The sequence below is a fragment of the Flavobacterium sp. AC267 genome (genome assembly GCF_979258715.1).
The window spans coordinates 346,028-461,370 of record NZ_OZ409875.1 but is presented as its reverse complement, the minus strand read 5'-3'; the positions used below and the strand labels follow the sequence as shown (position 1 = coordinate 461,370).

General features: G+C 33.7%; 108 protein-coding genes, 3 tRNA genes, 3 rRNA genes and 22 pseudogenes (2 of these 136 running past the window's edge). 80 read left to right on the top strand and 56 right to left on the bottom strand.

Annotation, left to right across the window (positions count from 1 at the left end):
• The 9 genes and pseudogenes from ACZZ95_RS02560 to ACZZ95_RS02520 all read left to right on the top strand — a co-directional run.
• Window positions 1–36: the 3' portion of an ExbD/TolR family protein gene (locus tag ACZZ95_RS02560; protein WP_463467895.1), read on the top strand. The gene continues 534 nt to the left of window position 1, outside the view; only the last 36 of its 570 coding nucleotides appear in the window; the start codon falls outside the window, past its left edge; its stop codon occupies window positions 34–36.
• Window positions 37–55: 19 nt separating this feature from the next.
• The gene (locus ACZZ95_RS02555) at window positions 56–619 is read left to right on the top strand and encodes an ExbD/TolR family protein (RefSeq protein WP_095954879.1); all 564 of its coding nucleotides are present in this window, start codon (window positions 56–58) and stop codon (window positions 617–619) included.
• A 33-nt stretch (window positions 620–652) separates the two neighbouring features.
• Window positions 653–1,456, top strand: coding sequence for an energy transducer TonB (locus tag ACZZ95_RS02550; RefSeq protein WP_463467894.1), 804 nt, complete (start codon window positions 653–655; stop codon window positions 1,454–1,456).
• On the top strand, window positions 1,456–1,683 hold the full coding sequence (locus ACZZ95_RS02545; protein WP_095954877.1) for a hypothetical protein: 228 nt from the start codon (window positions 1,456–1,458) through the stop codon (window positions 1,681–1,683). Before ACZZ95_RS02550 ends, ACZZ95_RS02545 begins: the two co-directional genes overlap by 1 nt.
• 5 nt (window positions 1,684–1,688) lie before the next feature.
• Window positions 1,689–2,597, top strand: a complete 909-nt coding sequence (locus ACZZ95_RS02540; RefSeq protein ID WP_463467893.1) for a PstS family phosphate ABC transporter substrate-binding protein — start codon at window positions 1,689–1,691, stop codon at window positions 2,595–2,597.
• 32 nt (window positions 2,598–2,629) lie between these two features.
• Window positions 2,630–2,983 carry a tetratricopeptide repeat protein gene (locus ACZZ95_RS02535; protein WP_463467892.1) on the top strand — a complete coding sequence of 118 codons (354 nt, stop codon included), beginning with the start codon at window positions 2,630–2,632 and terminating at the stop codon, window positions 2,981–2,983.
• The gene (locus ACZZ95_RS02530; RefSeq protein WP_463467891.1) at window positions 2,980–3,702 is read left to right on the top strand and encodes a tetratricopeptide repeat protein; all 723 of its coding nucleotides are present in this window, start codon (window positions 2,980–2,982) and stop codon (window positions 3,700–3,702) included. Before ACZZ95_RS02535 ends, ACZZ95_RS02530 begins: the two co-directional genes overlap by 4 nt.
• 126 nt (window positions 3,703–3,828) lie before the next feature.
• Complete coding sequence (locus ACZZ95_RS02525; RefSeq protein ID WP_463467890.1) at window positions 3,829–4,302, top strand: hypothetical protein; 474 nt, start codon at window positions 3,829–3,831, stop codon at window positions 4,300–4,302.
• Between the two features lie 100 nt (window positions 4,303–4,402).
• Window positions 4,403–5,036, top strand: a pseudogene (locus ACZZ95_RS02520) (7-carboxy-7-deazaguanine synthase QueE).
• A gap of 76 nt (window positions 5,037–5,112) precedes the next feature.
• Here the strand turns inward: ACZZ95_RS02520 and ACZZ95_RS02515 are convergent.
• Both ACZZ95_RS02515 and ACZZ95_RS02510 read right to left on the bottom strand, forming a co-directional pair.
• Window positions 5,113–5,658 carry a YfiT family bacillithiol transferase gene (locus tag ACZZ95_RS02515; protein ID WP_463467889.1) on the bottom strand — a complete coding sequence of 182 codons (546 nt, stop codon included), beginning with the start codon at window positions 5,656–5,658 and terminating at the stop codon, window positions 5,113–5,115.
• A gap of 20 nt (window positions 5,659–5,678) precedes the next feature.
• Window positions 5,679–6,387, bottom strand: a pseudogene (locus tag ACZZ95_RS02510) (class I SAM-dependent methyltransferase).
• A gap of 71 nt (window positions 6,388–6,458) precedes the next feature.
• Here ACZZ95_RS02510 and ACZZ95_RS02505 point away from each other — a divergent pair.
• The 10 genes and pseudogenes from ACZZ95_RS02505 (at window position 6,459) to lpxA (ending at window position 16,388) form a co-directional block, all read left to right on the top strand.
• Complete coding sequence (locus tag ACZZ95_RS02505) at window positions 6,459–6,953, top strand: YkgJ family cysteine cluster protein (RefSeq protein ID WP_463467888.1); 495 nt, start codon at window positions 6,459–6,461, stop codon at window positions 6,951–6,953.
• A 102-nt stretch (window positions 6,954–7,055) separates the two neighbouring features.
• Window positions 7,056–8,292: pseudogene (locus ACZZ95_RS02500) on the top strand (ABC transporter permease).
• Between the two features lie 339 nt (window positions 8,293–8,631).
• Entirely contained in the window at window positions 8,632–8,871 is a 240-nt protein-coding gene (locus ACZZ95_RS02495; RefSeq protein WP_463467887.1) for a hypothetical protein, read from the top strand.
• Window positions 8,872–9,447: 576 nt separating this feature from the next.
• Window positions 9,448–10,963: ribosomal RNA gene (locus ACZZ95_RS02490) — 16S ribosomal RNA — on the top strand.
• 126 nt (window positions 10,964–11,089) lie between these two features.
• A tRNA-Ile gene (locus ACZZ95_RS02485) sits at window positions 11,090–11,163 on the top strand.
• Between the two features lie 107 nt (window positions 11,164–11,270).
• A tRNA-Ala gene (locus ACZZ95_RS02480) sits at window positions 11,271–11,344 on the top strand.
• Between the two features lie 200 nt (window positions 11,345–11,544).
• Window positions 11,545–14,429: ribosomal RNA gene (locus ACZZ95_RS02475) — 23S ribosomal RNA — on the top strand.
• Window positions 14,430–14,622: 193 nt separating this feature from the next.
• Window positions 14,623–14,732: ribosomal RNA gene (gene rrf / locus ACZZ95_RS02470) — 5S ribosomal RNA — on the top strand.
• Together the 16S, 23S and 5S rRNA genes with 2 tRNA genes alongside form the textbook arrangement of a ribosomal RNA operon.
• A 255-nt stretch (window positions 14,733–14,987) precedes the next feature.
• A complete protein-coding gene (locus ACZZ95_RS02465) occupies window positions 14,988–15,551 on the top strand; it encodes a Crp/Fnr family transcriptional regulator (RefSeq protein WP_463467886.1) in 564 nt (187 codons plus the stop codon).
• A 66-nt stretch (window positions 15,552–15,617) separates the two neighbouring features.
• Window positions 15,618–16,388, top strand: coding sequence for an acyl-ACP--UDP-N-acetylglucosamine O-acyltransferase (lpxA, locus tag ACZZ95_RS02460; protein WP_463467885.1), 771 nt, complete (start codon window positions 15,618–15,620; stop codon window positions 16,386–16,388).
• Between the two features lie 118 nt (window positions 16,389–16,506).
• Here lpxA and ACZZ95_RS02455 read toward each other — a convergent pair whose 3' ends face one another.
• Complete coding sequence (locus ACZZ95_RS02455) at window positions 16,507–16,908, bottom strand: EamA family transporter (RefSeq protein WP_463467884.1); 402 nt, start codon at window positions 16,906–16,908, stop codon at window positions 16,507–16,509.
• Window positions 16,892–17,398, bottom strand: a complete 507-nt coding sequence (locus ACZZ95_RS02450) for an EamA family transporter (RefSeq protein ID WP_463467883.1) — start codon at window positions 17,396–17,398, stop codon at window positions 16,892–16,894. The genes ACZZ95_RS02455 and ACZZ95_RS02450 overlap by 17 nt, the downstream gene beginning before the upstream one ends.
• Window positions 17,399–17,770: 372 nt before the next feature.
• Here ACZZ95_RS02450 and ACZZ95_RS02445 point away from each other — a divergent pair, with 372 nt between their 5' ends.
• Window positions 17,771–18,874, top strand: a complete 1,104-nt coding sequence (locus ACZZ95_RS02445) for an acyltransferase family protein (RefSeq protein ID WP_463467882.1) — start codon at window positions 17,771–17,773, stop codon at window positions 18,872–18,874.
• A 147-nt stretch (window positions 18,875–19,021) separates the two neighbouring features.
• On the opposite strand, the gene ACZZ95_RS02440 is transcribed toward ACZZ95_RS02445, so the two are convergent.
• The gene (locus ACZZ95_RS02440; RefSeq protein WP_463467881.1) at window positions 19,022–19,693 is read right to left on the bottom strand and encodes an outer membrane protein assembly factor BamB family protein; all 672 of its coding nucleotides are present in this window, start codon (window positions 19,691–19,693) and stop codon (window positions 19,022–19,024) included.
• Window positions 19,656–20,222 carry an outer membrane protein assembly factor BamB family protein gene (locus tag ACZZ95_RS02435; RefSeq protein ID WP_463467880.1) on the bottom strand — a complete coding sequence of 189 codons (567 nt, stop codon included), beginning with the start codon at window positions 20,220–20,222 and terminating at the stop codon, window positions 19,656–19,658. The genes ACZZ95_RS02440 and ACZZ95_RS02435 overlap by 38 nt, the downstream gene beginning before the upstream one ends.
• Window positions 20,223–20,537: 315 nt before the next feature.
• On the opposite strand from ACZZ95_RS02435, the gene ACZZ95_RS02430 reads away from it, so the two are divergent.
• Window positions 20,538–21,467, top strand: a complete 930-nt coding sequence (locus ACZZ95_RS02430) for a DUF2268 domain-containing putative Zn-dependent protease (RefSeq protein WP_463467879.1) — start codon at window positions 20,538–20,540, stop codon at window positions 21,465–21,467.
• Between the two features lie 44 nt (window positions 21,468–21,511).
• Here ACZZ95_RS02430 and ACZZ95_RS02425 read toward each other — a convergent pair.
• A tRNA-Val gene (locus tag ACZZ95_RS02425) sits at window positions 21,512–21,589 on the bottom strand.
• A 178-nt stretch (window positions 21,590–21,767) separates the two neighbouring features.
• Window positions 21,768–22,996, bottom strand: a pseudogene (locus tag ACZZ95_RS02420) (bifunctional folylpolyglutamate synthase/dihydrofolate synthase).
• Between the two features lie 131 nt (window positions 22,997–23,127).
• Between ACZZ95_RS02420 and ACZZ95_RS02415 the strand changes: the two are divergent.
• The gene (locus ACZZ95_RS02415) at window positions 23,128–23,820 is read left to right on the top strand and encodes a MotA/TolQ/ExbB proton channel family protein (RefSeq protein ID WP_463467878.1); all 693 of its coding nucleotides are present in this window, start codon (window positions 23,128–23,130) and stop codon (window positions 23,818–23,820) included.
• 3 nt (window positions 23,821–23,823) lie between these two features.
• On the top strand, window positions 23,824–24,219 hold the full coding sequence (locus tag ACZZ95_RS02410) for an ExbD/TolR family protein (RefSeq protein ID WP_095952419.1): 396 nt from the start codon (window positions 23,824–23,826) through the stop codon (window positions 24,217–24,219).
• Window positions 24,220–24,703: 484 nt separating this feature from the next.
• Here ACZZ95_RS02410 and ACZZ95_RS02405 read toward each other — a convergent pair whose 3' ends face one another.
• The 4 genes and pseudogenes from ACZZ95_RS02405 to ACZZ95_RS02390 form a co-directional block, all read right to left on the bottom strand.
• Complete coding sequence (locus ACZZ95_RS02405) at window positions 24,704–25,573, bottom strand: energy transducer TonB (RefSeq protein WP_463467877.1); 870 nt, start codon at window positions 25,571–25,573, stop codon at window positions 24,704–24,706.
• Window positions 25,574–26,334: 761 nt separating this feature from the next.
• Window positions 26,335–27,563 (bottom strand): annotated as a pseudogene (locus tag ACZZ95_RS02400) (Glu/Leu/Phe/Val dehydrogenase dimerization domain-containing protein).
• 142 nt (window positions 27,564–27,705) lie between these two features.
• Window positions 27,706–27,834 (bottom strand): chalcone isomerase family protein, encoded by a 129-nt coding sequence (locus ACZZ95_RS02395; protein WP_463467876.1) that lies wholly within the window; start codon window positions 27,832–27,834, stop codon window positions 27,706–27,708.
• Window positions 27,818–28,282, bottom strand: coding sequence for a chalcone isomerase family protein (locus tag ACZZ95_RS02390; RefSeq protein ID WP_463467875.1), 465 nt, complete (start codon window positions 28,280–28,282; stop codon window positions 27,818–27,820). Before ACZZ95_RS02390 ends, ACZZ95_RS02395 begins: the two co-directional genes overlap by 17 nt.
• Window positions 28,283–28,769: 487 nt before the next feature.
• Between ACZZ95_RS02390 and ACZZ95_RS02385 the strand changes: the two are divergent.
• From ACZZ95_RS02385 to ACZZ95_RS02365, 5 genes and pseudogenes are all read left to right on the top strand, one after another.
• Window positions 28,770–29,913: pseudogene (locus tag ACZZ95_RS02385) on the top strand (acyl-CoA dehydrogenase).
• A gap of 142 nt (window positions 29,914–30,055) precedes the next feature.
• Complete coding sequence (locus ACZZ95_RS02380) at window positions 30,056–31,033, top strand: M28 family peptidase (RefSeq protein WP_463467874.1); 978 nt, start codon at window positions 30,056–30,058, stop codon at window positions 31,031–31,033.
• Between the two features lie 35 nt (window positions 31,034–31,068).
• Window positions 31,069–31,748, top strand: a pseudogene (locus ACZZ95_RS02375) (SDR family NAD(P)-dependent oxidoreductase).
• Window positions 31,749–31,790: 42 nt separating this feature from the next.
• Window positions 31,791–33,020, top strand: coding sequence for a hypothetical protein (locus ACZZ95_RS02370; RefSeq protein ID WP_463467873.1), 1,230 nt, complete (start codon window positions 31,791–31,793; stop codon window positions 33,018–33,020).
• A gap of 93 nt (window positions 33,021–33,113) precedes the next feature.
• Window positions 33,114–33,710, top strand: a complete 597-nt coding sequence (locus ACZZ95_RS02365) for a SprT-like domain-containing protein (protein ID WP_463467872.1) — start codon at window positions 33,114–33,116, stop codon at window positions 33,708–33,710.
• Window positions 33,711–33,940: 230 nt separating this feature from the next.
• Here ACZZ95_RS02365 and ACZZ95_RS02360 read toward each other — a convergent pair whose 3' ends face one another.
• From ACZZ95_RS02360 to gcvP, 7 genes and pseudogenes are all read right to left on the bottom strand, one after another.
• Entirely contained in the window at window positions 33,941–34,702 is a 762-nt protein-coding gene (locus ACZZ95_RS02360) for an ABC transporter ATP-binding protein (protein ID WP_095952409.1), read from the bottom strand.
• Window positions 34,702–35,448 (bottom strand): MlaE family ABC transporter permease, encoded by a 747-nt coding sequence (locus ACZZ95_RS02355; RefSeq protein ID WP_095952408.1) that lies wholly within the window; start codon window positions 35,446–35,448, stop codon window positions 34,702–34,704. The genes ACZZ95_RS02360 and ACZZ95_RS02355 overlap by 1 nt, the downstream gene beginning before the upstream one ends.
• 80 nt (window positions 35,449–35,528) lie before the next feature.
• Complete coding sequence (locus ACZZ95_RS02350) at window positions 35,529–36,377, bottom strand: glycosyltransferase family 2 protein (protein ID WP_463467871.1); 849 nt, start codon at window positions 36,375–36,377, stop codon at window positions 35,529–35,531.
• 215 nt (window positions 36,378–36,592) lie between these two features.
• Window positions 36,593–37,105, bottom strand: coding sequence for a methyltransferase (locus ACZZ95_RS02345; protein WP_463467870.1), 513 nt, complete (start codon window positions 37,103–37,105; stop codon window positions 36,593–36,595).
• A 264-nt stretch (window positions 37,106–37,369) separates the two neighbouring features.
• On the bottom strand, window positions 37,370–38,428 hold the full coding sequence (locus ACZZ95_RS02340; RefSeq protein WP_463467869.1) for a 3-oxoacyl-ACP synthase III family protein: 1,059 nt from the start codon (window positions 38,426–38,428) through the stop codon (window positions 37,370–37,372).
• A gap of 339 nt (window positions 38,429–38,767) precedes the next feature.
• A complete protein-coding gene (locus ACZZ95_RS02335) occupies window positions 38,768–39,031 on the bottom strand; it encodes a hypothetical protein (protein ID WP_463467868.1) in 264 nt (87 codons plus the stop codon).
• A pseudogene (gene gcvP, locus ACZZ95_RS02330) lies at window positions 39,000–41,557 on the bottom strand (aminomethyl-transferring glycine dehydrogenase). The gene ACZZ95_RS02335 and the pseudogene gcvP overlap by 32 nt, the downstream one beginning before the upstream one ends.
• Before the next feature lie 270 nt (window positions 41,558–41,827).
• On the opposite strand from gcvP, the gene ACZZ95_RS02325 reads away from it, so the two are divergent.
• A complete protein-coding gene (locus tag ACZZ95_RS02325) occupies window positions 41,828–42,634 on the top strand; it encodes a UbiA prenyltransferase family protein (protein ID WP_463467867.1) in 807 nt (268 codons plus the stop codon).
• Between the two features lie 470 nt (window positions 42,635–43,104).
• Here the strand turns inward: ACZZ95_RS02325 and ACZZ95_RS02320 are convergent, their stop codons facing one another.
• The 7 genes from ACZZ95_RS02320 to ACZZ95_RS02290 all read right to left on the bottom strand — a co-directional run bounded on the left by ACZZ95_RS02320 (window position 43,105) and on the right by ACZZ95_RS02290 (window position 47,861).
• Window positions 43,105–43,503, bottom strand: coding sequence for a DUF1090 family protein (locus tag ACZZ95_RS02320; protein ID WP_463467866.1), 399 nt, complete (start codon window positions 43,501–43,503; stop codon window positions 43,105–43,107).
• Between the two features lie 48 nt (window positions 43,504–43,551).
• Window positions 43,552–44,007 carry an SRPBCC family protein gene (locus tag ACZZ95_RS02315; protein ID WP_463467865.1) on the bottom strand — a complete coding sequence of 152 codons (456 nt, stop codon included), beginning with the start codon at window positions 44,005–44,007 and terminating at the stop codon, window positions 43,552–43,554.
• Between the two features lie 353 nt (window positions 44,008–44,360).
• The gene (locus tag ACZZ95_RS02310; RefSeq protein WP_463467864.1) at window positions 44,361–45,272 is read right to left on the bottom strand and encodes a TIGR01777 family oxidoreductase; all 912 of its coding nucleotides are present in this window, start codon (window positions 45,270–45,272) and stop codon (window positions 44,361–44,363) included.
• A 102-nt stretch (window positions 45,273–45,374) separates the two neighbouring features.
• On the bottom strand, window positions 45,375–46,193 hold the full coding sequence (locus tag ACZZ95_RS02305; protein ID WP_463467863.1) for a thiol-disulfide oxidoreductase DCC family protein: 819 nt from the start codon (window positions 46,191–46,193) through the stop codon (window positions 45,375–45,377).
• Between the two features lie 29 nt (window positions 46,194–46,222).
• Window positions 46,223–46,906 (bottom strand): YqjF family protein, encoded by a 684-nt coding sequence (locus ACZZ95_RS02300; protein ID WP_463467862.1) that lies wholly within the window; start codon window positions 46,904–46,906, stop codon window positions 46,223–46,225.
• Between the two features lie 51 nt (window positions 46,907–46,957).
• The gene (locus tag ACZZ95_RS02295) at window positions 46,958–47,302 is read right to left on the bottom strand and encodes a hypothetical protein (RefSeq protein WP_463467861.1); all 345 of its coding nucleotides are present in this window, start codon (window positions 47,300–47,302) and stop codon (window positions 46,958–46,960) included.
• Window positions 47,303–47,357: 55 nt separating this feature from the next.
• Window positions 47,358–47,861, bottom strand: a complete 504-nt coding sequence (locus ACZZ95_RS02290; protein WP_463467860.1) for a GbsR/MarR family transcriptional regulator — start codon at window positions 47,859–47,861, stop codon at window positions 47,358–47,360.
• Between the two features lie 136 nt (window positions 47,862–47,997).
• Here ACZZ95_RS02290 and ACZZ95_RS02285 point away from each other — a divergent pair, with 136 nt between their 5' ends.
• The gene (locus ACZZ95_RS02285) at window positions 47,998–49,260 is read left to right on the top strand and encodes a cation:proton antiporter (RefSeq protein ID WP_463467859.1); all 1,263 of its coding nucleotides are present in this window, start codon (window positions 47,998–48,000) and stop codon (window positions 49,258–49,260) included.
• 758 nt (window positions 49,261–50,018) lie between these two features.
• On the opposite strand, the gene ACZZ95_RS02280 is transcribed toward ACZZ95_RS02285, so the two are convergent.
• Together ACZZ95_RS02280 and ACZZ95_RS02275 are read right to left on the bottom strand one after the other, a co-directional pair.
• Entirely contained in the window at window positions 50,019–50,678 is a 660-nt protein-coding gene (locus tag ACZZ95_RS02280; protein WP_463467858.1) for a SanA/YdcF family protein, read from the bottom strand.
• A 130-nt stretch (window positions 50,679–50,808) separates the two neighbouring features.
• A pseudogene (locus ACZZ95_RS02275) lies at window positions 50,809–52,835 on the bottom strand (M3 family metallopeptidase).
• A 220-nt stretch (window positions 52,836–53,055) separates the two neighbouring features.
• Between ACZZ95_RS02275 and ACZZ95_RS02270 the strand changes: the two are divergent.
• Window positions 53,056–53,724 (top strand): hypothetical protein, encoded by a 669-nt coding sequence (locus ACZZ95_RS02270; protein WP_463467857.1) that lies wholly within the window; start codon window positions 53,056–53,058, stop codon window positions 53,722–53,724.
• 141 nt (window positions 53,725–53,865) lie between these two features.
• On the opposite strand, the gene purE is transcribed toward ACZZ95_RS02270, so the two are convergent.
• The 11 genes and pseudogenes from purE to ACZZ95_RS02215 form a co-directional block, all read right to left on the bottom strand.
• Window positions 53,866–54,348, bottom strand: a complete 483-nt coding sequence (gene purE, locus ACZZ95_RS02265) for a 5-(carboxyamino)imidazole ribonucleotide mutase (protein ID WP_463467856.1) — start codon at window positions 54,346–54,348, stop codon at window positions 53,866–53,868.
• A 63-nt stretch (window positions 54,349–54,411) separates the two neighbouring features.
• Entirely contained in the window at window positions 54,412–55,005 is a 594-nt protein-coding gene (locus ACZZ95_RS02260) for a hypothetical protein (protein ID WP_463467855.1), read from the bottom strand.
• A 3-nt stretch (window positions 55,006–55,008) separates the two neighbouring features.
• The gene (locus ACZZ95_RS02255; RefSeq protein ID WP_463467854.1) at window positions 55,009–55,245 is read right to left on the bottom strand and encodes a hypothetical protein; all 237 of its coding nucleotides are present in this window, start codon (window positions 55,243–55,245) and stop codon (window positions 55,009–55,011) included.
• A complete protein-coding gene (locus ACZZ95_RS02250) occupies window positions 55,218–56,327 on the bottom strand; it encodes an AAA family ATPase (protein WP_463467853.1) in 1,110 nt (369 codons plus the stop codon). The genes ACZZ95_RS02255 and ACZZ95_RS02250 overlap by 28 nt, the downstream gene beginning before the upstream one ends.
• Before the next feature lie 83 nt (window positions 56,328–56,410).
• Window positions 56,411–57,569 (bottom strand): annotated as a pseudogene (locus ACZZ95_RS02245) (5-(carboxyamino)imidazole ribonucleotide synthase).
• Window positions 57,570–57,572: 3 nt separating this feature from the next.
• Window positions 57,573–57,992 carry a type II toxin-antitoxin system VapC family toxin gene (locus tag ACZZ95_RS02240; RefSeq protein WP_095952387.1) on the bottom strand — a complete coding sequence of 140 codons (420 nt, stop codon included), beginning with the start codon at window positions 57,990–57,992 and terminating at the stop codon, window positions 57,573–57,575.
• Window positions 57,982–58,230, bottom strand: a complete 249-nt coding sequence (locus ACZZ95_RS02235; RefSeq protein ID WP_095952386.1) for a DUF6364 family protein — start codon at window positions 58,228–58,230, stop codon at window positions 57,982–57,984. Before ACZZ95_RS02235 ends, ACZZ95_RS02240 begins: the two co-directional genes overlap by 11 nt.
• Before the next feature lie 264 nt (window positions 58,231–58,494).
• On the bottom strand, window positions 58,495–59,010 hold the full coding sequence (locus ACZZ95_RS02230; protein ID WP_463467852.1) for a hypothetical protein: 516 nt from the start codon (window positions 59,008–59,010) through the stop codon (window positions 58,495–58,497).
• A gap of 25 nt (window positions 59,011–59,035) precedes the next feature.
• The gene (locus ACZZ95_RS02225; protein ID WP_463467851.1) at window positions 59,036–60,673 is read right to left on the bottom strand and encodes a TonB-dependent receptor domain-containing protein; all 1,638 of its coding nucleotides are present in this window, start codon (window positions 60,671–60,673) and stop codon (window positions 59,036–59,038) included.
• Between the two features lie 24 nt (window positions 60,674–60,697).
• Window positions 60,698–61,138, bottom strand: coding sequence for a TonB-dependent receptor plug domain-containing protein (locus tag ACZZ95_RS02220; RefSeq protein ID WP_463467850.1), 441 nt, complete (start codon window positions 61,136–61,138; stop codon window positions 60,698–60,700).
• A 244-nt stretch (window positions 61,139–61,382) separates the two neighbouring features.
• A pseudogene (locus tag ACZZ95_RS02215) lies at window positions 61,383–62,655 on the bottom strand (PQQ-dependent sugar dehydrogenase).
• 187 nt (window positions 62,656–62,842) lie between these two features.
• On the opposite strand from ACZZ95_RS02215, the gene hpt reads away from it, so the two are divergent.
• The 4 genes and pseudogenes from hpt to obgE all read left to right on the top strand — a co-directional run bounded on the left by hpt (window position 62,843) and on the right by obgE (window position 66,845).
• Window positions 62,843–63,373 (top strand): hypoxanthine phosphoribosyltransferase, encoded by a 531-nt coding sequence (gene hpt / locus ACZZ95_RS02210; protein ID WP_095952383.1) that lies wholly within the window; start codon window positions 62,843–62,845, stop codon window positions 63,371–63,373.
• A gap of 69 nt (window positions 63,374–63,442) precedes the next feature.
• On the top strand, window positions 63,443–64,015 hold the full coding sequence (locus ACZZ95_RS02205; protein WP_463467849.1) for an adenylate kinase: 573 nt from the start codon (window positions 63,443–63,445) through the stop codon (window positions 64,013–64,015).
• A 203-nt stretch (window positions 64,016–64,218) separates the two neighbouring features.
• Window positions 64,219–65,493 (top strand): hemolysin family protein, encoded by a 1,275-nt coding sequence (locus ACZZ95_RS02200; RefSeq protein ID WP_463467848.1) that lies wholly within the window; start codon window positions 64,219–64,221, stop codon window positions 65,491–65,493.
• A gap of 349 nt (window positions 65,494–65,842) precedes the next feature.
• Window positions 65,843–66,845, top strand: a pseudogene (gene obgE, locus ACZZ95_RS02195) (GTPase ObgE).
• Between the two features lie 112 nt (window positions 66,846–66,957).
• Here obgE and ACZZ95_RS02190 read toward each other — a convergent pair.
• The gene (locus tag ACZZ95_RS02190; protein WP_463467847.1) at window positions 66,958–67,488 is read right to left on the bottom strand and encodes an outer membrane beta-barrel protein; all 531 of its coding nucleotides are present in this window, start codon (window positions 67,486–67,488) and stop codon (window positions 66,958–66,960) included.
• 311 nt (window positions 67,489–67,799) lie between these two features.
• Here ACZZ95_RS02190 and ACZZ95_RS02185 point away from each other — a divergent pair, with 311 nt between their 5' ends.
• On the top strand, window positions 67,800–69,947 hold the full coding sequence (locus ACZZ95_RS02185; protein ID WP_463467846.1) for a S46 family peptidase: 2,148 nt from the start codon (window positions 67,800–67,802) through the stop codon (window positions 69,945–69,947).
• 174 nt (window positions 69,948–70,121) lie between these two features.
• On the opposite strand, the gene ACZZ95_RS02180 is transcribed toward ACZZ95_RS02185, so the two are convergent.
• Genes ACZZ95_RS02180 through ACZZ95_RS02160 form a run of 5 tightly spaced genes read right to left on the bottom strand, consistent with a single transcriptional unit; the run spans window position 70,122 to window position 76,612 of the window.
• Entirely contained in the window at window positions 70,122–71,405 is a 1,284-nt protein-coding gene (locus ACZZ95_RS02180) for an alpha-2-macroglobulin family protein (protein WP_463467845.1), read from the bottom strand.
• Between the two features lie 25 nt (window positions 71,406–71,430).
• Window positions 71,431–73,074, bottom strand: coding sequence for an alpha-2-macroglobulin family protein (locus ACZZ95_RS02175; protein ID WP_463467844.1), 1,644 nt, complete (start codon window positions 73,072–73,074; stop codon window positions 71,431–71,433).
• Window positions 73,059–73,346, bottom strand: a complete 288-nt coding sequence (locus tag ACZZ95_RS02170; protein WP_463467843.1) for a hypothetical protein — start codon at window positions 73,344–73,346, stop codon at window positions 73,059–73,061. Before ACZZ95_RS02170 ends, ACZZ95_RS02175 begins: the two co-directional genes overlap by 16 nt.
• Complete coding sequence (locus ACZZ95_RS02165) at window positions 73,339–75,636, bottom strand: MG2 domain-containing protein (protein ID WP_463467842.1); 2,298 nt, start codon at window positions 75,634–75,636, stop codon at window positions 73,339–73,341. Before ACZZ95_RS02165 ends, ACZZ95_RS02170 begins: the two co-directional genes overlap by 8 nt.
• 31 nt (window positions 75,637–75,667) lie before the next feature.
• Window positions 75,668–76,612 (bottom strand): hypothetical protein, encoded by a 945-nt coding sequence (locus ACZZ95_RS02160; RefSeq protein ID WP_463467841.1) that lies wholly within the window; start codon window positions 76,610–76,612, stop codon window positions 75,668–75,670.
• 224 nt (window positions 76,613–76,836) lie between these two features.
• Here ACZZ95_RS02160 and ACZZ95_RS02155 point away from each other — a divergent pair.
• Window positions 76,837–78,191: pseudogene (locus ACZZ95_RS02155) on the top strand (UDP-N-acetylmuramate--L-alanine ligase).
• 121 nt (window positions 78,192–78,312) lie between these two features.
• Here ACZZ95_RS02155 and ACZZ95_RS02150 read toward each other — a convergent pair.
• Window positions 78,313–78,936 carry a DUF1287 domain-containing protein gene (locus ACZZ95_RS02150; RefSeq protein ID WP_463467840.1) on the bottom strand — a complete coding sequence of 208 codons (624 nt, stop codon included), beginning with the start codon at window positions 78,934–78,936 and terminating at the stop codon, window positions 78,313–78,315.
• A gap of 104 nt (window positions 78,937–79,040) precedes the next feature.
• On the opposite strand from ACZZ95_RS02150, the pseudogene radC reads away from it, so the two are divergent.
• From radC to ACZZ95_RS02130, 4 genes and pseudogenes are all read left to right on the top strand, one after another.
• A pseudogene (gene radC / locus ACZZ95_RS02145) lies at window positions 79,041–79,730 on the top strand (RadC family protein).
• A gap of 3 nt (window positions 79,731–79,733) precedes the next feature.
• On the top strand, window positions 79,734–80,417 hold the full coding sequence (locus ACZZ95_RS02140) for a YjjG family noncanonical pyrimidine nucleotidase (protein WP_463467839.1): 684 nt from the start codon (window positions 79,734–79,736) through the stop codon (window positions 80,415–80,417).
• On the top strand, window positions 80,417–80,857 hold the full coding sequence (locus tag ACZZ95_RS02135) for a hypothetical protein (protein WP_463467838.1): 441 nt from the start codon (window positions 80,417–80,419) through the stop codon (window positions 80,855–80,857). The genes ACZZ95_RS02140 and ACZZ95_RS02135 overlap by 1 nt, the downstream gene beginning before the upstream one ends.
• Before the next feature lie 195 nt (window positions 80,858–81,052).
• Entirely contained in the window at window positions 81,053–81,205 is a 153-nt protein-coding gene (locus tag ACZZ95_RS02130) for a hypothetical protein (RefSeq protein WP_463467837.1), read from the top strand.
• Window positions 81,206–81,218: 13 nt separating this feature from the next.
• Here the strand turns inward: ACZZ95_RS02130 and ACZZ95_RS02125 are convergent, their stop codons facing one another.
• Entirely contained in the window at window positions 81,219–82,496 is a 1,278-nt protein-coding gene (locus ACZZ95_RS02125; protein WP_463467836.1) for a replication-associated recombination protein A, read from the bottom strand.
• A gap of 176 nt (window positions 82,497–82,672) precedes the next feature.
• On the opposite strand from ACZZ95_RS02125, the gene ACZZ95_RS02120 reads away from it, so the two are divergent.
• Window positions 82,673–83,434, top strand: coding sequence for a rhomboid family intramembrane serine protease (locus tag ACZZ95_RS02120; protein ID WP_463467835.1), 762 nt, complete (start codon window positions 82,673–82,675; stop codon window positions 83,432–83,434).
• Window positions 83,435–83,498: 64 nt separating this feature from the next.
• Window positions 83,499–84,002: a hypothetical protein gene (locus ACZZ95_RS02115; RefSeq protein WP_463467834.1), complete on the top strand. Its 504-nt coding sequence runs from the start codon at window positions 83,499–83,501 to the stop codon at window positions 84,000–84,002.
• 76 nt (window positions 84,003–84,078) lie between these two features.
• Here ACZZ95_RS02115 and ACZZ95_RS02110 read toward each other — a convergent pair whose 3' ends face one another.
• The 9 genes from ACZZ95_RS02110 to ACZZ95_RS02070 all read right to left on the bottom strand — a co-directional run bounded on the left by ACZZ95_RS02110 (window position 84,079) and on the right by ACZZ95_RS02070 (window position 92,184).
• Window positions 84,079–84,594, bottom strand: a complete 516-nt coding sequence (locus ACZZ95_RS02110) for a DUF2490 domain-containing protein (RefSeq protein WP_463471612.1) — start codon at window positions 84,592–84,594, stop codon at window positions 84,079–84,081.
• Window positions 84,509–84,814, bottom strand: coding sequence for a hypothetical protein (locus tag ACZZ95_RS02105; protein WP_463467833.1), 306 nt, complete (start codon window positions 84,812–84,814; stop codon window positions 84,509–84,511). Before ACZZ95_RS02105 ends, ACZZ95_RS02110 begins: the two co-directional genes overlap by 86 nt.
• 47 nt (window positions 84,815–84,861) lie before the next feature.
• Window positions 84,862–85,596, bottom strand: coding sequence for a 23S rRNA (guanosine(2251)-2'-O)-methyltransferase RlmB (rlmB, locus tag ACZZ95_RS02100; protein ID WP_463467832.1), 735 nt, complete (start codon window positions 85,594–85,596; stop codon window positions 84,862–84,864).
• Between the two features lie 122 nt (window positions 85,597–85,718).
• Window positions 85,719–86,237 (bottom strand): SusD/RagB family nutrient-binding outer membrane lipoprotein, encoded by a 519-nt coding sequence (locus tag ACZZ95_RS02095; protein WP_463467831.1) that lies wholly within the window; start codon window positions 86,235–86,237, stop codon window positions 85,719–85,721.
• Window positions 86,238–86,251: 14 nt separating this feature from the next.
• Window positions 86,252–86,848: a SusD/RagB family nutrient-binding outer membrane lipoprotein gene (locus ACZZ95_RS02090; RefSeq protein ID WP_463467830.1), complete on the bottom strand. Its 597-nt coding sequence runs from the start codon at window positions 86,846–86,848 to the stop codon at window positions 86,252–86,254.
• On the bottom strand, window positions 86,848–87,261 hold the full coding sequence (locus ACZZ95_RS02085) for a hypothetical protein (protein ID WP_463467829.1): 414 nt from the start codon (window positions 87,259–87,261) through the stop codon (window positions 86,848–86,850). Before ACZZ95_RS02085 ends, ACZZ95_RS02090 begins: the two co-directional genes overlap by 1 nt.
• Before the next feature lie 12 nt (window positions 87,262–87,273).
• Window positions 87,274–90,072 (bottom strand): SusC/RagA family TonB-linked outer membrane protein, encoded by a 2,799-nt coding sequence (locus tag ACZZ95_RS02080; RefSeq protein WP_463467828.1) that lies wholly within the window; start codon window positions 90,070–90,072, stop codon window positions 87,274–87,276.
• The gene (locus ACZZ95_RS02075) at window positions 90,005–90,400 is read right to left on the bottom strand and encodes a carboxypeptidase-like regulatory domain-containing protein (protein WP_463467827.1); all 396 of its coding nucleotides are present in this window, start codon (window positions 90,398–90,400) and stop codon (window positions 90,005–90,007) included. The genes ACZZ95_RS02080 and ACZZ95_RS02075 overlap by 68 nt, the downstream gene beginning before the upstream one ends.
• Window positions 90,401–90,483: 83 nt before the next feature.
• Window positions 90,484–92,184, bottom strand: a complete 1,701-nt coding sequence (locus ACZZ95_RS02070; RefSeq protein WP_463467826.1) for a BamA/TamA family outer membrane protein — start codon at window positions 92,182–92,184, stop codon at window positions 90,484–90,486.
• A 182-nt stretch (window positions 92,185–92,366) separates the two neighbouring features.
• Here ACZZ95_RS02070 and rpsL point away from each other — a divergent pair, with 182 nt between their 5' ends.
• The 37 genes and pseudogenes from rpsL to ctlX form a co-directional block, all read left to right on the top strand.
• Window positions 92,367–92,750, top strand: coding sequence for a 30S ribosomal protein S12 (gene rpsL, locus ACZZ95_RS02065; protein ID WP_007136570.1), 384 nt, complete (start codon window positions 92,367–92,369; stop codon window positions 92,748–92,750).
• 87 nt (window positions 92,751–92,837) lie between these two features.
• Window positions 92,838–93,347 (top strand): 30S ribosomal protein S7, encoded by a 510-nt coding sequence (gene rpsG / locus ACZZ95_RS02060; RefSeq protein WP_463471611.1) that lies wholly within the window; start codon window positions 92,838–92,840, stop codon window positions 93,345–93,347.
• Window positions 93,348–93,394: 47 nt separating this feature from the next.
• Window positions 93,395–95,516, top strand: a pseudogene (gene fusA, locus ACZZ95_RS02055) (elongation factor G).
• An 11-nt stretch (window positions 95,517–95,527) separates the two neighbouring features.
• Complete coding sequence (gene rpsJ / locus ACZZ95_RS02050; RefSeq protein ID WP_007803605.1) at window positions 95,528–95,833, top strand: 30S ribosomal protein S10; 306 nt, start codon at window positions 95,528–95,530, stop codon at window positions 95,831–95,833.
• A 405-nt stretch (window positions 95,834–96,238) separates the two neighbouring features.
• Entirely contained in the window at window positions 96,239–96,856 is a 618-nt protein-coding gene (gene rplC / locus ACZZ95_RS02045; protein ID WP_347052961.1) for a 50S ribosomal protein L3, read from the top strand.
• On the top strand, window positions 96,856–97,485 hold the full coding sequence (gene rplD / locus ACZZ95_RS02040; RefSeq protein WP_463467825.1) for a 50S ribosomal protein L4: 630 nt from the start codon (window positions 96,856–96,858) through the stop codon (window positions 97,483–97,485). The genes rplC and rplD overlap by 1 nt, the downstream gene beginning before the upstream one ends.
• A gap of 7 nt (window positions 97,486–97,492) precedes the next feature.
• A pseudogene (rplW, locus tag ACZZ95_RS02035) lies at window positions 97,493–97,784 on the top strand (50S ribosomal protein L23).
• Between the two features lie 9 nt (window positions 97,785–97,793).
• Window positions 97,794–98,618 (top strand): 50S ribosomal protein L2, encoded by an 825-nt coding sequence (gene rplB, locus ACZZ95_RS02030; protein ID WP_035650459.1) that lies wholly within the window; start codon window positions 97,794–97,796, stop codon window positions 98,616–98,618.
• Between the two features lie 6 nt (window positions 98,619–98,624).
• Window positions 98,625–98,903 (top strand): 30S ribosomal protein S19, encoded by a 279-nt coding sequence (gene rpsS, locus ACZZ95_RS02025; protein WP_008464288.1) that lies wholly within the window; start codon window positions 98,625–98,627, stop codon window positions 98,901–98,903.
• 6 nt (window positions 98,904–98,909) lie between these two features.
• On the top strand, window positions 98,910–99,323 hold the full coding sequence (gene rplV, locus ACZZ95_RS02020; RefSeq protein ID WP_007803631.1) for a 50S ribosomal protein L22: 414 nt from the start codon (window positions 98,910–98,912) through the stop codon (window positions 99,321–99,323).
• 6 nt (window positions 99,324–99,329) lie between these two features.
• Window positions 99,330–100,089: pseudogene (gene rpsC, locus ACZZ95_RS02015) on the top strand (30S ribosomal protein S3).
• Between the two features lie 19 nt (window positions 100,090–100,108).
• On the top strand, window positions 100,109–100,534 hold the full coding sequence (gene rplP / locus ACZZ95_RS02010; RefSeq protein WP_463467824.1) for a 50S ribosomal protein L16: 426 nt from the start codon (window positions 100,109–100,111) through the stop codon (window positions 100,532–100,534).
• Between the two features lie 12 nt (window positions 100,535–100,546).
• Window positions 100,547–100,738: a 50S ribosomal protein L29 gene (gene rpmC, locus ACZZ95_RS02005; RefSeq protein ID WP_008464297.1), complete on the top strand. Its 192-nt coding sequence runs from the start codon at window positions 100,547–100,549 to the stop codon at window positions 100,736–100,738.
• A complete protein-coding gene (rpsQ, locus tag ACZZ95_RS02000) occupies window positions 100,739–101,017 on the top strand; it encodes a 30S ribosomal protein S17 (protein WP_463467823.1) in 279 nt (92 codons plus the stop codon).
• 2 nt (window positions 101,018–101,019) lie between these two features.
• Entirely contained in the window at window positions 101,020–101,388 is a 369-nt protein-coding gene (gene rplN, locus ACZZ95_RS01995; RefSeq protein ID WP_007803649.1) for a 50S ribosomal protein L14, read from the top strand.
• Window positions 101,389–101,399: 11 nt separating this feature from the next.
• Complete coding sequence (gene rplX / locus ACZZ95_RS01990) at window positions 101,400–101,714, top strand: 50S ribosomal protein L24 (protein WP_026727873.1); 315 nt, start codon at window positions 101,400–101,402, stop codon at window positions 101,712–101,714.
• A gap of 2 nt (window positions 101,715–101,716) precedes the next feature.
• The gene (gene rplE / locus ACZZ95_RS01985; RefSeq protein ID WP_463467822.1) at window positions 101,717–102,268 is read left to right on the top strand and encodes a 50S ribosomal protein L5; all 552 of its coding nucleotides are present in this window, start codon (window positions 101,717–101,719) and stop codon (window positions 102,266–102,268) included.
• A gap of 3 nt (window positions 102,269–102,271) precedes the next feature.
• Window positions 102,272–102,541, top strand: coding sequence for a 30S ribosomal protein S14 (gene rpsN / locus ACZZ95_RS01980; RefSeq protein ID WP_031456037.1), 270 nt, complete (start codon window positions 102,272–102,274; stop codon window positions 102,539–102,541).
• Window positions 102,542–102,619: 78 nt separating this feature from the next.
• Window positions 102,620–103,018: a 30S ribosomal protein S8 gene (gene rpsH, locus ACZZ95_RS01975; protein ID WP_463471610.1), complete on the top strand. Its 399-nt coding sequence runs from the start codon at window positions 102,620–102,622 to the stop codon at window positions 103,016–103,018.
• 18 nt (window positions 103,019–103,036) lie between these two features.
• Window positions 103,037–103,579, top strand: coding sequence for a 50S ribosomal protein L6 (gene rplF, locus ACZZ95_RS01970; protein ID WP_463467821.1), 543 nt, complete (start codon window positions 103,037–103,039; stop codon window positions 103,577–103,579).
• Window positions 103,580–103,590: 11 nt separating this feature from the next.
• Window positions 103,591–103,943 (top strand): annotated as a pseudogene (rplR, locus tag ACZZ95_RS01965) (50S ribosomal protein L18).
• A 3-nt stretch (window positions 103,944–103,946) separates the two neighbouring features.
• Window positions 103,947–104,471, top strand: coding sequence for a 30S ribosomal protein S5 (gene rpsE, locus ACZZ95_RS01960; protein ID WP_085949269.1), 525 nt, complete (start codon window positions 103,947–103,949; stop codon window positions 104,469–104,471).
• Window positions 104,472–104,483: 12 nt separating this feature from the next.
• On the top strand, window positions 104,484–104,666 hold the full coding sequence (rpmD, locus tag ACZZ95_RS01955) for a 50S ribosomal protein L30 (protein WP_056068811.1): 183 nt from the start codon (window positions 104,484–104,486) through the stop codon (window positions 104,664–104,666).
• A gap of 11 nt (window positions 104,667–104,677) precedes the next feature.
• Window positions 104,678–105,130, top strand: coding sequence for a 50S ribosomal protein L15 (gene rplO / locus ACZZ95_RS01950; protein WP_463467820.1), 453 nt, complete (start codon window positions 104,678–104,680; stop codon window positions 105,128–105,130).
• 13 nt (window positions 105,131–105,143) lie between these two features.
• A pseudogene (secY, locus tag ACZZ95_RS01945) lies at window positions 105,144–106,490 on the top strand (preprotein translocase subunit SecY).
• Window positions 106,491–106,497: 7 nt separating this feature from the next.
• The gene (gene infA, locus ACZZ95_RS01940) at window positions 106,498–106,713 is read left to right on the top strand and encodes a translation initiation factor IF-1 (RefSeq protein ID WP_007136545.1); all 216 of its coding nucleotides are present in this window, start codon (window positions 106,498–106,500) and stop codon (window positions 106,711–106,713) included.
• A gap of 12 nt (window positions 106,714–106,725) precedes the next feature.
• Window positions 106,726–106,843, top strand: a pseudogene (gene ykgO, locus ACZZ95_RS01935) (type B 50S ribosomal protein L36).
• Window positions 106,844–106,845: 2 nt separating this feature from the next.
• Window positions 106,846–107,220, top strand: a complete 375-nt coding sequence (rpsM, locus tag ACZZ95_RS01930; protein ID WP_095952360.1) for a 30S ribosomal protein S13 — start codon at window positions 106,846–106,848, stop codon at window positions 107,218–107,220.
• A gap of 8 nt (window positions 107,221–107,228) precedes the next feature.
• A pseudogene (gene rpsK, locus ACZZ95_RS01925) lies at window positions 107,229–107,613 on the top strand (30S ribosomal protein S11).
• A 92-nt stretch (window positions 107,614–107,705) separates the two neighbouring features.
• On the top strand, window positions 107,706–108,311 hold the full coding sequence (rpsD, locus tag ACZZ95_RS01920) for a 30S ribosomal protein S4 (RefSeq protein WP_095931494.1): 606 nt from the start codon (window positions 107,706–107,708) through the stop codon (window positions 108,309–108,311).
• Between the two features lie 21 nt (window positions 108,312–108,332).
• Window positions 108,333–109,325 (top strand): DNA-directed RNA polymerase subunit alpha, encoded by a 993-nt coding sequence (locus ACZZ95_RS01915; RefSeq protein WP_463467819.1) that lies wholly within the window; start codon window positions 108,333–108,335, stop codon window positions 109,323–109,325.
• Between the two features lie 36 nt (window positions 109,326–109,361).
• Window positions 109,362–109,853, top strand: a complete 492-nt coding sequence (rplQ, locus tag ACZZ95_RS01910) for a 50S ribosomal protein L17 (RefSeq protein ID WP_463467818.1) — start codon at window positions 109,362–109,364, stop codon at window positions 109,851–109,853.
• Window positions 109,854–110,097: 244 nt separating this feature from the next.
• Window positions 110,098–111,216, top strand: coding sequence for a glutamine-hydrolyzing carbamoyl-phosphate synthase small subunit (gene carA, locus ACZZ95_RS01905; protein WP_463467817.1), 1,119 nt, complete (start codon window positions 110,098–110,100; stop codon window positions 111,214–111,216).
• A gap of 101 nt (window positions 111,217–111,317) precedes the next feature.
• Window positions 111,318–112,611, top strand: a pseudogene (eno, locus tag ACZZ95_RS01900) (phosphopyruvate hydratase).
• Between the two features lie 154 nt (window positions 112,612–112,765).
• Window positions 112,766–114,043: a citrate synthase gene (locus ACZZ95_RS01895; protein ID WP_463467816.1), complete on the top strand. Its 1,278-nt coding sequence runs from the start codon at window positions 112,766–112,768 to the stop codon at window positions 114,041–114,043.
• 63 nt (window positions 114,044–114,106) lie between these two features.
• Window positions 114,107–115,021 carry a dimethylarginine dimethylaminohydrolase family protein gene (locus ACZZ95_RS01890; protein ID WP_463467815.1) on the top strand — a complete coding sequence of 305 codons (915 nt, stop codon included), beginning with the start codon at window positions 114,107–114,109 and terminating at the stop codon, window positions 115,019–115,021.
• A gap of 91 nt (window positions 115,022–115,112) precedes the next feature.
• A protein-coding gene (ctlX, locus tag ACZZ95_RS01885) for a citrulline utilization hydrolase CtlX (RefSeq protein ID WP_463467814.1) crosses the window boundary here: on the top strand, window positions 115,113–115,343 show its start. 705 nt of this gene lie beyond the right edge of the window; 231 of the gene's 936 nt are visible here — the first part of the coding sequence; its start codon is at window positions 115,113–115,115; its stop codon lies off the right edge, out of view.

The window sequence follows — 115,343 nt, the reverse complement described above, 5'->3', positions numbered from 1 at the left end:
AACTTAGTTACAGGTACGAGAGGAAGAGACTTTTAATTAAAAAATATACACTAAAATGGCTGAATTAAATACAGGCGACGGCGGTGGTGGTAAAGGTGGTAAAGTAAGAAGTAAAAAGCAGAATTCGAAAGTCGATTTAACGGCAATGGTGGATTTGGCATTCTTATTGATTACATTCTTTATGTTAACTACTTCGTTGTCAAAACCTCAATCGATGGATTTGTCGTTGCCAGATAAAGATGAAAAGAATCCAGAGCAAAAGGATACTAAGGTAGACGAGAATCGTACCATGACAGTAATGTTAGGAGATGATAACAAAATGGTTTATTATATGGGATTATTGGCTACTCCAAAAGTAGGGCCTAAAGATATTACATATGGTAAAGATGGTATCCGTAGAGAATTGTTAAAACAAAAGAAAAATGTTTTAGCTTATTCTACTGCTTTGGGTAAGCCTCAAAATGGTATCATTGTAATCATTAAACCAACTAAAAAATCAAATTACCGTAATTTGGTTGATATATTGGATGAGATGGCAATTTCAGGAGTAGATACTTATGCTATTGTTCCTGAATTTTCACCAGAGGAAACGAAATTAATAGATAAAAAAGCAGAGTAATCTTCTTTATTATCAAATTAAAAATCAAGAGATATGAAATTAGATATTATAAAAAATCAGTGGCTTGATATCGTATTCGAAGGGCGTAATAAGATATATGGTGCATATGAGCTGAGAAAATCAAACGGTAAAACAACTGTGAAAGCACTTGTTATTGGTTCTCTTATTTTTAGCTTTGCTGTTGCGGCTCCTCTTATTGCAAGCTTTTTACCAGACTCTGAAGAAGAAGTGGTAAATAACGATATTAAAATTGCAACGGTTAAATTACCTCCAAAGAAAAAAGAGGAAATAAAACCAAATCAACCACCACCGCCACCATCGCCACCAAAAGTGGATCAAGTGAAATTCGTAAAACCAGTGGTTGCGAAGGCTGAAGAAGTTACTGAAGATCCACCAAAAATTGTGGATTTAAAGGACAAAAAAGTTGGTGCTGAAACTATCAAAGGAGATCCAGATGCAGTTTTAACTGTAGATGAGCCAGTTGGAAAAGGACCAGTACAAGAAGTAATTCAAGAAGATAACACTGTATATAATACAGCTGGTATCGAAGTGAAGCCTGACTTTCCAGGAGGAATTGAGAAATTCTACAAATTCGTAGGAAACAATTATAAAACTCCAGAAGAAGAAGGTTTAAAAGGTAAAGTTTACGTTACGTTTGTAGTTGAGAAAGACGGGTCGTTAACAGATATTAAAGTTTTAAGAGATATCGGTTACGGTACAGGAGCAGAAGCAATTCGTGTTCTTAAAAAATGTCCAAAATGGACTCCTGGCGAGCAAAATGGTAAAAAAGTTAGGGTATTATACTCTCTTCCTATTACTATTCAATCTGCAGAATAATGTTAAAAGATATGCTTAATAATATTCAGAAGAAATCGCTCAAAGAGCGATTTCTTCTTGTTTTAGGAATACTGTTTTTTTTAATTTATCTTGTACTCGGTTTAATGATCATGTTTTGGGAAAAACTTCCGCTGGACATGGAACCTAAATACAGATATGCTTTTGGTGGATTACTGATTGTATACTCGGGAATAAGATTTTTAAGATTAATTAATTCAAAAGAATAATAATTATGTGGAGATATAGTAAGGCTGTAGCTTTGGTAGTTTTTGTCTTTTTGTTTGCCATGTGTAACCAAAAAAGCAAGAATGAAACGCAAAAAGAAACCATTTTAAAAGGATCACTTGATGTTGCTGTTGATGAAACAGTAAAGCAGATTGCAGATGATCAGGTTGCTGTTTTTGAAGGCACTTACTATGATGCAAAAATTACAGTTAAGTCAAAATCTGAAGCTGAAGTGATAAATGATTTATTAAATCAAAAAGCTAAAGTAGCAATCACAACTAGAGATCTAACCAAGGAAGAAAGATCTCGCTTCGAAAAAAGTAAAATTAATCCGCGTGTAACGCCAATTGCTCATGATGCTATTGCATTTATTTCAAGTAAAAGCAATAATGATACACTTATTGCGTTGAAAAGTGTAATTGATTTTCTGCAAGGTAAACCAGATGCGGCAATTAAAGGCTTAGTTTTCGATAATCCTAATTCAAGTACTGTTCGTTACATGAAAGAATTAGCAAAGATTAACGAACTTCCGAAGTCTGGGGTGTTTTCATTTAAAACAAATAATGAAGTAATCAAATTTGTTTCAGAAAATGAGGGAATGATTGGGGTGATCGGTGTCAACTGGTTGTATCAGCCAACTCCTGATATGACAGAAACGATAAAGAAAATAAATGTTTTAAGTGTAAAAGGATTAAATGATAATCAATACTACAGTCCTACACAAGATGACCTGGCTTTAGGCAAATATCCTTTGGCACGTGATTTGTTTATTATAAATTGTCAAGGTTATTCAGGATTAGGAATGGGATTTGCTTCATTTGTAGCTGGAGATATTGGACAGCGTATAATTTTGAAGTCAGGATTGTTACCTTTTAAAACTCCGGGACGCAAGATTAAAATTAGAAATAAATTATAAAAGATAAAGAATAAATTAATTACGATAAAAAGATGAATAAATTTAAAATTTTCAGTCTTGCATTAGTAGCTTCGGCGACTGCGGCAACAGCGCAAGACATCAACCAGGCAAAAAAAGCGATTGATGCAGAACAATTTGATAAGGCAAAAACAATGCTTAAATCAATCATCAAATCTAAACCTTCTGATGGTGAAGCAAATTTTGTTTTAGGAAACGTTTATTTAAATCAATCTGTTGTTGACTCAGCTAAAATCTATTTCAATAATGGATTACAAGCTTCAGACAAGAAAAATTTAAACTATATTGGTTTAGGTCAATTAGATTTAGATGCTAAAAATACAACTGTCTTGCTCAGGCAAATTTTGCATTGGCAACTAAAGATATGAGAAAGAAAGATGTAAATGAGTTTATTTACATCGCTAGAGCATACATGAATTCTGATAATCCAGATTATAAAAATGCTGTTGAAGTATTAAAACGTGCTTTAGTAGTAGATCCTCAAAATGCACAAGCTCTTTTAGCTATTGGTGATGCTTATTATGGATCAAACAATCAAAATGATGCATACAAATCTTACCGTGATGCTTTTACAGCTGACAATACTTTGTTAAGAGCAAAAATGCAATTAGGAGTTTTGTTGAAAGGAGCTAAATCTTATGATGAAGCGATAAAATCTTTTAACGAAGTAATTGCTTTAGATGCTAATTACGGACCAGTTTACAGAGAACTTGCTGAAACTTATTACAAATGGGCTAGAAACAAGCCTTCTACATCTAAAGTTAATTTGCAAAATGCAATTACAAACTACGAGAAATATTTAAGTTTAACAGATTACTCTTTAGATTCTAAAATGCGTCATGCTGATTTCTTAATCTTAGTTAAAGATTACAAGCAATTAGAAACTGTTGCAAATAAAATGATTGCTGAGGATAAAGTAAATCCAAGAATCTTCAGATATTTAGGATATCTTGCTTACGAAAACGGAAATGTTGACGTAGCTATTAAATCTATCGAAGATTTTATCAAAGCTCCAGGAAATAAAGCAATTGGTAGAGATTACTATTACTTAGGATTAGCTAAAATTAAAAAAGGAACTTCTTGCTGATGGTACAATAGATCAAGTCTGCTTTTGATGCAGGTTTGGCAGATATTAAAAAAGCAATCGAATTAGAGCCTTTAGTAGTTGAAGAATTTGCTGATTTCGGAAAAGAATTGTTTGGTAAAAAACAATATGTTCAAGTCTGCTTCAATTTTTGAACTTGGTGCAAATAATAAAGAATCTAAAAATTATTTGGATGATGCTGTTTATTATGGAATTTCTGTTTACTATGGTAATGCTGGTAAACCTGTTGAAAGCCGTGATAAAGTTGCTTTAGAAAAAGCAAATGCTACTTTTGATAAAGTTCTTGAAGCGTCTCCAACATACGATGAGGCTTATTTGTACAAAGGAAGAATCAGTAGTGCATTAGACAAAGATGATTTGATTATCAAAAACTATGAAGACTATGTAGCTAAAATTACTGCAAAAGGTGCAGAGGAAGTGGCTAAACCTGCAACGGCTAAGAAAATCGTTGAGTCTTACAATGCAATCGGAGGTGCGTATGCAAATACTGATAAAGTAAAAGCTTTGGAGTATTTTAATAAAACTTTAGTTTTAGACCCAGCAAATACTTACGGCGCACAATCAATAAAATCTTTAAAATAATCTAGATTTTTAAAATAAATAGAAAACCGATAGTTCAATAAACTATCGGTTTTTTTTGTTCCGTATATTATTGACTATCTTTGCACTTTAAAATAGTATAATGTTATCAAAAGAAATACAATTAGAAGTAAATAAAGGAGCTATGCTTCCTTTGATGGAAGAATTTTATACCATTCAGGGAGAAGGTGCGCATACAGGAAGAGTCGCTTATTTTATTAGAATTGGAGGATGTGATGTAGGGTGTCATTGGTGTGATGTGAAAGAAAGTTGGAATGCAGAGATTCATCCGCCGACAAGTATAGATTTAATTGTTGGAAATGCGGCAAAATATGCTGATACAGTTGTTGTAACAGGAGGTGAGCCTTTATCTTGGGATATGACACTTTTGACAGAACGCTTAAAAGAAAAAAACTTAAAAGTTCATATAGAAACTTCTGGTGCTTTTAACTTGTCAGGAACATGGGACTGGATCTGTCTTTCTCCGAAAAAAAATAAACTGCCAACTCAGAGCGTATATGATAATGCTCACGAATTAAAAGTGATTATTCACAATAAGCATGATTTTATTTTTGCAGAAGAGCAGGCAGAGTTAGTCAATAATGACGCAATTTTATTTTTGCAGACCTGAATGGAGTAAAAAGGAGGAAATGACACCGCTTATAGTAGATTATGTTATGAATAATCCTAAATGGAGAGTTTCATTGCAAACGCATAAATATCTAAATATACCATAACAAAAAAGTCTCTTCAACCGAAGAGACTTTTTTGTTTACTTGAGGTATACACTAGTGTAAAAAGTGAACACTTTTTTTATTTCCAATTTTTGTATTTTTTTAAAGTTGTAATATGGGCTAAATGATGATTTCCGTGCCAAGCATAGGTGCCGATTATCTTTTTTATTTTGTTCTCCGAATTATCCGAAGGATGTATAAAAGCTTTTTCTAGATCAGATTCCGATAATTTTTTCATTATAAACGCCAATCGAAAGTGAAGTCCTTTTAATAGATCGAGTGTAGGCTGAATAGGCATCGTTAAATTATCATTCAATTCAGACCAAAGAACTTCATCGTAAGCTTTAATTAGCGGACGATCTTCAGTCAATGCCCATTTAATTCGGATATAACAATTCATATGACTTTCTGCACAATGATGAATAACTTGTCTTACGGTCCATCCGTCTGGACGATAAGGAGTATCAAGCTGTTCATTGGTTAAATGGAGAACTTCTTTTTCTAATCTTTTTGGGAAAGTTTCGATTTCTTCAATTTTTTCTGAAAGATATTCAGGCGAATAATGATCGGGAATTATAAATTTTCCAATAGGATATTTTAACTTTTCTAAATCTAATTCTAGCATAGTTTTGTAATTGGATTGTTTTAAATAGAAAGTTTCGCTAGATAATCGTAATGTTCACCTTCAAGAATAAGTTCGCAGTTCAATCCGTTGGCAATCAGCCGCATTTTGAAGAGTATTGTAGTCTAGATACAACCAGTCAAAAGGTTCTTCCTTTTCGTTTTTATAACTTAAGTTAAAGGTTAATTCGCCATAATAATCATTTTCAGACGGAATCCATTTTCCGCCGTCTTCATCTTCGTCAAACATATAAATGATATCAGAGCTGTCAATTAAAATTTGCCCGCCAGGATTTAAAAGAGATTTTAATTTGGCTAGATATTTATTACAGTCTTTCAGTTTGCCAAAAATACCTGTTCCATTCATTAGAAGTAAAATGGTGTCAAATTTTTCTCCTTCAAAATTCAAAATGTTTTCAACTTTAGCATTTTTAATTCCTCTAAGAAGGCAAGTTTCAATTGCTTTTTCTGAAATGTCAATAGCGGTCACATCTAGATTGCGTTCATTTTGTAAAGACAAAGCATGACTTCCGGCGCCACATCCAACATCTAATGTTTTTCCTTTTGCCAGTCGCAAGGCTTTTTGTTCAATTAAAGGCATGTTATTATAAGAACGAAAAAGATATTCAACGCTCATTTCGTCTTCTTCAGAAATGGAAGTTTCGGTAATAATATCTTCAGGCGAGTTATTCGTATAAAAATCAAATATCGCTTTTCCAAAAAGATCTTTCATTGTTTTAGTCAAAGTTTAAGGTTTCAAGTTCAAAGTTGCTTAATTTTGCAGATCAACTTTAAATGTTAAACTTGAAACAGATTTTAAATAACTTAAGTAAGTTAGCCAAAGATAAGCATATCGAGAATAAAAAGTATTTTGATAAGCTTAAAAAGAAACAACCGAAGAATTTAGATTACATTATGCAAGATTTGCACAATGCTGAATTTAAAAGAACCGATTGTTTAAAATGTGCCAATTGCTGTAAAACAACTGGACCACTGTTTACTTTGGCCGATATTGAACGTATTTCAAAACATTTTAGACAAAAGCCTCAACAATTCATTGACCAATATCTTAGAATTGATGAGGACAAGGATTATGTTTTGCAAAGCGTTCCGTGTACGTTTTTAGATAGTGAAAATTATTGTATGATTTATGATGTTCGTCCAAAAGCCTGCAGAGAATTTCCGCATACTGATAGAAATAAATTCCATCAAATTTCCAATCTAACTTTAAAAAACGTTGAAATTTGTCCAGTTGCATTTAATATAGTAGAAGAGATGAAAAAGAAACTTCCGTTGTAATAAATTAAAAAATTGGTAATTGTTTTCTAGAGAATCTTGTTTTCTCTTTTTAAGATGTACTTTTGAAAGAAGTAATTATATAACTAAAGAAGCACCTGTAATTTGAATTTAGAATATTTTATAGCCACACGACTTATTACGGCAAAAAACTACAAAAGCAGTATTTCGGCACCCATAATTAAAATTGCTATTTCTGCAATCGCGATTGGGATTATCATGATGATTGTTTCGGTTGCAACTGGAATAGAGTCGCAAAAGAAAATCCGTGATAAAGTCTCTGCATTCAATGGTCAGATTATAATTTCAAATTACGATAATAATAATTCTGAAATTACTGTTGTTCCAATTTCTAAGAAACAAGATTTTTATCCAAAGTTCAAATCAGTGCCCGAAGTCAGCCATATTCAGGCAGTAGCAAGTAAGGCGGGAATTATTCGAACTGAAAATGCATTCGAAGGAATTGTGTTTAAAGGAGTAGGAGCTGATTATGATTGGAATAATATTGCTGAATATATAGTTGAGGGTAAATTGCCAGATTTTACCAAAGAATTAAATGAAGACGTTATAATTTCGAGATTTCTTGCAGACCGATTAAATCTTAAAGTAGGCGATCAATTCAATACATTCTTTGTTAAAGAAGAACAAGGCAAACTTCCTAATAGCCGCAGGTTTAAAATTGCGACTATATTTAATTCGGGATTTCAAGATTTTGATGCAACCTATATTATAGGTGATATTCGTCATATTCAAAAAATCAATAAATGGAGTGAAGATCAAATTGGAGCATTTGAAGTTTTTGTGAAAGACTTTAATAATATAAAATCGGTAGGCAATCAGATTTACGAGAAAACATCTTCTAATCTCGATACGAAAACTATTATAGAAAAATATAGCTACATTTTTGATTGGCTTCAGCTATTTGACTTCAATATCATAATAATTTTAGCAGTTATGATTTTAGTAGCTACAATTAATATGGTAGTAGCCCTATTAGTGCTTATCCTGGAAAGAACACAAATGATAGGGATTTTAAAATCTATGGGCGCTAATAACTGGACAGTTCGTAAAATATTTTTATACAATGCCTTCTATTTAATCCTTCGCGGATTGTTCTGGGGAAATCTAATAGGGATTTCACTTTTGTTAATCCAGCAGACAATTTGGAATAATCCAATTGAACCCTGAGAACTACTATGTAAATCAGGCTCCAGTTTATTTAAATTGGATTTATATACTCTTATTAAACTTGCTTACCATAGGGATTTGTTTTTTAGTCCTATTAATACCATCCTATATAATCACAAAGATATCCCCAGTAAAAGCTATACGTTTCGATTAAAAGAGATAGGAACATCTCATCAACAACCCGACAGGTTTTAAAACCTGTCGGGTTTGCTTTTTTATATACCTATATATATGTATAAAATTAATTAAAATCCAATTTTCTGTAGAGACGCACAGCAGTCGCGTCTTATGCGTAACGCAGACATGACTGTATTATGATTTGTCAATCAAAACCAAATCATAATTACAGTCATGTCAGGCTGAGCGAAGTCGAAGCCTATTTAATGACAAAGGAAGTTTTTAGAATTCAGATACCGTTTGTCAGGCTGAGCGAAGTGAAGCCCGCGTACAATATTCCACAATCCAAGAAAATTGGAATTTGTATTTTAAAAAATTGGAATTTATTTTTAATTCGGGGCTAGGGCAGCAGTTTTTAAAAGATACAGTAATCAAAGAAGTAAAAACGAATATAAAAGAAAAAACAGCGTCGTATCGCCTCTGCGAGATTCATAAAACGATGGAAAAAGAAACTTTTGCGTCTTTACGTCTTTGCGGCAAACCAGCCAAAAATACTGTAAAACCCATGAATTCCGCAAAAACGACCTTTTTAAAAACACTAAAAATGGAGGAATGACAGTATGATAAAGAAAAAACTGACAATGATTTAAAAAATTTTAAAATGTAAATAAGCAGTTATCAGAGTGTTAAGAAAAAAGCGTTTAAAACATGGAAAAAATATAAAAAAAAGGCTTGTAAATGTAAATAAAGGTGGTACTTTTGCACCCGCAACAACGACAAACGTTCACTGAAACACTGACAGGCATTGAATTTTAAACTGAAAAGTTTTTTCAAAAAAAGATTCAAAAAAGCTTGTGGGATTTGAAAACGGATGTTACATTTGCACCCCGCAAAACAGGGAAAGTTCATTGAAAGATTGGTAAGGTTTAGAAGGAAAAAGGAAAAGAAATTTTCTAAAAAAAAACTTCAAAAAACATTTGCCGGTTTGAAATAAGTTTTCTACTTTTGCACCCGCTTTGCAACACAAGCGAAACAAAAAAAGAAACACGTTCGTAGACATATTGAATTGACAGCCGTCTCGTCGCAGGATGAGACAAAAGAATAAGAGTAATAGAATCGAGAGATTCGATAGGAACCGATAGAGAAAACATCGCATAATAATTAGTCTTGATTTATTTAAGACACACAATATACGATGAAGAGTTTGATCCTGGCTCAGGATGAACGCTAGCGGCAGGCTTAACACATGCAAGTCGAGGGGTATATTTCTTCGGAGATAGAGACCGGCGCACGGGTGCGTAACGCGTATGCAATCTGCCTTTCACAGAGGGATAGCCCAGAGAAATTTGGATTAATACCTCATAGCATTATAGGATGGCATCATTTTATAATTAAAGTCACAACGGTGAAAGATGAGCATGCGTCCCATTAGCTTGTTGGTAAGGTAACGGCTTACCAAGGCAACGATGGGTAGGGGTCCTGAGAGGGAGATCCCCCACACTGGTACTGAGACACGGACCAGACTCCTACGGGAGGCGACAGTGAGGAATATTGGACAATGGGCGCAAGCCTGATCCAGCCATGCCGCGTGCAGGATGACGGTCCTATGGATTGTAAACTGCTTTTGTACGAGAAGAAACACTGATTCGTGAATCAGCTTGACGGTATCGTAAGAATAAGGATCGGCTAACTCCGTGCCAGCAGTACGCGGTAATACGGAGGATCCAAGCGTTATCCGGAATCATTGGGTTTAAAGGGTCCGTAGGCGGTTTAGTAAGTCAGTGGTGAAAGCCCATCGCTCAACGGTGGAACGGCCATTGATACTGCTGAACTTGAATTATTAGGAAGTAACTAGAATATGTAGTGTAGCGGTGAAATGCTTAGAGATTACATGGAATACCAATTGCGAAGGCAGGTTACTACTAATTGATTGACGCTGATGGACGAAAGCGTGGGTAGCGAACAGGATTAGATACCCTGGTAGTCCACGCCGTAAACGATGGATACTAGCTGTTGGAAGCAATTTCAGTGGCTAAGCGAAAGTGATAAGTATCCCACCTGGGGAGTACGTTCGCAAGAATGAAACTCAAAGGAATTGACGGGGGCCCGCACAAGCGGTGGAGCATGTGGTTTAATTCGATGATACGCGAGGAACCTTACCAAGGCTTAAATGTAGATTGACCGGTTTGGAAACAGACTTTTCGCAAGACAATTTACAAGGTCGTTGCATGGTTGTCGTCAGCTCGTGCCGTGAGGTGTCAGGTTAAGTCCTATAACGAGCGCAACCCCTGTTGTTAGTTGCCAGCGAGTCAAGTCGGGAACTCTAACAAGACTGCCAGTGCAAACTGTGAGGAAGGTGGGGATGACGTCAAATCATCACGGCCCTTACGCCTTGGGCTACACACGTGCTACAATGGCCGGTACAGAGAGCGACCACTGGGCGACCAGGAGCGAATCTATAAAACCGGTCACAGTTCGGATCGGAGTCTGCAACTCGACTCCGTGAAGCTGGAATCGCTAGTAATCGGATATCAGCCATGATCCGGTGAATACGTTCCCGGGCCTTGTACACACCGCCCGTCAAGCCATGGAAGCTGGGGGTGCCTGAAGTCGGTGACCGCAAGGAGTCGCCTAGGGTAAAACTGGTAACTAGGGCTAAGTCGTAACAAGGTAGCCGTACCGGAAGGTGCGGCTGGAACACCTCCTTTCTAGAGCCCCAATTGTTAGCATTAATGCACGATGGGGAAAAAAAGATGTTTATCTAAAGGAACTGAATCACAAGATTCAATTACTCTTGCTGTTAATTTAAAAAAAATGAAAATTAAGTAAAACAGAGTCTCGTAGCTCAGCTGGTTAGAGTACTACACTGATAATGTAGGGGTCGGCAGTTCGAGTCTGCCCGGGACTACTATTTAACTTAAAAAAGGAAATTCTGGAAGTTGGGATTCGCCAAAAGAAATTAGAGAAGAATTAAGAAATCTAAAATCTGAATTCTACAATCTAAGATTGAAAAATGGGGGATTAGCTCAGCTGGCTAGAGCGCCTGCCTTGCACGCAGGAGGTCAACGGTTCGACTCCGTTATTCTCCACTATTCGAGTGAATAGTAAAGAGTAAAAAGTAATTAGTCAAAAGCTGATCACTAATTACTAGGGACTAAGCACTGGAAAAAAGTTCATTGACATATTGAGATAAGAAAATAATAAAAAGTAGAAAGCGCTTTTTGTTATAGTAGCAATACAACTAACAAAAGACAAAAAAAAACGGTCTTAATTAAATTTAAGGCTGGTACAATAAGCAAAATAAGGGCGTATGGGGGATGCCTAGGCTCTCAGAGGCGAAGAAAGGCGTGATAAGGTCGCGAAAAGCTGCGGGGACGGGCACACACCGATTGATCCGCAGATACCTGAATGGGGCAACCCACTATGTTGAAGACATAGTACACCGATAGGTGGGCAAACCCGCTGAACTGAAACATCTAAGTAGGCGGAGGAGAAGAAAACAAAAGTGATTCCGTAAGTAGTGGCGAGCGAACGCGGATTAGCCCAAACCAGTGCTGTTACGGCAGTGCTGGGGTTGTAGGACCACGACATTTTATGCATGCAGAACCGGAAGTTACTGGAAAGTGACGCCATAGAGGGTGACAGCCCCGTACGGGTAATAAATGTAATAGATAGTGGTATCCTGAGTAGGGCGGGGCACGTGAAACCCTGTCTGAATTTGGCGGGACCATCCGCTAAGGCTAAATACTCCTGAGAGACCGATAGTGAACCAGTACCGTGAGGGAAAGGTGAAAAGAACCGTGAATAACGGAGTGAAATAGATCCTGAAACCATACGCTTACAAGCGGTCGGAGCCCTTTTGTGGGGTGACGGCGTGCCTTTTGCATAATGAGCCTACGAGTTAACGTTGCTGGCAAGGTTAAGTGGTTAAGCCACGGATCCGCGGCGAAAGCGAGTCTGAATAGGGCGCTTTAGTCAGTAGTGTTAGACGCGAAACCGTGTGATCTACCCATGGGCAGGTTGAAGCTGTGGTAACACACAGTGGAGGACCGAACCGGTTGACGTTGAAAAGTCTTCGGATGACCTGTGGGTAGGGGTGAAAGGCCAATCAAACTCGGAAATAGCTCGTACTCCCCGAAATGCATTTAGGTGCGGCGTTAGTTATAAAGTTATACAGAGGTAGAGCTACTGATTGGATGCGGGGGCTTCACCGCCTACCAATTCCTGACAAACTCCGAATGCTGTATAATGTTCACTAACAGTGAGGGCTTGGGTGCTAAGGTCCAAGTCCGAGAGGGAAAGAACCCAGACCATCAGCTAAGGTCCCCAAATATATGCTAAGTTGAAAGAACGAGGTTTGTCTGCCCAGACAGCTAGGATGTTGGCTTGGAAGCGACCATTCATTTAAAGAGTGCGTAACAGCTCACTAGTCGAGCGGACGAGCATGGATAATAATCGGGCATAAGCATATTACCGAAGCTATGGATTTAGAGATTACTCTAAGTGGTAGGGGAGCATTCTAACAGGGCAGAAGGTGTATCGTAAGGTATGCTGGACCGGTTAGAAAAGAAAATGTAGGCATAAGTAACGATAATGCGGGCGAGAAACCCGCACACCGAAAAACTAAGGTTTCCACAGCTATGCTAATCAGCTGTGGGTTAGTCTGGTCCTAAGGCGAACCCGAAAGGGACAGTCGATGGCTAACGGGTTAATATTCCCGTACTACTAATTACTGTGATGGGGTGACGGAGTGATGAAAGCGCCGCGAACTGACGGAATAGTTCGTTGAAGTACCTACCTATAAGATCTGCAGGCAAATCCACAGATTTTGGGGAAATACGATAGTACTCGGAGTCTTCGGACAAAGAGATAGTGCGCCTAAGGGCTTCCAAGAAAAACCTCTAAACTTCAGGTAATTAGTACCAGTACCGTAAACCGACACAGGTAGTTGAGGAGAGAATCCTAAGGTGCTCGAGAGATTCATGGCTAAGGAATTAGGCAAAATAGACCTGTAACTTCGGGAGAAAGGTCGCCCACAGTAATGTGGGCCGCAGTGAAGAGGTCCAGGCGACTGTTTATCAAAAACACAGGGCTCTGCAAAATCGTAAGATGAAGTATAGGGCCTGACACCTGCCCGGTGCTGGAAGGTTAAGAGGAGATGTTATCTTCGGAGAAGCATTGAATTGAAGCCCCAGTAAACGGCGGCCGTAACTATAACGGTCCTAAGGTAGCGAAATTCCTTGTCGGGTAAGTTCCGACCTGCACGAATGGTGTAACGATCTGGACACTGTCTCAGCCATGAGCTCGGTGAAATTGTAGTAACGGTGAAGATGCCGTTTACCCGCAGTGGGACGAAAAGACCCTGTGCACCTTTACTATAGCTTAGTATTGACTTTGGATAAATGATGTGTAGGATAGGTTGGAGACTATGAAGCGGCGTCGCCAGGCGTTGTGGAGTCATTGTTGAAATACAACCCTTTGTTTATCTGAAGCCTAACCCCGTTTAGCGGGGGACATTGCTTGGTGGGTAGTTTGACTGGGGTGGTCGCCTCCAAAAGAGTAACGGAGGCTTCTAAAGGTTCCCTCAGTACGCTTGGTAACCGTGCGTAGAGTGCAATGGCATAAGGGAGCTTGACTGAGAGACATACAGGTCGATCAGGTACGAAAGTAGAGCATAGTGATCCGGTGGTTCCGCATGGAAGGGCCATCGCTCAAAGGATAAAAGGTACGCCGGGGATAACAGGCTGATCTCCCCCAAGAGCTCATATCGACGGGGGGGTTTGGCACCTCGATGTCGGCTCGTCACATCCTGGGGCTGGAGAAGGTCCCAAGGGTTGGGCTGTTCGCCCATTAAAGTGGCACGCGAGCTGGGTTCAGAACGTCGTGAGACAGTTCGGTCTCTATCTACTGCGGGCGTTAGAAATTTGAGTGGATCTGATTCTAGTACGAGAGGACCGAATTGGACAAACCTCTAGTGTATCTGTTGTCCCGCCAGGGGCACCGCAGAGTAGCTACGTTTGGAAGGGATAAGCGCTGAAAGCATATAAGCGCGAAACCCACCACAAGATGAGATTTCTTTTAAGGATCGTGGAAGATGACCACGTTGATAGGCTATAGATGTAAAGGCAGTAATGTCATAGTCGAGTAGTACTAATAATCCGTAAGCTTATGTACACCCTTTTCCAGCCCCCTAACCCCCGAAGGGAGAACAAAGGGGGCTGGGAGAAACTTTCTAAAACTAAAATACTTTTCTTTATCTCAGTATGTTAAGATATTTGCCCGTCGCGGGCAGTAAGCAGTGAAAAAGTAACTGGTAAAGAGTCTATGGACTAATTACTGGGCACTAAGGACTAATTACTAAAAACCTTAAGGTGGTTATTGCGACGGGGCTCACCTCTTCCCATCCCGAACAGAGTAGTTAAGCCCGCCTGCGCAGATGGTACTGCAGTTATGTGGGAGAGTATGTCGTCGCCTTTCTTTGAAAAAACCCTATCCAAACCGGATAGGGTTTTTTGCTTTTATACGGGTTTATTTTTTTCTTCTTCTAATCGTTTTTTGAGTAATTTCTTCTTCTTTTGTATTCTGTATTATTTTATAATGATTTGGTCTTTAGATCGCGGATCAACACGAAAATCTGATCGCTTAAAAAACTATAATTAAGAGGTCTGTAACTTGAGTTCTTTTTTGATTTTATCGGATATTAAATTAAATTTGATTTTAAAATAATAATGGATGAAAGAGCTAATTCAGGTTATAAATAGTTTTCAGGAATTAGATCTTGACACAGAAACAGCTATAGAAAAATATTTTGTTGTTGAAAGATTCAAAAAAGATGAATTAATTATTCAACAAGGAAAAATCTGCAAGAAAATATATTTTATTAAATCTGGTGCTGTTCGAAGATTTAGTTTTGAAAATGGATTAGAGGTAACAAAGTGGATTTATACGGATAATCAGTTTGTGACATCTTTAAGTAGTTTTTTTGAGCAGAAGCCATCTTTTGAAAGTTTTCAGACTTGTGAGGACACTATCTTGTATTCGTTAACTTATTCGGATGAGCAAATGTTATTGGATTATCCTCTTTTTTTAAAATTCCATATTAAACAATTACGTCTTTACCTTTCTAAGATTAATGAATTTCATCATTTGTTTAGAGTTATGAATGCAAATGAGAAATATTTATTTCTGTTAGATTCCTTTCCTCAAATAATTATTAAAGCCAAATTAAAACATATTGCTTCATTGATCGGTGTCAGTCAGGAAACGTTGAGTAGAATACGAGCTTCAATTTCTTGACATTACATCAAATAATAAAATTTATTTTTTTTGAACTTTTACAGTCTTTAATTAAAAGTTTTAAAATTGAAAAATAATAATATTAGTAAGAAGGCAATTATTGGAACGAATGTACAAATTGGCAAATTTACTTCAATTGAAAATGATGTTATAGTTGGCGATAATACCTGGATCGGTAATAATGTAAATATTTTAGATGGGACGAGAATTGGAAAGAATTGCGAGATTCATTCTGGAGCGGTTCTAGGAGGTATTCCTCAGGACTTGAAATATGATAATGAATATACTTTTCTCGAAATTGGAGATAAAACCATTATTCGTGAATTTGTGACTATAAACAGAGGAACTGCATCAAAACAAAAAACTTTGATTGGTAATAATAATTTAATTATGTCAAGTGCACATATTGGGCATGATTGTGTAATTGGGGATAATAATATTATTGGATTTAATGTTGGTATTGCCGGCGAAGTAATCGTTGGTGATTGGGTTAATATTAGCGGTCTAACAGCAATACATCAATTTTCGATTATTGGCGATCATTCTATGGTTTCTGGATTAAGTCGCGTAGTCAAAGATGTTCCACCTTATATATTGGCGACTCGTGAACCTTTGCAGTATGTAGGTGTCAATAGTGTTGGGTTGAAAAGAAGAGGATTTAGTTCTTCTAAAATAGATGAACTAAAAGCAATTTATAGTGTTTTATTTCAAGAAAAAAGAAATACGAAGTTGGCTTTGCAATTAATCCAAAATGAGTTTGAACAGACTGTTGAACGGGATAAAATCTTGAATTTTGTTATTGGCTCAGCGAGAGGAATTGTGAAAGGTTTTAGATGATTTATTTTTTTTAGTGTTTTTAAAAAATAACTATGTGGAGTACAGTTTAAATTCTAAAATTGATTTTTATTTTGAGAAAGAGAAACTACTTTTGTTAAGTAGTTTCTCTTTTTTTATATTATGATATTGGTTGTTTAATGATTTTTTTTGTTCTTGCCGAAATTATGGATTGTAATAAAACGGAAGTCATTACTAAGCTAATTCCAATATAAAAGGAAAAATTGATCGCTTGTCCTTCATCAAAAAATAAGAATGCCAATATAATAGCATAAATTGGTTCTAAGTTGAACGTTAGATTTACTGTAAACGCTGGAATTTTTTTGAGTGATTCTGCGAACATTATGTATAAAGCTACCGTGCAACATGAGGCTAAGATAAATAAGTAAAAAATATCTTGTAAGCTAGGAATAAAAGACTGTTTTGGAAAAGAATAAAAATAGAATGGCAAAATTAATCCTAATGCTAAAGTACCGCCCAGCATCTGATAAAAATTAATTAATTTGCTATCGTAAAATTGCACTAGACGTTCGTTGTAAATTGTGTACAAAGTCTGCGAATGCTGAGGATACGACACCAAGTAAAATTCCGAGTTGACATGAAGAATCAAAATGAAAAATTAAACTTATTCCCAATAAGGTTAGCAAACTTAATAATCCTTGGACGATGTTAAATCTTTTTTTATTGATGATCGGTTCAAAAATGGCTGTAAAAAAACTTGTGAGACAATAGCATACTACACCAATAGATATATTTGAATATTTAATACTGGCATAGAAAAAAATCCAGTGAATTGTAATAAGTATTCCTGCTTTTGAAATCTTTCCTATTTCTGAAAAAGACTTTAACGTTTTTAAATTGTAAGTTTTAAGAATAAAAAACAAGATGATGGAAGCGAAGAATACTCGATACCAAACTAATGTTATTTCGTTTAGAGAAATAAGTTTTCCGAATACGCCGGTAAAGCCAGCGAGTAACACTGCGGTGTGCAGTGTAAAATATGATTTTTTCATAAAATTTGTCTATCCTAATTAAGGGATTTTATTTTGAAGATTAATAATTTTAATTGAAGTATAGACATGGATATGCAGACTGATAAAATCAGTCAAATGTCAATACTAAAAAATGTATTATTAATTTTCTGGAGGAGGAAGACAACCTTTTAAGCTCATATTTGAATTGTAATTTTCACAAAAGTAAGGAAACGGCATCGAATGAAAAAACAATGAAAGGTCTTTAAATGTGAAATTTCAAGTTTTTAGTTTAAGTACAAGTAGAGTTAACTTCCTGAATCTGATTTTGATTTAAATTTAAATTTGTAGAACTTGCGAGAGCTTGACTAAGTGCTGACTTAGTTATAACTAATCGGAAAGAATATTATATTAATGAATACAATCAAAACCAACACGACCATCCTGCAGACAAAAAAACATTTTGAAATACTTGACGGATTAAGAGGCATTGTCGCATTTGCTGTTGTGGTGTTTCATTTTATGGAATGGGTTTACACTGATCCCAGTAAGAATTTTATCGGGCACGGTTTTTTGGCTGTCGATTTTTTCTTTTGTCTTTCTGGTTTTGTTATTGGATACGCTTACGATGATCGGATTGCAAAAATGGGAATTTTTAATTTTTTTGTATCCAGAATTATCAGATTACATCCATTGGTAATAGCAGGATCAATTTTAGGTCTACTAGCATTTTTATTTGATCCATTTGGCGGTCATTTGGAATTATACAGTACAGGAAAAATTATTCTAACTTTTTTATGTTCGATATTTTTGATACCCTTGCCTGTAATAGCAGATCGTGGTTTTAACTTATTTAGCTTTAATGCTCCTGCGTGGTCACTTTTTTGGGAATATATAGCCAATATTGCTTACGCGCTTATACTATATAGAATTCGTCGCAGTTATTTGTTTTTGCTCACTATCCTTTCTGCTGGGGCTATTTGTTTTGTGGCTTATAATTCGGGTAATTTATTAGGTGGCTGGAGTGGACCGACTTTTTGGGACGGTTGCGCGAGAATATCTTATTCTTTTTTAATAGGGCTACTTATTTATCGTTGTAACTGGATTATTAAAAATAAACTTGGATTTTCGGGCATAGCCATATTATTACTTTTGGCTTTTATAATGCCTTTTTCAGAATGGAATTGGCTGACAGAACCATTGATAGTGTTATTTTATTTCCCTCTACTTATAGCTTTAGGAGCAGGAGCAATACTAAAAACTGGACAAGAAAAAATTTGTGTGTTTTCTGGAAAAATCTCCTATCCGTTATATATGACTCATTATGCCTTTTTATGGATGTTTGGGAATTATTACAGCAACTTTAAACCAGATACAACGCAGTTGATTTTTATTGTAGTAACAGCTGTTATTTTGCTGGTTGGATTTGCCTATTTTGTGATGGTAATTTATGATATTCCTTTGAGAAAATATTTGACTAATAAGCGAAAGGAAAAAATTGCCAAACAGAAAATCTGAAGACTCTAAAAAACAAAACTCCATTATTATAATGGAGTTTTGTTTTTTAGAGATTTGTATTGACTTTAAATTTTGAAATACTATGATTTGAACATTCTTACAATTCATCAATTGAAAATAAAATTCAGTCAATAAGAATTGTTTTTTTTATCGAATTATTTTTAAATAAGCGCTATAAATATTTTCCATAAGTGAAGTTCGCATATAATAAACATTCTCGTCTTTTTCATTCAAATCAAATTGAATTAAACCAGCATCACAATAATAGTAAAGCAAGTTATCATCATTTGGAAATTCAATATTTGAAACTGGTAGAGTTGTTAATTTTGTTTCGAAAGCAATTTCACCATTAGTTAAGTCTAATTCAAAAAGTTTTGCCTTCTTGGTATATCCCCAAACATTCTCATTCTCTCTCGTTATGTATTCGATATTATCATCTTTAAAATCGGTTTTCCAGATCTTCGTTCCGGTTTTTGAATCAACAGCATATAGCGATGTAACGTTTGTTCCGTGTGTAGCAAAATAAAGTTTGTTGTCTTTGCAAAATATACGTTCCTTGATGTTGTACTGGTTTTCATCTAATTTAAATTGCCATAAAACATCTAGTTTATTAGGACTTAAAGCAAAAAGAACATCCTTGTCATTGGCTATAAATATATTTTCGCCATCTGTTACCGGTTTTCCACTCATAGCTTCTTCAAAGTTTTTTTGGTTGAGAAGTTTTCCTGTATTGGCATCAAAACTGTAGACATTTGATCCGCTTTGGGTAAAAATTTTGTTGTCAAAAACAAGCAAAGGAATGTCGTTGTTTGCTTGCATCTAGTTTATAGTTCCATGATAAACTGCCATCTTTTATATCTAAAGCGTATAAATTACTGCCTTGATTTTGATTTTGAGCCGTAATATAAAGTTTTCCATTATAGACAACTGGAGTTTGATCTTTTAGGACGATCTGATCTGTAATAGTACCTAACCTTGATTTCCAGAAAAATTCACCAGTTTCATTATTGATTGCAAAAATTTCACCGTTAATAAACGGGACATATATCACACCATCAGATATTGTTAGTTTATTGGCGCACATTTCAGTGTAAGAATCTGTAGCTTTTACCGTCCAGCCAATTGTTTCGGTTTCTAAATCAAATGAAAAAAGGGAACCGTCATAATCGTGAATTAGGATTGATGCATCGTCTAATGTAACTTTTTTTACAGGTTTCATGGCTTTGTTAGTTACCATGTCGCTTGCGGTTAAAGCTTTATTAGAATAATTAGTTTTAATGGCGGGTGTTTGCCCAAACATATTTATAATACTAAATGCAAATAAAAGAGTAACTAGTTTTTGTTTCATTTTTAAGATTTGGGTTCAATAAAGATCGATTAAATAGTAGCCAATGCACAGATATATAATATATTGTATGTTGAAAATAAGTCAATCTTTAGGTTCAAATATAGTAAAAAATTATTTGAGTGTTTAAGAAGTTCTAAGCTCTGTGAATGGGGGATTAAGATGAAATAGAAATAATAATTATTTAAATAGGCTTAAAAAGTTAAATAAATTGTAGTAAAAATATTCCTATATTCACTTCGAGAAAGTAAACGGATTGCTCGACTATAACCGAGTCATATGATATTATGTGAAAACTTGCTTAAAAAAATATTAGATATGAGGCTAAACCTAATTTGCACAACACTTTTTATTGTTTTTTCTAATTTCCTTTTTGGGCAAAATAATTTCTCGGAGGATCCTTTGGATGCAGTTTTTGAAACAAAAGATTCAAAAATTTTTTGGGAAGCATTTGACAAAATGGACCAATCAAAACAAAATCCATTTGTTGAATATATGCAAAAAGGTTCTCCGGGCGTTAAAGGATTTACTGAAAATAGGATAATTAATGCTGATTCTCTTTTTGCTGTGGTAAAGAAAAGAAAAGCAGATTATGAACGTTCAAGAAATGTTTTGGATGGTATTTCTTCAAAGGAAAAGAGAGTAAGAGCAATTTACATTGCTTTAAAATATTGGTATCCAAATGCAAAATTCCCACCAATTTATTTTGTTTATGGAAGATTTAATTCGGGAGGAACTTCTGCTCCTGATGGAATTATTATAGGAACCGAAATGCTTCAAAATTTAGATGGAGTTTCAGGCTTAATCGCACATGAGCTTATTCACTATCAACAAAAAATAACTGGTAAAGACATGTTGTTGAAATGGTGTTTACTAGAAGGAGGTGCAGATTTTGTAGGCGAACTTATTTCAGGAGAATCAATAAATCAGCCCTCATATAAATACAGGCGACAAAACCTAGACAAATTATGTCTGGAATTTGTAGCAAAATTAAAAAATACAGATTACCAGGATTGGTTATATGGAACTTCTAAAAAAGATGGCAGGCCAAATGATTTAGGATACTGGATTGGTTATAAAATAACAGAAGCGTATTTTAATAAACAGAAAGACAAACAAAAAGCAATTGATGAAATACTAAATATAAAAGATCCAATGCAGTTTTTAAAACAAAGTGGTTTTTTAGATGCGTATATTGAAAAGTATCAAAAATCTAAAAAAGAAACTTTTGATGAATTTTTTAAATAAATAATAGAACATAAAAAAACTCCTTAATTTCTTAAGGAGTTTCTTGGTGGGCGATGAGGGGTTCGAACCCCCGACCCCCTCGGTGTAAACGAGGTGCTCTGAACCAGCTGAGCTAATCGCCCTATTTTACTAGGTTGCTATCGTTTGTGATTGCGAGTGCAAATATACGCTTGTTTTCGAGTTCTGCAAAGAAATTTGAAGAAAAAATAAAACTTTTTTTAAAATAATTTATATCTCGCTGTTTATGAATTTGTTATTAAAATGATTTTTTTAAAGTTTTATGTATATCAAAAGTATATTTTAGTTCAAAGGCAGTTCGGCAACTACAAAAGTACTTCCGCCAACATAAATAAAATCTTTTTCCGAGGCATTTTTTCTTTGCTTCCGCGAAAGCGATTGCAACAGAATCGTATTTTTCTCCATTCAAACTGAATTTTTCAGTCGCATTTTTTAAAATTTCTGCAGGCAAACCCCTTGAAGAATTTGGACTGCAGAAATAATAATGTGCATTTTTTGGGAATAATGGTAAAATTGAATCCAGATCTTTATCATTCACAACACCAAGAACAATATGCAGTTGTTCAAATTCTTCTTTTTGAAGCTGATTCATTACAACTTCTAATCCGTGTTTGTTGTGTGCTGTATCGCAGATAATTTTCGGATTTTCGCCCAATTCTTTGCCATCTTCCTTGTAGTCCAGTATTTTTTACAACATGCAATAAACCTTCTTTTAATTGTTCAGTCGAAATTTTAAAATCGGTTTGATTGTTAAGAATGGAAATAGTCTGCTGAACTGTTTTCTTATTATGAAATTGATAATCTCCAAGTAAGTCTGATAAATAAATTTCTCCAATTAAATCGGAAGCAAAAGAAATTGGCGCTTCATTTTCTTCGGCTTTAGCCAAAAATACAGGTTTTGTTTCTTCGGTATATTCGCCAATAACAACAGGAATATTTGGTTTTATAATTCCAGCTTTTTCTCCTGCAATTGCCTCCAATGTATTTCCTAAAAACTGCGTGTGGTCTAAACCGATATTGGTAATGACAGAAACCAAAGGCGTAATAATATTTGTCGCATCAAGCCTTCCGCCAAGGCCGACTTCGATAATTGCAATGTCAACTTTTTCAGCGACAAAATAATCAAAAGCCAAACCAACAGACATTTCGAAGAAACTCATATCATTTGCTTCAAAAAACGATTTGTGTTTTGCTATAAATTCGCAAACAAAATCTTCCGAGATTTCTTTTCCATCAATTTTAATCCTTTCCCTAAAATCTTTTAAGTGCGGAGAAGTATACAATCCAACCTTGTAACCTGCTTCCTGTAAAACAGAAGATAACATATGCGACGTAGATCCTTTTCCGTTTGTTCCCGCAACATGAATGGATTGCGACTCACTTTGAGGATTGCCAAGATGAGTAGCCAATAATTTAATATTGGTTAAATCTTCTTTGTATGCTGAAGCACCTTGCAATTGGTACATTGGGAGTTGATTAAACATCCACTCGGTAGTATCTTGATAGTTCATTTATTTTGGATAAAATAGTTGTCGATTGAAATAAATTTCGATTTTTGTAGTTTAATATTACAGCGAAAATTATCTTTATTGCAAATTTCAAATATTTTTTAGAATTAATTATTAAAAACCAGAATTAATATATGTTTAGTTTTATTCAATTACAAACAGATACGATCGCACAGGCTTCAAATGTAGTTATCGAAAAGATAGCTCCAGAGAATGAAATTTCAATGTTTGGCTTTATTATGAAAGGTGGAGTCTTCCTTATTCCAATTGCGATTTTATTGTTTTACACTATTTACCTAATCTTTGAACGCTATATGTACATCAGCCGAGCTTCAAAAATTGACGGCAGATTAATGCAGGATGTTGGAGATAAATTACATTCTGGAAATATTGAATTAGCAAGAACAATTGTTGAAAGAAGTAATACTGTCGCTGGAAATATCTTAAAAGAAGGCGTTTTAGTAATCGGAAGACCAATTGCCGAAATAGAATCAAATATGGATCGCGCAGCAGATATCGAAATTGGCGAAATGGAAAGACATTTAGGTCATCTTGGACTTATCGCAGGTATTGCGCCAACTTTAGGTTTTATTGGAACTATTTCTGGGGTAATTAAAATTTTCTACAGCATCTCAGTTACAGAAAATATTAGTATCGGAAACATCTCTGGAGGTTTATATGAAAAAATGATTAGTTCTGGTTCTGGATTAATTGTGGGTATTATCGCATACAGCGCATATCACTTATTAAACGGAAAGATTGATGATTTTGCTTTAAAAATCCAGAAACAGATTTTAGAATTTGTCAATATAATTCAAAGAGCGTAAGATATGTCTATTAAAAGAAAAAGAAGATTTCACGCCGAAGTAGCGACTTCATCTTTGAGCGACATTATGTTTTTCCTGTTGTTGTTTTTCTTAATTATCTCAACGCTGGCAAATCCGAATGTTATTAAGATGACATTGCCAAAAGCGAAATCTAATGAAAAAACCAATAAGCAATTAATTAGTTTATCAGTTACAGAAGACAAGCAATTCTATATCGACAAACAGCCTGTTCCTTTTGAAGAATTAGAAGCTACTTTAATGAATAAAATTGGCGCAGACAAAGAGCAGACAGTTGTAGTTAGAATTCCGTTTAATTTACAGGTTCAAGACCTTGTCGATGTTTTGCAGATAGGAGTAAAGAACAACTTGAAATTTGTAATCGCAACAACTCCAAAATAAGAATAATTATTAGGGCGTGACCACAATAAAAAAATGGGCCAATCAGCATAACGTTGATTCGCCCATTTTTTTATTGCGGTCGGGCTATACGCGCTACTTCGGTAGCTAGCTTCTATCCCTCACGCGTGAGCAGTTTTTAGTCTCAGTCTCAGTCTCAGTTTTCAGTCTCAGTTTTCAGTCTCAGTTTTCAGTTTTGAGTCTCAGTTTTAGTTTTAGTTTGCAGTGTCACTTTCAGTTTTCCACAATCTTGTCATTTCGACCGAAGGGAGAAATCACACAAGAAACTCTGCAAAGTTTTTCTCCAATCTTTGTCGAATCCCGCGTGTGATTTCTCCCTTCGGTCGAAATGACAAACTGGATGAAAATAAAAAAGGCTTTCTGAATTTTTTCAGAAAGCCTTTTTTATGTTAATTATAATTTGTGTAAATCCGTGAAATCTGTGTTTTAATCCAAACTAAAATTATAAATAATTTTCCCAACTTGTTTAGCAGCGACATTCGCATCTGCCGACCATTTCGTATTCATTGCAAGCAATCTTAGCTTGTTCCAATAAACAACTAGCTGTATTGGTTGTTCCTTTTACTCCAGCCGTAGCGCTTATCGTTTTTCCGTTTTGATCAACGGTAACTTCCACAACCACTTTTCCTTCTTCATTGCAAGTATATTTTGGTGCAGGTTTAGACAATGCTTTTCGGCCATTTAAAGAATAACCCGATCCGTCGCCAGAACCTCCTCCGGTTCCCGCTCCGTAGCTGCTTCCGGTACCAATACCATTTCCAGTTCCGTTACCGCCGCCAGTTCCTCCGCCGGAGCCTCCAGAACCGTAATATCCGTTAGAGTTTAAGCTTCCGTTTGCTTTTCCTTTATTTCCAGATGCTTTATCATCACCATCGCCGCCTTTATTAGAACCTTTCATAATACTCGCCAATGCATCGTTGGTTGAATTAGAAACTTTAGGTTTTTCAGGAGCAGGTTTTGTAATTGGTTTTTCAACCGGAACAGGTTTCTTTGGTTTTTCTTTTGTCGGAATTACAACGTCAGTTTTATCAGCGACAGCATTTTCTTGAGTAACAATCGCTTCCTCTTCAGGAGTCGATTTTGCAGGCGCTTGTTTTGCATTGTTTTTTACATCCAGAACTTCACTTTTATAATTGGCTCCAGAACCTACATCGCTGTCACCAAAATTTACGGTTACGCCGCCACCGCCACCGCCACCGTCAGCAAGTGCAACATTGTTTTCTGGATTATAGGGAGGCCAAAAACGTATAAAAAAAAGCAATAAAATTATTACCGCATATATAGCTGTGGTGAGTAGTAATGATTTCTTTTGATCTGAAGAAATAGTGGAACTCATTTTGATTCTGAATTTTGAAATGTATTATTTAAAAACGTTTAAAAGTACTAAAAATTGTTTAGAATGAAAGTGTCGAAGAAGATTTAACCGCAAAGTTCGCTAAGCATTTTTAAAAATTAATTATAACACAAAGCAAGCTAAGTTTTACGCAAAGAAACGCAAAGTTTTTATCTGTTAATTGTAGTAAATCTTTAGATTAAAGTTCAGAAAGCTTGATCTAGACAAAGCTTTGCGAACTTAATATTTAGATCTTGCTTGCGCTCTGAATTAAAGTAACTTAGCGTACTTAGCGTTAAAAATCTGCTTGTGTTTAACCGCAAAGTTTACTAAGCATTTTTAAAAATTAATTATAACACAAAGCACGCTAAGTTTTACGCAAAGAAACGCAAAGTTTTTTTATCTGTTAAATTGAGTAAATCTTTAGATTAAAGTTTACAAAGCTTGATCTAGACAAAGCTTTGCGAACTTAATATCTAGATATTGCTTACGCTCCAAATTAAAATAACTTAGCGCACTTAGCGTTAAAAATCTGCTTGTTGTTTAACCGCAAAGCGAGCAAAGGTTTACGCAAGGTGCGCAAAGTTGGTTGTTTTTTAAATCTCGCAAAGTCACAAAGTCACAAAGTCACAAAGGAATTCAAAAAAGAAAAACTTTGCGCCTCTGCGCCTTTGCGAGAAATAAATTAGCGCTCCTTGCAGTTAAAACAAAAAAACGAGCCAAATAGTAATTCGGCTCGTTTGTAATAAAAGTATAAAATAAAATTATACTAATTGTTTCAATGCAATTTCGAAAGCTGTTGCACTAATATTTGTTTTAGACGAATTCAAAGCGTGAGCTTTTACAATCGCATTTTTTATAATTTCTGAAGTATCGTTAAAGATCGCCTCATCGGTCATTTGTACTTTTTTCTCCATGAAATAAGCAAAAACTCTCGCCATTCCGCAGTTTGAAATAAAATCAGGAATTAAACTTACTTTATGATCTACTTCTTCCATGATCGAACCGAAGAAGATTTCTTTATCAGCAAAAGGAACATTCGCACCACAAGAAATAACTTCCAGTCCGTTTGCAATTAAACTGTCAATTTGAGCATGAGTAACCAATCTTGAAGCGAACACAAGGCGTGAAAATTTCTGCGCCAATTGTCCAGATTTTAGAATTAATTTCTTCAAACGGAATCATATTTTCGGCAACCAATTTATTTCCATCTTTATTTAGGAATAAAGTTCTGATTTCCTCAAAAGAAAAACCATCTTCTTTAATTAATCCTCCGTCACGATCAATAATTCCGATAACTTTCGCTCCCATTTCAGCTAAATAAAAAGTCGCAAACAGAACCTACATTTCCAAAACCTTGAACGATTGCTTTTTTACCTTTTATATCACCGCCATAAGTTGCATAAAAATGACGAACTGCTTCTGCAACACCAAAACCAGTAATCATATCTGCTACTGTATATTTTCTTGTTACATCTGGTGAGAATTTTGGATTTTCGATTACCTTAATTACACCTTGACGCAATTGACCAATTCTGTTGATTTTATCAGCTTCTGTTGGTTTAAAATGTCCGTTGAAAACACCTTCCTGCGGATGCCAAACACCGCATTCTTCTGTCATTGGAATTACTTCATGGATTTCATCAACATTTAAATCTCCTCCAGTTCCGTAATAACTTTTCAATAAAGGAGAAACCGCTTTGTACCAACGCCGCAAAACACCTTTTTTGCGAGGATCGTTGGGGTCAAAATTTATTCCAGATTTAGCACCGCCAATTGCAGGGCCGGAAACAGAGAATTTAACTTCCATAGTTTTAGCCAAAGACAAAACTTCATTCATGTCTAGACCTTTTCTCATTCTTGTTCCTCCACCCGCGACTCCTCCACGAAGTGAATTAATAACAGTCCACCCTTCGGCTTCTGTTTCTGAATCTTTCCAATTGAAAACAATTTCAGGTGACTTGTTTTCAAATTGTTGTAATAAATCTTTCATTTTGTTGTGATATGTTTATTTTGCGTAAATGTATAAAATAGAATAATGCGAATAATGTATTCCGAGTCAAATATATAAAACAAAAAAAGAAAGCCGAAAACAAATTGCTTTCGGCTTTGTAATTGTATGATGTTTTAGAAAATTACATTCCTAATAAATTCTTTTTTAAAGTTTCATCTACAGGTTTGTTAGAAAGCCAGATTCCAAATAAAGCTTTTTTGAAATCAAATCCCTGGATTTTTCCTTTTAAAACCTCATTTTTTAAAAACATTTATCGTTTGGTCCAACGGATTGTAAGCTAATATAAATACATCTTTTTCTGTAATTGCATCGCTCAAATAGCTTTTAAAGGTTTCAATTCTAGGACGTAATTCTCCAAGATTGTCTCCCGCAGATTTTTCAAAACCAGCATTCATGGCCTTAGTTAATTTATTAGAAGAAACCATTGAAGAGGTGATTTCGATTCTAATAGCCATTTCTGTATCGCTGTCGATAATAAATTGTGGGTCTTGACTTAGTTGAGATAAATATAATGCTTGCACATAAACTTCTAACCACATTTTTGATCTTCCGCCAGCTCCATTAAGTTGTAAAGTTTTGCCTTGAAATTCTATTTTTCTAGGAACTGTTACGCCATTAACATCGATTTGAGTCTGCGCCGAAACGGTCGAAAATTGTAAGCTTAAAAGGAGTGTAAGTAATAGTAAAATCTTTTTCATGTTCTATCAATTATTTATTTTTTGTGTAAAAATAATGTTAAATTATCAATATTTAGCTCATTTACAGTATGTTTTTTTCTTGAAAATTTTACAACTAATTTTTCTATTGTATTAAAAATCAAATTAGTAAGAGTTGTTTTACGTAGTTTTACGCAATTTAAGATTTGTTTAATGTTGAGATTGAAAATTTTCGATGCTTTTTTAGTTTTTAACGCTCAGAAAAGATAAAATTAGATTCTTAAAATTTAGAAATTTTGCTGCAAGATTAATGTTGATTTAGACGAAAATCTGAATTATAACGAAAACGTTATCGTAATCTTTGTTGATCTATTAATTTTATATGCATGCATTGTAAAACTGACTTTTAAAAAGTATCTTTGAAAGCCTTTGACTTAAAAATTAAGGCCCCGAAAAACACAAAAAACTAAACTAACAAACTATCAACTAAACAATTTTTTGGTTGAAAAAACAATTAAAGTAAATTACTATGGATTTTAATCTTACCGAAGAACATTTAATGATTCAGCAGGCGACAAGAGATTTTGCTCAAAATGAATTACTGCCAGGAGTTATTGAACGCGACGAAAAACAAATTTTTCCAACAGAGCAAGTAAAGAAAATGGGAGAATTAGGGTTTATGGGAATGATGGTTGATCCTAAATATGGTGGAAGCGGTTTGGATACTATTTCTTATGTTATTGCAATGGAAGAAATTTCTAAAGTAGACGCATCTGCTTCTGTTGTAATGTCTGTAAACAATTCTCTAGTTTGCTGGGGATTACAAGAATATGGAACTGAAGAACAAAAACAAAAATATTTACCAGGTCTGGCTTCTGGAGAAATTCACGGTGCATTCTGTTTGAGCGAGCCTGAAGCAGGAAGTGATGCAACTTCTCAAAAAACTACTGCAATTGATATGGGTGACCATTATGTTGTAAATGGAACTAAAAACTGGATTACGAACGGAAATACCGCTTCGGTTTATTTAGTAATTGCACAAACGCATCCTGAATTAAAGCATAAAGGTATCAATGCTTTGATTATGACTAAAGATATGCCAGGTTTCTCTGTTGGTCCAAAAGAACAAAAAATGGGAATTCGTGGATCTGATACGCACTCTCTAATGTTTTCTGATGTAAAAGTTCCAAAAGAAAACAGAATCGGTGAAGATGGTTTCGGATTTAAATTTGCCATGAAAACTCTTGCCGGTGGTAGAATTGGTATTGCTTCTCAAGCGTTAGGAATTGCTTCTGGAGCTTATGAATTGGCTTTGAAATATTCTAGAGAACGTAAAGCATTTGGAACAGAGATTTGTAACCACCAAGCAATTGCTTTTAAATTGGCAGATATGGCTGTTAATATCGAAGCGAGACGTCATTTGTGTATGAAAGCGACTTTGGGATAAAGATCAGCATAAAAATTACGACGTAAGCGACGCAATGGCAAAACTATTCGCTTCACAGGTTGCAATGGATACTGCGGTAGAAGCAGTTCAAATTCATGGTGGAAATGGATATGTAAAAGAATACCACGTAGAGCGTATGATGCGTGATGCAAAAATCACTCAGATTTACGAAGGAACTTCAGAAATTCAAAAAATTGTAATTTCGAGATCAGTTATTGCAGGATAGTTTTTTACTAAATTATATTCAAAACCCTTTCAGCTTTGTAGTTTGAAAGGGTTTTTTTATGAATATTCTATTACTTTTCATAAGTTTATACTTTTAAGCGACATTTTGTTGTCACTCAATTTAAAATCAAACACCAGCCATTATGAAAAAACTATACTTTTTGCTTCCTTTTATTTTCTTAGCATGTAAATCAAGCACCACAACTACAAGCGATAAAGATGCTCAATCCAATTCAAAACCAATTGTAGTTAATTATAAAGTTAGTGAAACTGAAATTTCAGATTTCTTAAAATATCTTTCTTCAGATGAATTGGAAGGACGTGAAACGGGAACTAAGGGAATTGAAAAAGCGACTGTTTTTTTAGAAGATTTTCTAAAGAAAAACAATGTCAAGCCTTACTTCAAAACGTATCGTGATACTTTGACCAACTTTAAAACTCCCGCTTTTAATATTGTTGGAGTAATAGAAGGAACAGATCCTGAACTAAAAAAAGAATTTGTCGTTTTAAGCGCGCATTATGACCATATTGGTGTTGAGAAAAAAGAACAAGCTGATAAAATAAATAATGGTGCCAATGACGATGCTTCTGGTGTTACTTCTGTAGCGACAATGGCAAAATATTTCAGTTCAACTAAAGCAAACAAAAGAAGTATACTAATTGTATTTTTTGCAGGAGAAGAAAAAGGACTCTTAGGTTCAAAAAGTTTAGTTCAGAAATTAAAAAAAGAAGATTTTAATCTTTACACGCAATTAAATATCGAAATGATCGGTGTGCCAATGAAAAGAGAGTATCTAGCGTATATTACAGGTTTTGACAAATCGAATATGGCATCAAAAATAAACGAATACACAGGAAAAAATACAATTGGATTTTTACCAAAAGAAGCAGAATATAAATTGTTTTACAGATCTGATAATTATTCATTCTTTGAAGCTTTTGGTAAACCATGTCAATCCTTAAGTACTTTTGATTTTGAGAATTTTGATTTCTATCACCATGTTTCAGATGAGTTCAAACTAATGGATATTCCACATATTACTTCATTCACCCAAGATTTATTACCAGCAGTAACAAAAATTGCAGTTACGCCGACACAAGAAATTACCATGAATAAATAAGAGGTCGTTTTACTGCATTTGATTATTTTTGCTTCATGAAAAATATTATTGTTACCGGAACGAGTAGAGGAATAGGTTATGAGCTTGTGCCGCAATTTGCAAATGCAGGAAATCAGGTTTTAGCCATTTCAAGAAAAACACCTAAAATACTTTTGGAACACCCAAATGTAACTTGTTTATCAATTGATTTAGCAGATGAAAAAGCTTTGGAAGAAGTAGATCATTTTCTTTCTTCAACATGGAAAAAAGTTGATGCAGTTGTACATAATGCAGGCGCTTTACTTTTAAAACCTTTTGCAGAAACTACGCAGGCTGATTTTGAAAGTATTTACAAAGTGAATGTTTTTGCAGTTGCAAATCTTACCAGAATTTGTCTTCCGTATTTACAAAGCGGCAGTCATGTTGTTACGATCAGTTCAATTGGAGGCGTTCGCGGGAGTCTTAAATTTGCAGGACTTGCGACTTACAGCTCAAGTAAAGGTGCTGTAATTACTTTGACCGAGTTATTAGCAGAAGAATATAAAGAACAAGGTATTTCGTTTAATGTATTGGCTTTAGGTTCTGTTCAGACTGAAATGCTTTGCATGAAGCTTTCCCAGGATATCAAGCTCCAATTTCTGCAGAAGGAATGGCGACTTATATTTATGATTTTACATTGAATGGAAATAAATATTTTAACGGAAAGGTATTAGAAGTTTCATCTACGAATCCGTAATTAAGATTACTGTTTTTAACCCAAATCAAATAAATCTACTCTATGAAAAGAAAAATTACTATTCTTTTAGTTTCCTTATTCTTTGTTTCTTTCAATATGAAAATGGTCGCACAGTCATACAAATCTCAGGTTTTAAGTTTTTACAATTATGCTTTTCCAGAAAATTACATTCCAGCGGGATATTATAGTTACGGAGTTAAATTACATCTTTCTCCAGATTTAATAACTGTATTTATCGATGGAGAAAAAAAAGGAACTCGTCCGCCATTATCTTATAATGAGTTTTTTAAAGAAAAAGATTTACTGAGATCTATCATTGGTACGGATACCGAACCAGATCTTAAAGGACATCATATTCCAACTATAATGGAATTGGGTTATACACAAAGAGATGCTGAATCTAAAGATCATTTTATTTTAGATGTTTCCATAAAAAATATTGCTTACACAGCGAATATTAAAGAAACAACGACTAATGAACTTCCGTTTTCATATGAGATATTTTATAGATATGATGCCGTTTACAAAATAATAAACAGTCTGAGCAAGGAAGTAGTGATGGAAAAATCATTTAACGTTAAAGAGCAGACAAATGTTTCGGGTAGTTTTGAAGGTTTTAAGGTTGCTGGTAAAACCAGAGGCGAAATGGTTAATTACTTAACTGCAAATATTGACAGGGATTTACTTTATAATCAATTGGTTAAAAATATTCAACAAAATACAAGAGTGAGATTGGTTTCTTGGGTTGATATTGAATATTATCAAGACAGTTATTATTTTTCAAGAATTTCTAAGGAAGATAAAAACCCAATTTTTCTTAAATTAAACCAAGATGTTGATGTTCTTGAACAATGGTCTAAAGGAAAGGCAGAACCAATTTTAGATGATGCCCTTATTGCTTCAAACGGAGAATTTATCGAAAAAAATAGTTTAGTAATAAAAGACGAATCAAAACGTTTTCAGGATGAAACACGTTTAAAGAATTATGAAAATTTTCTAAACAAGAAAAAGGTTTTTACCGATTTTATTCTAAAAATGGAGCAATACTCAAAAGAATTAGATGAAAAGGATAAAGGACAAAAAGCGGCTTTGTGGGCTTGTTATATCAATATCGCGTCTAGTTTTGAACTTTTAAACAATCCGAAAAGCAGTTTAGAATATATTCAAAAAGCATATGCTTTAAAATACCAAGAAGGTAAAGTAAGAAGTATTGAAGAAGGAGTAAAAGCCAGAGAAGCCAAACGAAATGCGTTTTTTGATGCAGACTGGTGAGATTAAAAAAGACGTAAACAGTCAATATTTTAAATATTTAACTTTATAAAAATATATTTCGAAGTATTTTTGAGTTAGTCAAACTACATTATCTTGAGCGAAACTTTAGCTAAATATATTCCCGAATATGCGGTAAAACCCGTTTTTGATTTGATAGTGGCCAATCAGGTGCACTTGAAAATTGTAAACGAACGTCAGACGCGTCATGGTGATTATAGAAGAGGGCCAAGCGGTAAACATGAAATTACGGTTAATGCAAGCTTGAATAAATACAGGTTTATGATTACGCTGATTCATGAGATCGCACATTTAGTTGCTTTTGAAAAATTTGGGCGAAATATAAAACCTCACGGGAACGAATGGAAATATACTTTCCAGCGTTTAATGGTGCCGTTTATCAGGCCGGAAATATTTCCAAGTCAGATATTGCCTTTATTGGCAAGGCATTTTAAAAACCCTTCAGCAAGCAGTGATACCGATACCACTTTGTCTTTGGCATTAAAACAATTCGATGCGGACAACGATAAGAATTATGTTTTTGAAATCCCTTTTGGAAGTGTTTTCAGAATCAAAAACGGAAAAGTATTCAAGAAACTGGCCGTAAGAACTAAACGTTTTGAATGTATCGAAATAAGCTCTGGAAAAACGTATCTTTTTAATCCAAATGCGGAAGTGGAGCTGATGAGTTAAATTGCAATCACTAAACCTCGGAGAAATTCCAAATTCTAATTCGAATGAAATTCCAATAAAAAAAAATCCAAATTCCAATTCGGATGAAATTCTAATAAAAAATTCCAAATTCCAATTTAAGAAACTCAATAAAAAATCCCAAATTCCAATTTGAACAGTTGGAATTTGGGATTTTTATTGAACTTCCAGTTATTGGAATTTGGATTTTTTTTATTGGAATTTAAAAAGATCTAGCCTTTCAAATAAGCTTCTCTAACTTTTTTAAAGAGGTTAGAAGAGTAAACAAATTTGACAATATCTTTATTGTCGGTTACGAAAATTTCTTCCTTAGTTCCCTGCCACGCTTTTACACCTTTTTTCAAGAAAACGATGTTCTCTCCAATTTCCATTACAGAATTCATATCGTGTGTGTTAATTACAGTTGTGATGTTGTATTCTTCTGTAATTTCCTTAATAAGGTTGTCAATCAATGTCGAAGTGTTTGGATCTAAACCTGAGTTTGGCTCATCACAAAACAAATATTTTGGATTGTTTACAATTGCACGCGCAATCGCAACACGTTTCTGCATACCTCCTGAAATCTCTGAAGGCAGTTTTTTATGCGCTTCAACTAGATTTACTCTTTCTAATACAAAATCAACTCTTTCTTTGATTTTTGCTTTATTATCATTGGTAAACATCTTTAAAGGGAAAGCAACATTCTCTTCAACAGTCATAGAGTCGAATAGGGCACTTCCTTGAAAAACCATTCCAATTTCAGTTCTTAGTTCTCTTTTTTCATCTGGATTTAATTCAGAATAAACTCTTCCGTCAAATTCAATTGTGCCTGAATCTGGCGTATGAATCCCTAATAGAGTTTTTAATAAAACGGTTTTTCCAGATCCACTTTGTCCAATAATCAAGTTGGTTTTGCCAGATTCAAAAACTGTCGAAACACCTTTTAAAACCTTACTGTCACCAAATGATTTTTCTATGTTTTTTACTTCTATCATTATCCTAATAATAATTGAGTTAGTATATAATTAAAAAGAATGATACAAACAGATGTCCATACAAACGATACCGTACTTGCTCTACCAACTTCAAGTGCACCGCCTTTCATATAATATCCATGAAAAGAGGGAATAGTAGCCAATAACATTGCAAATATTAAAGTTTTAATAAAAGCATATGTAATGTGAAACGGAATAAATTCCATTTGAGCACCTTGAATAAAGTCTTGACTAGTTGAAAATCCGCCATATGCACAAGCAAGCCATCCACCAAAAACACCCAGAAACATACTAATTCCGATTACGAAAGGATACATTAATAAAGCTACTATTTTTGGAAAAACAAGGTAGTTTAATGAATTAACACCCATAACTTCTAAAGCATCAATTTGCTCCGTTACACGCATTGTACCAATACTTGATGTAATATAAGACCCCATTTTTCCGGCCATAATTACCGAAATAAAAGTTGGGGCAAATTCTAAAATTACAGATTGACGTGTAGCAAAACCAATTAAATATTTTGGAATTAAAGGATTGGTTAAGTTTAAGGCCGTTTGAATGGCAACAACTCCTCCAATAAAAAAAGATATAAAGCAAACGATACCAAGAGAATCGATAATTAAATCATCGATTTCTTTGAAAATCAAATTTTTCATAACAGGCCATTTAGTCTGTTTATTAAAAATTTCTTTAAGCATTAAAAAATATCTTCCTATTTGGGATAAATAACGAATTAGCATCATAAGTTTTAGAAATATTGGCTAAATTAAGGATTAGTTTACAGTTTACCGTTTCACTTAGCAGTTTTTTAATTTTTTTAAGATTAAAAAAGCTTTTGTTTCATTTTTTGCAAACGGTAATTTCTAATAAATTTAGCTTGTTCTTGGGTAACGAGTAAGGGAGTTTTAGCTTTTTTAGCTTTCAAAAAACCATTAATATAATCTAAAAAGAGAAGTGGCTTTTTCTTCATCATCGCCAGTTTTGCCGAAGCAATTGCTGTGATCCAGAAACCGTAGCCTAAAGTATAAAAAGCTTCACCTTGTTTATAACGTGCTGTTTTGTTGTAGTTTGCGCCAGTTGGTTTTAAATGTTTTACATGTAAAGATTCGTCTGTGACAATTTTCCAACCGTAAAATTTACAAAGTAATTCATCTACTGTGTCCCAGCCCATTGCAGGTTTTAAACCGCCAATCTGCTGAAAAGTTCTCGCACGATAAGCTTTTAAAGCACCGCGGATATGATCTTTATCCGTTAGGTTTTCTAAAACCCATTCACCGTTTTTATCTATATAACAAAATCCACCTGCCATTCCGATTTTTGAATCAGATTCGAAATGTTTGATTATAGTTTCAAAATAATTTGGAGGAAAAATTAAATCACCATCTATTTTTACAATAATGTCGTAATTGGAATCCAACGTTTCAAAACCTTTCTGAAAAGCCTGAATCACTTTGCTTCCCGGTAAATGAATCGCATCTGAAGTTTTGTTTACAACAGAAATAAACGGATTTTCCTTTGCAAAACCCAATACAACTTCTTCTGTTTTATCGGTCGAATTATCGTTTACAACCACAACTTTTGATGGCAGAACAGTCTGTGAAACCAAAGATTGTAAAGTCAAGCCAATAAGTTCTTGCTCGTTGTGCGCGGGAATAACGATGTAATACTTCATTTTAAATTCCAATTTTTTAAATTCCAAATTCCAAAAAATAAAATAAATTCCAATCTTCTAAAATACCAAATTCCAATACTTAAAGTAAATTCCAATTTTTAAAAATTCCAAATTCCAATTTAACCAGTTTTAAATTGGAATTTGGAATTTGCTTTTTGAAATTTATCCCATTTTGGAATTTGGAATTTATTTTTGGAATTTGCCGTTAGGCTCTCTCAGCAAGCAACAATATAATATCGAGGAGTGAAATATCTCAATAAGGGTCTGAATCCGAATTTTTTTACTGGGTGCGTAAACTGTAAACGATCTGTTATTTTCCAGCCTGTTTTTTCTAAAAGCCAGTCTAACTGCCAGTCCTCAAATTCATGGTAATGTCTGTCCCACATATCAGTTTTAGAACGATATGCTGGCGAAAACCATAAACGTAACGGAATTGAAATTAACAATTTATCACATTTTACGTTTTGTAAAATTGTGTATGGATTTAGCAAATGTTCGAAAATTTCAAAAGCAGTAAAAACACTATATTCCTCTGTTTGTAAAGCGGTTTGATCGTTGTCTAAATCTTCGCCTTTTGTGTTTTTTACCGTATAGCCATTTTCTTCCATTATTTTAGAAAACGGATTGGGTACACCAAAATCAAAAATTACTTCTGATGTGTTAACATGCTTTTGTAAAAATTCTAAAGTAAGTTTGAATCTTTTATTCGGAAACGTTTTCTCGTACATTATATATGTTTTAAGCAACAAAGGCGCAAATATACAAAGTTATCCTCTTTCTTGTTTTTTTAATTGGAATGAAAATAGAAGTGTTTTAATGGAAGTTTGAAATCAATCTCTCGCAAAGACGCGAAGTCGCAAAGTTTTTATCAAAAAAATAACCATATAAGTGATATAAGATATTTTAAGTTTTCACTTAATTGAACTTATATCACTTTTATGGTTTAATAAACTATGCGAGATTATTTCACTCAAGATTATCTAAAAACTTTTTTAGTAGCGATACACAAAAGCATTAATATTCATTCCGGCTCCAACCGAAGCAAAAATAATAACATCGCCTTTGTTGATTTCGTGATTTTCAATTTTCCCCTGAAGAATCAAATCGTATAAAGTAGGAACTGTCGCTACACTGCTGTTTCCTAAATCGTGAATGCTCATTGGCATAATATCTTTAGGTGCCGTTTTATCGTATAATTTGTAGAAACGTTCGATAATAGCTTCGTCCATTTTTTCGTTTGCCTGATGAATCAAGATTTTTTTAACCTCGTCAATTCCAATACCACTTTGATCTAAACAGCTTTTCATAGCGCACGGAACATTGCTAAGAGCAAATTCGTAAATTTTACGTCCGTACATTTTGATGTATTTAATATCTGGATCTAAATCTGGATTATAAGATTTTCCAAAATATAGATAATTTGCTTCGTCGTTAGCGTAAGTAGCACTTTCATAAGATAATAACCCAGCTTCATCAGTAGAGGCTTCTAAAATTGAAGCACCTGCACCATCAGAATAGATCATTGAGTCACGATCATGATCGTCGACAACTCTAGATAAAGTTTCAGCTCCAATCACTAAAACTCTTTTTGCCATTCCTGATTTGATGAATGCATTGGCTTGTAAAACTCCTTCAATCCAGCCCGGACATCCAAAAAGAATATCATAGGCAACACATTTAGGGTTTTTAATGGCTAATTTATTTTTAACTCTTGTAGCTAAACTTGGTAAAATATCTGTTTGATGCGTTCCTGTTTTTACGTCACCAAAATTGTGAGCAAAAATAATGTAGTCTAAAGTTTCAGCATCGATTCCGGCATTTGCAATTGCTTTTTCGGTCGCAAAAAATGCTAAATCAGATGCAGTGTATTCAGGTTCTGCATAACGACGATTTTCAATTCCGGTAATACCTTTGAACTTTTTAATTACAACTTCGTTAGGGTAACCAAATGGAGTTCCATCTTCATTTAAAAAAATATGTTTATCAAAGTCTGTGTTCTTTACTTCTAAATTAGGAATATAGCTCCCAATTCCAATAATTTTTATTTTCATTTCTTTCCTTAAATTATCCGATAAATTTCATGCTAAAGTATAAATAAAAACATGATAACTATCATAAAAAATACTATGCACGCATATAATTATGAATAAACGATTTTTTTAGTAATATATTGTTTATTTTTTAATGATTTTTTAATTTTTCCGAGATTTCAAACGATTGAAGGAAAAGTGCGGAAAAAAAGTTTTTTTGTTTCAGGTTTCAGTTTACGGTTGAACTTGAAACTTGAAACCTGAAACAAAAATAAACCAAAAACAAAAAAAAAACAAAACCCGACAAGTTTTTAAAATCTGTCGGGTTTTAGAATTTTATTTTGATAGAAAATTTGTTTGTTAATTTTCCATGTATGCTTCAATAGGAGCACAGTCGCAAACTAAGTTTCTGTCACCATAAGCATCATCTACACGACGAACAGATGGCCAGAATTTATTTTCAGCGATGTATTCTAACGGATAAGTCGCTTTTTCTCTAGTATAAGGGAAAACCCAATTATCAGTAGTTAACATTGCCAATGTGTGCGGTGCATTTTTCAATACATTGTTTTTATCATCAGCTGTTGCGGCTTCAATCTCTTTTTCTGATTGAGATAAGAGCATCACAAAAACGATCTAATTCTGCTAAATCTTCAGATTCAGTTGGTTCGATCATTAAAGTTCCTGCTACAGGGAAAGAAACTGTTGGAGCGTGGAAACCGTAATCCATTAAACGCTTCGCGATATCACCAACTTCAATTCCATTTTCTTTAAATGAACGGCAATCTAAAATCATTTCGTGAGTCGCTCTTCCACATTCTCCTGTATAAAGAATTGGATAGTGTCCTTCGAAACGCGCTTTCATGTAGTTAGCATTTAAAATAGCGTGTTCTGTAGCGCTTTTTAATCCTTCAGCACCCATCATTGTGATGTAGCCGTAAGAAATTAAACATACCAAAGCAGATCCGTAAGGTGCAGATGAAATCGCTGTAATAGCTTGTTCACCGCCTACTTTTAAGATCGGGTTCGTTGGTAAAAACGGAACTAGTTTTTCGTTTACACAAATTGGTCCAACTCCAGGTCCACCTCCTCCGTGAGGAATAGCGAAGGTTTTGTGTAAGTTTAAGTGACAAACGTCAGCACCAATTGTAGCAGGATTTGTTAATCCAACTTGCGCGTTCATGTTTGCACCATCCATATATACTAATCCGCCATTGTAGTGGATTAATTTTGTAATTTCAATAATTGAAGATTCAAAAACTCCGTGAGTAGAAGGATACGTTACCATTAAACAAGATAAGTCATCTTTGTGCTCAATTGCTTTTTCTCTTAAATCTTCTACGTCAATATTTCCTTCTGGAGTTGTTTTAGTGACAATAATTTTCATTCCGGCCATCGCCGCAGAAGCAGGATTTGTTCCGTGAGCAGATGAAGGAATCAAACATACATTACGGTGACCTTCGTTTCTTGACAAATGGTAAGCGCGAATAGCCATTAAGCCTGCATATTCTCCTTGAGCTCCTGAGTTTGGCTGTAATGTTGTTCCAGCAAATCCAGTAATTACATTTAATTGCTCCTCTAATTTTTTAAGCATCGTGATATAACCTTCAGCTTGTTCAACTGGTGCAAAAGGGTGAATGCTGTTCCAGTTTGGCATTGATAAAGGAAGCATTTCTGAAGTCGCGTTTAATTTCATCGTACAAGAACCTAATGAGATCATCGAATGATTCAACGATAAATCTTTACGCTCTAATTTTTTGATGTAACGCATGATCTGACTTTCCGAATGATGATTGTTGAATACATCATGCGTTAAGAAAGACGACGTTCTTTCTAATGAAGCTGGTAATTGACTAGCCTCAGTTAATTCAGAAACAGTAAAAGTTTCTTTTCCTAAAGCTTCAGCAAAAATCGCAATAATTTGATTGATGTCGGCAATTGAAGTTGTTTCGTTGAATGAGATCGAAATGGTATCTGCATCAACATAGAAGAAGTTTACTTCATTTTTCTCCGCAATAGCTTTTACTTTTTGAGCATCTGCTTTTACTAAAATAGTATCAAAGTAAGCCGTATTGGTTTGATAAACTCCTAATTTATTTAAAGCTTCAGCGACAGTAACTGCAGATGCGTGAACTTTGCCTGCAATATATTGTAAACCTTTTGGTCCGTGGTAAACCGCATACATTCCGGCCATAACAGCTAATAAAACCTGAGCCGTACAAATATTTGAAGTTGCTTTTTCACGTTTAATATGCTGTTCACGAGTTCCTAAAGCCATACGTAAAGCGCGATTTCCGTTTACGTCGATAGAAACTCCAATAATACGACCTGGCATAGAGCGTTTGTATTCGTCTTTAGTGGCAAAAAAGCAGCGTGAGGACCACCATAACCCATTGGTACACCAAAACGTTGTGAAGTTCCAACCACTACTGCGGCTCCCATTTCTCCCGGAGAAGTTAAGGCGACTAGAGATAAAATATCTGCGAGCAAAGGCAACTTTAATTTCATTTTCTTTTGCTTTAGCAACAAAATCACTGTAATCGTTTACCTGACCATATTTTCCTGGGTATTGTAAAATAGCTCCAAAAAACTCATTTGAAAAATCAAATGTTTCATGGTTTCCAACAACTAATTCAATTCCAACTGGAGTTGAACGTGTTTGAAGTACCGATAAAGTTTGTGGTAAAATTTCTTCAGAAACGAAGAATTTGTTTGTATTGTTTTTCTTTTGGTCACGTGTACGAACGTCAAACAACAAAGCCATCGCTTCTGTCGCGCAGTTCCTTCGTCAAGTAAAGATGCATTGGCAATTTCCATTCCTGTTAATTCAATAACAGTAGTCTGGAAATTTAAAATCGCTTCTAGACGACCTTGAGCAATTTCTGCCTGGTAAGGTGTGTAAGCTGTATACCATCCTGGATTTTCAAAGATATTTCTTTGAATTGGAGCCGGAACAATAGTTGGATGATAACCCAAACCAATATAAGATTTGAATACTTTATTTTTCTTTCCTAGTTCCTGAATATGATTTGCAAATTCGTATTCCGTCATTGCAGGATCCAAATTCAAAGGCGCTTTTAAACGAATATCGTCCGGAAGGGTTTCATAAACAAGTTGTTCAATAGATTCAACACCAATTGTTTGTAACATGTGTTGAAGATCTGTTTCTCTTGGACCAATGTGTCTTAAAGCAAAAGCATCTGTTTTCATTTGTAGCAGTCTATTTTTTAAAGATCAAAAGTAATTTGCCGAGTGTTTTATACGATTTCACAAGGTTTATTACATTTTATAGTAAATGTGTTGTTTTTTTGTGGCGCAAAATTAAGTATTATTAATAATTTAATGGGTATTTTTAACTTCAATTTTTATCAAATTTCTAACTAAAGAGTTGATTTGTTACCAATTGATTAGATTTGAGGCATGAAACTTCTAAAACAAATAGTTGATTTTTATTTAAACAGCAGTATTCACGTGGCTTTATCGTGTTATGCTTTGGTCCGAATTACATTTTACTTCTTTCATATTCAGTATGATGAGCCAATGGCTTTATTCGTTTTTTTCGGAACAATTGTAGGATATAATTTCGTAAAGTACGATGCTTTAGTTCGCGTTAAGAAAAAACCAATCGGACTGCAGTTGAAAATAATTGCTATTTTGAGTTTCATTTCGTCGCTATTAGTAGGATATTATTTTTTCCATCTCAAGCGAATTACCCAAATCGTCTCTGTTGTAATTTTTGCCATAACGGCACTTTATACTTTACCCTTTTTTCCGAATAGAAAAAACGCCAGAAACTGGGCAGGAGTAAAAATCTATATTGTTTCGCTTTGCTGGGTAGGAGCGACTTTGGTTTTGCCTTACATAAATGCCGAAGTTCCCTTTACAGCCAACTTTTTTATAAAATGCGTACAGCGATTTGTTTTAGTTTTTGTACTGATTTTAGTTTTTGAAATTTTGGATCTGGCGAATGACGATCCGCATTTAAAAACTGTACCGCAAACTATCGGCGTTAAGCGTACAAAGATTTTAGGATTTTCACTTTTGGTTCCGTTTTGGGTTCTAGGTATTTTAAGTTTTACCCTCCACGATCTTATCATCAATTTAATAATGGTCGTGACTTTGATGTTGTTTATTCTTTTTGCCAATACAAACCGCTCCAAATATTATACTTCTTTTTGGGTCGAAAGCGTTCCCATTTTTTGGTGGTTAATGATTGCGTTACTATAGTAAAAGATCTCAAGTTTCTAAATGATTTGGGCGTGCCACCATCTTGATAAAAGGGCAAATTTACTTTGCGCTTATACGCCCTTTTATTAAGATGCTGTCGGGCTATCCGCGCTACTTCGGTAGCATGCTACTATCCCTCACGCAAAACGTAAAATGAGGGAAATTCATTTTTAAAATATATTAGAGTATTGTCAATGCTTTCAAACTGTACACAACGTTTCCCGCGGTTGAAACCGCGCGCTATGTTTGAAATTAGAATTTGAAAAATAAATTTTAATTGAATTTATTTTTGAATTGCCTCCAGCTTTAGCTGGAGGTAAAAGAAATCTTCAATAAGGGCTTTAGCCAAATGACAAAGTTCGGCTAAAGCCAAGAAATAATCTATTATAATTTATCCTACAGCTAAAGCTGGAGGCAATTGAAATTATTTTTTTAATCTGCTCAATCTGTTGAATCTGCGAGAGAAAAAATCATTTCGTTTTCTGTTCCGCCAAAGCTTTATTCAATTCCGCTTTAGCTTCATTTAATTTTTTCCTTTTTTTGTCGATTTTTTCTTGACTTTCTTTGTCTTTAATCGCTTCGTTTAAATCAGCAGTTCTTTCCTTGACTTTTTGTTGTTTTTCTTTTACTTTTTTGTCCAGATCTTTGTTGACTGTTTTGGTGGTGCAGTTTTTCTTGGTTTCTGCAATAGCTTCTTCAATACCTTTTATTTGGTTTTGATTTCCTGCTTTCTTAGCGGCAGTCAATTTGGTATTTAATTCACATAATTTTCTTTCACATCCCTTTAAGGTTGTACAATTGCTTTGAGCAAATCCAACAATAGAAAAGGCGAAAAAGGCTATCGATAAAACTTTAGTTTTTAATTTCATAAGTCTGATTTTAAGTTAGATACTTTTCTTAAAAGTAAGAAATATATTTTAAATCTGTTTTTCTGAGACTTCTTTGAGTACCTTGTTCCTGTCCAAAAGAAATTGATTCAGATGTTTTTTCAGAAATAAAGCATCAAATAATCTTCCGACAATTCCAAATGGAGTTTCATATTGTAATTTGTCTCTCATAATTGTGATTCCATTTTCTTCCTCAAAAAAATGTTCATGTTTGAAAGATTTAAATTTGCCGTGTTCCATTTCATCCACAAAATAGTCATACAAATCCATTTTGGTAATTCGGCTTTTGTGCGTGAGATAAAAACCGAAATGGTTCCCGCGCCAAGTTACTGTTTCGTGTAAATTAATCAAACCAGATGTTACGCCCGCAATTGCTTTTTCATTGGATTCACTTGCAGATTGTTGATGGATATCTATGTTTCTTGATGCATCAAAAACGATTTGTTTTGGTGCGTTTATTTTGGTTGTGAGGTTTATGGTTGTCATGATTGATCAACGTATTTCAAGTCCCAGCGGGACGTCATATTTATAGATTTATAGTTGCTATTGGAATAAAGCCCCATTAGGGGCGAAATGTTTTAGAAGTAATCAGAAAGCAAAGATGTCGCTCCGCTGGAGCTTAAATGAACGACGCATTTTTTATCTTTTCTATAAACATTATACTCCGCTGGAGCTTTAAAAGAATCTTATTTTACATTTTCTTCCTTACTTTTAAAATTTAACTTAAAAAATAATCCGGTAAGAATCGATGAAATGGAATAAGATAAAGCAATGTCAAACCACATGAATCCTCTCATGAGTGAGGAAGTTATAAAAATGCCAATCTGTGTTTTGTGTTTTCATTTGTTTACTAAATTTTTAAATGCATTATCAATATCTCCAAACTTAAACTGAAATCCATTGTCTAAAAGTCGTTTCGGAACTACATTTCTGCTTTTTAAAACCAATTCCGTTTCTGTACGAATGAAGAAAGATCCAATTTCTAACAAAAAAGTACTCATCGGAATTCCGAACGGAAAACCAACTGCTTTTCGGAGTTTCTGCATAAAATCAGTATTACGAACTGGTTGTGGAGAAACGACATTTATAACTCCAGAAATTTCCTTTTGAAGAATAAAATCAACAGAATTCGCAAAATCTTCTTCGTGAATCCAGCTTATGAATTGATTTCCGTTACCTTGTTTTCCTCCAAAACCAATTTTCGCCAAAGTCTTTAGCGGAATAAAAGCACCTCCATCTTTACCTAAAACGATAGAAGTTCGCAAAGCAGTTTTTAGAGTATTTGGCGTTTCAGTTTTAAAGAACGCTTTTTCCCAAGACAAAGCGACGTTTATAGAAAAATCATTTCCAACTTCGCCATCCGTTTCATCCATTTGTTTATCCAAAGAAAAACGATAAATAGTTGAAGTTGATGAATTCAACCAATGTTTCGGTGGATTTTGACAATTCAAAACGGCTTTGTTTAAAATCTTCGTGCTTTCAATTCGAGATAAAAGAATCTCTTTTTTATTTTCCTTTGTATAACGGCAATCAACAGATTTTCCGGCAAGATTAATTAAAACGGTGGCGTTTTCTAATTCTTTTTCCCAGCCAGAAAAACTTCTGGCGTTCCAGTTTACATATTTGATTCCGTCAATTGTCTGAGATTTTCCACGGGTCAGAATTACAATTTCGTCAAATTTATCTTTGAAATGTTGGATTAAAACCTGTCCTAAAAATCCTGTTCCGGTCGCGATGATGAGTTTTTTCATGATGTTGATTTTTTTGCCACGAATTGCACAAATTTCCGCTAATTTTTTCCGTCAGGATTGTAAAATCTCATTCGTGAAAATTCGTGTAATTAGTGGCAAATCTTAATTTAAAATAAATAGCAAAGCAATAATTCGATACAGAATCCAGGTGTAAGATAGATAAAAAGGAAGTTTTAAAATTTTTACTCTTCTAAAATGTTCCAAAAACATAATCAAAACCGTAACTGCAAACCAGCCTAAAATGATCATTTGAGGAAGCTGGAAAAACTGACCTAAAATTAAAATTGGGATCAAAATTAAACTTCCCATTAAAGAAACTGTCATTACATTTCCAGCATAATTGATAATCGTTTGTTTATCGAACTTCAAAAGAAATAAACTTTGAAAAATAATTTGGCCAAACGCTAAAATCACTTCTCTTAAAATAGTAGATTTAGGTAAATTCGGAATCAAATCAGCATATTTAAATAAAATAAAACTGGTCAGCGTTAATGCAAATCCGAGAAAAAGAAATCTATATTTATAATTAAAATCAGGAGTGCATTGCAGTTTGTTTTCTTCTTTTACAACTCCTGGGATAATTACTTTTCTATTGTATGAAACAAAAGAATACATTTTTTTCAGGATGAAATGAATTGGCTTTAGAGTTGCAGTTTTTTCAATTAAAGGAAAAGAAAATCCAATCACTTTTATCAAACTATCAATTCCGTAAGTAACCGTTTTTGACGTGTTATCAATTAACGCAATTTCATTTGGAGCGCGTTTTAAGTCTACAAAACTTTGTTCTTCAGCAGATAATTGGCAATAAGATTTTCTTCCGTTTTCGTCAAGCATACCGCTTTTTACAAAACCGGTTGTATATAAATTGCAAAGCGGACAATCTTCATCATAAAGTAAGGTTTGGTTTTCTAACGTTTTCATGATTTTTGGTTTTAAGGATAATAATTTGATTAGTACATTTCTTCTAAAACAGGAATTGATTGTAATTTTCTTTTATTTTTAACCGTAATTTTTGAGCCTTTTGCTAAGAATACAGAAATTGGTTTTGCATCTTGCAGAAATCCAAAATCGGTTCCGTACGTTTTTTCGAAATCAATTTCAATGTTATGATTTAAAACTTCCAATTGTTCCCATCTCGGATGCGTTACTTCATATTCAAAAGTCATTTCGTCGTCGATTTTTGTGTATCCAAAATAATGTTCTGTAATAAACTCAGCTTCAGAATCGACCTTAATTTCTGTTAGAGTATTTTTGGTTTCTAATTGAATCGTGTTCCATTTTTTGTCATTCTTCCATTGATAAATAAAAGTATTGGTGTTTTCATTCTCAATGATTTCATGTCTCATTTTTTGTGTTTCATAATGTTCCTGATACAACGTATTCGCAATAAATGTGATCGCTTTTTTAGGAACAATTTCTTTAATAAAAACTACACCGCGCCTCCATTCTCCGTTTTCAAAACGTTTTACATAGAATCTCAAATTTACCTCTTCAAAATCTACATGAAACGGAACTTTCAATCCTAAAACTTTGGTGTTTTTAAACATAAATCCCGCCAAACTCACATAACATTTGTTGTTCCAAATATCGATTTCAGTTCCTGCAGGAAGATATTTTTCTAAAATTGCAAGCATCAACTTCATAATTGAAAAGTGCTAAATTTTTCCATTCTGCTTTTAAGAAGTTCATTTGTGGGCTTTTTTATAGATTACTATTGAAAGATAAATAGCTAGTATTGTGGGAATAGCGAATACAAAAGAAGTTTTGAGACTGAGGGGTAAAATGGGATTGATGTACACCATCACGAAATATAAAATCACTCCAAGTATATAATATTGAATGCTTTTGTCACGAGGATTATCGATTAACATACACCCGCCAATAGTAATTTGAAAGAGACCAGTTAAAATACTGAATAATAAGCCATAACCGAATAGTTCGCCAAAATTCTCATCGTTTATATAGCCAATAGGAATTAAAATGGCAGGAATACCAACAAAGAAATAATTTAATAAATTAATGTTTCTCATAGTTATTGATTGTTTTAAACTTTCAGAAAAAAATGAAAGTTTTAATTAAATTTTTTTACTTCATGATTTTTAAGACAAGCTTAGCAAGCCAGTTGTCGTTAAATTCAGTCATTTTGTCCAACATATTATCTGCTTTTAAAACAAAATCATACAGTTTAGTAGTTTGATCTACAAAGTGTTTTTCCTCAGCCGAATCTTTTGCTTCGATTGTCGAAACTTCTTTTAAGATTTTAAGGGCAGGTTTAATTTCTCTTTTGCTTCTTTCTCTTGAAATTTTAACTGCTAATTCGTCTAAATCTTTTTCAGCAGTAAAAAACTCTTTTCTTTCTCCAGCTTTGTATTCTTTATAAACAATTCCCCAATCCATTAAAGCTCTTAGGTTCATGCTGGCGTTTCCGCGTGAGATTTGCAATTCGTCCATAATGTCTTCCATCGAAACAGCTTCGTTTGAGACCATTAATAAAGCGTGGATTTGTGCCATCGTTTTATTAATTCCCCACTGAGAACCTAATGCTCCCCAGGTTTGTACAAACTTATTTTTTGCTTCTTTGAATTCCATGGATCAAATGTAAGCAAAAGTTTTTAAACTTTCAAAAGTAATTGAAAGATATTTAACGAATTATAAAGTTATGTTAATTCAGGTCTTGAATTTTTGATTAACTAATGAGAAGGATATTTTTGTAAAAATCACATTTATGGAATTATACTACACCTTTTCAGTACTTATCGTACTGGCTTCTTTCTTCGCCTATTTAAATTTAAGATTTTTAAAACTCCCAGGAACTATTGGGATTATGATTATTGCCATGCTGGTTTCAGTAGGAATTCGTCTTTTAGGAGATTCTTATTTCCCTGCAACCACAAAACACTTTTTTGATTTAATAAAAGAATTCGACTTCAACGAAATCCTGATGGGAGCAATGTTGAATTTTCTTTTGTTCGCAGGTGCACTGCACGTGAACATGTCTGATCTTAAAGAACAAAAAGTTCCCATTATGATTTATTCTACGGTCAGCGTAGTATTGTCAGCATTAATAATTTCGGTACTGCTTTTTTATATCGCGCCTTTTTTCGGTATAAAAATTCCTTATATATTTTGTTTGGTTTTTGGAACGTTAATTTCTCCAACCGATCCAATTGTGGTGTTGGGGGTTCTAAAACAAGCTAGAGTTCCTAAAAGAATAGAAACTAAAATTGTTGGTGAATCCTTATTTAATGATGGAGTAGCGGTAGTAATGTTTGCCGTTGTTTTAAAAATGGCAACTGACCCAACGTTTGACATGAGTTTTGGTTCTATCGCCTGGCTGTTTGCAAAAGAAGGAATCGGCGGACTTTTACTAGGGGCTTTTCTTGGATTTACGGCATCAAGAGTAATGAAGAAAATCGATGATTATAAAGTTTCTGTTTTAATCACGCTTTCTATCGTTATGGGAGGATTTTTGATTGCCCAAAGTTTGCACGTTTCTAGTCCGCTGGCAATGGTTGTTGCGGGATTGATCATTGGGAATTATGGTAAAAAAGTGGCAATGAGCGAAGTGACTCAGGATTATTTAGGTAAATTCTGGGAACTTATTGATGAAATTCTAAATGCTATTTTATTCCTCTTTATTGGTTTCGAATTATTGTTACTGCCAGATTTAAATAAACAATTAGTAACAGGTTTTGTGGCTATTTTTATAGTGCTTTTTGCGAGAATTTTTTCTATCGTTTTACCTTGGAAATTCTTTGATATCTTTAAGTTCTTCGGAATCAAATCTGCCTACAATAAAGGTTCTTTGATGGTATTGGTTTGGGGAGGAATTCGCGGTGGGGTTTCTATCGCTTTGGTACTTTCTATGCCAGAAGGCGAATATAAAAACCTGCTTTTGGAGGTAACTTATATTGTGGTGCTATTTTCAATTGTGGTGCAAGGACTTACTGTTGGAAAATTAGCGAAAAAGGTTTTGGAGAAAGAGTAGAGAAAATAGAATCAAGAGAATAGAATTAAGATTTTTGATTTTTAAATTATTTAATTTTCAACAACTCCCATAGGGGCGAAATATTATAGATAAAATTTGTTGATTTATGTAAAATAGCCCCATCGGGGAAAATATATCGCTCCGATGGAGCTTTCGTTTAAAATCCTAATATTTTCTTTCTATAAATATTTTGCTCCGCTGGAGCTCTTAATAACTTTTTAAATTATTTAATTTTCAACAAGTCCCATAGGGGCGAAATATTTATAGATAAAATTTGTTGATTTATGTAAAACAGCCCCATCGGGTGAAATATGTCTCTCTGATGGAGCTTTCGTTTAAAATCCTAATAATTTTCTTCTATAATATTTTGCTCCGCTGGAGCTCTTAATAACTTTTTTAAATTATTTAATTTTCAACAAGTCCCATAGGGACGAAATATTTATAGATAAAATTTGTTGATTTATGTAAAACAGCCCCATCGGGGTGAAATATGTCTCTCTGATGGAGCTTTCGTTTAAAATCCTAATAATTTTCTTCTATAATATTTTGCTCCGCTGGAGCTCTTAATAACTTTTTTAAATTATTTAATTTTCAACAAGTCCCATAGGGACGAAATATTTATAGATAAAATTTGTTGATTTACGTAAAATAGCCCCATCGGGGTGAAATATATCGCTCTGATAGAGCTTTCGTTTAAAATCCTAATATTTATCTTTCTATAAATATTTTGCTCCGCTGGAGCTCTTAATAACTTTCTTTTATCGTTTATCTTCCTTTGAATAATTTGATGGACCATTTACATCAATTGTATTTCCTAATAATCGAGGTTCTCTATTTCTTAAAACATCAAAAAAGGATTTGAAAACAGATCCATATTCTCTAAAACGAACATAATTATAGCCCAAATAATTTCCTCTATTAGCAGAGTATCCAGCCGATTTAATTCCGAGTTTCTGTCCAATATAGATGGCTCGGTTTAGATGATATTCCTGAGTTATTAAAGTGGCTTTTTTAATCTTGAAAATATGTTTCGCGCGATACATCGTCGAATAAGTATCAAAACCTGCATAGTCAATAAATATCTTCGTGGTATCGACTCCGTGAGTGTAACAATAATTTTTCATAACTGTTAATTCATCATATTCTTCTCGGCCGTTATCGCCAGAAAGTAGAATTTTATTGATTCGTTTTGCTTTCCAAAGTAAAATCCCTGCATCCAAACGATCTTTTAAATATTTGCTTGGCTGGTTTCCATTAATTCCCGCACCAAATATAATTCCCACATCGTTTTTTGGAAATTTTTTAAGTGAATGGTGAATGTATTTCTTGGTCGAAGATTTCACATAATAATTTACGGAAACAATGGCAACTAATCCAATAATTGCTAGGTAAAGGAAGATTTTTAAATATTTTTTCAAAGTTGTTTTTTGTAAGATTAGATTTAAAATACGAAGATAGCCAATTTTATTTTCAGACAAAATCAAATTAAAAATCCGAAGTATTTCTACTTCGGATATAATCTAAAATCTAAGATCTGAAATCTTAAAATTATAACAATCCTGCTCTCTTCAATAAAGCTTCCGGTTTTGGTTCTTGACCTCTAAAACGTTTGTATAAAGTCATTGGGTGTTCTGTTCCTCCTTTAGAAAGAACATTGTCTTTGAATTTCTTTGCCACTTCTTCATTGAAAATACCGTTTTCCTGAAAATATTCAAAAGCATCAGCATCCAAAACTTCTGCCCATTTGTAGCTGTAATATCCAGAAGAATAACCGCCTTGGAAAATATGAGAAAAGGCAGTACTCATCGCATTTTCTTTTACATCAGGATACAATTGTGTATTCGCAAATTGTTCTGTTTCGAAAGTTTTTAAATCTGTAATTGAAGTTGGATCTTGTCCGTGCCAAGCCATGTCTAAAAGTCCAAAACTTAATTGACGTAAAGTTGCTAAACCTTCTTGGAAACTCGCACTTTCTTTAATTTTCTGAACATATTCAATCGGAATAATTTCTCCGGTTTCATAATGATTGGCGAACAAAGCCAAAGCTTCTGGTTCGTAACACCAGTTTTCCATAATCTGGCTTGGTAATTCTACAAAATCCCAGTAAACAGAAGTTCCAGATAAACTTGGATAAACTGTATCAGCGAGCATTCCGTGCGACCCGTGACCAAATTCGTGGAATAAAGTGGTCACTTCATTAAAAGTCAATAATGAAGGTTTTGTTTCGGTTGGTTTTGTAAAGTTACAAACGTTCGAAATGTGCGGTCTTTCGTTTACGCCGTCTTTTACATATTGCGATTTAAACGAAGTCATCCAAGCGCCGTTTCTTTTTCCTTTTCTTGGGAAGAAATCCGCATAGAAAATAGAAACCAAATTGTTTTCAGCATCACGAACTTCATAAGTGGTAACTTCTTCGTGGTATTTATCAATGTCAAAAACCTCAGTAAAAGTTAAACCGTATAATTTTTTGGCAACCGTAAAGGCGCCGTCTAAAACTTTTTCTAATTGAAAATAAGGTTTCAGTTTTTCATCATCTAAATTAAAAAGCTGTTGTTTTAATTTTTCAGAATAATAAGCGCCGTCCCATTTTTCTAATTGCTCGATTCCGTCCAGCTCTTTCGCGAAAGCAGTTAATTCTGCAAATTCTTTTGAGTCGCCGGTTTTGCTTTTGCTAATAAATCATTTAAGAAAGAGAAAACTCTCTCAGGACTTTCGGCCATTCTTTCTTCCAAAACAAAATGTGCGTGAGTTTTGTAACCTAATAAATTAGCTCTTTCAAAACGTAATTTTGCAATTTTTAAGACATTTTCCTGATTATCGAATTCGTTATTCTGAAAAGCTTTTGCACCAAAAGCAATCGCCATTTTTTTACGCAGTTCGCGATTATCCGCATAAGTCAAAAACGGAACATAACTTGGATGATCTAAAGTGAAAATCCAGCCTTCTTTTTCTTGATTTTTGGCTAATAATCTTGCGGCTTCAATTGTGCCTTCAGGTAAACCAGATAGATCTTTTTCATCTGTTAAATGCAATTCAAAAGCATTGGTTTCTGCTAAAACATTTTCACCAAACTGTAAACTCAATTTCGATAATTCTTTGTCAATTTCTCTTAATTGATTTTTCTTGTCTTCTGGCAGATTCGCTCCGTTTCTAGAAAAGCTTTTGTATTTTTTATCTAATAAAGTCGTTTGTTCTGCGTTGAGGTTGAAACTTTCTTTTTGATCGTAAACGGCTTTTACTTTTGCAAATAAAGCGACATTTAGACGAATGTCATTTCCAAATTCTGAAAGTAAAGGCGAAACTTCCTGCGCGATTTTCTGCATTTCGTCATTCGTTTCAGCCGAATTCAAATTGAAGAAAATACTCGAAAGACGATCTAAAATATCACCCGAAAAATCCATTGCCACGATTGTGTTTTCAAAAGTCGGCGCTTCTGGATTGTTTACGATGGCATCGATTTCAGCTTTAGCCAAAACAATTCCTTCTTGAAAAGCAGGAACGTAATCTTCGATTTTAATTTGAGAAAAAGGTGCAGTATTATGTTTCGTTATAAATTTTGAAAGTAAAACACTCATTATGATATACTATTTTTTATTAATTGAAGTCAAATTTTTGAATTCCAAAGATAACAATTTATAAAAATCTAATTCGCTATAAAGAATTCATTCTGGACATAAAACTCTCTTAAATTGTGTTATAGATATGTTATTTATTGCCGAAGGCGGTTTTAAAAGCGTAAATTGAGAAAAAGGTTAGAATTATAAAATACTAATCGTAATTATAAAAATTAAAACTATGAATTATCAAGTTGTAATTAAGAATATAGATACAGTAAATGAAGTGGAAGGATATTGGTCTGATAAAGATTTTATTCAGTTATTAGGTAAATTCAATTATCCCGATGGAGCGACGGCAGAAAAAAGCAGTCTGCCGGAATTACTAGAAATGGCGATTTCTGATTATGAACCTAATGAAGCAGCACAGATTGTTTTAGAATATAAATTAGGAGATCAATTGAGCGAAGGACAAATTGAGCAGATTTCGAACAATATGTTAATTGATAAAGTTTGCGAGGAATATCCAGAAATACACATGCAGGGAACTTTATTTCATGTCAATCAATTGCTTTTTAAAGCGTATAATGGGAAATTTCCAAATGCAAAAGCTTCTGTTGTTCACTTTTCAATGACACCAACCGATGGCGAAACACAAAAGTTAACAGCTGAAAATGTGCTGAAATTATTGAACAATGGATTATCAGACAGAAATCTGATTAAAAGATTATTCGAAAATCAAATTTCTCAAAATATCCCTTTTCCAGAAGCTGAAGGTATTGTTTGGGAGTTGAATACTCAAGATGATCTAAACTACAGTTTAGTTACCTCAGAGAATTGGATCAATAAAGAAGATATTACAGAATACGAATTTGAATCTGTTTTGGAGGAAGTAGAGGATGTCGCTTAGTTTCAGAGAGATAAATTATTAAAAAGATAAAGGCTTCACGTAATGTGAAGCCTTTATCTTTTATCCTGCAAGGTTTCCAAAACCTTGCAGGAATTGAGAAGTGCTCAGTTTACATTGAAAACTGTTACTGAAAACTGAAAACTATTTCAATCCTTCAGCCGCTTTATTAACTGCGACTTTCAATTCTTCTTTATAAGAAATAATCGTATCAAGTACTTTTTTATCGTGACTTCCGATGATTTGCGCCGCTAAAATTCCAGCATTTTTTGCGCCGTTCAAAGCTACCGTTGCAACAGGAACACCGCCCGGCATTTGCAGAATCGATAAAACAGAATCCCATCCATCAATCGAATTACTTGATTTTACAGGAACTCCAATTACAGGAAGCGGTGACATTGAAGCTACCATTCCCGGTAAATGTGCGACGCCTCCAGCTCCAGCGATAATTACGGAAATACCGCGAGTGTGTGCATTTTTACTAAAGTCGAATAATTTTTCCGGCGTTCTGTGAGCCGAAACGATATCTACTTCAACTTCAATATTAAATTGTTTTAATATGTCGATGGCATCCTGCATAACTGGCATGTCTGAGATGCTTCCCATTATAATGGCTACTTTACTCATTTTTTGTTTTTTGTTTATTTTGTTTCAAAGTTTTAGTTAGGACTTGAAACTAAGACTGATTTTTTATTTTAGTTCTGGAATCATGTTCCAAATATCTATTTTGAATTCTTCTTGAATTGCTCTTAAATAACAGATTGAATTAATTTCATTATCAATTTTGTCCTGAAAATATTTTTTTATGTCTATATCAGTCTGAAGCTTTCTGTCATTTATAGATTCTCTTCTTCTCTTTATATAATTTTTTCTGTCTTCAACTCTTTTTTGATTATTTAAGTCTAAAAGAATTATAAGATTATTTGCTTCATTATCATTAGGTTTTGCAAAATATTCACCTTCATCATAGATAATTCTACTTTCAAAATCTTCCGCATAAGGCATTAATATTGGTTCTATCCAATTATTAGTTTTTCTCTGATTTGGAAGATGTTTGACTTTATACCAGTTATAATAATTATCTTCTAGCTGGTCTTTTAAATTTGGATTAAAATGCTCGGTGTCATTTGCATCATCAAATCCGATGTAATGTTCTGTATAAGCACAAAATCCTTTTTGTTCTTTTAAAAGAAGTAAACCTAACTTAGAATTATCGCCCTTAGATTTATAAATGATTTTGTCAGAAATAATTAAAGAAAGCGGAGATTTTAAAACTCTTTTCATTCATTAAAAATTATATTTATCTCCAATAGATTCAATTTCATTTTGAAGTTTTTGTTTTACTTCTTCATTTTCTTCAAACAGCAATTGTCTTCTTTTCTCAAGATATTCATTATATACTTTTTTGCCATATTTATTTATATAATCAATCCCAAAATCATTATAAAGCATATCATTTGGATCATCACCAATTGGAGAAGTTCCTCTACGAACCGCTACTTTTCCCTCTGTATCAAAATACAAAATAAAACGCTCTTCTGGTTCAAACGAAGCGGCAATAAAAGGGAATGTGTAGCGACAATAAATTGTGATTCTGGAGCAAGTTTTTTATAATAATCCATTACTTCCATCTGAATATTTGGATATAATGACCGTTCAGGTTCATCTATTAAAATTAGTGAACCTGTAGTTTCTAATGAATATAAGGGTAAAGATGTCAATAGAAGTTGTTTTGTTCCAGTACTTGTTTCTTGAAACGGAATAATTTCCTCTCTTCCTTTGTTTTTTATTGGTACAGAATATTCGGTGTTTACAAGATCAACTTCTAAATTTAAATGTTCTAAAATATAATTAAACTCCTTCGTAAACGACTCTAATCTGTTTGGATTGTCCTTTTGCCATTTGTTAAATTCTGAACTCAATTTATTTACATCATTAATAAAACCCTTATGGATTAATTCAGACATTTTTTGAGTAAAGTTTTTTCGATAATTTAGATAATCTACTAACAGATGAAGCCAAATTTTCGTATCCACATTATCATTAAATAATAAACCATAATTTTCTTCCATTAAAAAACGGTTACCTCTCTCCTGAAATTCCTGTTTAATAACTTGAAGTTCGTTACTATGTTTTTCTATTAATTCGATTGGATTAGTTGAAAGAAAATTTATGTTTTGATCGGATACTAAATTTGCTTTAAAGTAAAAAACATCTTTTTTATCTTGTTTTGGAATTAAACTAATTACTTGTCCACCTCCGCTATTAAAATCATTTCGATAGATGCGGTTTTTGAACCAAACTTTATTGTTTTTTAAATGAAAAACATCATTTTCTATTAAGAAAGTAACTTCACTTTTATTTAGGTTATTTTTTAATCTGAATATTTGACCGTTTATGAGTTCTAAATTTAAAAGATTAATAGAATGATCATAAATCAATTGTAACAATCCAGTTTTACCAGTAGCACTTTGCCCAATAAAACATATTTTGTCTAAAGGTTTTCCTCTTTTTTCTTCAATATGGAAATCTTTAGGATAAGTGAAATCAAAATCTAAATTCTCTAAATGCCTAAACTGATCGATATGTAATTTTGAAATTTTCATTTATTGAATTTTTACAAAGCTAATTAAAAAATAATTGCATTTTAGACTAAAAACTGCGACTGCGACTAAAATCTGATCACTAATTACTGCTCACTGATCACCTTAATAGTGTTCTTAACCTTCTCCGCAATTCGTCTTGCTTCAACCATGTTTTCATTTACGATTGTAACATGCCCCATTTTTCTGAACGGACGCGTTTGTTTTTTACCATAAATATGTGGTGTAACGCCGTCCCATCCTAAAATAGTTTCGATGTTTTCATAAACTACATCTCCAGAAAAGCCTTCGGCACCAACTAAGTTTACCATAACTCCGGCAACTTTACTTTCGGTATTTCCTAAAGGAAGATCTAGAATCGCACGTAAATGATTTTCGAATTGTGAAGTATAACTTGCTTCTATTGAATAATGTCCAGAATTGTGTGGACGAGGCGCTACTTCGTTTACTAAAATTTCATCTTCTTGAGTTTGAAACATTTCAACAGCCAAAAGTCCAACGTGATTGAATTTTTCCGAAACATTTAAAGCAATCGCTCTCGCTTTTTCGGCCACTTTTTCATCAATTCTTGCAGGGCAGATTACATACTCTACTTGATTGGCTTCTGGATGAAATTCCATTTCTACAACTGGATACGTTTTTATTTCTCCAGATGGATTTCTTACCACAATAACCGCCAATTCATTTTTAAACGGAACCATTGTTTCTGCAATACATTCTACATTTGGTAAATCGTCCATGTCAGAAATTTGACGAATTACTTTTACGCCATTTCCGTCGTAACCAAATTCGGTGCATTTCCATACAAACGGAATTGTGATTTCATTATTTCCAACGGATTTTTGCAAATGTGACGGACTTTCAAATCGTAAATACGCGGCCGGTCGGAATATTGCTTTCCGTATAAAAATCTTTTTGAGTTCCTTTATTTTGAATTCCTTTTAAAGTTTTTGGAGATGGATAAACTTTTACGCCTTCATTTTCTAACTGCGTTAAAGCTTCAAGGTTAACCAATTCAATTTCAAAAGTAAGAACATCGACTTGTTTTCCAAAATTGTAAACGGTTTCATAATCCATTAAATCACCTTGGAAGAATTTATTGCAGGCAATTTTACTCGGCGCTTCGTCACTAGGATCTAAAACATAAGTTTGTATGTCAAATTTTCTGGTGTCAGACAAAAGCATTTTACCCAATTGTCCGTCGCCTAATATTCCTAATTTAAAATCAGAAGAAAAATAATTCATTGTTTATAGTGTATTTAGAAATTCATCTGGAGTAAATACATTGATCTCTGAAAATTTAAAATCTTTCAAATCTCTGGTAATAATACAATCCATTGAATTTATTGATTGAGCAGATGTTATTTGAATGGCATCTTCAAAATCTTTATGATTGGATTTTAAACTTTTTTTTAAGATTGATTCTGTTACCGCAATTATTGAAATTGTGTCTAATAAATCTTCAATAATCGAACGTAGTTCTTTTTCATCAACAACTTTTTTTGCAATATAATGTACGGTTGCAATAGAGTGAGATGTAGAATGCATTTTAATTTTATGTCGTTGACAGTAATCAAAAATCGAAATTGCGTTTTTTGAAAACGGAAACCTATTAGCAACAATATCAACCAGTATATTAGTATCGAGAAAAATATTTTTAAAAGCCATATTTTTCTCTATAGTGTTCTTCTTTTATTTTTTCTTCATCAAAATCTGGCGGTAAAGTAATTCTTCCAATGAGTTTTTTAACTTTCGGATGAATATCGTCGTATGTTTCTGTTTTTTCAGTCAGATTTTTAAAATAACTTTCTACCAGTTCAGATAAGCTTCTGCCTGTTTTTTTCGCATACAATTTCGCTTGTTCAATAACTTCTTTCTCGAGCGATAAAGTGAGTTTGGTATTCATATACGTAAAGTTTTTACAAATGTACGTAAAATAATGTTTTTATAAAATTTGATTGATTTTTTATCGCAAATTTCCACAAACTATTTTTTTTTTAAGTTTTGCCACAGATTAAAGGATTAAAAAAGATTTTTTTGTTTGCCACGAATTACACCAATTTTCACAAATTTTTCTTTAACTCAATTTTAAATTTATTTAGTGAAAATTGGTGTAATTCGTGGCAACTTAAACTATTTTATTTTCTTTAAAACTTCTTTTGCAACCGCTTTATAAGCGACTCGAATGATCTGCATAATCTTTATCAATAATTACTTTGAGTTCGGGATGGATCCAATCGTAATAATTGCCCAAAACATATAACGTTCTAATAGAATAAGCTTTTGTAGCAACTTTAACATCTGTAATTAACCAATCGAAAGAGGCTTCTATAATATCTTGTAAGTTATTTTCGGAAAGAGTGATACAGTTTTCATTTTTCTTATAATGTGATTTTATAAGAAGCTGTACCACCTTTGCAATCGGGCGCGACGAACTTTCATCTTTTAAAATTTTTAAATTGGAACAAAAAAAATCCAAATGTGGTTGCGACCAATTTAATTCTTCATAAGAGACAAATTCTAAAATCCAGCAGGCTTTATGGTTGTTTTTGTCTGATGGAGTAAAACAAATTGAAACTAGTTCGGCAAAAAGTGCGGGATTTTCTAAAATATCCTGTGTCGCTTTAAGACGATTTTCTCTATAAGCGTTTACATAATCCAGTTTTTTTTGCAATTCAGAAAGCATTGTTTTGTGGTATTAAAATACTATGCTAAAATAAGTAATTTAGTGAGATAATTCCGAAATAATTTATAGGTAATCCTGGATAATAAAATCTTGGTTGTGCATTTCCTACTGCGGTTGCATTCGTTAGAATCATTGAAGCATATTTGGAGTTTGTGACATTATTTACACCAAAATCAAAATGTGCTTTTAAGTTTGATATAATTTCAAATTGATAACCCGTTTTTAGATTTAAGAGCGAATAAGAATCAGAATAATCAGCATTAGAATCGTTTAGCGGAATTTTATCTGTAAACTGGAAATCGGCAGTAAAGTAAAATCCCGAATTGGTGTTTAAAGTAAAACCTGCACTGGCGGTATTTGCTGGAACTCCCGTTAATTTATTTCCAGAATAGTCATTTCCATTGTCTACATATTCTTTAAATTCATATTTCCCTATTGATGCTCCGATATAAGAATTTAAATTGAAAATTGGATTAATCGGCCAATTGTGTTTTAATGAAATTTCTATTCCTTCATGAAAAGTTTTACCTGCATTTACACCTTCATATTGATCGTCGCCAATTCTTTTTGCGACCAATAAATCTTTAATTTCCATTCTGTAAACGGCAATTTCGGTATATAATTTTTTGCTGAAAAAATGAAGTTTTCCGCCCAATTCAAAATTATAACCCGTTTCTGGTTTAATGTCTTGATTGATCGTTCCGGTGCTGGTTAAAGTTTCTTCGGTTGCTGGAAGTGAAAATCCACGGCTTGCAGAAAAGTAAAAGGTCTGAATTTCATTTGGTTTGAATAAAAAAGAAATTTGAGGCGAAAAAATCCCATCGTAACTGTATTGTTCCTTCGGATTATTCGCGGAAGCGGGAAAATCATTTTGAAGTTCAAATTTGGTTTTATTGTAATTTAAACCTGCTTGAATTTCAAATTCATCAGAAAGTAAAGTTCTAATTTGTGAAAATATATTGTAAAAATGTCTTTTTTGACTGGTTGCTGTAAGTTGATCGCCTTGCAGACTCCCGTTTCCGTTATTCTGCTGATATAGATTTTCAAAAGTATTACCATTGTAATTATCTCTAAAATATTCAATACCGCCAATAAACTGATTGTTGATTTTTCCAATTTTAAAATCACCGGAAAATTGAGTTCTTGCGCCGGCACCAAAAGTATATTGACGCAGAATATCAAAAGGTCGAGGTTCGTTACTGTCTTTATAATTAATAAAAACAGAAGTCGAATTGTTGAGGTGATCGTTTATTTTAAAATCATAAGCCAAGCCTCCCAAAGTCGATTTGTATTCTTTAAATCCTTTTGCCGCAACCCAAGTCGGCGCACCAGCCTGCGGATTATTTTCAAAAGTAGCTTTGTTGATAGAACTCGGAATATAAGCTTTTAAATAAGTATAATTAGAAAGATACGTCAGCTTGCTGTTTTTAGTCCTGAATAATTCTCCCGAAAGTGTAACTCCTTCGCGATTGTAAGCGCTGTTTTCCCGCCAGCCATCTGTCTTTAAATTATGATACGTCAGATTTAGTGAAGAACTTTTTTCATTCAAATCAAAACTGATTCTGTTTTTCAATAATCCATAAGAACCAAAAACAGAACTAACTTCAGCCTGATATTCGCCTTTTTTTAAAGTTTGAGGCGAAATTAAAATGGCACCGCCCAATCCAGCGCCATAAATACTAGAAAGCTACCCTTTTATAACTTCAATCTGATTGATGTTTTGAAGATCAATGTCGTCGATTACTGTTTCGCTGTTTCCAGAAGTCAGCGGAATACTTCCGTAAAAAGCCCTAATTTTATTAGTTCCATACGGAGTTCTGGCACCAATACCTCGAATCGAAATTCTTGTAGTAGTAATATTAGACGACTGCATAAAAACACCTGGAATCGTATTAATAATATTGCTGATGTCTGTAGTATTGTTTCGAAGTAATTCTTTCTCGGATAAAATACCAATAGAAGCGGGGCTGTTTTGTAAATCACGATTTAAATGAAGCGGACTAATTAAAACTTCATTTAGTTTTTCGGTTTTTACAGAATCAATATTTCGAACTTCTTTTTCCTGTGCAATTAGATTTTGTAGAATCGAAAACACAATAATTAGGAAAACGTATTTTTTTAAAAACATATTTTATGTAGCAATTCTTGGAATTTTATCTTAACAGATTAATATTGGAACTTATTTTAACACATAGAAACATAGATCTTATTGAGGCAAAAAAGGCGTTTCACTTTTATTAAAGTCACATAGCTATGTGTGAAAACGAGTTTTCTTTTCAATCTTATTCTACGAAACAAAAATCTATGTCTCTATGTGTTTAAAATCTTTTAAAGTTTGAATTTCTTGGAATTTGGAATTTAAAATTTGGAATTTACTTAGTAGTAACTTTCCAAATTGTATTTCCGCTGTCATCATTCACCAAAAGCGATCCGTCATTCATAACAGTAACCGCAACTGGGCGTCCGTAAACTTCGGCTTTATCATTATCAGAAATAAAACCAGTTAAAAAATCTTCTGGTTTTCCTGAAGGTTTTCCGTCTTTAAAAGGAACAAACAGCACTTTATAACCCGAAATTTTAGAGCGGTTCCAAGAACCATGTCGCCCAACGAAAGCTCCATTTTTATATTTAGCAGGAAAAGCATCTTTAGTATAAAATGCCAATCCTAGTGAAGCGGTATGAGGACCCACAGGAACATCAGGTACAATTGCTTTTTCGACTAAATCTTTTCTTTCGCCTTTTAATCTTGGATCAGGAATACTTCCAAAATAAGAATACGGCCATCCGTAGAAACCATCTCTTTTTACACTTGTTATATAATCAGGAACTAAATCATCGCCTAATTCATCGCGCTCATTTACAGCTGTCCATAGTTCTTTATTGGCTGGATTCCAATCCATTCCAACTGGATTTCTCAAACCTGATGCAAAAATTTTCTCGCCAGTTCCATCAGGATTAATTTCTAAAATAGTCGCACGGCGTACTTCTTTGTCCATTCCGTTTTCACCAACATTACTTCCAGAACCTACAGAAACATAAATTTTGCTTCCGTCCGCACTTGCGAGTAAATTTCTAGTCCAGTGATTGTTGTAACCCCCGGCAGGAAGTTCAAGAATTTTTTCGCCTTTTGTTTCCAATTTCAGCGGATTATTTTTATAAGGATAACGGTATAAACCGTCTGTATTGGCAATATAGAAAAAGTCTTTTAGAACCAGCATTCCAAAAGGTTTGTTTAATCCAGTTATAAAAACTTCTCGGGTTTCAAACTTTCCGTCTTTATCTTTATCACGTAAAACAGTAATTTGATTTTTGCTCGATCTTGTGCTCGCTTTCTACAACAAAAATATCTTGGTTTGGCGCAATATAAGTCCAACGCGGATTCTCAAATCCGTCAGCAAACTTCGTTACAGTAAAACCTGCGGGTGCTTTTGGCGTTATGCCGGCAGGCCAGCCAATAACTTTACTATTTTTGGTTTTAGATTCTGTCGCATAGGGCGGAGGAAGCGTAAGATCTCCAATGGCAGTTTTTACAGTTGTATTGGGTCGCTTGGCCAAAGCTTCTTTTTCTTCTTTTTTAACTTGTCCGTTACATGAGGTCATTAGTGCTAATAATGATATTGAGAATAGCGATAAGGATGTTTTCATTTGAAATTTTGGAGTTAAATATTTATACAACAACAATTTACTCAAATTAAAAACGGCATCAAAAAATAATTTGTAATTATTAACTGATATTTAACATTCGTAAAAAATATCAGGATACACTCCATTTTGATAGAAGCAGTTAAGTTGTAATTCTGTATCTTTGTGCATTATTTTAAAATGAAAAATAATGATACAACTTCACGATAAACAATTTGTTCCGTTTATTTCGGCTAAAGAAATTGATTTTGCTTTAACTAAAATGGTGGCTCAGGTAGAGGATGATTTTGGAGATGATACACCAATTTTTATTGGAGTTTTAAATGGCGCTTTTATGGTAGTGTCAGATTTTTTGAAAAAATACAAAAAACCATGCGAGGTTTCATTTATCAAAATGGCATCGTATGAAGGAACCGAAACTACTAATTCTGTTAAAGAATTAATAGGAATCAACCAAGATTTGACTGGAAGAACGGTTATAATTATAGAAGATATTATCGATACGGGAAATACGATCGAAGAATTGAAACGTTTGTTTAAAGAAAGAAATGTAAAGCATTTTAAAATTGCCACTTTATTCTTTAAACCAGAAGCTTATAAAAAAGACATCAAGATAGATTATGTTGGAGTTCGAATTCCAAACAAATTTATTGTAGGCTACGGTTTAGACTACGATGGTTTGGGACGAAACTTGACAGAAGTCTATAAATTAGCAGAATAAAAAAACACAACTATATATTCATTTAAAAACTTCTGACAAAAATTAGAAGTAACAACACTCATTTCAATTATGATTAACATCGTTTTATTTGGAAAGCCTGGAGCAGGAAAAGGAACTCAGGCAGAATTTTTAAAAGAAAAATATAATTTAACACATCTTTCAACAGGAGATATTTTTCGTTTTAATTTAAAAAATGACACAGAACTAGGTAAAAAAGCAAGAGTTTTTATGGATAATGGAGAATTAGTTCCATGCGAAGTAACAACTGCAATGTTAATTGATGAGGTAAAAAAACACCCTGAAACAGCTGGATTTTTGTTCGACGGTTATCCAAGAACAATCGATCAGGCTGAGGCTTTAGATAAATTTTTACCAACAATTGGATCAAGCGTAACAGCAACAATCGCTTTAGAGGCTGATGATGAAATTTTAGTTGCACGTTTATTAGAAAGAGGAAAAACAAGCGGTAGAGCTGATGACCAAGACGAAGAGAAAATTCGTGTGAGATATCAGGAATACAATGAGAAAACAGCGTCGCTAATTGGATATTACAAAGAACAAAATAAGTTTCATGCCGTAGACGGTATCGGAACAATTGAACAAATTACAGAGCGCTTAACGTCAGTTATAGATAATTTGTAGAAGCTTTTTCCAGCTGTGCGTTACAAGTCCTCGCTAAAAAAACTATTTTTCCAAACCCTAAAACGAGCTTCCTCCGGTCGCTGTTTTACGGCAGGAAAAATTAGTTTTTTTAGCTCCGGGCTTTTCACTTCCATCTGGGCTAGAATAAATTAAGAGTACAAATTGCATTTAACAAGACCATTTTATAACGAATCCCCTATCAATTGGAAATACTAATTATATTTTTTCTAATTCTACTAAACGGAGTTTTCTCCATGTCTGAAATCGCATTGATTTCGGCCCGTAAAAACAGGCTTGAAACAGCGACGAAAAAAGGCAATAAAAGTGCTAGAACAGCACTTGATTTAGCCAATTCCCCAAATAAATTTTTGTCTACAGTACAAATCGGAATTACCTTAATCGGAATTTTGACGGGTATTTACTCTGGAGATAAAGTAACCGCAGATGTTGAACTTTTCGTTGCCGGTTTTGCAGTTCTAAAACCTTATGCACATTCTGTAGCGGTTGGAATTGTAGTTGTAATTTTAACTTTCTTCTCGTTGGTTTTAGGAGAATTGCTTCCAAAACGAATCGGATTAAATTACCCAGAAGCAATTGCAAAAATGGTTGCAATGCCAATGAAAGTAATTTCGATAATAACAGCACCTTTTATCTGGTCGCTAACCTCTTCGACAGATTTTTTATTGAATGTTTTTCAGATCAAACCAACTGCCGACGGAAAAGTGACCGAAGAAGAAATTAAAGCAATAATTAAAGAGGGAACCGAAGTTGGGGAAGTTCAAGAAATTGAACAAGATATTGTGGAACGTGTTTTTCACATTGGAGATAGAAAAGTAAACTCTTTAATGACGCACCGTAAGTCGGTTGACATGCCGCCATTAAAAGCAGATAAAGAAAAGATCAAAGAATTAGTAGTTCAGGATCTGCATACTGTTTACCCAGTTTATAATGATAATTACGATGATATTGTTGGAGTAGTAACGCTAAAAAACATCTTCGCTAGTATAGAAAATGATAATTTCGATTTGTCAGCTATAGTTTCTGATGCACCTTATTTAATGGAACAGACAACGGCTTACAAAGCGCTGGAAAATTTCAAAAAAACAGGCGTTCATTACGCTTTAGTTTCAGATGAATATGGTGTTTTTCAAGGTTTGATTACATTGAACGATATCTTAGAAGCACTAGTTGGAGATGCATCTGAATTTTATAAAGATGAATTCCAGCTTATAGAAAGAGAAGACGGTTCATGGCTGGTTGACGGACATTATTCGTTACACGACTTCTTAACTTATTTTGAGTTAGACGAATTGACAAACGATTACGAAGTAAACACCGTAAGCGGTATGATTATGACTGAGCTTTCTCATATTCCAAAAGAAGGAGAGAAGTTATTTTGGCAAAAATTCGTCCTAGAAGTAGTTGACATGGATGGCGTAAAAATTGATAAAGTGCTTGTGAAAGCGCTTAAAGAGTAGAGAAAAAAGTCTTCAGTCTCGGTTTTCAGTCGCAGTTATGCTGGAAATTTAGACTGAGATTGAATATAAAAAAAAATAGTTTTCAGTCTCGGTTTTCAGTGGCAGTTATACTGGAAATTTAGACTGAGATTGAATATAAAAAAAAGAGTTTTCAGTCTCGGTTTTCAGTCGCAGTTATACTGGAAATTTAAACTGATAGTGAATATAAAAAAATAGTTTTCAGTCTCAATTTTCACTTGCAGTTTGCACTGAAAACGGAGACTGAGACTGAGTACTAAAAACAATAGAATTTAGAGAACGAATTTAGAGCAATCTAAAATTTAAAATCTAAAATCTGAAATTCAGAAAAATGACAGAAGGGAATTTTGTAGATTACGTTAAGATATATGTTTCTTCCGGAAAAGGAGGAAAAGGATCTACGCATTTACATAGAGAGAAATTTATTGAAAAAGGTGGTCCAGACGGAGGAGATGGAGGTCGCGGAGGACATGTATATTTAGTTGGGAATAAAGGACTTTGGACATTATTTCATTTAAAGTTTGCGCGTCACGTCAAAGCTGGACACGGTGGAGATGGTGGTGGAGACCGTAGTACCGGTGCAGACGGAGACGATAAAATTATTGAAGTGCCGTTGGGAACTGTTGTAAAAGACAAAGAAACAGGCGAAACACTTTTTGAAATTACAGAACACGGAGAAAAACAAATTCTGGCAAGAGGAGGAAAAGGAGGTTTAGGAAACTGGCATTTTAGAAGTTCAACAAACCAAACACCTCGTTACGCACAGCCAGGTTTACTTGGTGTAGAAATAGATGTAATTCTGGAGCTTAAAGTTTTGGCAGATGTTGGTTTAGTTGGTTTTCCTAATGCAGGAAAATCTACTTTATTATCTGTTTTAACTTCGGCAAAACCAAAAATCGCCGATTATCCTTTTACAACCCTAAAACCAAATTTAGGAATTGTGGCTTACAGAGATTTCCAATCTTTCGTAATTGCTGATATTCCTGGAATTATTGAAGGTGCTTGCAGAAGGAAAAGGTCTTGGACATTATTTTTTAAGACATATCGAGCGTAATTCAACTTTACTATTTTTAGTTCCAGTTGATACTCCGGATATTAAAGCAGAATATGATATTTTGGTTAACGAATTAACCAAATATAATCCTGAAATGCTGGATAAAGAACGTCTTTTGGTTATTTCTAAATGCGATATGCTTGATGATGAATTAAAAGCAGAATTGAAAGCAGAACTAGACGTAACATTCAAAGATGTTCCGTATATGTTTATATCATCAGTTGCACAGCAAGGTTTAACTGATTTGAAAGATAAACTTTGGAAAATGCTTAACGAGTAGCATATACTTTATATTACATAAAAACCCGACAATGGAAATTGCCGGGTTTTTTACTTTTTGCGCGGAAAACAAAAAGTATAATGGGATCTACTTTTTAACTTAAATCCTAAAGTTATAATCCGAAGTTTTTAGAAACTCCAATGTTTAAAGTTTTTCCAAAATCAAAACCTAAATGTTGTTGTCTTGGATCATTTTTTCCGTCAAGATTATCGTAGTTAACACCTCCAATAGAAAAATTAAGACCAAAGCCATTTTTCATATTGATAAATAAAGCTGGCGTTACACTTGCATACATTCCTTTTGCATTGTTTAGTGAAGTGTTTTGGTATCCTGCACCTAAATCTACATAAAAAGCAAATAATTCAGAAAGTGGAGTTGAATAACGTACAAAACCTCCAATTTTGTATTTCTCAGTTTTGTCTGTTCCTATAGTTTTAAAATTCATAATAGAACCTTCAACACCAACTGTCCAATTTTCCGAAAATTGATATCCAACTTTTGGAGAGAACTCAAAATTTTCCAATTTAGAATCACCAATTTTCTCTGAAGAGAATCCAACATTTCCACCTAGTAAGATAGAATTTTTTTGTGCACTTGCAATAGTTGTAACTAATATAACAAGCGCTGTTAATAATTTTTTCATTTTTCATTTATTTAATTGGATCGCAAATTTAAATGAAAACATTTTGTAGGAAATATATTAATTGTTAAAAGTTTATTTGAAAGTTAATTTTTATAAATAATCCTACGTTTTAAAATTTTAAATTACTTTAATAAATAATTTTATTTGTTTTTATGTCTTTATTTTTAGATTTTAAACTTTATTATTGTCTTACTAAAATTATGAAATTCGCAAAATCATGCAGTAATTGATTTATTATGTTTTGTTTTTTGATGTTCTGTTTATTTTTTTTGCGAAAATGAGTTATATTCGCATCACTTAAATAAAATAACATGAAAAAAGTAGTTTTATTCTTGACCATGTGCCTTATGGCTTTTCCAGTAAGAGCCGATGAAGGAATGTGGTTCTTGATGTTTATCGAAAGATTAAACCATAGAGATATGGAAAAAATGGGCTTGCAATTGACAGCCGAAGAAATTTACAGCATTAACAATCATAGTTTAAAAGATGCAATTGTACAATTTAATGGAGGTTGTACAGCTGAAATCGTTTCTAAAGACGGTTTGGTTTTAACAAATCACCATTGTGGTTACAACGCAATTGCAGAACTTTCATCTGCAGAACAAAACTATTTGAAAGATGGTTTTTGGGCAAAAGAAAGAAGCGCTGAAATGAAACCAAAATCTTTATACGTTCGTTTCTTTGTTCGTATGGATGATGTTTCTAAAAGAATTTTGTCTAAAGTAAATGATACTATGACAGAAACAGAAAGAAACAAAGTTATTCAGCAAGAGATCAGCTTAATCGAAAAAGAAAACAGCGAAAACGGAAAATATACTGTTTCTGTTCGTCCTTTCTTTCAAGGAAATGAATATTACTATTTCGTTTACCAAGATTATACAGACGTTCGTTTAGTGGGAACTCCTCCTGAAAGCGTTGGTAAATTTGGAGGTGATACAGATAACTGGGAGTGGCCTCGTCAAACTGGAGATTTCTCTATGTTTAGAGTATACGCTGATAAAAGCGGAAACCCTGCAGCGTATTCTAAGGACAATGTGCCTTTGCAACCAAAACATTATTTACCTGTAAGTATTAAAGGGGTAAAAGAAAATGATTTTGCTATGATTTTAGGTTATCCAGGTAGAACAAACCGTTGGATGCCGGCCGGCGGAATCGAACAAAATATTAAATATGCTTATCCTGCTTGGGTTGAAGGTGCAAAAACCGGAATGGACCAAATGAAAAAGTATATGGATAAAGATGCTACTGTTCGTTTACAATATGCTTCTAAATATGCTTCGACAGCTAACTATTGGAAAAACCGTCAAGGTATGATTGATGCGTTGACAAAAGCTGGAACTGTTGATACAAAGGCAAGACAAGAAGATAAATTCTATGAGTGGGCAACTAAACCTGCGAATAAAGAAAAGTACGAAAACGTAATTCCTACTATTAACGATTATTACAGAGAAACAAACTTAAAAGCGCGTCATGATAATTACTTGACCCAACTTTTACGTACTTCTAGTTATGCAACAGGACCTGCAAACTTAGGAAATGCATTAATCGCTTACTACAAAGAAAATGATGCTAAGAAAGCAGAAATGCTTCCTAAAATTAATGCATTGGTAGAAAGCATCTATGGCGAGTTTTACGCTCCATTAGAAAAAGATGCTTTAACTGCACAATTGAATTTATATGCTTCTAAAGTCGCTGAGTACGGACTTGCATCAGAAGTTGCAAAAATGAAAGCGACAAATAATGGTGATTTTACTGCAGATGTAGCAAAAGCAACAGAGATTAGTTATTTTACAACTAAAGAAAAAGTATTAGCATTTTTGGCAGATCCAAAACCATTAGCAATTGTACACGACCCGTTGTATATTATTTCTAATGATTTGTTGACAAAATACCGTTCTAAAACAGACGATCAGGCAAAAGCTGATGATGGTTTTGCAACTGCTTACCGTAAATTGGTAGAAGGTTTAAGAGAATCAAAATTGAACGCAGTTAAATATCCAGATGCAAACTCAACTTTAAGATTGACTTACGGAAAAGTTCGCGCTTTACCTGCAGATACTCGTAATGATGATGCTAAAATTAATAACTATACTACAATGGAAAGTATGGTGAAAAAATACAAAGCAGGAGATCAGGAATTTGATTTACCATCTCGTTTATTAGAATTGAACAAGAAAAAGGATTACGGACAATATGCTGATAAAGCAGGATATATGCCAGTAAACTTCTTGACAGATAACGATATTACTGGAGGAAACTCTGGTTCACCTGTTCTTAACGGAAAAGGAGAGTTAATCGGAATTGCTTTTGATGGTAACATCGAAGCTATGGCAGGAGACGTTATTTTTGATCCTAAATTACAAAGAACGATCAATGTTGATATTCGTTATGTACTTTGGATTATTGACAAATACGCTGGAGCTAAAAACATTATTGACGAATTGACGATTGTGAAATAATCTGATTTTAAATTCCAATTTATAAATCCCAAATTCCAAATTGTTAAAAAAATGGAAACTATTGGGATTATATAGTTCGATGTAAAATAAAAATTCAAAACCTAACAGGATTAAAACTGTTAGGTTTTTTTATCTCATTTCCTTGGAATTTGGAATTTAAAAATTGGGATTTTATTAATTAACTTTCACTCGAATCCCTTTTGTGTGACTTGTAAATTCCGGAGCATACATACTTTGAATAGTAGTTATTCCATTTGAAAATTCACCGCTGTTATTTACTCGAATATCATATTCTAAAACATAAGTTCCTTTGTTGATTTGATCAAAGAAGAAATGTGTTGCAGCATCTTTGGTGCTCATATAAAACCCTAGTCGATCTTTGTATTGATATTCTGAAAGAACATTTACAGGTTCAAAACACGAAGCTCTCATATCTTTCAAATGGATGTATTCAGTGTCTTCTTTGGCTGTAATTATTAATCTGACTGTAACTAAATCTCCTGTATTTAAAGGATTTTTAGAAGTGATTTTTTCTAATTGATCTCCTTTTAAAGTGTTTTTCTTTAGATATAATTCCTTAGAAATCGATAAAACAGAACCCGAATTGTTTTTAATCTTATCCAGATCTTCAAAATACTGCCAGTAAACGCCGCCAAAAGCTGGAACTTTAGATTTGTTCTCAATTTTTATGGTCGCCATTTCTTTCTTCACTTCGTCGGCTTTCCAGTTTAATTTGATGTAGCCTGTTTCGGCTTCTTTTTGATTTTCAGAAAGTTTTTTGGTTATAATCTTTTCATCTCCAAGTTTAATAATGGTATTGTCTTTTACAGAAAGCCAATTAGTTCCCTGCATTAATAAAGCATAAATCGCTTCGGTTGTTGATTTTGTGGTTGGCCAGTTTTTGGTTTGTTTGTTTTTTAATAACCAAACTTTCATCGCATCGACAGATTTGGTGTCGTTCGCAACTTCGGCGAAAGCCTCAATTAATAATGCCTGAGTTTCTATCGGCGCCTGATACCAATACCAGCCCGATTTATTGGCGATCCAGTACATTCCCCAATCTTCGTTGTTTGATGCAGTTTCTTTAAGACTTTCGATGATTTTTTTGGCACTTTCTTTTTCTCCAAAACGATTCAAAGTTAAAGCTGTTAAACCTTTTTCATAAAGAGAATAATTCAGCCAATCTTTTTTAGCCGTTTCCAAATATAGTTTTGTCGCTTTCTTCAAAGTATCAGAAAGAGGATATTTTTCTAAATAAAAACTTCTCGTATACAAATAATGAAGATCAGAATACGGATTGATCCAGATTAATTTGTCGGTAGTTTTTAAGTTTTTAGTTCTTGATTTATAATATTCTAGAAACTTATTATCTAAAAATGGAATTCCGGTATTAGTGATTTCATCGCTTTTAGCAGTTTCATTTTTAGTTAATTTTACCAAATGTCCTAAACCGGCCAAAATATGTCTCGTAATATATTCACTTTCATAACCGCCAGCAAACCAAGAAAATCCGCCAGATGGTTTTTGTTTCTGTTTTAATTTTTCGAAAGCAGCTTTCCTGAGAAGTTTTCATTTTCTCCAAATCAAATAAAAGCGACAGATTTTTTTCTTTTTCATCTTCACTTTGTGCATCATTTAACCATGGAGTTTCGGCTAGAATTAGTGATTTTAATTCTTCATTTTCTTCCAGTTTTGAAATTGGTTTTCCATTTTTTCTCCAATCTTCAAAAACTGCCGCAATTTTAGGATTACTCGAAATAATTTCAGAAGCTAATGCATTGGCGTAATAACGCGCAAAAGTTTGTTCGGCACATTCGTGCTCATATTCCATTAGGTAAGGCAAAGATTGAATTGCAATCCATGTTGGGTTTGAAGTGTATTCAAACGTAAATTGATGATTTCTTAAAGTGGTTGAATTATTGTTTTTTAAATTTTCGAAAGTATATTCTTTAGTAGAATTTTCGCGAACCCAAATCGGAATACTTTCTGTCACTAACATATTATTGGTCAAAACAGGAAGAATGTTTTCTTCTCCATCCGAAAAATTACCAGCTTTTGCTACGATTTTATATTGAATGCCTTGCAGACCTTCTGGAATTGTAATGGTCCAATTTGCCGTTGTATTTCCATACGCTGGAATTGTAAAGTTTCTAATGTTTTTTGCATTCAGCATTTTGGCATCAATTGGCATCATTGTAACAGCATCAAAAAACTGCAGACTTGCGATTCCGGTTTTTGCTTCGGCGGTAACATTCGAAATTTTAGCGCTGATTACAATAGTATCTTTTTCTCTAAAAAATCTTGGAAAATTCGGCATCACCATTAATTCTTTTTGTGTGATCACACTTTTTTCCAGATAACCTGAAACAGCATCTTTATTATGTGCAAACAAGCGAAGTTTCCAAGCTGTTAAAGCTTCTGGAGAAGTAAAATTGAAACTTACTTTTCCTTTAGAATCGGTTCTTAAATTTGGGAAAAAGAAAGCGGTTTCAGAGAGATTTTTTCTGGCTTTTACTTGGTTTAAGGCTTCTACAGCACTTTTTGTTGTAATGATTATTGCTCCGTTTGAAGCTCTGTCGCCGTAAAGAGCTGTTGCCTTTTCCTCTTTTACTACATCTATTGAAAGTATATCGTTAGGATTTAAGTTTTTTATATCGCTAACAAATTGTCCATCTACGATATATATTGGTTCTTTTCCAGAAACAGTAGACGTTCCTCTAATTATAATCCCAGATGCAGTTCCAGATAATTTGTTTATCCCGGCTGTATTATAAACTGCATTATCTTCTTGAACTTCTTCAGAACTCACCATTTTTGTGACTGAGGCACTCAATGATTGCTTTTTTCTTTGAGTGCCATAAGCAGTTATGACGACTTCATGCAATTCGCTTGAATGATCATGTAGTAGAGAAATATCAATTTGTTTATTTTTTGAAACGATTACAGATTGATTTTTAAAACCGATACAGGAAAAAATAAGTTCTTCATCTGCTCCCGCGTCAATTTCATAATAACCTTCAAAATTACTGGTTGTGCTTCTTTGTGTTTTTTTAACTGTGATGGAAACCCCTGGAAGCGGAATATCGCTTTGATCTTTTATGATTCCAAAAATCATCTTAGCATCCAAAGGTTTTCTGATTTTTTTGTAAGCTGTCTTTGATATTCTTTTTGCAGGTAAAGCGGATTAACATTTGCGCTAAAATCGAATCCGAACCACATTAAAGTCGTGTTTTCATTTATAAGTTCAATACGTTTTGATGGAGTATTTAAATTGGTAATTGTGCTATATGTATTTTCGCCGCCCAAAAGTGATTTGTAGCTATTACCGATACTAAATTCGTCAAGATTGAGCTTTTCCCAGTTTATTTTTCTAAATTGATCCAATGAACTGTCATACATTGAAGCTAAAACTTCGGCTTCCCTTTTTGCGAGCAGTTCCTGTCAATTTAAAAGACCAGTTTTCATTACTTCCGGGTTGTATTTTATTCCTAAATGTTTCTACATTAAATTTAAATTCAGGTTTTTCTCTTTTTAAAATAACATAAATATTATTGTCAAATTTTTGATTTTCGAATATACTTGTGAAATCAATTGTCAATCCGTTTTCAAAATCTTTTTTTACAGGAATTTTAATTAAAGTTTCATGATTTTGGAGATGATACGTTTCTTCTAAAAAAACGTCGCTTTGATAATTTGCTGTTGCCGTTATATATAATTCTGGTATAACAGATTTTACTTTTATTAAAATAAAACCATCTTTTACAGCATCTAGATTTGTTTGCGTAACAGTAAATAAACGACTTGTATCAAATTTATCCTTGCTTTGATTGATTTTAAAACTTGAAGTTTTCTCTATTAAATTCCCAAAACTATCTTTTGCCGAAAACACAATTTTATAGTTGCCTGATTTATAATTTGAAATAAAATCTAAAGCAAGAGTTTTGTCCTCTTGAGTATCTATATTTTTAGAAAATAACAATGTTTCTGTTATTTTTTCTTTTAGATCTTCATTGTTTTCATAGGGAAATAATTTTTCGAAATCGGAATTTGAAATAGTCGAAAAATCAGGCTGAGAAAAAGTTCGTGATTTGAATTTTGTAGAAAATGGTTTAATGTAATAAATTTTTATTTCACCTTTAACTGCTGAAAATTCCCCGTTAAGATTCGTGCTTACAAGTTTTACTTCATTTTTATTTTTAGTAGAAATTTCGTTAGAAATTACAGCATTAAGTTCTAAATCATGGTAACCAACTTTTACAGAGGTTTGAGAATCATGCGTTTCTCCATTAATATCAGTAACAGATGCCTTTATTAGATAATTAAAAACAGGTAATTGTTCCTTACTAGAATTTATAGATGGAATTGCAGTAAAATCAATCGTGAATTGTCCTGAAGCATCAGTTTTTGTTTCTCCAGTCGCTAATGTTTCATTTTCCTCATATTGTGAGCGATAATATCTAGAATAGGTCGTGTAGCGGGTAACGGTGTAAGTTACTTTTGCATCAGAAATAGTACTTCCCGCAAAAGCCTTTGCAGTTCCTTTTACTTTAACCAATTGATTGAGCTGAAAGCTGTCTTTTTTCGGATTAAAAGTTACTTCGAATTTTGGGCGTTTGTATTCTTCAACCCTAAAATCAATTCTTGAATCTTCTAAATAGGCATTTTCCCAAAAAGGATGTTCGCTTTTTTCTTTATCATAAACTTTATCATTTTCATAAGTAGCAGGCTCATCAGCACTTATATGAAAATTACCAGTCAGACCAGATTTTGGTAAAACAAATTCACCAGAAAAGGAGCCAAACTCATTTGTGGTAACATCAAATTCTTTAAAATCATTATCATTTGCGTCTTCGACAATAATTTTAAATGTAGTATAAGGAACTACAGATGATTTGTTATTCACTTTTTGAATCGCGATTCCTTTATAATACACTGTTTGGCCTGGACGATAAATAGCACGATCTAAATAAAACTCAACTATTCCATTAAAATCAGTTTCATCATTGTCTTTGTCATTGTATTGATAATTATAGGAGAGATAATTTTTATCAATATAAATGGTGTCTTTTTGAGTGAACAAAGTAATAGGCTGATAACCCATATATTTGTCCTTTATTTTATTAAAAACCGCTGTGCCATTTTTATTAGTGAGAATATTAAATGACTGAGATTTGATGCTTACATTTTCTAACGGTTTTCCAGTTTTTCTGTCTAAAACTTGGTAACTTTCAGTTTTATCGTTTTGTGTTCCTAAAACAATAAAGTTCGAAACTGTAATCGTTTCAAAAGCAAAAGCTTTTCTTTCTTTTGAGTCAGATTCACTTTCAAAATAAACCAAATAAGAACCTGTCTGCAATTGCGGCAGTAAAACTTCTGTTGAATATTCCAGATAATCTTTTTTGTTGGTAAGCGTGTAAGATTGAGAAGTAACTGGTTTTGTTTTTTGAATAATAGAATCTCTAATTCCGACTCTAGTAATATTTGATTTGCTTAGTTCTGTAATTTGGGCATTTGTAATTTTGAAAAAAGAAATTTTTAGTTTTTCAACATTTTTGTATTGAATAGATGCGCGGGTGTTTTCGTTATTATAAGTGTATTTTTGAAGTTGTACATTCAAGGCTTTAGACAATATGTTTTCCTTTTTCTGTACAGCAAGTTTGTATGCATTAGATTTATTATTGATCTTCAAAATACTGTCTAAAATTGCAATCGCTTTTATATTATAATCTGGATTGAGCTCTGCTGATGCATGTCTGCGCTAAATAATACGCTCTTTCGAGTTGGATATTTTGAGTAAGAATTATATCATTTGTTTTCTTTTGAAAAGCGCTCAAGGCTTTGATGTAATCTTCGTCAACAATGACGTTATAATTTTTGCTAAATTGAATTCTTTGCCAGATGTTTTCAGTTGAAGGATTATTAATTTCTTGTTTTTGATAAAGTTTTAATGTCGATTTAAGATTCTCATCAGAAACGGAGTCAAAGTTTAGTTTAATAAAATCACTAGAACTTCCTAAAAGATCTTTTTTGAAAGCTGAAAAATCACTTTTTTGAATTTCCCATGAACGTATTTTTCGCGATTGAAGCGCTATGTTTTCTGCAATTACATAATTTAATACATTCAGCGTTTTGAATTTTTCAATTGTTGGATAATCAAAAATGGCTTCGTATTTTGTTAGTGAAGTGTTTTTTAGAATCGCTTCATTTTCCATTGAACTTTTTAGAGCGAGATCAATTTGAGAGATAAAATTATTTTCTGTCCAAGTTAAAAAGTCTGTATCTAAAACAGCAGTATTAGTTCTTCTGCCAATTTGATATCTGTTTTTGTTGTAATAATCATTTAGACATTTTGCATAAACCAAATTCAAAATTGCTTTTGATGGAATTGAAACACGATTAATGTCCGTTTTAAGATTTTTTAAAATTTTAGTTTGTGCTTTTTCATCAAAAACCTGCAGATATTTAGATTGATAGAAAAAGCATTTTATCATTTCCACTTCATCTTTTTGATTTATTGCTTTTTTGTAAATTTTAGCAACGATTTCATTTGCAGATTTTACTTTTCCTTCGTTTTCCAATGCAATAACATTGTCCCATTTTTTATCATTTTGCTGGGCAAAAAGTACTGTAGAAACCAATAAGAATACAAATAATATATTTTTCATAAAGAGAGTTTTAATCTATAGATGATTAAAATTTTAAAAAGGTTGGGATAGAAAAGAATTATTTTAAAAATAATTTTCGTACAAATTAATAATTTATTTTTAAAACCAAATAGAGCATACTATATTTCCTTATTTTTGAAAAATAATTAACCGGTTTAATCGTTGAATTGTGTATTCGTTTTATCGAATAAACGGCTCAACATCTAAACGATTCAACGTATTCAATGAAGACACATTTCATCGCCATTGGCGGAAGCGCTATGCACAACCTTGCATTAGCATTACATAATAAAGGATATCAGGTTACAGGAAGCGATGATGCTATTTTTGAACCTTCAAAATCAAGATTAGAAAAAAAGGAATACTTCCTGCAGAAATGGGTTGGTTTCCTGAAAAAATCACTTCAGATATCGAGGCTGTTATTTTAGGAATGCACGCAAAAGCGGATAATCCAGAATTGTTAAAAGCACAGGAATTAGGATTGAAAATATATTCGTATCCTGAATTTTTATACGAGCAGTCTAAAAACAAAACTCGCGTTGTAATTGGTGGTTCTCACGGAAAAACGACCATTACATCAATGATTCTTCATGTAATGCATTACCATAATATCGCTGTAGATTATATGGTGGGAGCACAGTTGGAAGGTTTTGACACCATGGTGCATTTGACCGAAGAAAATGATTTTATGGTTTTAGAAGGTGACGAATATTTGTCTTCACCAATTGACAGACGTCCGAAATTTCATTTGTATCAGCCCAATATTGCTTTAATTTCAGGAATTGCCTGGGATCATATTAATGTTTTTCCAACGTATGAAAATTATGTAGAACAGTTTGAGATTTTTATTCAAAAAATTACGAATGGAGGAATATTGGTTTATAATGAAAATGATCCAGAAGTAAAACGTGTTTCTGAAGCGACAACAAATCCGATAAGAAAAATTGCGTATTCAACTCCAGAATATTCTGTGAGTGACGGCGTAACATTACTAAAAACACCAGAAGGCGATATGCCAATTGAAGTTTTTGGAGCACACAACTTGAATAATTTGGCCGGAGCAAAATGGATCTGCCAAAATATGGGAGTCGATGAAGAAGATTTTTATGAAGCAATTGCAAGTTTTAAAGGAGCATCTAAACGTTTAGAAAAAATTGCTGAAGGAAGAGGAAAAGTTGCTTATAAAGATTTTGCGCATTCGCCAAGTAAAGTTGCCGCAACAACCAAAGCGGTAAAAGAACAATATCCAAACAGAACTTTAGTGGCTTGTTTAGAATTGCATACGTACAGTAGTTTAAACGTCGCCTTTTTAAAAGAATACGAAGGTGCTTTAGAATATGCTGATGTTGCAGTTGTTTTTTATTCGCCAGATGCGGTAAAAATTAAACAGCTTGAGGAAGTAACTTACGAACAGATAGCAACGGCATTTAATAGAAAAGATTTAATTATTTATACTAATCCAGCAGAGTTTAAAGAATATTTATTCCATTTAAATTTAGAAAATTCTGCACTTTTATTAATGAGTTCAGGAAATTACGGAGGTCTAAATTTTGATGAAGTTAAAGGTCTAGTTAATTAGATAATGTGTCAATTTGATAATTAGATAATGCCGATTGTGTTAAACAATCGGCATTTTTTTAGTTTGGAATTTGGAATTTGGAATTTGGATTTTTGGAATTTGGATTTTGAGATTTAGAATCTTAATTGGAATATTTAAAATGTCCCACAATTGTGTAATCAAACAAACAATCTTCGAGCACTTGCCCGCCTCCAACGTTGTGAACAATTAGATTTCGTTTTCCGTCAGAAGATTTTTTGTTAGTTACAATTCCAATATGTGGCAGTTTATTACTTATCATCCAAGTTACAAGTTCTCCGGTTTGATAATCTTTTGGATTTTGGGTTACAGGTAATTTAGTTCCCTTTCTTTCAAAGAAAATTTCTAGGTTAGGAACTCGTCTATGATCAATATTTGTGTCCGTTTTGGTCATTCCCCATTTTTTAAGATTTGGATAAAGAGAAAAATTTTCCAGCATATCTTCGTGAACTTCCTTTTGCAGATCTATGCCTAATTTTCGATAGGAACGAATTATTACATCGGTACAAACCCCTTTGCCCTTTGGGACATCGCCATTTGGGTAATCAATTTTAAAATAAGACGGATCATAATGTATAGACGGATCAATTATTGAAATTGCCGCTTCAGATAATCTTTCTGCAAAATCTTTTGGCTGGTCTTTATTTAAAATAGCAATGTTTTGTGTTTCCTTTTGCTTGCATGAAATAAAAAGAAAAAACAGAATAGAAATAGGTAATAATTTCATTTTTAGACAAATTAGTTTTTAAAGTTAATGAATTTTAAAATTGATTGTATTTAATTGAAAGATTTTTCTTCTTTTTAATATATTCGCTTCTTAAATATATAAGTATGGAAAGTTCTCATTTTGCTATAAAAAATTGGTCTGAAGATGATAAACCTCGCGAGAAATTAATGCTTAAAGGAAAGGAAGCTTTGAGTGACGCTGAACTAATTGCAATCTTAATTGGTTCTGGAAGCAGGAATGAGTCTGCAGTTTCTTTAAGCAAGCGAATTTTGGCCAGTGCAGGAAATATAAATGCTTTAGGAAAAATGTCTATTTCTAATTTAATGCAATTTAAGGGAGTAGGCGAGGCAAAAGCGATTTCTATAGTTGCAGGCATTAGAATTGGGCAGAAGGCAGAGGAGCGAAGATGCTTTACAATTCAAAAAAATAACTTCTAGCAAAGGTGTTTTTGAAATAATGCGACCATTATAGGACAACTTCCGCATGAAGAATTTTGGGTGCTTTTTCTTAATAATGCGAATAAGGTTATTTCTAAGTCACAATTAAGCAAAGGCGGAATCGCGGGAACTATTGTCGATGCCAGATTAGTTTTTAAATTGGCATTGGAAAATGCTGCTACAGGTTTGATTTTGTGTCACAATCATCCATCGGGAAATTTGACTCCTAGTGATGCCGACAAACAAATTACAAAGAAAATGAAGCTGGCAGGTGAAAGTTTAGATGTTAAAGTTTTAGATCATTTGATTATAACTGAATCAAAATATTATAGTTTTGTAGATGAAGGAATTTTTTAATGTATGAATACCATTACAGACATTTTTTTTGATTTAGATCACACGCTTTGGGATTTTGATAAAAACTCAGAAATGGCTTTTAGTCGTATTTTTAGAGAGAAATACGCAGAAATCAGCACAGAAGATTTTATTAGAAAATACATTCCAATAAATCAGGAATGCTGGAGGTTATATCAAAATGATAAAATTACACATCAGGAATTGCGTTACAATCGTTTGAAGTTCTCTTTTGATGCTTTAAATTATGTGATTTCTGAAGAAAATATCTTTGAAATCGCCAATGATTACATTGAGTTTTTAACAGATAATAATTATCTTTTTGATGGCGCCATCGAGGTTTTAGAATACCTTAAACCCAAATATAAACTTCATATTATTACGAATGGTTTTGCGAATGTTCAGGATAAGAAAATAAGTAATGCTTCTCTGGGCGGTTATTTTTCTACAATTACAAATTCAGAATTAGCTGGCGTTAAAAAGCCAAATAGTATTATATTTGATTATGCATTAAATTTGGCAAAGACATCCAAGCAAAACAGCATAATGATTGGAGACGATTTTGAAGCCGATGTTAATGGTGCTTTAAATGCGGGTTTAGATGCTATTTTTTTCAATGAAAAAAAACTGGATGTTTCCGGAAATTACAAACAAATTAACCATTTATTAGAACTAAAAAAATATTTATAATGATGAAAATTAAATTTTTACTTACTGCAATTTTATGTTCAGTTGTTGGATTTGCGCAGTCTTTTAATGATTACAAAGCAGTAATTATCCCTCTGAAATATGATTTTATAAAAACAGACAATCAATATCGTCTGGCTACTTTAAGTAAACAGAATTTGGTTAAAGCAGGTTTTCAAGCTTTTTATGCAAACGAGCGACTTCCAGAAGGATATACAGACCGTTGTCAGGTTCTATACATTGATGTTGTAAGAGATAATGCTTTTTTGGTTACAAAACTTATTGTACAATTAAAAGATTGTTTTGGACAAGTTGTATATACTTCAGAAGTTGGAAAAAGCAGGGAAAAAGAATATGAAGTAGCTTATAAAGAAGCGCTAGATAATGCTTTTAAATCTGTTTATGATTTGCATTATAAATATAGTGGTAATCCAGTTGCGTAGCCTAAAACTCCTGTCGCAGTAAAAACAGCTGTTCCAGTTGCGACGACTACTACAGCTGTAAATAATACAGTTGCGGCTTCTCAGTCCCAGCTTGTAGTTGTAGCTCCATCTCCAGATTTAAAAGATCCAAATTTATTATATGCACAGCCAACTGAATCAGGTTACCAATTAATAGATAAAACACCAAAAGTAGTAATGAAGCTTCTTAAAACTTCTCAAACTAATGTTTTTATAGCTATTAAAGATAATGTTCAAGGCTCTTTAATTTTAAAAGAAGACCAACAATGGTATTTTGAATCTTACCAAAACGATAAATTAATTTCAGAAAAAATTGTAGTTAAATTCTAAATATAAAATACGGTTAATAACCGTATTTATCTTTCCAGCGGTTCTTTAAAAATTCTCGGTTGCTGTTCTCTCTAGAATTGCTTCCAGGATTATAAAGAACCGTTTCTTTTACAGCATCTGGCAGAAATTCTTGTTCTGCAAAATTGTTGGCGTAATCATGCGAATATTTATATTCATCGCCATAGCCTAATTCTTTCATTAATTTGGTGGGAGCATTACGCAAATGAATCGGAACGGGTAAATCTCCTGTTTGTTTTACCAATTGCTGTGCATTTCCAATTGCCATATAAGAAGCATTGCTTTTTGGAGACGTTGCAAGGTAAATAGCGCATTGACTTAGAATAATTCGGCTTTCAGGATATCCAATAGTTGTAACGGCTTGAAAAGTATTGTTTGCCATTATAAAAGCTGTCGGATTGGCATTACCGATATCTTCACTGGATAAAATAAGCATTCTTCTGGCAATAAATTTAACGTCTTCACCTCCTTCAATCATTCGTGCCAGCCAGTAAACCGCACCGTTTGGATCGTCGCCGCGAATAGATTTTATAAAGGCAGAAATAATGTCATAGTGCTGTTCACCTGTTTTATCGTAAAGAACAGTATTTTGTTGTACTAATGCTAAAACGCGATCGTTCGTAATGGTGATTTCATCACCTGCAGATGCATTAATAACTAGTTCAAAAATATTTAACAATTTCCTTCCATCACCACCCGAAAGACGTAATAGAGCTTCTGTTTCTTTTAGATTTATATTCTTTGTCAATAAATAAGTGTCCGTTTTCATTGCGCGTTGTAATAACGCTTCTAGATCTGCTTTTGTAAAGGCATTTAAGATATAAACCTGGCAGCGTGACAATAATGCAGGAATTACTTCAAAACTAGGGTTTTCGGTGGTAGCGCCAATCAAAGTGATCCATCCTTTTTCTACAGTCGCTAAAAGGGAATCTTGTCGCGATTTGCTAAATCGATGAATCTCATCAATAAAAAGAATCGGATTTTTAGCCGTAAATAAACCACCGCTTTGCTTTGCCTTTTCAATAACGTCACGGATATCTTTTACTCCAGAATTTATAGCACTTAAAATATAAAAGGGTCTTTTCGATTCTTGTGCAATGATTTGAGCTAGTGTTGTTTTTCCTGTACCGGGAGGTCCCCAGAAAATTAGAGAAGGAATTATTCCTTTTGAAATTTGCTGTGTTAAAGATCCAGTCGGACCAACCAAATGATGCTGGCTAATATAATCTTCTAATTTTTGCGGACGAATGCGCTCTGCTAACGGTGCTTCCATTATACAAAATTACTATTTTAAGTTTTAAATCTTATTTATTGAAAGTTAAAACAGTTGGTTTTAAGAACGATTGTTACAATTTGAAACAAGTTTTATGTTTTTATGGTATGACAAAATATCAGTAAAATATTTTTGGATAGTTTTTTGAGTCCCTAACAATATTACTGATAAAAAATATGAACGATACTAATTTTAAATTTTCGAATTCTGTTATTGGACTTCCTTTGTTTTTTGTCCTTTTTTTATGGATTATTTATTGGATGCAGATTCGATTTGATTTTGATTTTTATCGACACGGAATTTATCCAAGAGATTTTTTGGGACTTCAGGGAATTTTGTTCAGTCCGTTTATTCATGAAAATTTAGATCATTTATACAATAACAGTATTCCGCTCTTGATATTATTAGTCGCGATGCAGTTTTTTTATCCCAAACAGACATTTGGAGTTATTGGTTATGGAATATTGTTTTCAGGATTAATTACTTGGATTGTGGGGCGCGAGAACTTTCATATTGGCGCCAGTGGATTAATTTATGTATTAGTAAGTTTTATTTTCTTTAAAGGAATTCAAACTCGATATTACAGATTAGTTGCCTTGTCTTTAACCGTAATTTTGCTCTATGGCGGCATGATATGGTATGTTTTTCCTGATGTTGACCAATCTATTTCTTGGGAAGGACATTTGGCGGGACTTATTACCGGTTTTGTCCTAACATTATTTTACAGAACTCCTGAATATACTAAACCTATTGTATACGACTGGCGCTGCCCAGATTTTGATCAAGAAAATGATCCTTTTATGAAACATTTTGATGAAGATGGACACTTTGTCAATATTTCAAAGGAAGATGATGAAGATGAAATCGAATATTTTTCATCCAGTTATCCAGTAAATTATATTGTGACACGAAAGCCAGAATTAGATACTGAAAATTGATTTCATAGTTTTCTTTGTAGAAAAAGATTAAATTTGTTAGTGTAACAATTTAATTGCGAGCATCATGGAAAAAATAAAGTTTTTAGTTTTGTTCTTGTGTTTCATTTTTACCAGCAAAACTATTGCTCAATGTGATATTAAAAATAGGGTACAGGCTGACGGAAGTATGCTCTATTATTTTGATCCAGCTGTATTTTATACCACGAAATCAAAGTCGTTAAAAATTAATATTGTCACAGACAAAGAGCATTATTTTGTAGCACTCCAGCCAACTCCATTTCCAGATAAGAAAATTGGCAAAAAAATTAAAGAAGATTTAGTTATCCATCTTGCAGACAAGAATACTTATAAATTGACTCATTACGATACACAATACCGTCGAAATGATTCAATTATGCAGGTTTTTTATTTAATTGATGATAAAGATGTGAATGCTTTTTCAAACTACGGAGCTGTAACGGCCGAAATTAATATGGAAGGCACTGAATTTGTGAGAAGTTACAATTTTAAACTTCATAAAAATGCAATTATGGAACAGCTCAATTGTTTTTTGAAGAAAGAAGAATAGCATTTATTCTTCTTCGTCTTTTGCGTGATGATCGTTTTTATTGGCAATCTTCTTTTGAATATTTCTCAGAAGATTGTTAAAGCTCACCGTTAGCGAAGCAAACATTGGTAAATTGAGTACCGCTATTCCGTGGAAGATATTCGTTCGCATAAGTTAGCTCCACTTGAATGTCATCTGAAAATAAATATCCGGCACCAACATTTAATCTATTTCTATCAAAGAAACTCTCGCCGGTAACTTTAGTTCCTGATTTTAAATAAATTTCATCAGAAGCAACGGCGTAAATTACTCCTTTTCTTAAAATTTTACTATTTAGTGGCTGTAAGTATTTTATTTGTCGCCGATAGCGAATTACGTTTTCATAATTGTCATCTTGATTTCGCATATGACGAAATTCCATTCTCATTCTAGTACTTAAAGTATATCCTGTTTTGTGAAAGTAGTAAATTCCTTGAAGGGCATAACGCCATTCAGGAGATTCAAATTGTCCAATTTCTGGAACGTCTCTATTGTTGTAGTGAGCAATGAAAGCTGAAAATTTCCATCTTGAGGAATAAAAATAATGTCCCCAGCCTCTTACGGATCTTTGAATTGTGTTTTCGAATAAATTTGACGAAGATTCCGTACTGCTGTATGCTCGCTCCTAAATCAATTTCGGTAGACCATTTTTTGCTTAGAGTTTGATTAAATTGAATCTCATTCCAAAATTGATTGTATGTAGTATTTTGTCCGTAGCTGTTTGTAATCATCAAGACTACAAACAAGCATCGGATTATAGTAATTATTTGTTTTGGATTAGATTTTGAAAGCATTAATTAAAGTTTTAATTATTCATTCTAATCTTCATTCTCAATGTAATCTAACTTCTTTGACGAACAGCTTCGTATAAAAATGCGCCACAGGCAACAGAAACGTTTAAAGATCCTATTGAACCAAACATTGGCAGTTTTGCTTTCTCATCTACAATTTTTAAAACAGAAGGATTTATTCCTCTATCTTCAGATCCCATGATTATTGCCAAAGGATCCGTTAATGTGATATCGTAAATGTTTTGATCTGTTTTCTCAGTTGTCGCTACTGTTTTAATTCCAGAACCTTGCAAATAAAAGATTGCGTCTTTGATGTGTTCCACTTTGCAAATAGGCACATTAAAAACTGCACCGGCAGAAGTTTTAACTGTGTCTCCGTTTACAGGAGCAGATCCAGCTTTTTGAACAATAATTCCGTTCACACCTGTACATTCTGCTGTTCTTATGATAGCGCCAAAATTTCTAGCATCAGAGATTTGATCAAGTATTAAAAATAATGGTTTTTTTCCAGATTCAATAGTCGATTCAACAAGATGTTCCAAATCTATAAAACCAATTGGAGAAATTGTGGCAACGGCACCTTGATGGTTATTAGGAGTAAGACGGTTTAGTTTTTCAACAGGAACATAAGAGAAATTAATGTTGGCACGTTTCATTACCTTCATTAAGTCTTTCATTAGTTCACTTGAAATCTCTTTTTGAATAAAGACTTTATCGACTTCTTTTCCTGCTTGAATTGCTTCTATGATGGCTCTTATGCCAAATATTTGATGTTCTTTTTCCATTAGGCAAATATAGGTAATATGTTTATATAAAAAAAACCGCTCTGAATTAACAGAGCGGTCTTAATATTTTATTTAAGCTAGAAAATTATTTTTTAGCCCAAATTAATTTAGTGTCTAATTCATCACCACCAATTGCGAGCAATTGCAGCTTCACGATTTGCACCATTTAACTGTTGTAAGTTAACTGGGTAAGTAAATCTGTCTGGCATTGCACTTAAGTTGTTTAAAGCAACAAATGTGTAAGTTGTTACTCCATCTTGTGGTACATTGAAATTATAAGTTTGACCTGGTAAAAGAATAGTGTTAGGATATCCTGTTCTTCTGTATTCAGCATAAGCTTCGTATGGTCGCATGAAAAGAGCAATGTATTTTTGATTAAGTACATTCGCTTGGTTTGCGACTGGTAAAGTTGCTAAGAAAGCAGTAATTTTAGCAGGAGTTACTCCCCAACGAGTCATAGAAGCTCTAACACCATTTTGGTAATGTGTGTTGTCCCATCCTTGATTTTCTGATAGTAAAAATTCTACTTCAGCGTACTCCATTAATACTTCAGTATAATCTTGTTTCAATACACTAGAACTCCAGAAAGAAGTGCTTGGTCTTTGTCCTGCGGCTTGTGCACTTGTAATACCGTATGGCATACCAACATATTGCGTTAAATCATCAGTTTCAGTATATGTATTAGCTCTAACAACAGCTTTAGTAGCAGTCTTTGGAGCAAAGCATATTTCTGTAACCTTGGATCAACTCCAAAATTTCCTAAGTTTCCTTTTAACAAGTCAACAAATGTATTTGACATAGCGAAGTCAGTTCTGTTAGAAATAAAGAAATCACTATAGAATGGACTAGGAAGTACTTCATCTTTTTGGTAAGTAAGACCAACAGTATCTGTATTAGAAGTCATAACTCCACCAGCAATAGCTTCAGCGATATGAGTTTCTGCTCCTGGTACAACACCTTTAACTCTAGTTCCAATTCTTAATCTTAAAGAGTTTGCAAATTTAATAAGTTTTGCAGGGCTTTTGAAAAGTTGATCACCTGAAGTAAGTACAGGTTCACTTGTTACCACCATTGCAACAGCTTCTTTTAATTCTTTAAGAAGATCTGCGTAAATTTTAGCTTGAGAAGCAAATTTAGGCCTATTGTATTTATCTGATTGTAAAGCCTGAAAATCTGGATCATTATTACCGTATGACCAGTAAGGAACATCACCGTAAGCATCTACTAACTGTAAGAAAGTGTAAGCTAGCATTACTCTCGCAAGCAGCTGATTTGGTTGTTGTTGTTGCCATAAACAGCGACTTGAACTTTAAGATCTGGATCTGTATTCATTTGAATTACAGTTTTAAAGTCAATGGCAGTTTTATAGTAATCACCATATAAACTCTGGTTTGTAGCCTCTCTAAATTGGAAACGATCCTCTTCTGTATAGTTTCTTTGTGCAGAATATTGAACCCATGGTAACGCCATTCTACCAGAAGAAAAACTTCCTCTAGAGTTTGTCATTAAATTGTATACAGCTCCATTAAAAACTCCAGCAGGAGTAGTTTGTAAAATGTCTGGCTGGTTCGGGCTTATGTTTATGTCCTCTAAGTTATCATCGCAACTTACAGTAGTAGTAAGTAATGCGACAATTGATAATATTGATATGAATATTTTTTTCATCTTAATTTTGTTTTAGAATTTTAATTCTAGGTTCATTCCGTATGTTCTAGTTGATGGTAAAGAACCACCTTCTAAACCTTGCGTGTTACCACTACCATATGAAGCCATCTCTGGATCCATTCCTTTCCAATCTAATCCCCATGTAAATAAGTTTCTTGCGAAAAGAGAGAATCTGATGTCTGCGAAAGGCCCGATAATTCTTTTTGGTAAAGTATACCCAAGAGTAACCTCTCTTAATTTCACATAACTAGCATCAAATACGTTCATAGCATCAAGTCCATAATGTTGTTGAGCCCAAGCTTGTCCAGGTAATACAGAAGTATTTTGTGCTCCATTTTCGTATACTGCATCAACTACAACACCATTTTCTCTCAATCCTGGAGTAGCAGTGTGTTCTAACATACCAGAGTAAGATCCCCACATGTGAGAAGTAGAGAAATAGCTTCCACCTTGTTGCATGTCAATTAAGAAACCAAAGTTTAAATTTTTGTATTTAAAGTTGTTTCTAAGACCCATGTTGTAATCAGGAGTAATAGTTCCTAAAGATTTTTGTGCAGAAGGAATATAAGCTCCGTCAGCATCAACTACTTTGTTTCCATTAGCATCATAAGTAAAGTCAGTTCCGTAAATTTGACCGTATTGTTGCCCAACTACAGCTAATAATCTAGCTTGGAATGGAGCAGTAGCAATAGTTAATTCATTAACACCGTCAATAAGCTCAATTAACTTGTTGTTATTTTTAGCAAAGTTCCAAGTAATGTCCCATCTGAAGTCTTGTGTTCTTACAGGATTAACTGTTACAGTAGCTTCAATACCTTTGTTTTGTAATTTTCCTGCGTTAGATAATAGGAAATCATATCCGTTTGATGGATCTACCTGAATAGGTGTAATTAAGTCTGTTGTTACAACATCGTAGTAAGTTACATCAACACCAACTCTTCTGTCGAATAAGCTTAATTCTAAACCTACCTCTTTAGTTGTTTTTAACTCAGGTTTCAATAATGGATTTCCAGCAGTACCTGGTTGGCTGTATCTTGGAGTTCCTTGGAAAGGAGTTGATACATCAGCTAAGTTTCCTAATCTGTAAGCGAAAGTTGCGTTACCAGCTTGTGCCCATCCTCCTCTAACTTTACCATAATTTAACCATGGTAAGTCAGTTAATTCTGAGAAAATAAAACTTCCAGTAACGGAAGCATAGTTTACAGATTTATAAACTGTACTAAACCAGTCTTGTCTGTCTGTAGCTTCTAAGAATAAAAAGTCATCATATCCTAATGAAACGAAACCATAAACACTGTTTATTCTTTCTCTGTTGTCGTTATTAGTAGATTGAGCAGGACTCGCACTGTTTGCTAAGTTGTATTGACCTGGAAGAACTAAACCTCCTACAGTATTTCCAGAAACTCTTGTTAAGAATGAATTTCTTCTATTAACCCCACCGAATGAATTAACACTGAATTTACCGAATTTTTTGTCAAAATGTAAACGACCTTCGTAGTTGAAATCAGTTAAAGTTCTTGAGTCGCTTGTGAAGCTTGAAAGTGCTTGTGAACCAATTGCAACTCTTTCTTGAATAGCTAAGTTATAGATATCAGCATAAACGTTACCTACAGCATATAATTCTGGAGTAAAGTTGTAAGTGATTTTACCATTACCATAGATTCTGTTTCTTGTGTCATTAGATGTATTCTCGTTGATAATCCAGTATGGGTTATCAGAGTAGTTAGGAGTTGGATCGTTCCAAGCAATTCTGTTCCAAGATCTTTGTGCTCCGTTAGCTAATTTGTAGTCTTTCAATTCATCGTAATCCAATTGTCTTTGACCCCATTGGAAGAATTTTTGACCTAAACCATTATCACCATATCCAACTTCAGGTCTGTTGAAACCTCTTGTTTGAACATAAGTTACCATACTTTCAACTTTAAGCTTGTCACTCATTTTAGTGTTAGCATTCAAAGTGAATGTGTTTTTTGTCAAACTTGAATTAGGAACAATACCTTCAGTTTTTTGGTTTGTAAACGCAAATCTTACTCCAGAATCCTGAGTGTTTTTAGCGAAAGAGATAGAGTTAGTTCTTGTAATACCTGTATTAAAGAAAGATCTAACATCATTTTTAGGATTAATCCAAGATTTTTCTTTTAAGTAATCGTTAGAAAATTCTGGATCAAATGCGTTCCAAGGTAAATATTTTAAGTTTGGATCATATTTTGGTCCCCAGCTTTCGTCTGTAGCGTAGTCAGCAATGTTGTAAGTTTGACCATTGATAACTTGTTGTTGGAAAGTAGAAGAACTACCTCCTCCGTATTCGTGTTGTAGGTTTGGCATGATGTATACGTTTTCGAACGTAATACCTGTATTGAAAGCAATTTCTGCTTTACCACCTGATTTTTTAGCAGATTTAGTAGTATACAAAATCGCACCGTTACCAGCTCTACTTCCGTAAAGAGCAGCAGCAGGACCTCCTTTAAGTACAGTTACAGATTCGATATCGTCTGGGTTAATATCCGCAGAAGCATCTCCGTAATCTCTACCTCCAGCACCTCTTTGAGTAGCTGTAGTGTTGTAGTTACCATTGTCTAATGGAATACCGTCAATAACGATCAAAGGTCTGTTTTCACCTGTTACAGATCCAACACCTCTAAGTACAACTCTTGTAGAACCTCCCATTGTAGAAGGAGAAGTAACTTGTAAACCTGCAACGTTACCAGATAAAGCTGATACTGCATTGTTTGTACCTCCCTCATTAATAATGTCGCCTTTTAAATCTTGAGCGACTGTAACTAATAGATTTTTTCTCTCTTTTAATACCAAGTGCGGCTGTAATTACTACACTCTCTAATTCTACAGATGCGTCAGCTAATTTAACGTTTACTGTAGTTGAAGTTGCGGCTATCTCTTGAGTTTTCATCCCAATGTAGCTAAATACCAAAATTTGGCTTGGTGAGGCTTTGATAGAGAATTTACCATCAAAATCAGTTTGTGTTCCCGCTTTAGTTCCCTTAACTAATACACTAACACCCGGTAAAGGCATCCCTGCATTATCAGAAACTGTCCCAGAAACAGCTCTTTCTTGCGCAAATGATAATTGCGCAACTAGTACTAGTAAAAGCACTAAGAATCCATTGAACTTTAGTTTCATTTTTAAATATTTTGAATTAGTATCGCAAAACTCTTAATAATTTGTTAACTTTCCTAGTAAAAAAAATATTTTTTCGTTAAACATCAAAATTTAACATTATAACATATGTTTATGATAGTGTTATATAATTGCAAATCCGATGTTTTTTCGCCTCCGTTTGTAAGGTTAATTTTTAATATTCCACTAGTTGTTTGAATTGTTGTACCAATGCCTATTCCTATTAATTTTTTTATTTGATTTTTATTGGAAGTGCTTGTCATATCTTGGTATAAAGCATAATCTAGAATCGAATTGATGTAAAGACTTTGTGATAATAAATAACGGTATTCTGTAAGAATCATCGAAGTGTAGTTAGCTTGCAGGCTATTTTCTAAAAATCCACGAATTGAGTTCATTCCGCCGAAGCGAAATAATTCGTTAGAAATGTAGTTTTTGCTCTTTAAGATAAAATTCTGTGAATTTATGTTAATGAAATTTTTAGGATTTAGTTCGAAATTATATTTGGCATTGATATTTGCGAAAAACTGATTGCTTGTTTCTGCAGTTTGTGGATTGTCGTTTGTAATTCTTTTTCCAAATCCAAAAGAATTATAAATAAAAGCTTTGTTTATAAATATGGGATTAATGTAGTCTGCTTTTTGAAAATCGAAAGTTGTGGTAAGATATGAATTGTTGTAATCGCTGATTGTGGAGTTATTTGTGTTTTGAATATCACTCGATTCTGTTGATTGATATCCGATGTACAGTTTGGAATTATAGTTTAAATAATAACCAAGATTTATATCGGTTTTAGTATTCTGGAAAGTGCTGTCTTGTTTAAAAATGTTTAATTGTGCTTTTATTCCAATTGGTGATTGAAAGAGATATGGGATTTCGATTTTGGTGTTAAAGGTTTTTTGTTGATTGCCATCGCTTTTCCAGTATAAGGAAAATTTTTCTCCGGCATGAAGTGTGTTGATCAATGATATGTCTAAATACCCATTTAATATAAGTTTTTTGTTTTCGTCATTCGAAAATCCAATATAGCCGTCAAAAGTGTTTGCTTTTCTTTTTTGAATGTAAGCGAATACTTTAGTTGAATCTGTCGTAAAAAGTACTTCTGGATATTTTGTCTGAGAAACAAATTCAAAACTATTAATATCGCTGTTAATGTTTTTTATTATTTCTTGATTGAAAGTTTTGTTGGTGTATTTTTTGTTTAGTTGTTTTAATGCTCCTTTAGGAAAATAATTTTTCAAATTAGGATTTGTGTAATTTATGATAATTGAATTTAGAGTTCTTTTTTTTTCGGAATCGAGATTTAAATCCGCATAAATTATCAAATTCTTTTTCTTGATATTTTCTAATTTAATCTTTGTAAAAGCAAAACCTGCTTTTTCGCTATTTGAAATTTCTTGATTGAGAAAATTTTCAAGCTCTGAATATGGTATTATTATGCTGTCTTTTGCTGTTTTTTTTTCGTTGTAAAAAAAATGATTTATACCTATATATATATGTACTTCTTTTGTCTTGTCTTTTAGGTCTATTATTGTGGTAAAAGTGCTGTCGTTTATTTTGTTGTTTTCTACTATTTTAAGGTCTGTGTATCCTTGTTTAGTGAGTTCGTTTGAAACTGTTTCAATCTCGTTGTTTAAGGATTTTAAATTAGGATGTTTTTTGTTGAAAGAAATCGAATCAATTGTTTGGTTTTGTTTTTTGTTAATACCGTTTATATTTAAATAAAAAGATTGTGCAAAACAACTAGATGTGCAAAGGAGAAGAAGTATGTGTGCTAATTGTTTCAAGTGCAATTGTTTTGTTGATTAATGAAAAGCAAATATCCAATGTTTCTTTGTGAAATCATAGATATAAATAATGTTATTGAAAATTAATGATTTAACGTTTGTATAGTGAAAAATATTTTATACATTTGCAACCCCGTAAAAAGCGGGAATTTAATATACATAATAAATTTTTAGTATTAATTATGCCAACAATTCAACAATTAGTAAGAACAGGAAGAACTCAGATAACTAAGAAGAGTAAATCGGTTGCTTTAGATTCTTGTCCTCAAAGAAGAGGGGTTTGTACGCGTGTTTACACTACTACACCAAAAAAACCAAACTCTGCAATGCGTAAAGTTGCGCGTGTGCGTTTGACAAATGGTAATGAGGTGAATGCTTACATCCCTGGAGAAGGACACAATTTACAAGAGCACTCGATAGTATTAGTTAGAGGTGGAAGGGTAAAAGATTTACCAGGTGTTAGATATCATATCGTTCGTGGAGCGCTTGACACGTCAGGAGTTGCAGGAAGAACGCAAAGAAGATCTAAGTACGGTGCTAAACGCCCAAAAGAAGCAAAAAAGTAATTTAAAACGTTAAGAGTTGGAGGTTAGGAGTTAAGGGTTAGGGGTTGATGGCGAAAGTTAAAATCTGTAACACATAACATTTAACGGATAACCTATAACTTTTTATTAAAAAAAAGACATGAGAAAAAGAAGCTGACAAAGAAAAGACCACTTTTACCAGATCCAAGGTTTAACGACCAATTGGTAACACGTTTTGTAAACAACTTAATGTGGGATGGTAAGAAATCTACAGCTTTCAAAGTATTTTATGATGCAATTGACATCATTGAGTCTAAAAAGCAAGATTCAGAAAAATCTTCATTAGAAATCTGGAAAGATGCTTTAACAAACGTTATGCCTCACGTAGAAGTACGTAGTCGTAGAGTAGGTGGAGCTACATTCCAAATTCCAATGCAAATTAGACCAGACAGAAAAATTTCTATGGCAATGAAGTGGTTAATACTTTATTCTAGAAGAAGAAATGAAAAATCTATGGCACAACGTTTAGCGTCAGAATGTTTAGCGATGCTAAAGAAGAAGGTGTTGCGGTTAAGAAAAAGAATGGATACTCACAAGATGGCAGAAGCTAATAAAGCTTTCTCTCACTTTAGATTTTAATTCGTAAGAAATGGCTAGAGATTTAAAATATACAAGAAATATCGGAATTGCTCGCTCACATTGATGCTGGTAAAACAACAACAACTGAGCGTATCCTTTTTTATACTGGAAAGTCGCACAAAATTGGTGAAGTACACGATGGTGCTCGCAACAATGGACTGGATGGCTCAAGAGCAAGAAAGAGGTATTACAATTACTTCAGTCGCAACAACTTGTGAGTGGAATTTTCCAACTGAGCAAGGTAAACTTTTGCCTGAGTCTTTGCCGTACCACTTTAATATCATTGATACTCCTGGACACGTTGACTTTACTGTAGAGGTAAACCGTTCTTTACGTGTACTTGATGGTTTGGTTTTCTTGTTTAGTGCTGTTGATGGTGTTGAGCCACAATCAGAAACTAACTGGAGACTTGCTGATCAATATAGAGTTCCACGTATGGGATTCGTAAATAAAATGGACCGTCAAGGATCTAACTTTTTGGCAGTTTGTCAACAAGTTCGTGATATGTTAAAATCAAATGCTGTTGCAATCACTTTGCCAATTGGTGAAGAAAATGATTTCAAAGGTGTTGTAGATTTGGTAAAAAACCAAGCTATTATTTGGCATGATGCAACTCAAGGGGCAACTTTTGATATTGTTGAAATTCCTGCTGATATGGTTGCGGAGGTTAAAGAATATAGATCTATTCTTATTGAAGCAGTTGCTGACTACGATGAAAATCTTTTAGAGAAATTCATGGAAGATGAAAACTCTATTACAGAGGAAGAAATCAACAACGCTTTAAGAGCGGCTACAATGGATATGGCTATCATTCCAATGATTGCTGGTTCTTCTTTCAAAAACAAAGGAGTTCAGTTCATGTTAGATGCAGTTTGTAAATATTTACCTTCTCCAATGGATAAAGAAGGTATCGAAGGGATTCATCCTGATGATGCTGAATTATTGGAAGAAGATCAAACTAAAATCTTGCGTAAGCCAGATGTAAAAGAGCCGTTTGTTGCTCTAGCATTTAAAATTGCTACTGACCCATTCGTAGGTCGTTTAGCTTTCTTCCGTGCTTACTCTGGACGTTTAGATGCTGGTTCTTATGTTTTGAACACACGTTCAGGAAACAAAGAAAGAATTTCTCGTATTTACCAAATGCACGCTAACAAACAAAATCCAATCGAATTTATTGAGGCTGGAGATATTGGAGCCGCTGTTGGATTTAAAGATATTAAAACTGGAGATACATTGTGTGATGAAAAGCACCCAATTATTCTTGAGTCTATGAAATTCCCTGCACCGGTAATTGGTATTGCAATTGAGCCTAAAACTAAAGCTGACGTTGATAAAATGGGTATGGCTTTAGCTAAATTAGCTGAAGAAGATCCAACATTTACTGTTAGAACAGATGAGGCTTCAGGGCAGACTATTATCTCAGGTATGGGTGAGCTTCACTTAGATATCTTAGTTGATCGTATGAAACGTGAATTTAAAGTTGAAGTAAACCAAGGTGAGCCTCAAGTTGAATATAAAGAAGCGTTTACAAGAACTGCAACACACAGAGAAACTTATAAGAAACAATCAGGGGGTCGTGGTAAATTCGGTGATATCGTATTTACACTTGAGCCAGCTGAAGAAGTTGATGGTAAAGTTCCTGTAGGATTACAGTTTATTAATGCAGTAAAAGGTGGTAACGTTCCTAAGGAATATATTCCATCTGTAGAAAAAGGTTTCCGTGAAGCTATGAAAACTGGTCCTTTGGCTGGTTATCAAGTGGATAGTTTGAAAGTAACTTTAACAGACGGATCTTTTCACCCTGTCGATTCTGATGCTCTTTCTTTTGAATTAGCCGCAAGAATGGGTTATAGAGAAGTGGCTAAAGCCGCTGGGGCAATTATTCTTGAGCCAATCATGAAAATGGAAGTTATTACACCAGAAGAAAACATGGGAGATATCGTAGGTGATATTAACCGTCGTAGAGGTCAGGTTAATGACATGGGTGACAGAAACGGTGCTAAGACTATTAAAGCTGATGTGCCTTTATCAGAAATGTTTGGATATGTAACAACATTAAGAACATTGTCTTCTGGTAGAGCTACTTCAACAATGGAGTTTTCTCACTATGCAGAAACACCTTCTAATATTTCAGAAGCTGTAATTAAAAAAGCAAAAGGTAACGCTTAATTCTTAAGAAAATGAGTCAAAAAATCAGAATAAAACTAAAATCTTACGATCACATGTTGGTAGATAAATCTGCTGAAAAGATCGTAAAAACAGTAAAAACTACTGGAGCAGTTGTAACAGGTCCAATTCCGTTACCAACTCACAAAAAACTTTTCACTGTATTACGTTCTCCGCACGTTAACAAAAAAGCGAGAGAGCAATTTGAAGTAATGTCATACAAGAGATTGATTGATATTTATTCATCTTCATCAAAAACTATTGATGCTTTAATGAAACTTGAATTGCCAAGTGGAGTTGAAGTAGAAATAAAAGTATAATTTTTATTATATTTTATATATAAAAGCGAGACAGTTTTGTCTCGCTTTTTTTTGTTTTAATAATTTTTTGTTTGAGTTGTGTTTGTTAGTTTTTTATGTGGTCAATTTTAGTTGTTATGTGGTCTAATTGTCTTTGTTTTAAGGTGCTGGCAATGTTTTTTATTTTGTTTGGATTAATTAATTGTTAACTCTGAGTTTGGTTAGTGTTGAAATATAAGTGTTCAATTTTGGGTGCAATAATGTTTGTTATGTTGGTGATTTGAAGCTTGGATTTTGATTATGAGCGATTTAATTTTTGTAACCGTTTGGTATATTCAATTTTAATGTCTACTTTTGCACTCCCTGTTTGGAAATTTCTGTTATTTTCAAATTGAAGGGAATTTTAGTAATTAATAATTAATATTTATGTCTGGGTTAATTGGTAAGAAAATCGGCATGACTAGTATTTTTGACGAAAACGGGAAAAATATTCCTTGTACAGTAATCGAAGCTGGTCCATGTGTTGTTACCCAAGTCAGAACCAAAGGTGTTGACGGGTACGAAGCGTTGCAACTTGGTTTCGATGACAAAAACGAGAAACATTCTACTAAAGCGGCTTTAGGTCACTTTAAAAAAGCTGGAACTGTTGCTAAGAAAAAAGTCGTTGAATTCCAAGATTTCGCAACTGAACAAAAATTAGGAGATCTTATTGATGTTTCTATTTTTGCTGAAGGAGAATTTGTAGATGTACAAGGTGTGTCTAAAGGTAAAGGTTTCCAAGGTGTTGTTAAACGTCACGGTTTTGGTGGTGTTGGACAGGCTACTCATGGTCAGCACAACCGTTTAAGAGCGCCAGGTTCTGTAGGAGCTTCTTCTTATCCATCTAGAGTATTCAAAGGAATGCGTATGGCTGGAAGAATGGGAGGAGAAAATGTAAAAGTTCAAAACCTTAGAGTTTTAAAAGTGGTTGCTGAAAAGAACTTACTTGTTATTAAAGGATGTGTTCCTGGACATAAAAACTCTTATGTAATCATTCAGAAGTAATGGAAGTAAAAGTATTAGATTTCAACGGAAAAGATACTGGTAGAAAAGTTCAACTTTCTGATTCAGTATTCGCAATTGAGCCAAACAATCACGCAGTATATCTTGATGTTAAGCAATATCTTGCTAATCAAAGACAAGGTACTCACAAAGCTAAAGAAAGAGCTGAAGTAACTGGAAGTACTCGTAAGATTAAAAAACAAAAAGGAACAGGTACAGCTCGTGCGGGAAGTATCAAAAATCCATTGTTTAAAGGTGGAGGAACAATTTTCGGACCAAGACCAAGAAGTTATTCATTCAAATTGAATAAAGGCTTAAAAAGATTGGCAAGAAAATCAGCTTTCTCAATCAAAGCAAAAGAGTCAAATATTATCGTTCTTGAAGACTTTAATTTTGATGTTCCAAACACTAAAAATTTCATTAACGTTTTGAAAGCTTTAGGGTTAGAAAATAAAAAATCTCTATTTGTGTTGGGAGAGTCAAATAAAAATGTATATTTGTCGTCACGCAATTTAAAGGCTTCTAATGTCGTAACTAGCTCAGAATTAAGCACTTACGCAATATTAAACACTAATAATTTAGTGCTTTTGGAAGGTTCTTTAGAGTTAATTGAAGAAAATTTAAGTAAATAATAGGAGTATGAGTATCATAATTAGACCTATAGTAACTGAAAAAGTAACCAAAGAAAGTGAAGTTCTAAACCGTTTCGGATTTGTTGTTGACAAAAAAGCAAACAAAGTTCAAATTAAGAAAGCTGTTGAGGTCTGCTTATGGAGTAACTATCGTTTCTGTTAACACAATGAATGTGAGACCAGACAGATCTACTAAATACACTAAAAGTGGTTTAATCAGTGGAAAGACAAATGCAATTAAGAAAGCAATTGTTCAAGTACAAGAAGGAGAAACAATTGATTTTTACAACAATATCTAAGATAGAAAAATGTCAGTAAGAAAATTAAAACCTATTACCCCAGGTCAGCGATTTAGAGTTGTGAATGGTTATGACGCCATTACAACTGATAAGCCGGAACGCTCTTTGATAGCGCCGATAAAAAACTCTGGAGGTAGAAATAGTCAAGGAAAGATGACCATGCGTTATACGGGTGGTGGTCACAAGCAGAGATATCGTATTATTGATTTCAAAAGAACTAAAGATGGAATTCCAGCTACAGTGAAATCAATCGAATACGATCCAAATCGTACTGCATTTATCGCTTTATTAGCTTATGCTGATGGAGAGAAAACTTATGTAATTGCTCAAAACGGATTGAAAGTTGGTCAGAAATTAGTTTCTGGTCCAGAATCTCAACCTGAAATTGGTAATACATTACCTTTAAGCAGAATTCCTCTTGGAACTGTTATATCTTGTATTGAGTTACGTCCAGGACAAGGAGCTGTTATCGCTCGTTCAGCTGGAACTTTTGCTCAGTTAATGGCAAGAGACGGGAAATATGCAACAATTAAAATGCCATCTGGTGAGACAAGATTAATCTTGTTAACTTGTTCGGCTACAATTGGAGCTGTTTCTAATTCTGACCACCAATTAGTTGTTTCTGGTAAAGCAGGTAGAACAAGATGGTTAGGAAGAAGACCTAGAACTAGACCAGTAGCGATGAACCCAGTTGATCACCCTATGGGAGGTGGTGAAGGACGTTCTTCTGGAGGGCACCCACGTTCAAGAAACGGATTGCCAGCTAAAGGTTACAGAACTCGTTCTAAGAAAAACCCGAGTAACAAGTATATCGTAGAACGTAGAAAGAAATAATAAGATATGGCACGTTCATTAAAAAAAGGACCTTTCGTTCATTATAAATTAGACAAGAAAGTTCAAGAAAACGTAGAAAGTGGTAAAAATGCAGTTGTAAAGACTTGGTCTAGAGCTTCAATGATTACTCCAGATTTCGTTGGACAAACTATCGCAGTTCATAACGGTCGTCAATTTGTACCAGTTTACGTAACAGAAAACATGGTAGGTCACAAATTAGGAGAGTTTTCACCAACTAGATCTTTTAGAGGTCATGCTGGAGCAAAAAATAAAGGTAAAAAATAAGAAGCAATGGGAGTTCGTAAAAGAGAAACAGCAGATGCGAGAAAAGAGGCTAATAAGTCTATTGCTTTCGCAAAATTGAATAACTGCCCTACTTCACCTAGAAAAATGCGCTTAGTAGCGGACTTGGTAAGAGGTCAGAAGGTAGAAAGAGCACTTAACATTTTAAGATTCAGTTCTAAAGAAGCTTCAAGAAAACTAGAAAAACTATTATTATCTGCAATCAACAACTGGGAGCAAAAAAATAGTGAAGGTAATTTAGAAGAAGCTGGATTATTTGTTAAAGAGATCAGAGTAGATGGTGGAATGATGTTGAAAAGACTTCGTCCAGCTCCACAAGGTCGCGCACACAGAATAAGAAAACGTTCTAACCACGTTACAATCGTGCTTGGAGCTATCAATAACACACAAAGCAATTCTTAAGCGAGCATGGGACAAAAGACAAATCCAATTGGAAATAGACTTGGTATCATCAGAGGATGGGACTCAAACTGGTATGGTGGAAATGATTACGGTGACAAACTTGCCGAAGATCACAAAATCAGAAAGTATATCCATGCTCGTTTATCAAAAGCTAGTGTATCAAAAGTAATCATCGAGAGAACTTTAAAACTTGTAACCGTTACTATCACTACTGCTAGACCTGGTATCATTATCGGAAAAGGTGGACAAGAGGTAGACAAGTTAAAAGAAGAACTTAAGAAAGTTACTGACAAAGAGGTTCAAATTAACATCTTTGAAATTAAAAGACCTGAGTTAGATGCTTATCTTGTGGCGACAAGCATCGCTCGTCAAATCGAAAGCCGTATTTCTTACAGACGTGCAATCAAAATGGCTATTGCTCGCTTCTATGCGTATGAACGCTGAAGGTATCAAAGTTTTGATTTCTGGTCGTTTGAATGGTGCAGAGATGGCGCGTTCAGAAGGTTTCAAAGAAGGTAGAATTCCTCTATCAACTTTCAGAGCTGATATTGATTATGCTTTGGCTGAAGCTCACACTACTTACGGTAGAATGGGTATCAAAGTATGGATCATGAAAGGTGAAGTTTACGGTAAGAGAGAGCTTTCTCCACTTGCTGGAATGGACAAAAAACAATCTGGTACAGGTGGTGGTAAAGGTGGAGATGCTCCTAGAGGCAAATCTAACTTTAACAAAGGCGGAAAACCAGACGCTCGTAAAAGAAAGTAAATTTTTAAACTAAAGAAAAATGTTACAGCCTAAAAGAACAAAATACCGTAAGGTACAAAAAGGTAAAATGAAAGGTAACTCTCAAAGAGGGCACGAACTTTCAAATGGAATGTTTGGTATTAAATCTGTACATGAAGATGGAATGTTCTTAACTTCTCGTCAAATCGAAGCCGCACGTATTGCTGCAACTCGTTTCATGAAGAGAGAAGGACAATTATGGATCAAAATATTTCCAGACAAACCTATTACTAAGAAACCTCTTGAAGTACGTATGGGTAAAGGTAAAGGAGCAGTTGAGTATTGGGTCGCCGTTGTTAAACCAGGAAGAATTATGTTTGAAGTTGGAGGAGTTCCATTGTCAGTTGCAAAAGAGGCTTTACGTCTTGCGACTCAGAAACTTCCAGTAAAAACTAAGTTCGTCGTTGCTAGAGATTTCGAAGCATAATTTATATTTATTATGAAACAATCAGAAATAAAAGATCTTTCTGCAGCGGAGTTGCAAGAAAAACTTAGTCAAACTAAGAAAGTATATGCTGACCTAAAAATGGCTCACGCTATATCTCCAATTGCTAACCCACTTCAAATTAGAAGTGTAAGAAGAACAGTTGCAAGATTGGCTACAGAGTTAACTAAAAGAGAGTTACAATAATTGTATTCTGCTGAAAGATGGAAGAAAAAAAGAAATTTAAGAAAAGAAAGAATAGGTGTTGTTACTTCAAATAAAATGGATAAATCTATTGTTATTGCTGAAGTAAGAAAAGTAAAGCACCCATTATACGGTAAGTTCGTGTTGAAAACAAAGAAATACGTTGCACACGACGAAACAAACGACTGTAACATTGGAGATACTGTAAGAATTAGCGAAACGCGTCCTTTAAGTAAAACAAAATGTTGGAGATTAGTTGAAATCTTAGAAAGAGCTAAATAATTATGGTACAACAGGAATCAAGACTAAAAGTAGCAGATAACACGGGAGCAAAAGAAGTTTTAACTATCCGTGTTTTAGGAGGTACCAAAAGAAGGTATGCCTCTGTTGGTGACAAGATTGTAGTATCTATTAAAGATGCAACTCCTAACGGTAACGTTAAAAAAGGAGCTGTTTCAACTGCAGTTGTTGTACGTACCAAAAAAGAAGTGAGAAGAGCTGATGGTTCTTATATTCGTTTCGATGACAATGCATGTGTTCTTTTGAACGCCGCAGGGGAAATGAGAGGAACACGTGTTTTTGGTCCGGTAGCAAGAGAACTTCGTGAAAAACAATTCATGAAAATTGTATCATTAGCACCAGAAGTGCTTTAATTCGTTTTAAGATGATAAAGCTAAAAATTAAATCAGGAGATATCGTAAGAGTTATTGCCGGAGACCATAAAGGTGCTGAAGGTAAAGTTTTACGTGTTTACCGTGAGAAAAATAAAGCGATAGTTGAAGGTGTAAACATGGTTTCGAAACATACAAAACCAAGTGCTAAAAACCCTCAAGGTGGTATCGTTAAAAAAGAAGCTTCTATTCAAATTTCTAACATTGCACTAATTGATCCTAAAACAAAGGAAACAACTAGAGTAGGTATTAGAGTAGAAGGAGATAAGAAAGTAAGATTTTCAAAAAAATCTAATCAAGTACTATAGTAATGGCATATACACCTAGACTAAAAGAAGAATATAAGAGTAGAGTAATCTCTGCTCTTAAAGAGGAGTTCGGATATACAAACGTTATGCAAGTTCCAAAACTTGAAAAAATCGTTTTGAGCCGTGGAGTTGGTGCGACTGTATCTGATAAGAAACTTATTGACTATGCAGTTGATGAGTTAACAAAGATCACTGGACAAAAAGCAGTATCTACAATTTCAAAGAAAGACGTTGCGTCTTTCAAATTGAGAAAAGGGATGCCTATTGGAGCAAAAGTTACTTTACGTGGTGAAAGAATGTATGAGTTTTTAGATAGACTTATTACTTCTGCTTTACCGCGTGTTAGAGATTTTAGTGGTATTAAAGCTACTGGTTTCGACGGAAGAGGTAACTACAATCTTGGAGTTTTGGAGCAAATCATTTTCCCAGAAATTGATATTGACAAAGTAAACAAAATCTCAGGAATGGATATTACATTTGTTACTACTGCACAAACAGATAAGGAAGCAAAGTCATTATTGGCTGAATTAGGATTACCTTTTAAAAAGAATTAAGACATGGCTAAAGAATCAATGAAAGCCCGCGAGGTTAAAAGAGAGAAAACGGTAGCTAAGTACGCTGAAAAAAGAAAAGCTTTATTAGAAGCTGGAGATTATGAAGGCCTGCAAAAATTACCTAAAAATGCTTCACCAGTTCGTTTACACAATCGTTGTAAATTAACAGGTAGACCAAGAGGTTATATCCGTCAATTCGGTATTTCACGTGTAACTTTCCGTGAAATGGCTAACAATGGATTAATTCCAGGTGTGAAAAAAGCCAGCTGGTAATTTAAAAAAGTTTATAAATTGATTAAAGGTTCAGGAGGCAGAGTGCTTCCTGAAAACCATAATCGCAATCAAATACATATGTATACAGATCCTATTGCAGATTATTTGACTAGAGTTCGTAACGCTGTGGTCGCAAACCACAAAGTTGTTGAAATTCCAGCTTCTAATCTTAAAAAAGAAATAACTAAGATCTTATTTGATCAAGGTTATATCTTGAGTTACAAATTTGAAACGAACACTGTTCAAGGTTCTATCAAAATTGCTTTAAAGTATGATAAAGATACTAAAGAGCCTGTAATTAAAGATATCCAAAGAATTAGTAAACCTGGTTTACGTAAATATGCAGGTGTCGCCAAATTACCAAGAATCCTTAACGGATTAGGAATTGCAATTGTTTCAACTTCAAAAGGTCTTATGACTGGAAAACAAGCGAAACAATTAAATGTAGGTGGTGAAGTAATTTGTTACGTATACTAATTTTAAAGACTAGATAAGATGTCAAGAATAGGTAAAAGCCCAATTGTAGTTCCTGCTGGAGTAACTGTAGAAGTTAAAGACGGTATAATTACAGTAAAAGGAAAAAAAGGTCAACTAACTCAGGAGTTTTCGGACGTAAATGTAAAAGTTGAAGGCGATCAAGTACAAGTAGAAAGATCGTCTGATCATAAAGACCATAGAGCAAAACACGGATTATACAGATCATTAATCAATAACATGATTGTTGGTGTGAATGAAGGTTTTACAAAAGAACTAGAATTAGTTGGAGTTGGTTATAGAGCTTCAAACCAAGGTCAAAAATTAGATTTAGCTCTTGGATATTCTCACAATATTGTTTTAGAAATTGCTCCAGAAGTATCTTTAGAAACAATATCTGAAAAAGGTAAGAACCCTATCGTAAAATTAACATCATTTGATAAACAACTTTTAGGTCAAGTAGTCGCGAAAATCAGAGGTTTCCGTAAGCCTGAGCCGTACAAAGGAAAAGGTGTTAAATTTGTGGGTGAAGTATTAAGAAGAAAAGCAGGTAAATCAGCTTAAAAAATAAGATTATGTCATTAACAAAATCTGAAAGAAGACAGAGAATTAAATTCAGAATTAGAAAAACGATTAGCGGTTCTGTCGCTAAACCAAGATTATCTGTATTTAGAAGTAACAAAGAAATTTACGCTCAAATTATTGATGATGTAAATGGAGTTACTATATTAGTCGCATCTTCGAGAGAAAAAGAAATAGGAAAAGGTACTAACGTTGAAATCGTCTACTGCTGTTGGAAAATTAGTTGCAGAGAAAGCGTTAAAAGCTGGGATTGATACCATCACTTTTGATAGAGGTGGATATTTATATCACGGTCGTATTAAATCATTAGCGGAAGGCGCAAGAAGCGACTGGACTTAAATTCTAATATATTATGTCTAAATACAAAAATGTAGAATTGGTAAAACCTAGTGGTCTTGAACTTAAAGATCGTCTAGTAAGTGTTAATCGTGTTACTAAGGTTACAAAAGGAGGTAGAGCTTTCGGTTTTTCTGCTATTGTAGTTGTAGGTGATGAAAATGGAGTAGTTGGTCATGGATTAGGAAAATCTAAAGACGTTTCTGAAGCAATTGCGAAAGCAGTAGAAGATGCTAAGAAAAATTTAGTTAGAATTCCTTTAAATGGTCAGTCTGTTCCTCACGAACAAAAAGGAAAATTTGGTGGTGCACGTGTATTTTTAATTCCAGCTTCTCATGGTACTGGAGTTATTGCTGGTGGAGCTGTTCGTTCAGTTCTTGAATCAGTAGGAATTCACGACGTATTGTCTAAATCTCAAGGATCATCAAATCCACATAACGTAGTAAAAGCAACTTTTGATGCTTTATTGCAAATGAGAAGCGCTCATACTGTTGCAAAACAAAGAGGTGTTTCTTTAGAAAAAGTTTTTAAAGGTTAATTCAAGGAAATTATGGCTAAATTATTAGTAAAACAAGTAAGAAGCAAAATCAACTGTCCTCTTTCTCAAAAGAGAGGGTTGGAAGCTTTAGGTCTACGTAAAATGGGACAAGTTGTGGAGCATGAGTCAAATCCTGCTATCCTTGGGATGATAAACAAAGTTAAACACTTAGTTTCTGTTGAAGAAGCTAAATAACAAATACTGTTATGAATTTAAGTAACTTACAACCTGCTGAGGGTTCTACACACAATCAAAATAAAAGATTAGGTAGAGGAGAAGGTTCTGGAAAAGGTGGTACCGCCGCAAGAGGACACAAAGGAGCTAAATCTCGTTCTGGTTATTCTAAAAAGATTGGTTTTGAGGGAGGGCAAATGCCACTTCAAAGACGTGTGCCTAAGTTTGGTTTCAAAAACATCAATCGTAAAGAATACGAAGGTGTTAATTTAGATACTCTTCAATTATTAGTTGATAACGGTGCAATCACTGATTCTGTTTCTATGACAGATTTCGTAGCAAATCGTTTAGCTACTAAAAATGAAATCGTTAAGATTTTAGGTAGAGGAGAATTGAAAGCAAAATTAAAAGTAACTGCCCACAAATTTACTGCAACTGCAAAAGCGGCTATTGAAGTCGCCGGTGGAGAAGCTGTAACTATATAACTTATCTATTAAGATGAAGAAATTTATTGAATCAATAAGTAATGTTTGGAAAATCGAAGAACTAAAGAATAGAATCTTAATTACATTAGGATTACTTTTAGTATATCGTTTTGGAGCACACGTTACGCTTCCTGGAATTGACGCAACGCAATTGACTGGTTTAGCGGGACAAACTAAAAATGGTCTAGGATCTATTCTAGACATGTTCACCGGGGTGCTTTCTCTAAAGCTTCAGTTTTTGCTTTAGGTATCATGCCTTATATTTCTGCGTCTATTGTTGTTCAGTTGATGGGGATTGCGATTCCATATTTACAAAAACTTCAAAATGATGGAGAAAGTGGTAGAAAAAAAGATTAATCAAATCACTCGTTGGTTGACAATCGCTATCACATTGGTTCAAGGTCCAACTTATATCTATAATTTATACAGAACATTGCCTAGTAATGCATTTTTGCTAGGCTTTAATTCTCCTGAATTTTTGTTCTCTTCTGTTATAATCTTAGTTACTGGTACAATTTTTGCTATGTGGCTTGGAGAGAAAATTACAGATAAAGGTATTGGAAATGGTATTTCATTGTTAATTATGGTTGGAATTTTAGCTCGTTTACCGCAAGCTTTTATCCAAGAGTTTACCACTCGTGTTACCAATAACAATGGAGGTCCAATGTTATTAGTTATTGAAATTATTGTGTGGCTGTTAGTTATCATTTCTTGTGTATTGCTTACAATGGCAGTACGTAGAATTCCAGTTCAATACGCTCGTCGTACAACAACTGGAGACTATGAGCAAGATTTGGCAGGAGGTAATAGACAATGGATTCCTCTAAAGCTTAATGCTTCTGGGGTTATGCCAATTATTTTTGCTCAGGCAATTATGTTTATTCCTGCGGCTGTAGCTGGATTGTCTAAATCAGACACATCACAATCTATTGTTGGTGCATTTAGTAATATGTTTGGTTTCTGGTATAATTTTGTTTTTGCAACTTTAATAATTGTATTTACATTCTTTTACACAGCGATCACTGTACCTACTAACAAAATGGCTGATGATTTAAAGAGAAGCGGTGGTTTTATTCCGGGCGTTCGTCCAGGAGCTGAGACTTCTGATTTTCTTGATAAAGTGATGTCTTTAATAACTTTCCCAGGATCTTTATTCCTTGCTTTGATTGCTGTGTTCCCAGCTATTGTTGTAAGTATTATGGATGTACAACAATCTTGGGCAATGTTTTTTGGAGGTACCTCATTAATAATTATGGTTGGTGTTGCGATAGATACTATTCAACAGATCAATTCATACTTGTTAAACAAACATTATGATGGTTTAATGAAGACTGGTAAAAATAGAAAAGCGGTAGCTTAATATATTTATGGCAAAACAATCAGCAATAGAACAAGACGGATCAATTATAGAAGCATTATCAAATGCAATGTTCCGTGTAGAGTTAGAAAATGGACATATTGTAATTGCTCATATTTCTGGAAAAATGCGTATGCATTACATCAAATTATTACCTGGTGATAAAGTGAAACTAGAAATGAGTCCTTACGATTTGTCAAAAGCAAGAATTACTTATCGATATTAAAGGATATTCACTATGAAAGTTAGAGCATCAGTAAAAAAAGAGAAGTGCCGAGTGCATTATCGTGCGTAGAAAAGGGAGACTGTACGTAATAAACAAAAAGAATCCTAGATTTAAACAAAGACAAGGATAATTATGGCAAGAATAGCAGGGGTAGATATCCCAAAAAACAAAAGAGGTGTTATTGCACTTACCTACATCTTCGGATTAGGAAAAAGTAGAGCTATTGAGATTTTGGAGAAAGCTCAAGTAAGCCAAGATAAAAAAGTTCAAGATTGGAATGATGATGAGATCGGAGCAATTCGTGAAGCTGTTTCATTTTACAAAATTGAAGGAGAATTACGTTCTGAAGTTTCTTTAAACATTAAACGTTTAATGGATATTGGATGTTACAGAGGTATTCGTCATAGATCTGGTCTTCCATTAAGAGGGCAAAGAACTAAAAACAACTCAAGAACAAGAAAAGGTAAAAGAAAAACTGTTGCTAACAAGAAAAAAGCAACTAAATAATAAGTAATATGGCTAAAGCAACTGCAAAAAAACGTAAAGTTATCGTTGAATCAACGGGTGAGGCTCATATTTCTGCCACTTTTAATAACATTATTATTTCTTTAACTAATAAGAAAGGTGAAGTTATCTCTTGGTCTTCAGCTGGTAAAATGGGCTTTAGAGGTTCTAAAAAGAACACTCCTTATGCGACTCAAATGGCGACGAGAAGATTGCTCTAAAGTAGCACTTGAGGCAGGACTTAAAAAAGTGAAAGTTTATGTAAAAGGACCAGGTAACGGACGTGAGTCTGCTATCCGTTCTATTCATAACGGTGGAATTGAAGTTACAGAAATTATTGATGTTACTCCAATGCCTCACAACGGATGTCGTCCTCCGAAAAGACGTAGAGTTTAATTTTTTATTTTTATAGTATAAACAAGGTAGAACATAGATTATCGAAGGATTAGACCTGAATTCATAATTTCTACCTTAAATTTTTTTTTAAAATGGCAAGATATACTGGTCCTAAAACCAAAATCGCTCGTAAATTTGGCGAGGCAATCTTCGGAGATGATAAATCTTTCGAAAAAAGAAATTACCCACCTGGACAACACGGGATGGCTAAAAAAAGAGGAAAAAAATCTGAGTACGCTGTTCAGTTAATGGAAAAGCAAAAAGCTAAATATTCTTATGGAATTTTAGAAAAACAATTCAGAAATTTATTCGAAAAAGCATCAGCAACTAAAGGAGTAACTGGTGAAGTTTTATTACAACTATGTGAAGCTAGATTAGATAATGTTGTTTTTAGAATGGGAATTGCTCCATCTAGAAGAGGTGCGCGTCAAATCGTTTCTCACAGACACGTTACTGTAAATGGAGAAGTTGTTAATATTCCTTCTTACCACCTTAAGCCTGGTGATAAAGTTGCAGTTCGTGAAAAATCTAAATCTTTAGAAGCTATCGAACGTTCTTTATCAAATTCAAGTCATGTTTATGAATGGATTACTTGGAACAATGATCTTAAAGAAGGAACTTTTGTTTCTGTACCTGCGAGACTTCAAATTCCAGAAAACATTAAAGAACAATTAATCGTAGAGTTGTACAACAAATAATAATTGACTTAGTCGAAATTTATGGCAATATTTAATTTTCAAAAGCCCGATAAAGTTATCATGATCGATTCAACCGATTTTGAAGGTAAATTCGAATTTAGACCTTTAGAACCTGGTTACGGATTGACAGTTGGTAATGCACTTAGAAGAGTTTTGCTTTCAGCATTAGAAGGTTATGCAATTACATCTGTTCGTATCGAAGGTGTAGATCATGAGTTTTCTACTATTTCAGGTGTTGTTGAAGATGTTACCGAAATTATCCTTAATCTGAAACAAGTACGTTTCAAACGTCAAATTGAAGATATCGATAATGAATCAGTTACTATTTCTGTTTCTGGTAAAGATCAATTAACAGCAGGTGATTTTCAAAAATTTATCTCAGGTTTTCAAGTTTTGAATCCAGACCTTGTTATCTGTAATTTAGATTCTAAAATCAAATTGAACTTCGATTTAACAATCGAAAAAGGTAGAGGATACGTTCCTGCTGAGGAGAACAAAAAACAAAATGTCGCAATTGGAACGATTTTTACAGATTCTATTTTTACTCCGGTAAAAAATGTAAAATATGCAATCGAAAATTTCCGTGTAGAGCAAAAAACAGATTACGAAAAATTGGTTTTTGAAATTAAAACTGATGGATCTATTAATCCAAAAGATGCTCTTACTGAAGTCGCTAAAGTTTTAATTCACCATTTCATGTTGTTTTCTGATGAAAGAATTACACTTGAGGCTGACGAAATTGCACAAACAGAATCGTATGATGAAGAGTCATTGCATATGAGACAATTGCTTAAAACTAAGCTTGTTGATATGGATTTATCTGTGAGAGCATTAAATTGCTTGAAAGCGGCTGAAGTTGATACACTTGGTGATTTAGTATCGTTCAATAAAAATGACTTAATGAAATTCCGTAATTTTGGTAAAAAATCTTTAACTGAGCTAGATGAACTTGTAGCTGTTAAGAATTTAACTTTCGGAATGGACTTAGCTAAATACAAATTAGATAAAGAATAATTCAATCCGCCTAGGCGGATTAAATTTAAAATAGCAATGAGACACGGAAAAAAATTCAATCACTTAAGCAGACAGACTGGACATAGAAAAGCTATGTTGGCTAATATGGCTTGTTCTCTTATTGAGCACAAACGTATTAACACTACTGTTGCTAAGGCTAAAGCGCTTAAACAATTCGTTGAGCCTTTAATCACAAAATCAAAAGAAGATACGACTCACAATCGTCGTATTGTTTTTGCTTACTTACGTAGCAAATATGCTGTAACTGACTTGTTCAGAGATGTAGTCGCTAAAGTTGGTGACCGTCCAGGTGGATACACTCGTATCATTAAAGTTGGAAATCGTTTGGGAGATAATGCTGATATGGCAATGATCGAACTTGTAGATTTCAATGAACTTTACAATGGTGGTAAAAAAGAAGTTAAAAAAGCTAAAAGCCGTCGTGGTGGTAAAGCAAAAAAAGCGGAGGAGACAACTCCTGAAGCTCCAGTCGCTGAATCAGAAACGACTACTGAAGCTTCTGAATAATTATGAAAGTAATGATTCTATAGAAATCAAGGATAAACTAATTTTTAGTTTATCCTTTTTTTTGATTTTTTTAAACCTGTAGAAATGTAACTTATTTAGAATATTAGGTTTTATTTTTATTAATGAAAGTTTTAAAAAATCTTGGAAGCGCTTCTTTAAAGAAGTAAATTTGCATAATATCTAATTACATTTATAACCATTGTTATGGTTTTAAACTTGATAAAAAAACAATACAAATTAAATAATGAAATACACAACACGAAAAAGCGCCATTTTATTACTTAGTGATGGAACAATTTTTCACGGAAAATCTATCGGAATTAGCGGTAAAACTTTTGGTGAAGTTTGTTTTAATACAGGAATGACAGGATATCAAGAGATCTTTACAGATCCTTCTTATTTTGGACAAATTATGGTTACTACTAATCCGCACATTGGGAATTATGGTATAAACGATTTAGAAATTGAATCAGAAAGTGTAAAAATAGCTGGTTTAGTTTGTAAAAATTTTAGCTTTAACTATTCAAGAGAAGGTGCTTCAGGAAGTTTGGAGGATTATTTTGCTAAGCAAAATTTAATTTGTATCTCTGATGTTGATACAAGAGCTCTAGTTAGTTACATTCGCGATAATGGTGCAATGAACGCTGTTATTTGTACAGATGGAACTTCTATTGAAGATTTAAAGAAAGAATTGGCTAATGTTCCAGACATGGAAGGATTAGAGCTAGCTTCTAAAGTATCTACAAAAGAGCCTTATTTTGTTGGTGATGAAAATGCGACTTATAAAATTTCGGCTTTAGACCTGGGTATTAAAAAGAATATCTTAAGAAATCTTGCCAAAAGAGATTGTTACATCAAGGTTTTTCCATACGATTCTACCTATGAAGATTTAACAGCATTTAATCCAGATGGTTATTTCTTGTCAAATGGACCTGGGGATCCTGATCCGCTTTTTGGTGCAATCGAAGTTGCTAAGAGAATTATAGCGGATGATAAGCCTTTATTTGGTATCTGTTTAGGTCATCAGGTAATTGCACTTGCGAATGGTGTAAAAACTTATAAAATGTTTGGTGGACACAGAGGTATTAATCATCCTGTGAAAAATCTTCTTACAGGTAAAGGTGAAATTACATCTCAAAATCACGGATTTGCTGTTAAAAGAGAAGCTTTAGTAGGACATCCTGAGTTAGAACTTACACACATACATTTAAATGATGATACTGTTGCGGGAATGCGTATGAAAAATAAGAATTGTTTCTCAGTTCAATACCATCCAGAAGCTAGTCCTGGACCACACGATTCGTCCTATTTGTTCGATCAGTTTGTAGAGAATATTAAACTAGCTGAGTCTAAAACGATATAGTTAATAAATAAAGGTGTTTAATAATTAGAATCCGTTTATAGTATTAAATATTTTTATAATTTCGAAAAAAAAATAGAATTTATTAATAAAAAACAAAAATAATGAGTATTATAATTAAAGTTCACGCAAGACAAATTCTTGATTCTAGAGGTAATCCTACTATTGAAGTTGATGTAATAACTGAAAATGGAGTTTTAGGTAGAGCGGCTGTTCCATCTGGAGCATCAACCGGAGAGCATGAAGCTGTTGAATTACGTGATGGAGGTAAAGCTTATCTTGGAAAAGGAGTTTTGAATGCAGTGAATAATGTAAATACTGTTATTGCTGAAGAATTAGTTGGAACTTCTGTTTTCGAACAAAATACAATCGATCAGTTAATGATTGATTTAGACGGAACTCCAAACAAATCTAAATTAGGAGCTAATGCAATTTTAGGTGTTTCTTTAGTCACTGCCAAAGTCGCTGCTAATGAACTAGGCTTACCATTATACAGATATGTAGGTGGTGTGTCTGCTAATACATTGCCAGTTCCAATGATGAACATCATTAACGGTGGTTCTCACTCTGATGCTCCAATTGCATTTCAAGAGTTTATGATTTTCCCAGTAAAAGCAACTTCTTTTACACATGCTATGCAAATGGGAACTGAAATTTTCCACAGTTTGAAAAAAGTATTACATGACAGAGGTTTAAGTACAGCTGTTGGTGACGAAGGAGGTTTTGCTCCAAATTTGGCTGGTGGTACTGAAGATGCTTTAGATACTATCAAACTTGCAGTTGAAAAAGCAGGATATACTTTCGGTGACGAAATTATGATTGCTCTTGACTGTCTCGCTTCTGAATTTTATGTAAACGGAAAATACGATTATACTAAATTTGAAGGAGAAACTGGAAAAATCAGAACTTCTGAGGAGCAAGCTGATTATTTAGCTGAACTTGCTGCTAAATATCCAATTATCTCTATTGAAGATGGTATGTACGAAGATGACTGGGACGGATGGAAATATTTAACTGAAAAAATTGGAAATAAAGTACAATTAGTAGGTGATGATTTATTTGTTACTAATGTTGCTCGTTTGTCAACTGGTATTGAAAAAGGAATTGCTAACTCAATCCTTGTAAAAGTAAACCAAATTGGTACTTTAACAGAAACTATTGCTTGCTGTAAATATGGCTAAAAACGCTGGTTATACATCTGTAATGTCTCACCGTTCTGGAGAAACTGAAGATAATACAATTGCAGATTTAGCTGTTGCTTTAAACTGTGGTCAAATTAAAACAGGTTCTGCTTCTCGTTCAGATCGTATGGCTAAATACAACCAATTATTGAGAATAGAAGAAGAATTAGGAAGCACTGCTTATTTCCCTGGTTTAAACGCTTTTAAAATCAAATAATTGTAAAAATTATATATTGAAAAGAAACCATCTGTATTTGCAGATGGTTTTTTTTTGGAGTTTTAACAAATTCATAGTAGTATTCTTTTTTTAATTAGTCTTAAATTCATTAGATTTGGTAAATTATTATTTAAAGAATTATTTCCAAGATATTATGTCAAAAATAGCTACATTAGAAATAGATGGTAAAAAGATTGAACTTCCAGTAATCACAGGAAGCGAAAACGAATCAGCTATCGATATTAACAAATTACGTGATTTAACTGGTTTTATTACAATTGATCCGGGTTATAAAAACTCTGGATCTTGTACAAGCGAAATCACTTTCCTAGATGGAGAATTAGGAATTTTACGTTACAGAGGATATTCAATTGAAGATTTGGCTGAAAAAGCTAGTTTCTTAGAAGTTTCATATCTTTTGATTTTTGGAGAGTTGCCTACTGCCGCACAATTAGAAGATTTTGAAAATGGTATTAAAAAACATTCTTTGGTAAACGAAGAAATGAAAAATATCATTGATGGTTTTCCAAAAACAGCTCATCCAATGGGAGTCTTATCTGCTTTAACAAGTGCTTTAACGGCATTTAATCCAAAAGCGGTAAATGTTGATAACGAAAAAGAAATGTATGAAGCTATTTGTAAAACAATGGCTAAATTTCTTGTAATTGCTACATGGACTTATAGAAAGTCAATGGGGTATCCATTAAATTATTACGATAATACAAAAGGATATGTAGAGAGCTTTATGCAATTAATGTTTAAATTGCCTACAGGGCCTTACTCAGCAAATCCAGTAATTGTAAATGCTTTAGATAAACTATTTATTCTTCATGCAGATCACGAACAAAACTGTTCAACTTCTACTGTTAGAATGGTAGGTTCTTCACATGCAGGTTTATTTGCTTCAGTTTCTGCGGGTGTTTCTGCTCTTTGGGGGCCTCTTCATGGAGGTGCAAACCAAGCGGTACTTGAAATGCTTGAGGAAATTAATAAAGACGGTGGTGATACTGATAAGTTTTTAGCGAAAGCAAAAGACAAAAATGATCCTTTCCGTTTAATGGGATTCGGTCATAGAGTTTATAAAAACTTCGATCCAAGAGCAAGAATCATCAAAAAAGCGACTAAAGAAGTTTTAGAAACTTTAGGTGTTGAAGATCCAATTTTAGAAATTGCTAAAAAACTAGAAACTGCGACTCTTGAAGATGATTATTTCAAATCAAGAAATTTATATCCAAACGTTGATTTCTACTCTGGAATCATTTATAGAGCGTTAGGAATTCCAACTGATATGTTTACTGTTATGTTTGCAATTGGAAGATTGCCAGGCTGGATTGCACAATGGAAAGAAATGCGTGAAAACAAAGAGCCAATTGGAAGACCAAGACAAATTTATACTGGACATCCTTTAAGAGACTTTAAGTCTAACAAATAAAAAAACTAAAGCTTTACTTAACTGTAAAGCTTTTTTTATCTTTGTCCAAAATATAATAAAGTTATGTTGCAATTAAATGTAAAGAACGAAACGTCAAGATTACGTGCTGTAGTTTTGGGTTCTGCCGTTCATAATGGGCCAACTCCTTCATTAGAAGAAGCCTATGATCCTAAGTCGTTGGAACATATTAAAGCAGGAACATATCCAATCGAAAAAGATATGGTTGCTGAAATGGATGCTTTTAATACTGTTTTTCAAAAGTATGATGTAACTGTTTATCGCCCTGAATTGATAGAAAACTACAATCAGATCTTTGCAAGAGATATTGGATTTGTAATTGATGATATTTTTATAAAATCGAATATTTTACCAGATCGTGAACGTGAATTGGATGCAATTCAATATGTAATAGATCAAATAGATCCTTTAAAAGTTGTGCGTCCGCCAGAAGAAGTTCATATCGAAGGTGGTGATGTAATGCTTTGGAATGATCATATTTTTATAGGTACTTACAAAGGAAGTGATTATAAAGATTATATAACGGCAAGAACAAATATGCACGGTGTCAATTTTATTAAAGAATTATTTCCTAATAAAATTGTCAAGGAATTTGATTTGGTTAAATCGAAATTAGAAGCTAGAGATAATGCACTGCATTTAGATTGTTGTTTTCAACCGGTTGGAAAGGATAAAGGAATTATTTACAAAAGGGGTTTTCGTGAAGAAGCAGACTATTTGTATTTAGTTAATCTTTTTGGTAAAGAAAATTTGTTTCATATCGAAAGAGAAGAAATGTACAATATGTTCTCAAATGTCTTTTCGATTGACAAAGATGTTGTTGTTTCTGAGAAAAATTTCACCCGATTAAATAATTGGCTTCGTTCAAAAGGATTTACTGTAGAGGAAATTCCGTATGCAGAAATTGCAAAACAAGAAGGTTTGTTGAGATGTTCAACTTTACCATTAATTAGAGACTAAAAATAGTTTTTGGGTTTCAAGTTTCAGGTTTCAAGTTTTTTACAAGACGTGAAACCTGAAACTTAAAACTTGAAACAAAAAAACATATAAAATGAAACAAACAACAAATGCAATTGTAATGATTCGGCCAGTTGCTTTTCGAATGAATGAGCAGACGGCTGTAAATAATTATTACCAAAAAGTATTAGACGGTTTATTGCCAAGTACTGTAAATGCTAAAGCACAACAGGAGTTTGATACTTTTGTTGAAAAACTTAGAGCTGTTGGTGTTGATGTTACTGTGATTGAAGATTCTTTAGAAACAGATACGCCAGATAGTATT

Excerpts from the sequence above, each read along its gene's own strand:
- ACZZ95_RS02555 (WP_095954879.1), top strand. The coding sequence starts at position 56 with ATGGCTGAATTAAATACAGGCGACGGCGGTGGTGGTAAAGGTGGTAAA.
- ACZZ95_RS02550 (WP_463467894.1), top strand. The coding sequence starts at position 653 with ATGAAATTAGATATTATAAAAAATCAGTGGCTTGATATCGTATTCGAA.
- ACZZ95_RS02545 (WP_095954877.1), top strand. The coding sequence starts at position 1,456 with ATGTTAAAAGATATGCTTAATAATATTCAGAAGAAATCGCTCAAAGAG.
- ACZZ95_RS02540 (WP_463467893.1), top strand. The coding sequence starts at position 1,689 with ATGTGGAGATATAGTAAGGCTGTAGCTTTGGTAGTTTTTGTCTTTTTG.
- ACZZ95_RS02535 (WP_463467892.1), top strand. The coding sequence starts at position 2,630 with ATGAATAAATTTAAAATTTTCAGTCTTGCATTAGTAGCTTCGGCGACT.
- ACZZ95_RS02530 (WP_463467891.1), top strand. The coding sequence starts at position 2,980 with ATGAGAAAGAAAGATGTAAATGAGTTTATTTACATCGCTAGAGCATAC.
- ACZZ95_RS02525 (WP_463467890.1), top strand. The coding sequence starts at position 3,829 with ATGTTCAAGTCTGCTTCAATTTTTGAACTTGGTGCAAATAATAAAGAA.
- ACZZ95_RS02515 (WP_463467889.1), bottom strand. The coding sequence starts at position 5,658 with ATGCTAGAATTAGATTTAGAAAAGTTAAAATATCCTATTGGAAAATTT.
- ACZZ95_RS02465 (WP_463467886.1), top strand. The coding sequence starts at position 14,988 with ATGAAAGAGCTAATTCAGGTTATAAATAGTTTTCAGGAATTAGATCTT.
- ACZZ95_RS02450 (WP_463467883.1), bottom strand. The coding sequence starts at position 17,398 with ATGAAAAAATCATATTTTACACTGCACACCGCAGTGTTACTCGCTGGC.
- ACZZ95_RS02445 (WP_463467882.1), top strand. The coding sequence starts at position 17,771 with ATGAATACAATCAAAACCAACACGACCATCCTGCAGACAAAAAAACAT.
- ACZZ95_RS02440 (WP_463467881.1), bottom strand. The coding sequence starts at position 19,693 with ATGCAAGCAAACAACGACATTCCTTTGCTTGTTTTTGACAACAAAATT.
- ACZZ95_RS02435 (WP_463467880.1), bottom strand. The coding sequence starts at position 20,222 with ATGAAACAAAAACTAGTTACTCTTTTATTTGCATTTAGTATTATAAAT.
- ACZZ95_RS02430 (WP_463467879.1), top strand. The coding sequence starts at position 20,538 with ATGAGGCTAAACCTAATTTGCACAACACTTTTTATTGTTTTTTCTAAT.
- ACZZ95_RS02415 (WP_463467878.1), top strand. The coding sequence starts at position 23,128 with ATGTTTAGTTTTATTCAATTACAAACAGATACGATCGCACAGGCTTCA.
- ACZZ95_RS02410 (WP_095952419.1), top strand. The coding sequence starts at position 23,824 with ATGTCTATTAAAAGAAAAAGAAGATTTCACGCCGAAGTAGCGACTTCA.
- ACZZ95_RS02405 (WP_463467877.1), bottom strand. The coding sequence starts at position 25,573 with ATGAGTTCCACTATTTCTTCAGATCAAAAGAAATCATTACTACTCACC.
- ACZZ95_RS02395 (WP_463467876.1), bottom strand. The coding sequence starts at position 27,834 with ATGTTTTTAAAAAATGAGGTTTTAAAAGGAAAAATCCAGGGATTTGAT.
- ACZZ95_RS02390 (WP_463467875.1), bottom strand. The coding sequence starts at position 28,282 with ATGAAAAAGATTTTACTATTACTTACACTCCTTTTAAGCTTACAATTT.
- ACZZ95_RS02380 (WP_463467874.1), top strand. The coding sequence starts at position 30,056 with ATGAAAAAACTATACTTTTTGCTTCCTTTTATTTTCTTAGCATGTAAA.
- ACZZ95_RS02370 (WP_463467873.1), top strand. The coding sequence starts at position 31,791 with ATGAAAAGAAAAATTACTATTCTTTTAGTTTCCTTATTCTTTGTTTCT.
- ACZZ95_RS02360 (WP_095952409.1), bottom strand. The coding sequence starts at position 34,702 with ATGATAGAAGTAAAAAACATAGAAAAATCATTTGGTGACAGTAAGGTT.
- ACZZ95_RS02355 (WP_095952408.1), bottom strand. The coding sequence starts at position 35,448 with ATGATGCTAATTCGTTATTTATCCCAAATAGGAAGATATTTTTTAATG.
- ACZZ95_RS02350 (WP_463467871.1), bottom strand. The coding sequence starts at position 36,377 with ATGAAGTATTACATCGTTATTCCCGCGCACAACGAGCAAGAACTTATT.
- ACZZ95_RS02345 (WP_463467870.1), bottom strand. The coding sequence starts at position 37,105 with ATGTACGAGAAAACGTTTCCGAATAAAAGATTCAAACTTACTTTAGAA.
- ACZZ95_RS02340 (WP_463467869.1), bottom strand. The coding sequence starts at position 38,428 with ATGAAAATAAAAATTATTGGAATTGGGAGCTATATTCCTAATTTAGAA.
- ACZZ95_RS02335 (WP_463467868.1), bottom strand. The coding sequence starts at position 39,031 with ATGCTCTTATCTCAATCAGAAAAAGAGATTGAAGCCGCAACAGCTGAT.
- ACZZ95_RS02325 (WP_463467867.1), top strand. The coding sequence starts at position 41,828 with ATGAAACTTCTAAAACAAATAGTTGATTTTTATTTAAACAGCAGTATT.
- ACZZ95_RS02320 (WP_463467866.1), bottom strand. The coding sequence starts at position 43,503 with ATGAAATTAAAAACTAAAGTTTTATCGATAGCCTTTTTCGCCTTTTCT.
- ACZZ95_RS02315 (WP_463467865.1), bottom strand. The coding sequence starts at position 44,007 with ATGACAACCATAAACCTCACAACCAAAATAAACGCACCAAAACAAATC.
- ACZZ95_RS02310 (WP_463467864.1), bottom strand. The coding sequence starts at position 45,272 with ATGAAAAAACTCATCATCGCGACCGGAACAGGATTTTTAGGACAGGTT.
- ACZZ95_RS02305 (WP_463467863.1), bottom strand. The coding sequence starts at position 46,193 with ATGAAAACGTTAGAAAACCAAACCTTACTTTATGATGAAGATTGTCCG.
- ACZZ95_RS02300 (WP_463467862.1), bottom strand. The coding sequence starts at position 46,906 with ATGCTTGCAATTTTAGAAAAATATCTTCCTGCAGGAACTGAAATCGAT.
- ACZZ95_RS02295 (WP_463467861.1), bottom strand. The coding sequence starts at position 47,302 with ATGAGAAACATTAATTTATTAAATTATTTCTTTGTTGGTATTCCTGCC.
- ACZZ95_RS02290 (WP_463467860.1), bottom strand. The coding sequence starts at position 47,861 with ATGGAATTCAAAGAAGCAAAAAATAAGTTTGTACAAACCTGGGGAGCA.
- ACZZ95_RS02285 (WP_463467859.1), top strand. The coding sequence starts at position 47,998 with ATGGAATTATACTACACCTTTTCAGTACTTATCGTACTGGCTTCTTTC.
- ACZZ95_RS02270 (WP_463467857.1), top strand. The coding sequence starts at position 53,056 with ATGAATTATCAAGTTGTAATTAAGAATATAGATACAGTAAATGAAGTG.
- purE (WP_463467856.1), bottom strand. The coding sequence starts at position 54,348 with ATGAGTAAAGTAGCCATTATAATGGGAAGCATCTCAGACATGCCAGTT.
- ACZZ95_RS02260 (WP_463467855.1), bottom strand. The coding sequence starts at position 55,005 with ATGAAAAGAGTTTTAAAATCTCCGCTTTCTTTAATTATTTCTGACAAA.
- ACZZ95_RS02250 (WP_463467853.1), bottom strand. The coding sequence starts at position 56,327 with ATGAAAATTTCAAAATTACATATCGATCAGTTTAGGCATTTAGAGAAT.
- ACZZ95_RS02240 (WP_095952387.1), bottom strand. The coding sequence starts at position 57,992 with ATGGCTTTTAAAAATATTTTTCTCGATACTAATATACTGGTTGATATT.
- ACZZ95_RS02235 (WP_095952386.1), bottom strand. The coding sequence starts at position 58,230 with ATGAATACCAAACTCACTTTATCGCTCGAGAAAGAAGTTATTGAACAA.
- ACZZ95_RS02230 (WP_463467852.1), bottom strand. The coding sequence starts at position 59,010 with ATGCTTTCTGAATTGCAAAAAAAACTGGATTATGTAAACGCTTATAGA.
- ACZZ95_RS02220 (WP_463467850.1), bottom strand. The coding sequence starts at position 61,138 with ATGTTTTTAAAAAAATACGTTTTCCTAATTATTGTGTTTTCGATTCTA.
- hpt (WP_095952383.1), top strand. The coding sequence starts at position 62,843 with ATGATACAACTTCACGATAAACAATTTGTTCCGTTTATTTCGGCTAAA.
- ACZZ95_RS02205 (WP_463467849.1), top strand. The coding sequence starts at position 63,443 with ATGATTAACATCGTTTTATTTGGAAAGCCTGGAGCAGGAAAAGGAACT.
- ACZZ95_RS02190 (WP_463467847.1), bottom strand. The coding sequence starts at position 67,488 with ATGAAAAAATTATTAACAGCGCTTGTTATATTAGTTACAACTATTGCA.
- ACZZ95_RS02185 (WP_463467846.1), top strand. The coding sequence starts at position 67,800 with ATGAAAAAAGTAGTTTTATTCTTGACCATGTGCCTTATGGCTTTTCCA.
- ACZZ95_RS02170 (WP_463467843.1), bottom strand. The coding sequence starts at position 73,346 with ATGTATGACAGTTCATTGGATCAATTTAGAAAAATAAACTGGGAAAAG.
- ACZZ95_RS02160 (WP_463467841.1), bottom strand. The coding sequence starts at position 76,612 with ATGAAAAATATATTATTTGTATTCTTATTGGTTTCTACAGTACTTTTT.
- ACZZ95_RS02150 (WP_463467840.1), bottom strand. The coding sequence starts at position 78,936 with ATGAAATTATTACCTATTTCTATTCTGTTTTTTCTTTTTATTTCATGC.
- ACZZ95_RS02140 (WP_463467839.1), top strand. The coding sequence starts at position 79,734 with ATGAATACCATTACAGACATTTTTTTTGATTTAGATCACACGCTTTGG.
- ACZZ95_RS02135 (WP_463467838.1), top strand. The coding sequence starts at position 80,417 with ATGATGAAAATTAAATTTTTACTTACTGCAATTTTATGTTCAGTTGTT.
- ACZZ95_RS02130 (WP_463467837.1), top strand. The coding sequence starts at position 81,053 with ATGAAGCTTCTTAAAACTTCTCAAACTAATGTTTTTATAGCTATTAAA.
- ACZZ95_RS02125 (WP_463467836.1), bottom strand. The coding sequence starts at position 82,496 with ATGGAAGCACCGTTAGCAGAGCGCATTCGTCCGCAAAAATTAGAAGAT.
- ACZZ95_RS02120 (WP_463467835.1), top strand. The coding sequence starts at position 82,673 with ATGAACGATACTAATTTTAAATTTTCGAATTCTGTTATTGGACTTCCT.
- ACZZ95_RS02115 (WP_463467834.1), top strand. The coding sequence starts at position 83,499 with ATGGAAAAAATAAAGTTTTTAGTTTTGTTCTTGTGTTTCATTTTTACC.
- ACZZ95_RS02105 (WP_463467833.1), bottom strand. The coding sequence starts at position 84,814 with ATGCTTTCAAAATCTAATCCAAAACAAATAATTACTATAATCCGATGC.
- rlmB (WP_463467832.1), bottom strand. The coding sequence starts at position 85,596 with ATGGAAAAAGAACATCAAATATTTGGCATAAGAGCCATCATAGAAGCA.
- ACZZ95_RS02095 (WP_463467831.1), bottom strand. The coding sequence starts at position 86,237 with ATGCCATACGGTATTACAAGTGCACAAGCCGCAGGACAAAGACCAAGC.
- ACZZ95_RS02090 (WP_463467830.1), bottom strand. The coding sequence starts at position 86,848 with ATGCTAGCTTACACTTTCTTACAGTTAGTAGATGCTTACGGTGATGTT.
- ACZZ95_RS02085 (WP_463467829.1), bottom strand. The coding sequence starts at position 87,261 with ATGAAAAAAATATTCATATCAATATTATCAATTGTCGCATTACTTACT.
- ACZZ95_RS02075 (WP_463467827.1), bottom strand. The coding sequence starts at position 90,400 with ATGAAACTAAAGTTCAATGGATTCTTAGTGCTTTTACTAGTACTAGTT.
- rpsL (WP_007136570.1), top strand. The coding sequence starts at position 92,367 with ATGCCAACAATTCAACAATTAGTAAGAACAGGAAGAACTCAGATAACT.
- rpsJ (WP_007803605.1), top strand. The coding sequence starts at position 95,528 with ATGAGTCAAAAAATCAGAATAAAACTAAAATCTTACGATCACATGTTG.
- rplC (WP_347052961.1), top strand. The coding sequence starts at position 96,239 with ATGTCTGGGTTAATTGGTAAGAAAATCGGCATGACTAGTATTTTTGAC.
- rplD (WP_463467825.1), top strand. The coding sequence starts at position 96,856 with ATGGAAGTAAAAGTATTAGATTTCAACGGAAAAGATACTGGTAGAAAA.
- rplB (WP_035650459.1), top strand. The coding sequence starts at position 97,794 with ATGTCAGTAAGAAAATTAAAACCTATTACCCCAGGTCAGCGATTTAGA.
- rpsS (WP_008464288.1), top strand. The coding sequence starts at position 98,625 with ATGGCACGTTCATTAAAAAAAGGACCTTTCGTTCATTATAAATTAGAC.
- rplV (WP_007803631.1), top strand. The coding sequence starts at position 98,910 with ATGGGAGTTCGTAAAAGAGAAACAGCAGATGCGAGAAAAGAGGCTAAT.
- rplP (WP_463467824.1), top strand. The coding sequence starts at position 100,109 with ATGTTACAGCCTAAAAGAACAAAATACCGTAAGGTACAAAAAGGTAAA.
- rpmC (WP_008464297.1), top strand. The coding sequence starts at position 100,547 with ATGAAACAATCAGAAATAAAAGATCTTTCTGCAGCGGAGTTGCAAGAA.
- rplN (WP_007803649.1), top strand. The coding sequence starts at position 101,020 with ATGGTACAACAGGAATCAAGACTAAAAGTAGCAGATAACACGGGAGCA.
- rplX (WP_026727873.1), top strand. The coding sequence starts at position 101,400 with ATGATAAAGCTAAAAATTAAATCAGGAGATATCGTAAGAGTTATTGCC.
- rplE (WP_463467822.1), top strand. The coding sequence starts at position 101,717 with ATGGCATATACACCTAGACTAAAAGAAGAATATAAGAGTAGAGTAATC.
- rpsN (WP_031456037.1), top strand. The coding sequence starts at position 102,272 with ATGGCTAAAGAATCAATGAAAGCCCGCGAGGTTAAAAGAGAGAAAACG.
- rpsH (WP_463471610.1), top strand. The coding sequence starts at position 102,620 with ATGTATACAGATCCTATTGCAGATTATTTGACTAGAGTTCGTAACGCT.
- rplF (WP_463467821.1), top strand. The coding sequence starts at position 103,037 with ATGTCAAGAATAGGTAAAAGCCCAATTGTAGTTCCTGCTGGAGTAACT.
- rpmD (WP_056068811.1), top strand. The coding sequence starts at position 104,484 with ATGGCTAAATTATTAGTAAAACAAGTAAGAAGCAAAATCAACTGTCCT.
- rplO (WP_463467820.1), top strand. The coding sequence starts at position 104,678 with ATGAATTTAAGTAACTTACAACCTGCTGAGGGTTCTACACACAATCAA.
- infA (WP_007136545.1), top strand. The coding sequence starts at position 106,498 with ATGGCAAAACAATCAGCAATAGAACAAGACGGATCAATTATAGAAGCA.
- rpsM (WP_095952360.1), top strand. The coding sequence starts at position 106,846 with ATGGCAAGAATAGCAGGGGTAGATATCCCAAAAAACAAAAGAGGTGTT.
- rpsD (WP_095931494.1), top strand. The coding sequence starts at position 107,706 with ATGGCAAGATATACTGGTCCTAAAACCAAAATCGCTCGTAAATTTGGC.
- ACZZ95_RS01915 (WP_463467819.1), top strand. The coding sequence starts at position 108,333 with ATGGCAATATTTAATTTTCAAAAGCCCGATAAAGTTATCATGATCGAT.
- rplQ (WP_463467818.1), top strand. The coding sequence starts at position 109,362 with ATGAGACACGGAAAAAAATTCAATCACTTAAGCAGACAGACTGGACAT.
- carA (WP_463467817.1), top strand. The coding sequence starts at position 110,098 with ATGAAATACACAACACGAAAAAGCGCCATTTTATTACTTAGTGATGGA.
- ACZZ95_RS01895 (WP_463467816.1), top strand. The coding sequence starts at position 112,766 with ATGTCAAAAATAGCTACATTAGAAATAGATGGTAAAAAGATTGAACTT.
- ACZZ95_RS01890 (WP_463467815.1), top strand. The coding sequence starts at position 114,107 with ATGTTGCAATTAAATGTAAAGAACGAAACGTCAAGATTACGTGCTGTA.